Below are 112,101 nucleotides of genomic sequence, written 5' to 3' on the forward strand. Positions count from 1 at the left end.
AGCAAATAAACGAGGTACAAATTCATCCCCAAATTGAGATGATTCGGGGAAGTCTGTAGGTAATAAAAGTTGATCCCCGTTGAATACAGAACCTAAAGTTGTCGCATAAGCCAACTTGTATGATGTGGGAATACCTTTCATCACTGCTTCCAACGCTGCAGAAGGAATAGGTTCAATCACTTCAATTTGATGAATTTCTCCATCTTCCTTGACAAAGCAGGTAGCCAAGCCGATAACAACGTAATCATCAGCCGTGAGATCCGGCGCGTCGGAATAAGAAATTGCAATTGTCATAAGAAAATTTTCTCAAAACTTAAAAGTCAGATTAAGAAACTAGAACCTAGGAAGCGTAAGATGCGAGCCTAGAAGTATACACACTAAGACAGCACTGCAACATTAATGCCTTACACAGTTCATACGTGTTGGGCAATTTCAGAGTAGTATAAGGCAAAGCTAAAAAGTTGCTTTTGCCTTCTTTGCATCGCCACTTTCCTGTGTTCTCTGCGTCGTCCCTATTTTGAACGGCTTGTTCGCATTCTACCAAGTTGTCGCTCTCACTATTTGAGCGTACCAATTTTCGATTTGAGATTGCCGATTTGAGATTTTTTTGGTAATCCTACAGAGAAGCAGGCTAAAAGCTTCATCATGTCAGGGTGGAATAAATCCAAAATCACAGCACTTGTGACAAGGGCAAAATTTCCACAACGCAGTGGTAGCAAAATTTGAAATTTTTGAGTCTAAGTAGCAAGCGTAGCCAGGGTCAATCCGACATCTCACATCCAAAATTAGATTGACTAGTCTTTGAGATTGATATTTGCTTTTTCTGGAATTTAACTTGAGGATGAGGTATCCATGATCAGATTAGATCATTGTGTGAAGTAAAGTCTTCGACTGACTTAAGGTTTGGATGGTCGAGTAATTATAGACACCTTAATAACTGACATATCGGATCAACCAGCAGCAACATAGAAAGTATATTTTAATTCACGAAAAAGAGTATAGGCGGCAGGAAAATATGACTAATAACTCCTACTTAGCTTTTGGGGATAAGGAAAATAACTTATATAAATTAGTATCGAATAATACAATTAATTCTCAAGATTTAGTCATAGAAGATAGTTATGTGCGCTCTTGTGCTTTAAAGTCAGCTCAACAAGGAGATTACACAAAAGCGATCGCATTACTCAGCCACCTGATTCGCCGTCATCCCCAAAATGCTGTTGATTATAACAACCGGGGGCTGGTTTATTTTCAAAGTGGAGAAGCGCAAAAAGCGTTTTGTGACTATAACACAGCAATCCAAATCAACCCGAGTTTAGCTAGCGCTTATAATAACCGTGCCAATTATTACGCCGCCTGTGGCAAATTAGCAGCTGCGATCGCGGATTATGATCGCGCAATCGATTTAAATCCTAGCCATGTGCGGGCCAGAATTAATCGTGGCATCACCTGGCGCGAATTAGGGCAATACGAGGAGGCAATTGAGAATTTTGATGTCGCACTGCTGTTCGGGCAATTAGAAGGTCATATCTGGGCAGAGAGAGGCAGAACATATCATTTGTGGGGAGATTGGAATTGTGCGATCGCTGACTACCGTCGTGCCCTGACTCAACTACCCAATAGCAGAAAAAATGTTATTGGTTGGCGCTTGCGTATCCAACTAGAAAATTGGCTAACCGAACTGCTATCTCCTGATTCTCCTAGTGCTTAGATGAATTCCTGTAGTCGGAAAAAATCTCAAATTTTTCTGAGAGATAGTCACCCTGTATAACTAAATAGCTAATAGATAATTGATAATGCAGCGTAGTGGCAATAACTATAACAAGCAATATCCTTGGAAAAGTGCTGAGTGCTGAGTAAAAAATACTAGCCCCTAGCCTCTAGTTACCAGATGCTGGTGTCTCATCTGGATTCATCAGGACGATTTGCCGTTGGTTGGGGTCAAATCGGTATGATTGTTGTTGCATAATGCTTTTTGCTTGATGGGGATCAAAGTTGCGGCTAAACTCAGCCTGCAAAACCTCCACACGTTTTTCCATCTGCTTGACTTCAGTCCGCATTTCTCGTAACTTCTCTTGCTGTAACCAGTGATAGGGCAAAAGTTGCACAAGGGCAGAAACTGCTGCGGTTGAGATTGCAATATTAACTGCAATCTTGGCTGTCACTTCCATCGCCATAACTTGATGAGACCTTTGACGAAGATGCCGTTTGGGACGAGGCATTACTTGACGTTTTTGTATCGGTTGTAGCGGGGGACTAGAATGTTGAATCGCGTTCATGATTGGAAAGAGACCTTGTAAATTGACAGAGAACAGCCTAAAAAGCTGACTTCCAACGATTACAGCCAGAGTTAGCTGCCATATTACTTCATTTTTCGCTAAATGCTACACGTGTATTCAATGCCAAAAAATAAACCTGGCATACGTACGTATGCTTGCTCAAACTGTTGATTGCATCTAGCGATCAATGTCGATCAAGTTTACTTACTAATGCCAGGAATTTTAGTCTAATAACTGTGTCACAGATTGGCTTTATTTGTAAAGCTCTGTAGCTAAACGCCAAGCTAGAAGCCCTGGAAGCAGCGCTACAACTAAAGCGATGTAAACTTGAGTATCTGAGAGAGATGTTACGGCTAGGAACATAGGAAACCTCCTAAACTCAATGAATTATTTGAATAGTTCGTTTACTACTTTTCCTTGTTTTGCAAGAATTGTGGAATATCTTGTAACAAGATGCAACAAAAGCAGTGTTCCATCAGTATCTATTATTTATTCTTTTTAAACAAAATATATAAATCTATGAATTTATTTCTGGGGATAGACTTTGGTACCTCTGGCGCAAGGGCGATAGTAATTGATGCTGAAGCTACCATCCAGACAGAGATCAAGTATCCTTGGGAAATTAGCGATGATTGGGTAGATGTTTGGCAGCAGGCTTTATTTACGCTTTTAGCGTCGATTCCAGCGGCTTTAAGGCAGAGAATTAAAGCGATCGCTATTAATGGGACTTCTTCAACTGTCTTGCTAGTAGACGCGGCAGGGAAGCCTGTAGACGCGCCTCTACTTTATAACGATGCGCGGGGCTCAGTGATGCTAGAACAGTTAAAAAGCATCGCTCCAGAAAATCATACAGTAGTCAGCGCTACTTCTAGCCTAGCAAAGCTACTGTGGATGTCGCAGTTATCCACCTTTAGCCAAGCTATATATTTTCTGCATCAAGCAGATTGGCTAGCATTTCTGCTGCATGGACACTTAGGTATAAGTGATTACCACAACGCTTTAAAACTGGGTTACGACGTTGAAGAGCTAAAATACCCCCAATGGCTAGAAAATTTGCATATTCCTATCCAGCTACCTGAAGTTTTACCTCCTGGTAAACCTATTGGCAAATTAACCCCAGAAATTGCAGCTAAATTTGGTTTACCCCATGATTGCTTGGTATGCACTGGAACGACAGATAGTATTGCGGCTTTTCTTGCAAGTGGCGCTAAATCTCCAGGGGAAGCGGTGACTTCCTTAGGTTCAACATTAGTACTCAAACTCTTGAGTCGAACTCGTGTTGAAGATGCGCGATATGGAATTTACAGCCATCGCTTGGGTGATTTGTGGTTGACTGGTGGTGCTTCTAATACTGGGGGTGCAGTGTTGCGGCAATTTTTTACTGATGCTGAGTTAAAAAGCTTGAGTAGTCAGATTGATGCTAGTACAGCCAGCCAATTAGATTATTATCCTTTATTGAAACCAGGCGATCGCTTTCCGATAAACGACCCCAATCTACCCCCACGCTTAGAACCACTCCCAGATAATCCTGTGGAATTTTTGCAGGGTTTATTAGAAAGTATTGCCCGCATAGAAATGCGTGGGTATGAATTATTACAGCAAATGGGCGCAGAGCAGTTAACGCAAGTTTATACTGCTGGTGGTGGTGCAGCGAATAATACTTGGACTGCGATTCGTGAAAGATATTTAAAAGTCCCTGTAGTTTCATCCAAAAATACAGAAGCAGCCTATGGGACAGCGCTTTTAGCCATGCGAGGGTTACGGAGTTCTGAGTTCTGAATCAGTTGCACAGACGCGATGAATCGCGTCTGTACAAAACAAAAGTATTTATCTTCCTCATCTCCCTTACCCCTTCCGCATTTCCCATTTCCCATTCCCCATTTCCATCAACTTCAGCTGAAGCTGTAAGAGTTGATCTAGCATAGGGAAAAGCCTGTTAAGATGGCATATTTGCCCATGTTATATTTGGGTAGATTTTTCAGAACACTCACTGATCAATCACTTTAGCAATCACTTCGCCAATGGTTTAGCAGCCGATGTCGCCTAATCAAGTTCCCAATCAATCAGAACAACCTGCAAAAATGTACTTACCTCGTAGCAGCGAATCGGAAAACTTAAAAAAAATCCGTCACACTGCTTCTCATGTGATGGCTATGGCCGTACAAAAGCTGTTTCCTAAGGCGCAAGTAACAATTGGCCCCTGGATTGATAACGGTTTTTACTATGATTTTGACAATCCAGAACCATTCACTGATAAGGATTTAAAAGCCATCCAAAAAGAGATGGTAAAAATTATTAATCGCAAATTACCAGTAGTTCGGGAAGAAGTCAGCCGGGAAGAAGCTGAACGTCGGATTCAGGAAATTAAAGAACCTTACAAGTTAGAAATTCTGGCAGATATCAAAGAAGAACCTATCACAATTTACCACCTGGGGAATGAATGGTGGGATTTGTGTGCGGGGCCGCATTTAGAAAATACCAGCGAAATTAACCCCAAAGCTATCGAATTAGAAAGCGTTGCGGGTGCTTATTGGCGTGGTGATGAAACCAAAGCCCAACTACAACGGATTTACGCTACTGCTTGGGAAAATCCCGAACAATTGGCTGAATATAAGCGGCGCAAAGAAGAAGCACAGCGCCGAGATCACCGCAAATTAGGTAAAGAACTAGGTTTATTTATATTTTCTGACCTCGTGGGGCCGGGTTTACCTTTGTGGACTCCCAAAGGAACTTTGTTGCGGAATCTGTTAGAAGACTTTTTGAAACAGGAACAGCTAAAACGGGGTTATTTACCTGTAGTCACGCCCCATATCGCCAAAGTAGATTTATTTAAAATCTCTGGGCATTGGCAGAAGTATAAAGAAGATATGTTCCCCTTAATGGCGGAGGATGAGGAAGCTGCGGCTTTAGAAAATGGCTTTGTGATGAAGCCAATGAATTGTCCTTTCCATATCCAAATATATAAGAGTGAATTGCGTTCCTATCGGGAACTACCAATGCGCTTGGCAGAATTTGGTACTGTTTACCGCTACGAACAATCAGGGGAATTAGGCGGTTTAACCAGAGTACGCGGCTTTACCGTGGATGACTCTCACCTGTTTGTTACCCCCGAACAGCTAGACAGCGAGTTTTTGAACGTCGTTGATTTGATTTTGTCGGTGTTCAATAAACTGCAACTCAAGAACTTTAAAGCTAGACTCAGTTTCCGTGATCCAGCTAGCGATAAATATATTGGTTCGGATGAAGCTTGGGAAAAATCTCAAGGTGCAATTCGCCGTGCTGTGGAACAGCTAGGGATGGAACATTTTGAGGGAATTGGTGAAGCAGCTTTCTATGGCCCTAAACTCGACTTTATCTTTAGTGATGCCCTAGAGAGAGAATGGCAATTAGGAACTGTACAAGTAGATTACAACTTACCAGAACGTTTCGAGTTAGAGTACGTTGCTGAAGATGGTTCCCGCAAACGTCCAGTAATGATTCACCGTGCGCCTTTTGGTTCACTGGAACGGCTAATAGGGATTTTGATTGAAGAGTATGCGGGTGATTTCCCCTTATGGTTAGCACCAGTGCAAGTGAGATTGCTACCAGTAGGTGAAGCACAAATTGATTTTACAAAAGAAGTCGTCGCGAAGATGCAAGCTTTGGGTATCCGTGCCGAAGTTGATCTGAGTGGCGATCGCTTGGGTAAATTAATCCGTAATGCTGAGAAAGAAAAAATACCCGTAATGGCAGTCGTGGGAGCCAAAGAAGTTGAAACCAACAGCTTGAGTATTCGTACTCGCGCTTCTGGGGAATTAGGCGTTATTGCAGTAGATGAGGTTTTAGATAAATTAAAAACTGCGATCGCTAACTTCGAGAACTTCTAGCAAACCGTTGGCTAGTGATTAGCCAGCCAAACAACAAAAGTACAGTAAAAAGTTTGTCTAAAGTAACTGAATTTCTTATGAGGATAGGCAATTTGCCTATCTCATTTTTATGTGTTTAATTAGTAATAATTACGGTTTTAGCTAACAATACTACTGAATAATCACATTATAGTAAATTACAAGGATAAGAATAGAGTGTTGAATGATAATGAACGTTATATTCCTTCAGAAGAAGAATATCTGGAAGCATTTCACTCAATTTATGAAGGATTGACACCAGGACACAAAGCAATTTTGAATAAGCTGTATCAGCACAGTTACTTTATGATAGACAATCGCAGATTACGTACTTGGGAGTTATCTGCATCTGCGGGATATAATGGTAACTCTTCTGGACAAATAGGTCATTTAGGCGTAAAGTTCTGCAACTTCTTTGAACTAGAATATGACGAATTTAGACCACCAGCACTGGCAATAATTAGTTGGTTTGCAGATGAAATAAATGGGTATTGGTACATTGAACTAATTCCCGAAGCAGCTAGAGCATTTAAGCGTTTTCGCCTAGAAACTGTCCAATGAACTAATGCGTAAACCAGCAACACGAGAAAACCGGATCAACTTTTGGCAGGAAAAAGTTCTTAGCTACTTATCGGGGTTGTAGAATATCCATAACTCACTCTATTACTACTAGCAATTGAGAATTTCGGGTGTACTACTAATCAACTCATGACAGAGGAACGCGAAAGAGCGGATCAAGATAGTCCTTGGAAAGAAATTTTAGAAGCTTACTTTCCACAAGCGATGCAATTTTTCTTTCCGCGAACAGCTGCATTAATTAACTGGGAATATCCCCACGAATTTTTAGATAAGGAATTTCAACAAATAGCGCGGGATGCCGAACAAGGAAGAAGATATGCAGATAAATTAGTCAAAGTTTGGCACATCCAAGGCGAAGAAATTTGGCTATTGATACATATAGAAATTCAGGCAACACCAGAAGCAAACTTTGCCGAAAGAATGTTTTCATACAATCTGCGAATTTTTGACAGATTCGGCAAACCCGCAATTAGTCTAGCCATTTTGTGCGATGCGGACTCGACATGGCGACCAAACCAATATAGTTATAATTACCCTGATACTAGGCTGAACTTTGAATTTGGAACAGTTAAGCTTTGGGATTACCAAACACGTTGGACGGAATTAGAAGCTAGCGATAATCCCTTTGCAACGGTAGTAATGGCACATTTAAAAACACAACAAACAACTAAAAAACCCCAAGAACGCAAAACTTGGAAATTTAGTTTAATTCGACGATTGTATGAACAAGGTTGGCAAGAAAAAGATATTCGTAACCTTTATCGCTTCATTGACTGGGTTATGATTTTACCAAAAGCATTAGAAGTGGAGTTTTGGGAAGAGTTTAAACAATTTGAACAGGAGCGAACTATGAGCTACATTACTACAGGTGAGCGCATTGGCTACGAGCGAGGAAGAGAAGAAGGTGAGCAAACTCTGGTTGTCCGACAACTACAAAAACGGTTTGGAAATTTACCCGAATCACTTCGCTTACGCATCCAAACTCTTTCTCTCAATCAGTTAGAAGAACTTGGTGAGGCTTTGCTAGATTTTACAGCCATTGAAGATTTGTTGAGATGGTTAGACACTAATCAAGCACAGTAGGAAGTTTCTCTTGCATCAGTTCCATCAGCGATCGCTCTATGAGTTGGCTGACTAACTGATTACCTTGTAAATTAAGGTGAATATGGTCTTGATATAAGGCTTTGACGTTGGCTGTTGAATTGAATATCGGTAATAAGTCTATATATTTAATCTGCTGTGCTTGCGTAAAGTCAGTTAAACGCTGACGTGCTTCTATTTCGTAATCGCGGGGGACTGGATCACCTATTTCTCGCAATAAGGGAGTCATCACCAGCAAAAATTGACTGTCTCTTTCGCGAGTTAGTGTTTTAATTTGAACGATCGCATCTAAATTAATTCCCACGCGATCTCCTGGTTCATTTTGCAAGGCTGTAATTTCTGGTATTGGCTTTTGCTTAGTGATATAGCGTTGCCAAACTTCCACTAAAGCCAAGGGTGGTTTACGATCTGGATAGTTGCGATCGCGTCCCACTGGTAAGGATGTGGGAGCAGTAGCAAATAAGTCATCAGTATTTATTAATAAAACGACTACCTGGGCTTGAAAATCACCAAATTTTTGGATATAGGCTAATTCATTTCTGGGGCCCCAAGAATTAGCTGATGCATTTAACACTTCAATTTGTTGATATTTCTCAGTGCGTGTAGCACTTAAAGAACGCATCATTAATTCCGAGATGGTATTCTTTTGATCCGTCCACCAGCCGCCATTAGCGATAGAGTCTCCCAGAAGCAGGATTCGCACAGTTGTAGGCGCAGGTGTTGGTGTAATCGCCCCGCTACGCATGGAATAATCGTTAATCTCAATGCGATTTCCAAAACGACGGGTGCGTTGGTTAGGTGCTAACAAATAACCGATTTCTTGATCGCCAATGTAAATTAGCGGATTACCAAAACCAAACAGCGATCGCAATCCCATCTCAATTACTAGGGATAACCCAATCACCACTACCAAAATGACTATCAGTGCTAACTTCACTGGCAAAGACTCTCCACATTCATCTCAAACCCAATGGGCGAAATCTTGACCATGATAACCGTCATCACTTAAATCTGAAAGAAAGAACAAAGCAATCCCAAGGGCGGTCTACACCTAAGGGTATATTATTGAGTTTTGATAAAACTTGCTTTGCTCCTGCTGGTTCGGCAAAACGAAAACCTTGCCACTCTTTATTTGCAAGCAAAAGCTTACAGTTGTGGCAAAGTTATGGGTAAAGTCACAACAAGAGAAAATTTAGATTTTAAATTTTTATGGGGGTGGTGGGACTTGAACCCACACGACCTTTTACGATCAACGGATTTTCATTCTCCCGCAGCTTTCGCTACTTCCTAAGAGTTGTTCACACTTTAGGTTTTGAGAATTGGACTCTCCCTTTACCCTCGGCTTTACGTTAGGGTAGCTCCCGTCGAGTCTCTGCACCTTCCCGCAACTTAAGATTTTAAAATTTTGATTCAAGTGTAATCAAAACTTAAATGTCTTAATTTTTCGGGCTTGGCTCAGGATTGCCATGTCTTTTACAAGATGTAGGTTTCCCTGAGTTTGAGAGCTGACACTTGAAAGATTTCTCTATCAAGGCTCAGTTGGCTAAGTCCGTAGCGTCTACCATTCCGCCACACCCCCCTATTTTGGCTAGGGGCTATCTGTATTTCAGAGGATTAAAAAACCTCCTCATACATTCCACCATTAATTGCGTTTTTGTGCAACTAAAATTTCAAAAAATTTTGTTCACAATTAGCAATTTTACCAGCTTGCTGCTTTCGCAAAAAATTATTATTGCATGAACATCAATAAAATTTTGCGATCGCTCTTTAGCTTTAGAAATACTTTTGTTTCCCTCTCTTTAACTAGGCAAAGCCTATTAATTTTGGGTTACGCAGTATTCTTTTGCCACAAGCCTTTCCTAGTTTAACACTACCTTATAGAAAATTGCAACTAAAAATTTAAATTGGGTGTTTGGGAATGGGTAATTGGGTGTTTATTATTTTCCATCATCTCCCCAGTCCCCAGTTCCCATTACCTCTAAGCCCCACTTCCCTGAGTTTCGCCATTCAGCCTATGATGAGAAATAGATGTCCTGAACGTTCTTGTCTATCTTAGAGAAAGAATTATGATTGTAGCCCTGCTGTATCTGACTTTAGCTGGAGCTTACTTGTTAGTGCTCCCAGTAGCTGTTTTATTTTACTTAAAGCTGCGCTGGTATGTGGCTAGTTCTGTAGAGCGTACCTTTATGTACTTTTTGGTGTTCTTTTTCTTTCCGGGGTTGTTGGTTCTATCACCATTTGTAAATATTCGACCCCAGCCCCGCAAAATTGAAGTTTAACAATATTGGTAGGTCATAAATCTCATGCGACGCATTGATGCTATAGGAATTGGCTTGGGCTTTTTTGTTGCTGGAGGTGTAGCATATATCGGCTTACAGCTAGTAGGGTTAGATGGTCAACAAGCTGGTATATGGAGCCAAGTCTTGCTAATCAGTGGATTGCTGGGCTGGTTAGCTACCTATATTTTCCGTGCGGTGGGTAAAAAAATGACCTACCACCAACAACGGGAAGATTATGAACAAGCCTTTTTCCAAAAGCGCCTGGACGAATTAACTCCCGAAGAATTAGCCAAAATTGAAGCTGAGATCGAACAAGAAAAACAAACTCAGGTGTAAGTAGGCGCGCTTTAACCTCATCTATATCAAGCTTTGTAGGGCAAAGGGGAGAGGTTTTCTTTCCCCTTTGCCTTTTTATCGTTATACTGATTGCTGCTGATTAACTCGAAGTTGTCATAGGCCGTTTGTTCGTTGTCCGTTGTTTGATACTATATGACAACTGACTCTTGAATCTTGACCAATGACTGCCATTTCCCACTGCTTTGAAACTCTTGGACGCAATAAAGAAACTGCTTTGATTCCGTTTATTACGGCTGGCGATCCAGATTTAGAAACAACAGCGGCAGCATTGCGGACTCTCGATCGCAGTGGGGCAGATATCATTGAACTAGGTGTTCCCTACTCCGATCCTTTGGCAGATGGGCCTGTAATTCAAGCGGCTGCTACCCGCGCTTTGGAAAAAGGAACCACATTAGATCGGGTGCTGGAAATGTTGCAAGCAACGACTCCCGATGTAAAAGCGCCAATTGTTTTGTTTTCTTATTACAACCCCATTTTGCATAGAGGGATTGACAAGTTTCTCCAGCAAGTTGCGGCGGCTGGGGTAGCAGGTTTGGTAGTACCAGATTTACCTATGGAAGAAGCTTCTGGGTTACTCCAACCAGCCAGTGAAATGGGAATTGACTTAACTTTGTTAATAGCACCAACAAGTTCAGCAGAACGCATAGAAGCGATCGCTCGTTCTTCCCAAGGATTTATCTATTTAGTCAGTGTGACTGGTGTCACAGGTATACGCTCGCAGATAGAATCACGAGTATCAGATTTACTCAAAAAAATTCGTAATGTTACGGATAAACCCATTGGTGTAGGCTTTGGTATTTCCCAAGCAGAACAAGCTCGTCAGGTAAAAGATTGGGGAGCCGATGCCGTAATTGTGGGTAGTGCTTTTGTAAAACGGTTATCAGAAGGTACACCAGCCGAAGGATTGAGTGCGATCGCCGAATTTTGCGAAAATCTCAAGGCAGCTATCAAGACAAATAGCAATTAGTACAAATACTCATCTTGCTCAGATAGAAAAAGTAGATTAAAAATATATAACAGTGTAGTTTTTTGTGCCCTTAGCTGGTAGACAATTTAACAGGTATAATCTTGAATATTATTCAGTAGATATCATGCTGTGAATAAACAGCTAAGATCATCGCTGTATATGTGATTATTATGTGAAGTACAAGAGCAAGTATGAGTGTGAGAGTGAGTAAATTAAAAATGTTTATAGTTCAGTCGCAGTTAAGGGGCAGAGGCGATGAGTGAAAGTATGGCATTTATCGGCGGAGTTGCTGTAGCTGGGCTGGCAGCTCTTGTATTGCTCAAAGGAGCAGGTGGTAATTCGCTACAACCTAACTTTGCTGCTGTAGCTCCGCAAATGCCAGCTACTGTGGTACCTCAGGTAGTTACTCCACCTCAGTATCCCTATCAGCAACCAATGTATCCGAATCCGCAACCTCTTGGGCCTAATTCTGATCAGCGAGCAGAATTGGAATCAGTGAAGTCGGAAATGGCGAAATTAAGAAGCGACAACGAGCAGTTGAGAGCACAAAATCAACAACTCCAGTGGCAATTTCAAACTTACAACCAGCAGCAGCAACAGCAACAGCTATTTGCTCAACAAAATAACCAAAGAGCAGCTTTACAACCACAAAATCCTTGGTGGTCTTCTCCTATAGTTTGGGCTGTGGGAGGTATGACTCTCACCATTGGTGGTGGTGTTGTCGTCGCTGGAGTATTGGCTTTATTTTCTCCAAAACAGCGTCCAGCCCGCACTGTGCAAGTAATTCATCCCTACCAAGGGCCTACACCTCCTTTAGTTCCTGTCCGTCGTGCGGAGTTTTTACCCCCTCGTTCAGAAACAAGACGTGTAGAAACACCAGAATACGACGAATTGCGTTAGTAGCCAAATATAGTAGTTAGCAGGGTTAGCAACTACCTTGATGTTAATTGGTCTTGATTAGGAAATAACTCCAAATACTAAAATCATATAAAAAATAACTCACATCTGATTCTTATCAAGAAAAATAGCAGAAGTGAGTATATTTACATATTTAGTAATTCGTAATTCGTAATTTGTAATTCGTAATTACTAAAACACATCTAATTTGCTTATATTTAGGAATCCGCTGAAATTCATGTAAGATGCGTTAGCGTAACGCATCTCTACTATATTACGCAACATAAATAAGCTTGAAACCCTTACCAATGCCCAAGGACAAATGACAGTTCTTCCCTGTTATTTTTAATTGCATCACCCTACTTATTCAAGACTTACGCAACTGGTATACTCATCTTCTGGTTTAAGAGTCAAGGGTTAAGGGTCAAAAATTAAGGTTTTTTGGACTTTTGACTTTTGACTTTTGACCCTTGACAGCCTAAACGAAAAAAATGTGACACTTGCGTAAGTCCAATTATTAAACAAATTTTTGATTAAATTCATAGATTAAATCTACTCTTCCCTTGCGTAACATTGCTGGATCTAATCTTTCTGTAGTATTGCAAGTCATCAACACTACTAAACGCTGCTTCATCTGAATACCAGATTCATCAACTACGCTCTGGTACAAAGTACCATCTAATAAACTAAGAATATGTTCAGTTTTATTGTTATATTGCGCTACTTCATAAGCGCGATTTTGGGCTAAGTTATCAGCTTCATTAATAATGATGCAAATTCTTTCTAGATAAGTGGGTGGCACAAAATTAGTAATTGCATCATGATCTAAGATAAAAATCACAAAGCCTAAAGGTACAAGAATTTCTTGGGCTACTGCTTGTGTCCATGCAGTTTTACCTGTACCAGGTTCGCCATGTACAACCACAGCTAACTGATGTTGATTGAGAATTGCTTGTTGTACTGTGTCTGTGAAGTTTTGAATATCTGGGGGAAATGTGCGAATAGGAAATAAGCTGTTAACTTTACCTACACGGCTTTGATAACCGCTTAACATCACGGCTAAATCATAAGTCGCTTTATTAATTAAGGTAGCCATATCTCTGGCCATTAAAGTATATTGTCGCCGTCCGCGATCGTAAGGGTCAATTTGCAGCCAAATATCGTATTTAGACCAGTACGCATACACAGTATTAATTACATCTATCCGTTCCCAATTGATAAATTTCTCAACAGGAAAGTAAAAATCACGTTCTGAATAATATTGAGTAATAATATCCGGTCGGTCTAAGATTTTTAAGACTCGCAATACAGTAATTTCTTGCAACCGATTTAGTACATAATCAATGGGAATACTATTGCGGCTGACAAATTGCATAATGGGAGTTTCTGTACTCAAAACTTCCTTATAGCGGTTATCTGGTGTTAGCGGCTCTGGGGTAATGAAATTCCAAAATTTTTGGAGTTCTCCCCTTGTATAATCGGAAGCGACATTTAATATATTTGCCCACCAACTGTAATCTCTTCTACCTAACGCATCAGCATAATAACTAGCTAAGTTAATAGTTTTTTGGGTTAACTCTTGGGTGTCATGAAAGAGAACCTGCCCAAAATACGCTAAATCAAAGTCACGTTGAAATGGTCGCCAACCGCTACTTAGAAGGTTTTGACGGTTGTTATTTGCGGAATTGCCATCGTTATTTCTAAAATCATCAAAAACCATATTTTTACTGATGTAGCGGTAGTAGAGTTAATTGATGTTGACGCATAAAAGGTCAAAAAGTTTTTTCTAGTATAATCTAGTACATTTAGCTGGGAAGGAAATATATCATTCCACAAAGCTATGTAATGCATGAAGTTGCAATTTTAATTTTTATAGAAAAATTTAAGGGTTATTTAAATTTAGCGTAGCGATAGTAGTTACTGGCGATTTGCGGCTACTAATACACATTAACCACCCAATGCGTACTACCCAAAACGTAAAAATCACTATTTGAGCTAGGATGAGACAGTACAAGCCTGACAAAAATTGCTATCTAGACAGAGTATATACACTTATCTAAAGGTGGCGAAACTTTATATTCTCAAGAATCAAAAAAACTGTGGTTAATCTTTGACAGGTTTCTTTCTGTATAAATGGAAAGAAGATAGAACGGCATCTAAATTTATATAATTGAGTATCCTTTGTATTACATTGTATTACAAAAATTTCCAACCTGTCAAGTCCGGACAACCCTGCTGAGGTTGGCATGATTGTCAATAAATTTAGATCAGACATGACAAGAGAAATTTCATTCTTAAATCATGCCTCTTGACAGATGTTATTAGTTTCTCTTTTTACTACTGGCAAAATTCATATTGATACTAGTTGCCTAATGTGCGCTTAAACTTTAGCTGTGATGCTGTGGGTAATCACCACTTACAATAAGTGCTTCAGAAAGCTATATTCATTTATAGGATGAGTTAGTTTTATAACCTTTGAGAGATGAGAAAAGTCCTGAATTAGCAGGCTATGCTTTTGCGTTAATTGCTGTAATTACAGGTATTTTCCTTTGATAAATACCTGTATATTTAACTGCCAATAATGTACCTAAAAGTGCATTATAGTTTGGTCATTAAGTTATATCTACTTTTCTGACTATTTGAAGTTTTTATGTTATAAACCTAAAAACATTCTTTAATTTTGCATATAATACAAGAGTAACTGCTATTGCTTCAGATTAAGCTTGATAAACTTCAGCGCATACACCGTGAATCAAGATTCTTAATTGCATGATAGCGAAATGCAAGTTCATCCTTAATGGTGCAAAATTTGTGATTTCGCTATAGGTAATTAGTCTTATTTAAATATTCTGGAGAAGAAATGTTAGCACATTCATTCATGAGTGATGAAAAGAAGCAAAACTCTCCGCGGCCTTTAATTTTGGCAGTAGAAGATCATGATGATAATCTCGTGTTGATGAGTTATGCACTTGAATCACTTGGTTGTAGATTTATTTGTCAAAAAGATAGTACTAATACCGTATTAGTTGCTAAAGAGTACCAGCCAGATTTGATTCTTTTAGATATTTTATTACCCACTATTAGCGGTATCGATGTAGTGCGTTATTTACAGCAAGATGCACTCACTTGCAACATTCCTGTAGTAGCAGTCACAGCTTTAGCCAGCAGAGAAGATAAAGAACGTATTCTGAAGGCTGGTTTTAATGCCTACCTCAGCAAACCTTATATGATTGAGGAATTAGAAACTGTGATTCGCCGTTTACTGTGTGGGAAGATTGATTCCACATCAGGGTTTGAGTTATGTAAAGAATGATTTTGGTAGTTATTAATTCGTAATTTGTAATTCGTAATTAAAACAAGCATGAATTTGTACGCTAATTTATTTAGTCTAAAGCAGCTTTCAAAAGCTGTACTTTATGTAAGCGACATTTATAAATTTTGAATTTTGAATTGCTTATTCTTCAGTATTTTTTGGCAAGTGTACTGTAAATTTACTTCCTTGACCTATTACAGAATTAACTTCAATTTTACCGCCATGTGCTTCTACAATTCTGCTGGATAGGTGTAAGCCTAAGCCACTTCCGGAGCGTTTGTTTTTACCTTGACGAAAGCGCTCAAAAATTGTCGCTTGGTCTTCAGGTGCAATTCCATAGCCTGTATCTTCAACTTCAATTGTGAGATAAGTTTGTTTTTGCGGCCCGTAAGGTTCTTCACTCAAGCGAATTTTTACGCCACCTGTATCTGTAAACTTGATAGCATTTCCTACTAAATTGCTCAAAACTCTTCTTAGTTCTAAGCTGTCACCCATAACTACACCAGCTTTGTCTCCTAGTGAGTCTAATTTATGAGTGTCTACTTTTAGAGTTAACTGCTTCTCCATTGCTAGGGGGTTCAGTTCGCTAACTACTTCTTGTGCTGTTTCTTTGAGGTCGCAACTTTCCCAGTTCAAGGTTTTTTTACCAGCCTCGAAGCGAGAAACTTCTAAGAGGGTATTGACCATTTGCATCAAATTTTGGTTACTGCGAATCATGACGCTGATTGCTTGTTTCATTTCAGGGGAGATTTTACAGAAAGCTTCTTCCTGAAATAAATACAGCATCCGATCGGCTGCTACTAATGGAGTTCGCAAATCATGGGTGAGGCGAGAAACAAAGTCTTCTCTCTGACGAGCCATTTTTCTTTGTTCGTCAAGACTTTCTTTGAGCCGTAAAAGCGATCGCACTCTGGCTAGTAGTTCATCAGTATCAAATGGTTTGCGAATAAAGTCGTCAGCGCCAACGTCTAGACCTTCCACTACGCTAGATTCATGAAAGGCGGTGATCAGAAGAATGGGAATATAGATTTTCTTTAGCTCTGGGTTTCCACGGATGCGACGTGTAACTTCATAGCCATCCATCCCTGGCATCATCACATCTAATAAAATTAAATCGAATGATGATTGTTCAACTTTTTTTAAAGCTGATAAACCATCGGATACTAGTTCAATCTCATATCCTTCACTTTCTAAAATTGTTTGCACTAATATGAGATTATCTTGAGTATCATCAACAGCCAGAATACGAAAAACTTTAGAATTTTCTGCAACAGACATGATCTATCAATTTAGCTTTTTTAGGATTAATTTTAGAACCTGACGTTAGGAGAACCCATCGATACCCTGTGAGATTCTGAATGATGTTTATGAGGATTCTGGCTCGATTCCGAATAACTTTGATGGGGATTCTGAGCAGAGCAAATAATATAATCATTATCATATTTTAACGCATGAGCATCAACTTTTGTAGTTGATAATGCGATTTGACGTGGCAATTCGATTCTAAACATAGAGCCAACTCCTAATAGGCTCTTGAGAATGATTTTGCCATTCATCATTTTGACTAAGGAATCGACAATTGCTAAACCCAAACCTGTACCTGGGTATTTGCGAGTAATACTTTGATCGACTTGCCGAAAAGCTTCAAAAATTAATTTAAAATCTCGAGATGCAATACCAATTCCCGTATCGCGCACAGTAATGGCAATACTATCGGTTGGGAGTTGACTTACCTCAACCCCAATATTCCCAGACTCTGTAAATTTTATGGCGTTAGACAGTAAATTAACTAATATTTGTTGGATACGACTGGAGTCATTAAATATTAAGGGATTTTCTAAATCTATTTGTACAGATAAAGATAGATTCTTAACTTCTGCTAAAGAACTAACTTCAGCGACAGTCGCATCAATTATTTTTGGCAAATCAACCCATTCTGGCTTGAGTTCAAACCTGCCAGCTTCTAACTTAGAAAAATCGAGAACTTCGTTTAATAACATCAGCAAATGTTTACCATTATTGAGGATACGTTCTACCATATCCTTTTGCTGATTTGTCAGTTGCCCAAATTTGGGACGTAGTAAGATTTGCGAAAAACCAATAATGGCATTCATGGGAGTTCGCAGTTCATGGGAAATTGTTGCCAAAAACTGCGATTTTAAGCGTGATGCCTCTAATAATCTTAAATTTTGTAGATGAATTTGTTGGCGCTGTCTTTCTAATTCTTGATTTTTTCTTAACAGTTGCTCGTTACTTTCTTTAAGTTGTTGATGAGCCAAAGCAGCTTGCATTTCCGCTCGATGAACGCGAATAGCATTCCGCAAAACTTGTGCCAAAATTTCTGCAGAGACTTTAGCTTTGGATAAATAATCTGTCGCACCAGCTTTCATCAACTCAACAGCAATTTGGTCATCTCCTTGACCTGTCAGTACTACGATAGGTACTTTAATTTCTAGAGCGCGTAATTTTTGAATCAAGGTCAAACCATCAGCATCTGGTAAGCGATAGTCAAGAAAAACGCAGTCATAAGTAGTAGTTTTGAGGGTAGAGATCGCATCATTACATACGCCTACTTCTGACAGTTCCATTGACACACCTGCTTGTTTCAGGGCTCGTCGTACTGCCATGCGGTCTACTTCATCGTCATCTACAACCAAAATTTTCAGCGTCTCTTCCATCGGCTTTTATTTTCGCTGTCAAATACAGGTTGATCTATAGCATTACCATTTTCAAACTATTTAACTAATCATATTAGATATTAGATTGGGTAATACTTACTTTCTATACTTCATCTTTATGGCTGTTGATTCCCAACGTACAATCAAAAATCCGGTATTTTACCCCTCAGGTATGAGCTGATTAAGGCATTTCGCACAGTATCCAATACCTGTTAAGAGTTGCCATCATCTCGACAAAATTGGAGAATGTGACAGGCTTTAAGATATAGCCAGCAACATTTAAGTTATAGGCTTCTACTCGGTCTTGATCCTGATTTGATGTCGTCATTACGACCACAGGAGTTGTTTTTAACCTTGGGTCAGAACGTAATTCTTGCAGAAATTCTATGCCGCCCATTTTGGGCATATTTAAATCTAGGAGAATCAAGCGGCGTTCTGTGGGAATTACAGGGGGTTGGTCACCATGACCGCGAAGCATATTTAATGCTTCTAGCCCATTATTGGCTAAATAAATCGGGTTAGTGATATTAACTTTCTTGAATGCCCGCTTGACATTCATGATATCAACTTCATCGTCCTCCACTAATAGAATGTTAATTACTCTTTCTGTCATCTTCTGCTTTTATATATTCTTTTTTTTCAGCAATGTGGTTAATCTCTAATGTATGAGCTTAAAATAGCTATTACAGCAGAGCTAATATATTCCGAAATGGAGAACATAAAAAAATTTCTCCTGCTAAATTAATTCACTTCAGTGTGGTGATCATTAGCAAGCAATTAATAAACAGGTGGTTATTAGCCCCTGAAAGCAGACGTAGCTGATAAAAAGTAAAATAAATTACTTTATCATGCTCAACCCAATTGTAAATGAGCAGGTGCCAGCCCGTCCTCAGTCATTGGTCTGAGTTGCTTACTAATAGATTATGTACCATAAGCTTGAGTACTTTTACTCATCAGGTTGCTTGGGCCAGGTAAAGCGAAAAATGCTCCCTTGATTGACTGCGGATTCTAAGCTAATCGTACCTCCTTCGGTTTCGACAATTTTCTTGACGATCGCCAAACCAATGCCTGTATTTTCTTTGCGATCGCGCGATTCTAAAGTTTGGAAGATCGTAAATATTTTATCGTGATACTCAGAGGAGATGCCCGGCCCATCATCTGCAATGGTGAATTCGTAGTATTTTCCTCTTTCTTGAACTGATATGTTGACCATACCATCTATTCGGGAGTGATGCTGAATGGCATTGCTAATTAAATTTGCAAATACTTGTTGTAGGGGTAGGCGTTTAGCAATCAAGGTAGGCATTTTATGGGCAATTTCGATGTGAAAAGTTGTTGGTGGTTGTAAAGAGTCAATGACTTCTTTGAGCAATACACCCACATTTACCTGGGAAGATGGTGTTTGAATGCGTCCAATGCGGGAATATTCCAGCAAGCCGTTAATTAGTGATTCCATGCGCCGCACTCTCCCACGTAGCAAACGCATTTGCTGTTGATTTTCTGGGGGAAGCTGTCCCTTGAGGTCTTCTTCTAACCATTCTGAAAGACTAGCAATCGCTCTTAAAGGTGCTTTCAGGTCGTGAGAAGCAACATAAGCAAATTGGTCGAGTTCTTGATTGCGCTTTTGCAAAATTGTGGTGGTTTGGGCCAGAATTTTGTTAGAGCGTGAAAGTTCTTCAGCTCGTTGTTGTAAAGCCTGTTCAATTTGTTTGTGATGGGTAATATCAATACATGAACCGATATATCCTACAAAATTACCATCTGTTGTAAATCTGGGAGTTCCTGTATCTAATATCCAGCGATATTTACCATCAAACCGTCGTAGGCGATACTCCATACTAAATGGTTGGCGATTGTCAAAGGCTGTAATATAAGTTGCTAAACAATATTGCAGATCATCTGGATGTACTCCCTGTGACCAGCCGTTACCTAATTCTTGTTCCATTCTCCGGCCAGTAAATTCCAGCCAGCTTTGATTAAAGAAATTGCACAGTTTATCTAATCCCGACATCCAAATCATCATCGGTGCATTATTAGCCATGATTTGGAATCTTTGCTCACTTTCTTGTAATGCTTGTTCTGTTAACTGACAATGAGCAATATGATCGAAAGCCACTCCTACGCAACGATTTGGTAAGGGAAATACTCTGACATTGAAAAAACTATAGGGAGTATTTTGATTGCAGTAATCAATTTGTTTGACTTCGCCTTGACCGGAAAGAGCTACTTTGGCATAAAGTTCGATATTTGCCTGATTTAATATCAACTGGTCAGGAGAAAATTCTGTAATTGATTTACCGATATATTCTGATAAATTTATCCCCATCAACTCACTAGCAACCGGATTAGCTGCTAATAATTGTAAGGAGTTAATATTATTGGGTTTGGCTAAATGCCAAATCTGCAAACCGAAGGGGATATTGTGAAATATATCAGCATCAAATGGCAATTGAGTGTGAGCATTTTCTGTCTTAGCTGTAACACTGTGTTCGCCTGTTAATAATTTGCGATCGCCTAAATCCCGACCTTTGAAAATTAACAAAATAATCCGCCCACTTTGATTTTTAATCGGGCGAATTGTAAATTCTAAAGTAGCGACTGTATTACTTGTTCCCAGAATTTCAACTCGATTTTGCACCAATTCGCCACTAGCAGCAACAGCGATCGCTTCTCGGATTTTTACCTGATTTGCTTTGGTTAACTGCCACCAACTAGCTTCCCATAAAGGCAAACCGACCACATCATTACTAGTTAGTCCGCCAAAATCTAAAGCTGTCTGATTAATATCAATCAGAATGCCATCTGGCTCTAAGAGAGCAATAAATTCAAAACTTTGGTTAAATATTGCCCTCATTGGTCGCTCAATTTGTTCTATGCCAGCTTTAGTTTGTTGATATCTTTCCATTTTTGTTAGCTTATTTTCAAGCTCTTAATCTCACAACTATAGTCGGAAGTTTTATGAGCGATCGCTCTCTAGCTAAAAACGAAAGAATAGGGCAAGCGGCAGTTTATCTAAATATTTCATTTTTTCTTGTAAAATATCTATACATCTGCGGTCAGATATTTACATCTATCCAGTCCAAAAAACGTAAATTTCTTATTTCTATCGGTGGATGCACGCAAGTGTAATAATCATCTATCTTTGGTTTGGTAAAAGTAGATAAATAGCTTACAAAACTTAGTATTTAAGCAGATGGAGTCACAGAACGTGAGTGTCGCAATGAGTGAAATTAGCATTATTTTAATTGAGGATCACGATTTAACTCGGATGGGTCTAAAGGCTGCACTACAGTCTCAGAGTGGACTGAAAGTAATTGGTGAAGCAGCCAACGCTACTCAAGGATTAAAACTTTTAGAAACTGCTAAACCCGATGTAGCAGTGGTAGATATTGGCTTACCTGACATGGATGGCATTGAACTCACCCGTAAATTTAAGCGCCAGCAAGCAGAAACTGGTCAAGCCACCAAAATTCTCATCCTGACAATGGATCATACAGAGGATGCCGTACTAGCTGCATTTGCTGCCGGTGCAGACTCGTACTACATGAAAGAAACTAGTATTAGCAGATTAACAGAAGCCATTCAAGCAACATTTACAGGTAACTCTTGGATTGACCCCGCGATCGCTAACGTAGTATTACGGAAAATGCGGCAAGGTTTACCCACAGACACCCAAGCTAGCGATAAGCCGAAAACAGTGAAAATTGAGGCTTTAGCATCAGAGTACGAACAAGTTTTAGAAACCTACCCCCTGACACAACGGGAATTAGAAATTCTGGAATTGATTGTTGCAGGTTGTAGCAACGGTCAAATTGCCGAAAAACTCTACATTACAGTTGGTACCGTCAAAACCCACGTCCGCAACATCCTCAATAAACTCTGCGCTGATGACCGGACACAGGCTGCTGTTCGCGCCTTGCGTTCGGGGTTAGTAGGATAAGGGACTGGGGATTAGGGATTGGGGACTGGGAAAAAGTAACTTGTGACTCTTGACTCTTGACTCAGCACTCACAACCTTGATTGCAAACACTCAGCAATGCGTTGTGCTGCGCCTGGTTGACCCATCCGCAGTAGACCGTTGTCGGCAATTATTTGCAACCTGTCGGGATTCTGGAATAAAGACTGCACTTCTTTGGCAACTTTGCTGGGTTGATCTACTAAAATCAAAGATGGCCCCAGAAGGCGACTTTGTGCTTCGGCAAAGCCAGGATTATATTGCGGCCCTTGACCGGAAATCGCGATCGCAGGTTTTCCTAAACCTACGAATTGTTCTGTGGCTGTACCTGCCATTGCGATCGCAAAATCTCCTAAATGCAAGCAATCGTTATAGGCTTGTTGTGTTAGAATAAAATAAGCATTTTTTTGCTTAAATGTCAATGCATTAGGGTCGCTCAGTTGGATAGGTAACTCAGACTGAGAACGCCAGCCTTGGATGGTGAGAGTTTTGGTTAAAGTGTTACAGTCTAAACTAGGTGCGATCGCTCCTAAAAATATTATTGTGCCAGAAGTGTTAAAAACCGAATCTCGTTCCCGGAAACTGGCAAGTAATGCAGACACCGCAACTGTAATGGTTTCCCAGTTATTATATGCTTCTGGTGCGCGAGAACCAGGGAGCAGAGTTACAATCAGTGGGCGGGCGATTTCTTGTTGCTGGATATCTCCGCTATAAAATCGTTGCGTAGGAAAGGATGGTGACAATCCATCCATCATCGGATTACCCAAATTAAAAGCGGGAATCGGCCATTTTTTTAAGATTTCTGTGGTTAGCGAATCTCTAGGGAACACCGCCCGACAATGGCGACGACTCATCAACCAACGTTCCCAGGGATGGTAAATCGAACCAGAAAAGTTTTCCCATTTTGCGCCTTTATTTTTACGTGGTAATAAACCAGATTCATCACGCACATAATATTCCGATTTCGCGGTGCCCACAAAAGCATAGTTAGCACCGCTAAATTTAGCAAATAAAAGTGGGACAATATCGCCTACAGCCAAAATTGCTTTTCTATTACCTTGTTTTTTTTGCGATTTCACCCAACGACGCACAGCTTTAATTTGGCTGAGGGTTAATTGCAATAAACCACCACGGACATCTTTGGCTAGTTGTCGTCCATCCATATAAATAAAACCGCCAGAAGGCAAAGTCCTTACCGAACCAATCACAGGAACATTCAACTGTTGATAAGCGTGTCCTTCACCCACCAGAGGTAAAGCAAAAATATCTGGTGGGTTTGATTGTTGTTGTAGTGCTTGCAAAATCCGGATAGCAATTACATCTTCGCCATGTCCATTACTTAATACCAGTAACTGCAAACGAGAACTAGAAGATGGCGCTGGGGACGCTACAGATAAGGGCGATACATCATTCATATGAAACAAAAATTCACTATTAAATGTCTTGTTGATTAATAAGGGACTGGGGACTGGGGACTGGGGACTGGGTATTACTTGCCCTTATCTTCTCTGTCATCCATGTCTCTTTTGTTTTTATTTTTCTTCAATTTCTCCCATGTCTTCCTTTTTCTTCCTCTATATCCCTCATTTCTTTAATTTCTTCATACCTTTATTCTCCCAGTCCCTAATCCCTAATCCCTAATCCCCAATCCCCACACACTAAGCTAATTATTATGCGAGTTTCTTCTGCGGCAATTTTTACTTTAGCGACCTTGGCGGCTAGTAATGCCACTCAGCAAGCAATGGCTGCGCCTGGCCAAGATTCTCTTCAAACTGAAAAAGCAAGTAAATTAGTAGTTCCGGTAATTGAAGACTCGCCAGCAAGGGTAGAAGCAGTTTCAGCACCGGAGACTGTAGTTGCCCAACAATTTTCCCAAAATCCTGTAGTTGTGCAAACAGGGGTGAATAAGAACTCCGCAGTTATGTTAACTCCGGAACAGGGTGAAAAGAAGAATGTACTTCCGACTCCACCTGTGATTGTTCGCACGCCTGCTGCACCTGTTTCTCTTCAAGGAACACAGGGAAATCCTCAGGCGACAATTCCTAACACTCCTGCCCCAAAGGTAATGCCAGTTGTTACGCCTCCAGCCGTGACTCCCCCAGCAATTGACAATAATTTAGTTGTCACCGCCACAGATGTGCAGATATTGGGTGCAAGTCAGGAATTACAACAAATAGTTCGCCAGGTAATTAAAACCCAAAAAGGCGGCGATACTAGCCAAAGCCAGCTGCAAAAAGATGTAGCAGCAATTTTGAATACAGGTTTATTTACCAGCGCTAATGTTAATAGCCGCACTACACCAGCCGGGTTGAATGTAGTGTATCAGGTACAACCCATAGTAGTGCGATCGCTGCAACTTTCTGGAGCGAAGGCGCTAACTTATCAAGTCGCCCTAACACCGTTCAAATCGCAAATCGGTGCTGTGATTAGTCCGGCTGCACTCCAGCAAGCAGTACAACAAATTAATAAATGGTATGCCGATAACGGTTATAACTTAGCGCGGGTGATGTCAATTAAACCCAACCGCGAAGGAATTTTGACTGTTAATGTTGCTGAAGGTTTGGTAGGGGATATCAAGTTTCGCTTTCTCAACGATGATGGTCAAAGCGTTGATAGCAAAGGTAATCCTGTTAGCGGACGGACTAAACCAGATTTTATTCGCCAACAACTCAAACTTAAGCCTGGTCAAATCTTCCAAGAAAATACTGTTAGGCAAGATGTGCAACAACTGTATCGCACAGGCTTATTTGAAACTGTGAATGTAGCTTTAGAAGGGGATGCCAACAAGGTAGATTTAGTTTACGAACTCAAAGAAAATGGGGCCCGTGCAGTTAACGTTGGTGGTAGTTATAACGCCGACCAAGGAGTTTTAGGTACATTAACTTATCAAGACCAGAATGTTGGCGGTAAAAATAATACTTTAGGTTTGAATGTTGGTGTGGGGTTGCGCGACTTCCAATTTGACACTAAATATACAAGTCCTTATCGCGAAACTAGCCCCGATACCTTGGGATATACAATTAACGCCTTTCGCCGTCGGGAACTCTCCACGACATTTGATGATGAAGTCCCATTACCAAATGGTGATAGGGCTAGAGAAGGGCGAATTGGTGGTAGTGTGAGCTTGCAACGCCCCATTGATGGTTGGGATACATCTTTAGGATTTAACTATAACCGAATTAGTATCCGCGATCGCCAAGGTAATCTCACCCCAACTGATGCCAAAGGAAATCCTTTAACTGCTAGTGGTACAGGTATTGATGACTTAACAACAGTATCTTTTACCGCCACCAAAGACCAACGCAATAACCCCATCAATCCTACCCAGGGTTCTGTTCTCAAACTCAGCACAGAACAATCAATTCCTGTCGGTCAAGGCAATATATCGATGAACCGCGTCACAGCGAATTATAGCCAGTATGTACCATTACAGATATTTAGCAGCAAACAACCACAAGTATTTGCCGTAAATCTGCAAGCTGGGACAGTTTTAGGGAATTTACCACCTTATGAAAGCTTTAACTTAGGTGGTTCTAATTCCGTGCGCGGTTACAATACTGGGGATGTAGGAAATGGTCGCAGTTATGTACTAGCTTCCGCAGAATATCGCTTTCCGCTTGTCTCAGCAGTGGGTGGTGTATTATTTGCTGACTTTGCCTCCGATTTAGGTTCTGGTAATAGCGTTATAGGAGATCCCGCCGGTGTACGCGGTAAGCCAGGTACTGGTTTTGGTTATGGTGCAGGGGTGCGTTTCGACTCACCCTTGGGTTTAATTCGGGCTGACTACGGTATTAACGACCAAGGAGAAAGCCGTGTACATTTCGGTATCGGACAACGCTTTTAAAAAAAGGATGACAGTGGTTGACCGTTGACAGTTCACAGTCAACAGTCAACAGTCAACAATAAAAATCGAATATTTTTATCTGGAAGTCTTTGAGATCAGAATACTTCATCCTTTCATTTAGCAATGTATTATGAAAAAGACAAAACTGTTGCGATAATAGGGAGGTTTTAGCACTGAGGGGAGAGATGATTTCTCCAGAAATCCCTTAAGACTCAGGATTCAGTACTTATCTGCTCACTCAGGACTTAGGACTCAGAACTCACAGAATCAAAAATCTTTATGTTAGCAGGTACAACTTTACAGGGTGGAAAATATACCCTTAACCAAGAAATCGGACGTGGTGGCTTTGGCATTACGTTTAAAGCTACGCATCATTACTTAGGTCAGGAAGTAGTGATGAAAACCATTAATGAAAGGCTGCGACAACATCCTGATTTTGCCAAGTTCGAGCGCCAATTCCAAGATGAGGCCAGAAGATTAGCTACTTGTGTCCACCCTAATATTGTGCGGGTCAGCGACTTTTTTGTCGAAGCTGGTTTACCTTACATGGTAATGGAATATATTCCCGGCGACACCTTGGGAGATGCATTTGTCTTACCAGGAATACCGTTACCAGAAGCCACAGCAATTCATTACATTCGGCAAATTGCTGCAGCTTTACAGGTAGTACATAACAATGGTTTGCTGCACCGCGATGTCAAACCAGATAATATCATCCTCCGCCAAGGCACTCAGGAAGTCGTGCTGATTGATTTTGGCATCGCGAGAGAATTTAACGGTGGTGTCAAACAAACACACACTGGCATGGTTTCTGAAGGCTATTCTCCCATTGAACAGTATCTCACACAAGCGCCACGCACACCCGCCACAGATGTTTATGGCTTGGCTGCCACATTATATGCATTGTTGACTGGGCAAGTACCCATACCGGCATTACTGCGCGATCGCGAACAAATGCCATCTCCCCGGGAATTGCAACCACACCTCAGCGCTGCTGTGAATCAAGCGGTGATGCGGGGAATGGCGGTAGAATCACGTTTTCGTCCAGCGACAGTTGGTGAATGGCTAAAACTGCTACCAGGTGATGGAGTAACAGTAGCCACACCTTCCGCACCAACTCATACAGTGGCAACTATTAATTTATCGTTGCAAGAACAAGAAAATTTATTTGGCAATACTGGCAAAAAACAAGTTACTGTGCCAACAACCCTCAAAGATGCCCGAGAAATAGCACAAAAACTAGCAAAATCTAAAGTATTTCTTGGCACTAGCGTAGCAGTGATTGCCGCTACTGCTGGATTTGGCATTACTAGTATGTTGCCGAAATCCCAACCCAAGCCACAGGAATCTTCCCCGCCGCTTTTCTCGCAACCCACACAAGAGCAAACACCGCAAACGCCTGTAGCAGATACAACGCCATCACCCACTAGTGAAGAAACTAAAACCTCTACATCCTCTGAGGTCAGACCAGTTTCTACTTCTTCCAGACGCAGGCGCTATCGTCGCGTTTCTCAAGAAGAATCTGCCCAAACTAATACTAATAAAACATCTCAAGAAGAAACTTCATCACGGGGTAGTTCTGAACAACCCGCACCTACACCCAGCCCTGCGGCTACATCAACTTTAGTAGAAAAATTACGGGCTTACCAGTCATCTCGTAAAGCTTCCCCCGCACCAGCAGTTAATAATTCACCTTCTACTAAAAAAGATTCTGCTGCACCTCGCACAGAGAAGCAGTCAAATCCTGTAGTTATACCAGCTTCTCCCGCAGCAGACACAAAACGTTCAGATCCTCCGGCTGTAGTTGTTCCCACTCAAGAAGTGAAACAAAATTCCAGTAGTGATAATTCGCCAAAGGTGGAGAAGTCAACGGAGAAACCAGTGGAAGAGAATAATTAAGCGCTATGCGGGGTTTGGTAATTGGTAATTGGTAATTGGTAATGGGTAATTGGTGTTGGGTGTTTGGGGTTTGCCATGAATTAATTCTCCCCTGCTCCCTGCTCCCTGCCCCCTTGCCTCATCTCCCTCATTTCTGAATCAGCCGATCGCGATCGCACAATCGAATGCTGGAACCGTTCATCTCAATGATTCCTTCTTGACTAAGTTTATAGAAGGCGCGGGAGAGGGTTTCGGGGATTGTTCCTAAAAGTGCGGCGAGTTGTCGTTTGGATAAATCGAGTTCAACGACATCGTTACCTATGCGATCGCTTAATTTTAATAAATAGTTTCCCAAGCGTTCGGGGACTTCCTGAAACGACAAGGTATCAACCAAATATGTTAGCTTTCGCAAGTGGCGTGCAAAGGTTGCCAAAATTGCGATCGCTAAATCTGGATGTTGTTGGATTACCATCAAGAAGGCTTTTCGTGGCACAAATACCACCTCAGAATTCTCAATTGCTGCTGCTGAGGCTGGGTAATTTCCGCCATCAAAGGTAGGTACTTCGGCAAAATGTTCTTCGGCTGTAAATATATGCAGAATTTGCTCTTTGCCATCTTTTGCTACTTTAAAGACTTTAATTCTGCCAGATTTAACGATAAAGAATCCTGTACATTCATCCCCTTCTAGAAAAATAGTCTTTCCTCTTTTATAAGTTTGTACGATCGCAATATTCGCTAAGGCTTGCAGCTGCTCATCTAAAACATTTTGAAAAATCTGTGTTTTTCGCAAAAAATCTTGAATTTCTAAGACACGTTCACTAACACTCATATTATTGAATTTTCGAGGTTGGATGATTAATTAACTTTGTATATATTGCATCCTTCTTATAGCAGTTTTACGACATTTTTAGCACCCACTGACTTTTAATTATGCAAATTTATGTAAAAAGTTAAGAAATCATAAATTGTTATGCTACCAGGTTAATCTATTCCCTATTTTAAATTAGAGATTTATATAAATATTTTTGGATTTTACGCAGATATTTAATGTCGTGCGAAAACGCAAGTAAAAGTTTTTAAATTAATTTAAACGTATTAAATATGTTTTTTATATATAATTAACACGCTTAAATTTGTATTTTTAAAAATAAAATAACCTAAAACTAAATATCAGAGTTACAGCATTGCAATAATTAACAATATATTAGGCTTGAGTCGTGAACTGAAAATTACAAAACTTTAGTTTTTTATTTTAAAAAACTAAAGTTTTTAACTTGAATGAAGTTTCAATTGACTAATAAAAGCGTGGATATCTTATACCAAGCCAAATAATGTTTGCCACAAATAAATTCTTTGTATGGAAACTCTAGAAATCCGATTTGATTGCTGAAAAAATCTCATATCAGATGCGTTACGCTAGCGCTAACGCATCCTACGACGTGAACTTTTATTTTTTTTGATATGGTGGGAAATTTTAGTTTAAAGAGGTGCGTTGGCTTTAGCATAACGCACCATAATCAAGTTATTGTATTTAGCAGCGTGAACAGCATTGTAATTAATTTGATGCAAATACTGCTAAATCAGTTTCAGGGTCAAAAAAGTGAATTTTATCTGGAATTAGCGATAACCATAATTGATCGCCAACACTGACTAATCTTTCGGATGGTACTCGTACTTGTAAATAATCACCTGTGTTAGTCGTGGGAGATTCAGTAAGCCTGACGCTGAGAAAACTATCGTTACCGAGATTTTCTACTAAATCTACTTGCACAGGGAGATTTTTTGTGGCGGGTACGCTGACATTAAAATGTTCTGGACGGACACCTAAAATTAGAGTTTGTCCATCATATTTTTGCAAAGCTGTGCCCCAAATTTCTGGTAAAGTCAATCGAAATTGGGAATGGGTAATTAATAAGGGAGCCTGAAATTTCACAGGAATAAAATTCATTGGTGGTGAACCAATAAATTCGGCAACAAAGCGATTAGCTGGGCGATTATAAAGTTCTAAGGGAGAAGCTACTTGCTGAATTTGTCCTTGATTCATAATCGCAATGCGATCGCCCATCGTCATCGCTTCTGTTTGATCGTGGGTAACGTAAATTGTGGTTGTCCCTAACTGGCGCTGTAATTTAACAATTTGCGCGCGGGTTTCTGCACGGAGTTTCGCATCTAAATTAGATAGCGGCTCATCCATTAAAAATACTTGAGGATTGCGAGCGATCGCTCTTCCTAATGCAACTCGCTGTCTTTGTCCCCCAGATAGCTGTTTTGGTAAGCGATTCAGCAAGGTTTCAATTTGCAACAATTGAGCCACATTCCGCACCTTGTGATCTACTTCCCGTTCTTTTTCAGAAATATAACGCAGTCCCTTCGGTAACTTGCGCGTCATTCCCACAAACAGGTGTTCCAACCAAGGGGGAAGGTGAGGAGATGAGGATATATTTTCTCCCCCTGCTCCCTGCTCCCTGCTCCCCTGCTTGTTCCCCCTGCTCCCTGCTCCCTGCTCCCCTGCTTCAACTCGGCGACGGAGTCCAAAGGCGATGTTATCGTACACCGACATATGGGGATAAAGGGCGTAATTTTGAAACACCATTGCAATGTCTCGTTCTTTGGGTGGTAAATCGTTTACCAAGCGATCGCCTACCCAAATATTGCCGCCAGTCATCATTTCTAAGCCAGCAATTAACCGCAGTAAGGTACTTTTACCACAACCAGAAGGCCCCACAAGTACCATAAATTCCCCATCTGCGATCGTCAGGTTAATGCGCCGCAAAACGCTGATATTTTCTGGACGTTCTGGCTGTGCATCGCTTTTCTTGCCAGAATCTAAAGCCAATGGGGGTGGCGAGGCGAGACCTTCCCCTTTGCGAGGGGGAAAACTTTTATAAATGTTTTCTAAAATAACTTGAGACACGAGTATTAATGATTCTCATTGGTTATGAGTCATTAGTTATTAAGCAAGACAAATAACAAATGACAACAGACAAAGACAGTTAGCCCTGATTTTACACATTCCATCTGAATACGAAAAGTTAAAAAACTGCCTTTCCGCCTCAAAAGGAAACTAACCTTGATTTTATGGCTTTCTGAAGGTCAGATTATGACTAACTCTGTATCCGAAAATCCTGCTCCAGAGCCAACGCTTAATCCTGTTCATGACATTGTAGACGTAAAAACCACCGATTGTTGCATTGTTGGTGGTGGCCCGGCTGGGGCTGTGTTGGCTCTGTTGTTAGCACGGCAAGGCATTCCTGTAATGCTATTAGAAGCACACAAAGATTTCGATCGCGACTTTCGGGGTGATACGATTCACCCGTCAGTCATGGAAATTATGGAGGAATTGGGGTTAAGCGATCGCTTGCTGCAATTACCCCATACGAAAATTCGCCAACTTCAGATTCAAACTGCCCAAGATAGCGTTACTTTGGCAGATTTTAGCCACCTGAAAACTAATTATCCTTACATTACAATGCTTCCCCAAGTGAAATTCTTAGAATTCATCATCCAAGAAGCGCAGAAATATCCTAATTTTCAGTTATTCATGGGAGCAAATGTCCAAGAATTAATTGTAGAAGATGGGTTAATTCAGGGTGTATGCTATCGTGGCGGCGGTGGTTGGCATGAAATTCGAGCGAAACTTACTGTTGGTGCAGATGGTCGCCATTCTAAACTAAGACAACTGGGTGAATTTGAATCAATAGAAACTTCTCCACCAATGGATGTCCTTTGGTTCCGTCTACCCCGCAAACCAGAAGACGCAGAAGGAGGTATGGGGCGAATTTCCCAAGGACATATTCTCGTGATGCTGGATCGGGGTGAAGAATGGCAGATTGCTTATGTAATTCCCAAAGACGGTTATCAAAAACTACGTGCTGCTGGCTTAGAGGAATTAAAAAAATCTGTTGTGGAAGTTGTACCAGAGTTAGGCGATCGCATTTCCAATTTACATGATTGGTCACAAGTAGCTTTTCTTTCTGTAGAATCCAGCCGCGTCAAGCGCTGGTATCGTCAAGGATTGCTACTGATTGGTGATGCGGCTCATGTTATGTCTCCCGTAGGCGGCGTTGGGATTAACTACGCCATTCAAGATGCTGTCGTTACAGCCAATGCGATTAGTAAACCCCTAAAAAATCAGAATTTAAGCATTCAAGACTTAGCAAAAGTACAGCGTCAGAGAGAATTACCCACAAGAATCATTCAAGGATTTCAAACCTTGATCCAAAAACAGATATTTGCCCGCATTCTCACCTCCGATCAAACCTTCCAACCACCAGCTTTTCTGCGCTTACCTATCTTGCGTGACTTCCCAGCACGTTTCATCGGCTTAGGGGTTTTCCCTGTTCATGTAAATATATAGGGGATGGGGCATTGGGCATTGGGCATGGGGCATAGAGGATTGGTGAAGAGAGAATAGTTAAGTGATGGGCGGGAAATTTTGGTTTCAAAGGTGCAACTTTCAGGCTTAAAGGTGCAACTTTCCGGTTCAAAGGCGCAACTTTCAAGCATAAAGGTGCAACTTTCAGGCTTAAAGCCTCAACTTCCAGGCTCAAAAGCTCAACTTTCAGGCTCAAAAGCTCAACTTCCAGGCTTAAAGCCTCAACGTCCAGGCTCAAAGGCTCAACTTCCAGGCTCAAAGGCTCAACTTCCAGGCTTAAAGGCTCAACTTCCAGGCTTAAAGCCTCAATTTCCAGGCTCAAAGGCTCAACTTCCAGGCTTAAAGCCTCAACTTCCAGGCTCAAAGGCTCAACTTCCAGGCTTAAAGCCTCAACTTCCAGGCTTAAAGCCTCAAAGTACATTCTCTTTTCACCAAAAATTGCGTCCTGCTTCTGTTGTCCCGTGATAATTTCTGTGTGAAACCACAGATAGGATGGTACAATTATACTACTCAGTTGTAGAATCAATGCTTGCCTAAGTCAAGCGAAGGTTGCGAAAGCATCCATCGCTTGGCTTTTATGCTAAAACTGACTGAAAATGAAGAATGTCTGTCAAAAATGCAAAAGTTAAAAAGATATATAGAGTAGGTTGGTGTTTTGAAAACAAAATATGTAAGATTTTTTGAGGAAAAAGGGTAAGGGTGAAGGGGTAAGGGTTGTTTCCCTGTTCTCATTACTCTTTTCCCCTCCAGATATAGTTCTGTTTATTTGTCATCATCTACTTAATCAGTAGAGCTACATAATTAAAACCCTACTTTCTAACTAGCAAGTTTAATTATCAGGAGGATTTTCATGAATAGCTGTGTTTTGATGGCGGAAATTATTCAAGAACCGCAACTACGCTATACACCAGATAAATTAGCAGTCACAGAAATGCTGGTGCAGTTTCCTAATTCTCAGCGTCCAGAAGATGCGCCAGCAACTTTAAAAGTTGTGGGGTGGGGGAATTTAGCCTCAGAAATTCAGCAAAACTATCATCAAGGCGATCGCGTCATTTTGGTAGGAAGATTGGGGATGAACACTGTTGATCGCCAAGAAGGTTTTAAGGAAAAACGGGCTGAATTGACTGTACAGCAAATCCAAAATGTTGGCGGTAGTTTCAATCTCAGTTCACCACCAGTAGTCACAGAAACTTACTCACCACCAGCCGCCGCACCTGTCGCCCCGACTCCTCAACCAGCAGCTACTTATGATGCACCCCGCCCAGTACCAGCCCCAGCTACTACTACAGCTAACGTTGCGCCCAGAGTGAAGAACCCCGAACCCATACCCCAACCTGCGAATTTTGAACGCACTACTTATCCCCCAGTCGAAGAACCGAATATCGATGATATTCCCTTCTAAGGAACTTGTAACTCAACAAATATACTATCGCTTTCTTGGCAGGGGGGCAGGGAGCAGGGAGCAGGGGAGATAAAGAAAACTATCATCTAAAATAAATTGGATAATTTATTTCTGCCAGTCCCTAAGCAACAGCGCGGTAAAGTTCACAATAAATAACGGATGTCAGGAATGAGTGATTTGTGACAAACAAAACTCAAATATCCCCGACATCCGTTATATTTTATTTATTCTCTTTTGTTATTACCTATAAGCTATCACTAAAAACTTAGAATTTAGAACTCTTGTACAGACGCGATTAATCGCGTCTCTCCAATTCAAAACCCTTGTACAGACGCGATTAATCGCGTCTCTCCAACTCACCACTCAAAATCGCTGTTAAACTCCAAATAACTATTAGTAAAAATTTTTAACTAAACTCCTATGAGAGAAACTATTCTAGAGGTTCGCAATCTCCAAGTTGAATTTTCCAGTGATGGCAATACCCTCAAAGCCGTTGATGGGATTTCATTTCAACTCCATCGGGGCGAAACTTTAGGAATAGTGGGAGAATCGGGGAGTGGTAAATCAGTCACATCCCTCGCAGTCATGGGTTTGTTGCAAAGTCCCGGTAGAGTGACTGGCGGGGAAATTTGGTTTACTCATCAAGAAAATAACCCACCCATAAACTTAGCAGAGTTACCGCCCGAGCAAATGCAGCTATACCGAGGCGGCGACATCGCCATGATTTTCCAAGAACCCATGAGTTCGCTCAACCCAGTGTATAACATTGGGTTTCAGCTAACAGAAGCGATTATGCGACATCAAGAGGTTTCACCATCACAAGCCCGACAAATTGCGATCGCAGGTTTGCAAGAAGTCAAACTCCTCCCCAGCGATGAACAAATAGCACAGCAATATCTTGATACTTGGAGTCAAACTAACTCCAAATCACCGAAACCCGAAGGGCAAAAACTGGCAGATTTGGTGAAGCAGCATAAAGAATCGATGCTAGAACGCTACCCTCACGAACTTTCTGGGGGACAGTTACAACGGGTGATGATTGCAATGGCAATTTCTTGTAACCCATTATTATTGATTGCTGACGAACCAACTACAGCTTTAGATGTGACGGTACAAGCAACAATTCTGGAATTGATGCGAGAATTGCAGCAACGTCGCGACATGGCAATGATTTTTATTACCCATGATTTGGGATTAATTGCGGAAATTGCCGATCAAGTAGCGGTGATGTACAGAGGGAAAATAGTTGAATATAATACAGCCACAGAAATTTTTAGTAATCCGCAACATCCATATACTAAAGGTTTAGTTGCTTGCCGCCCCACACTTACCCGCCATCCGCAAAAACTCCTGACTGTTTCCGATTACATGAGTGTGGAAGATAGTCCCACAGGTCAATTAGTAATTCAGGCGAAAGCACCTTCACCACCACCAGAAGTTACCAGCGAAGAAATAGTTAAAAGATTGGCAGACCTCGATAAAAAGCAACCATTATTAGAAGTTCGCAACCTTAAGGTTGGCTTTCCTGTGAAAGGCTTGCTGGGCGGCATTAAACGCTACACTATGGCCGTAAATAACGTTTCCTTTGAAGTAAAACCAGGGGAAACAGTGGGATTAGTAGGCGAATCTGGTTGCGGTAAAACCACTCTGGGCAGAACATTACTGCGTTTAATTGAACCGATGAGTGGTCAAATCATGTTTGAGGGACAAGATATTACCACCCTCAAAGGCGAACCATTGCAAAAACTCCGCCGAGAAATGCAAATAGTCTTCCAAAATCCCTTTAGTTCCCTTGATCCGAGAATGAAAGTTGGAGAAGCGATCGCAGAACCGTTGGTAATTCATTATGTAGGGAAGACAAAGCGACAACGCCAAGAACGTGTAGTTGAACTTTTAGAACGGGTAGGATTAGGTGCAGATGCAATCAACCGTTATCCTCACCAGTTTTCTGGAGGTCAACGTCAGAGAATTTGTATTGCCCGTTCTTTGGCGTTAAATCCCAAGTTTATTATTTGTGATGAATCAGTATCTGCACTAGATGTCTCTGTACAAGCCCAAGTATTGAATCTGCTGAAAGAATTGCAAGAAGATTTTCAACTAACTTACATCTTCATTTCCCACGACTTAAGCGTAGTGAAATTTATGAGCGATCGCATTTTAGTCATGAATCGCGGTCAAATTGTCGAACAAGGTACAGCCCAAAGCATCTACCTCGAACCCAAAGAAGAATATACGCAAAACTTAATTGCTGCAATTCCCACAGGTAGCCCCGAACGCAGACAAAATCGCCTACGAGCATCTTAAGCAAAAATAATAGTTTAGGGTCAATAGTCCAAACAGTTTTTGACAACAAAACCAAAAAACTAGTTACTCAATAAAAAACTCAACAATAATTTTGGAGGGGGTTTGGGGGACGCAACCGTCACCCAATCGGGGGTTTGGGGGAGAATCCCCCAATTGAGCTAGCTTTTTACACAACTGACAAATCAATCACTAATGAACTTATCTGAACTGTATTGACATATAGCCAACACAGAAGACCTTTTTTTGTAGCCTGAATAAAAGCTTCAAAATCACTCCCTGGTGTCCATTGGATAGTGCCATCTCGTTCTAAACATCTCTCGTAATAGCTAAAATAAAAGCGCCAGTGAATACGGTGTAAAAGCTGGCGCTGGTGTTATCGGTATTTGTGGAAGCATAATCTTATGCCATGTGTTGATGATGCGCTAGTATGGCAAGCCCCCTTACGGGTTTAACCCCTAGCAGAACTTGCGCTGATTAGCGATGAAACAGCACGAATTTATACACATTAACTACATTAAAAATCTTGAATAAGGTAATTCGTAATTAATAATTCGTAACATCCTGTGGCAATATTGCTCGGTTAAGGATTTTCAACTTTTAATTTTGTTTGGGGAAAAGGTGAAAGGGTAAGGGTTAAAGGTTTTTTCTTGCCTCTTTTCCCCTTCCCCTTTTGCCCTTAACCAACAAGTATTGCATCCTGTGGGTTCGCCTTGAAGCTGTCTCATTGAGAGTAGCTGCTACGCGTCTACGTAATTAAACACAGTTATAGATGTGGTCAAAATTTTCTGTCTGAAAAAAGAGTGATTTTTTGCAGTTACGTGTAGAAAAGGCGCAATCAACAGCGACAATTACCAATTACCAATTACCAATTACCAATTAATCTTTCCTTATTGCAATCCCACCCAAATATTCCCTTCTTCTACACGAGTAGGAAATACAGGTACTGATTTTTCTTTAGAAACCATACCCATCAACTTGTTAATACCGGGGGGAAAGGTAATCCATTCAGTAGGATTGCCAGTGGCAAGGTCAAAAGCACTACGGTGAAATGGACAGACGATCGCTCCATCATCTGTGATTTTACCCTTCTTCAAAGGTAGCTTCATGTGGGGGCAGGAATTTTCTAGGGCGTAGATTTGGTTATTGTGGTGAACTAATAAGATATTGCGTTGTTCTACTTTTACCACTTTGCGATCGTTAAGTGGCAGTTCATTTTCGGGAAGAACCTTAATCCAGTTCATAAATACCTCGATACCTCGCTGAACATCATCTACAGGGGCGCTGCTTGATGGAAGACTTTGAAATATTCTGCTCTTTTAGCCATCAACAAGCTGATTAACTACAATCATTTCACAAGTGTGTAGCTCTAGTTCTCAACTCAGACAATGTTTATAACTGTTTAGCCGCACACAGAGAACAAACCTGCCAACGCTGAAGTTCTCCAGGTGGGGTAGGACATTGACATTGAGGACAAAGCGGTAAACCATGCGATCGCATTTGCATAACTTTTGCCCAATGCCCAAAAGCCGCATTTGGATTAGTAGTATGAGGCTGGGTATCTTTCACAGAAGTAATTTCATCACCTAAATAACTGGGATGTTCGCTTGGTAAAACTGTTGGTTGCGACTTCTCTGGTTCTGGAGATGATTGCCAACCAGCTGTAGAAAAGCGGATATCTACCAAAGGTGTTGGTAACTTTTCATTCAACTTCAAAATTAGTTTCTGACGTGAAAAAGTCAGGTTTTGCGCCCAAGCAGCGCTAGAAGTTGCCACCCGTAACACATCACGTTGAATCGATAATGGTCGAGTATGTGCAGCAACTACTGTACCAACCACCTCAGCCCAACATTGCAGCAAGCGTTGAAAAGGTTGTTCCTGCCACTGAGTTTGTTGTTCAAGACCACTTAAAATATCATTAACGGAGTTAAACGACATCTTAACTAAAGGTTTTTGGCGTAGCGTCTTTGATAGGAGAAGGCTGAAGTATTAAGTATAAACTGGTTGCAGCCGGAACTTGTGACAATAGCGATCGCCTATAACAAGAGCATAAAAATATTTTTTTCTACTATTAAATTCCCATCCTCTAGTATGCCGATTTATGGGCCAGATCAAATTAATTTTGCAGGTGTGAATGGCGATCGCTATTGGTTTTATGAGCCACATCCTTATACTGGGATAGCTCATATCGATGAACGTTTAAGCGGCTTTCCCGTAGCTGTGTTTTTACCACCACATCGCCCGCTACAGCAAACACCTCTGGTGATTGGTTTGCAGGGTATGAGTGCCCCTTATGGTTGGAATGCTTTTATTGTGCCTACACTAACGCAAATGGGTATTGCTGTAGCTTTATTTGATACCCCATTGGCTGGTGAACGCAGCTTAGTACGCACCTTCAGTGCTGCGATCCAAAATGAGATTCAGCCATTAATTGCTCAAAATATTTCCTTTGATACGGCGCTGCTTTTAAGTATATTTCGCACTACTGCCAGTAACATTGCCAGTATTCATAACTTTTGCGGCGATCGCTATCATCTCAGCGATCGCAGGCTGGCTTTGTTTGGGGTAAGTATGGGAGTTTTACTTTCAGCCTACGCTTTTACAGCGAAAGGTTTGGGGGACAGATTGTTGGGGGCTATTGGTCATGCCGATCTGCAATCTTTTGCTAACAGTTGGGGCTATTGGTTATTGCCTGATTTAGCCGCCTCCCCTTTGGGTGGATTCGCCGAAAGGCTGTTAACCAGAGTACAGCCTGAGTTAACACCTGTAGTTAAGCTTTTACAATTAGCCAAAAATCTTAAATATCATGATGAATATGCTTGGGAATGCAACCCCATGAATTATGTTGAGCAAGTCAAGCTACCGCGTCGGGTTCGCTTTTTAGTTGGTGCTAACGATCCCATTGTTCGGATTCGAGATACTCGTGCTTGTGCTGAGAAATTCCCCGATGGTGCTTGTTATGTTGTCCCAGGAATGGGGCATGGTACTAGACAATGGGGTTCAGCATTTGTTGACCATGTCCGTTATTTTTTAACTACTCAACTAGGTGACTGGCAAAGTTAAAAATATCAGAATTAGCTGAGAAAGGGAAAAAGTAACGAGAAAAAGCACAACCTTTACCCTTTCACCTTTCCCCTTTTCCCTAAAAAATTTGACATAGTTTGGTATGACAGAAAAATCCCAACAGCCATTAATTATTGCGGCAGAATTTGCGATCGCCATCATGTTCAGGATACTGCCAAGAATAAGCAAAATGGCTCACTCCCTTGATTTGGGGGGCAAATTGTCGGAGTGCTTGCATCTGTACTTCCAACGATGGACGATTACTAATTGACTCTCCCCATTTACCTGCTAAGGCGGGAATGATTTGTGTACCCGGTTTTGCCATACTCACAACCCGTTGTACTTGGGAGACAATACAACTGACATCACCACAGTTGGCATAAGCCATAGGATGCCATTGCATAGTACTAGGGAAACGATCCCAAGGCTGTAAACGCGAATCATAGCCTTGGCCTAAAGTTTGGTTACCTTCAGGGAAAAACACCACTCCAGAGGGAATACCTTGTTCCTGTGCTGGATGACTGGCTAAGGCGACAAAATCTAGAATACCTTGCATGGCGTGGGCAACAGCTAGCTGCCACAAATCCCATTGCAACAGCGGTTGTTTGTCGATGGGATTGATAATTGATTTTTGCGCTGCGGATAAAGTTCGACCTTGCCATAAAGGTTCTTGTTCTTGCGGATAAAGCTGATCGACCTCTGCAATATCTGCTGCCGTAATATATCCTTTACTCAAAAAACGGCGAATTAAGTCTAAACCTTTATTATTCTGGGCACGACGAAATAAAGCTTCTTGGGTAGCAGTAGTAAATAACCATAAATCTGTCACTTTAGTGGCGATAGAATCACTGCCAGCTTGTCGTGGATAGCGTACATAATCAAATAGCAATCCATCTGGACGACGGCGCACTATTTCTTGCACCATTTGGTAATAGTCGCGTTTTGCCTGTAGGTTATAGGGGTCAATAAATACTTGAGTGCCGTTATCAACAACATATAAGCTAGTTTGACCTTTGCCATTACGCGCGATCGCCCCTTCTCTGTCTGGACGACGGGCGTAGCTATAGCCAAAGTTGACAGTATACATCCAGGCGTAAACCTTTAAACCTCGCTGTCGTGCTTTGTTAATAGCAGTTGTTAGTAGATCTACTTTTTGTGAACCTGGAGTGCTGATCACAGAAGGCCAAATTGTCGGATTAGAAGCTGCTGGTAACAGTACCCGGCCATCATAAAAAACTTCTAAATTCACTTGGTTATAGCCAAGGTTGACAATTCTATCCATAGTTTTGTCAAGTATTCCCGGCTGCATATCACAGGGATACAAACGCAACCAAACTGCTTGAATTTGCGGCCAAGTACGATTACGGCAATCCTGTAATTCCTTCGCCTGTTGTTTTAACAGCTGCTGGTAGCGCTTTTGGGCATCTAGATTTCCTCTAAGTGCTAAAATACGTAAATTTTCTTTTGATTGTGCTGCTGTAGGTGATAGATGGCAATATTCTCCCAGTTGCGCCTGCGCTGGCTGAATACCAAAGTTAGGAATTAACAAACTACTACTAAAAACTGCAGCTAACAGGCGGCGAAAAAACAAGGTTGACTGGGTGACTTTCACGGGAAGGTTGGACATACTTCAAGGTAGCAAAGCAAAACGGTAGACTTCTTATATAAGTTGGACAAAGATAAAGGTAAAGTCACTGATCAAAGAAATGAAATTATTCATTCTCCAATAATTGTTTCTCTAACTCTTGGTAAAGCAACTCGTATAAGCGGAATAATCATTAACCCCAAGGGGTAATCTCTGGCTTACATAGATAAAAATCTATGGAAAAAAATAGGGGTTTTGAAGCCTAATTGTGAAAGACTCCCAAACCCCTATTTCAGTTGCCGAATTTTGTTATGCGAGTAAATCAAATTTGTTTGAAAAACTCTGCTAAGAATAATTTTGTGTTAGCAAATTTTTGCAAAATGCAAAAGCGATTTACCTGATTCAACTAAACTTAACAAAGCCGCCAAGAGTCTCAATTGATAGAGAACTCTTGACTCTGCTTGTCAGGATGTTAAGCACCACGTTTTAGCGCTGCTTCTACCTGATTAAACTCTTGTTCTAGACGGTCTTTGAGCTTTTGTGGCACGGGGCGATTTGGGTAAGAGCTATAATGTCCAGCTAAGGAGTTTAAAGCTGTTCGCATCGTGGTAAAAGAACTCAAAGTAGAGACAGAGTTAGACCGTTGGTAACGAGCTGAAAAATCGTTTATTTTTTGACGCGCTTCTGTTTGAACTGCTGCTTTATTTGGTGAGTCTTCTGATAACTCTAGGACATTTCTCAAAATCCCGACTACCGCTAAGGTGTCTTGACGATAATCTCCTGTTAAACTATCAGGACTAGAACAGCCCATTAAGCTGATGCTTACAACCAAAAGCAGAGCAAGCAGACGCGACCAATAGCGCTTCATAAGCATTAAGTAAAACAACTCATAAATCAACGTCAATACTATCTTGGATTGGTATCTTGGGGATCATGAGCAAGGCGGAAGGATGAACTCTGAACTCTAAAATTTTGCTCATAAATTCAGCATACTGGCTGATAAAGAGTATCTCTTTGTTGAAAAGGTCGTCCTAAAGAAGCGATCGCTTTTTGTAATGTTTCTACTTCCATACAGGTACCACCCACAGCACCTGCCATTGTGGTAATGTGTTCTTCCATCAATGTACCGCCGATATCGTTGCAACCAGCAACTAAGGCTGACATTGCACCAGGTAAACCCAGTTTTACCCAACTAGGTTGATGGTTGGGTATCCAATTTCCTAAGAAAATTCGTGCCACTGCACCCAGTAACAACGCATCCTGTAAAATTGGTTGATCGCGTCCTACACGGCGACGTAAAGGCTTGGGTGCTTCTTGCCCAACAAAAGGTAATAAAATAAACTCTGTGATTTTGGCAGGATAGCCGTTATCAATCGCAGTTTTTTGCAGCGATCGCAATTTTACTAAGTGTCCTATTTGCTGTTCTGCGCTTTCAATATGTCCAGAAAGCATCGTGCTTGTAGTGTGTAAGCCTAATTGATGTGCTGTACTCACAATTTCTAGCCAAGTAGCTGTATCAATCTTTTCTGGACAAAGTACTCGGCGTACTTCATCATCTAGCACCTCAGCCGCAGTTCCTGGCATTGAGCCTACACCAGCATCCCGCACAGCCGCAATCACATCAGCATAATTTAGCCCATCAACTCTAGCGATAAATTGCACTTCTTGAGGCGAGAAAGCGTGCAAATGTACATGGGGAAATTCCTGCTTGATGGTTTCTACTAACTTGAGATAATAAAGCAGAGATTGACCGTTAATTTTGGCTTGTGGGTTTAACCCTCCCTGCATACAGATTTCCGTTGCACCCCGCCGCACACCATCTGTAGCTTTTTCCAAAATTTGTGTCCAATCTAACCAGTAAGCACCATCATCACCATCATCCCGCCGGAATGCACAAAAACTACAGTGCTGCTCGCAGATGTTAGTAAAGTTAATATTGCGGTTAATTACGTAAGTGACTGTATCACCCGCTTGTAGACGGCGGAGTTGATCGGCTGTGTTGTGAATAGCTGCGATCGCTTCGGGATCTGTTTGTTTTAACAATACCACTCCCTCTGCAGGAGATATATCATCTCCGCTTAAGGCACGGTTGAGAATAGCTTCAAAAGTAGTTATTACCACATTAATCTCGAAAGTATTAGGAAACTTCTCTATTAATTTTGTCAGTAAAATCTTAATACTTACGATTAAATTATTTCCATACTCCTACTTGGGGAGAAAAACACCGACTGGAGGAAAATCACCTACTCGAATATAAGTTGTGTCTTTGACAATCATCTCTTGAGATTTTTCTTGTTTGCTTCTTTTTGTTTCCATAGTCATAATTGCACAAGGTATAAAATCTTTATAGGGAGATTGGTTACTGAGTTGAGCAGAAATATTAGTAACATTTATATGTTGCATTTTTACTGTTTGTTTCTTCGTATCCTGCCAAATTTCCCAGTAAGGATATTCCCACGGATCGTTACCTAATGACAAACCAATATTTGAGCAGCCTTTTGACTGTAAGAAATTAACTGCTCCAACATAAGGTTCTTGAAGATAAGGTCTATTGCTGAAATATTGCTCAATTCGGTTAGTCTGAAAAATATTATGGCTATCAATTATAGGTCTATATTTATTAAAAAATACCCAGGGGAATGATGATATTAATAGAATGCTTACTAAAAATAACGCCATTTTTTGCTTTTTGATTTGGGATAATATCACACCCACAAACGGAGCTAATAATACAAAAAATGGTAGATGCAAACGGCTATTCCATGCTTGCCATTTGACTAAATAGCAAAATAACAGAAATGTACTAACTACGCTTAGTAGATAACTGAATATATAATCACTCTTTTTATATTTTTTAGTAACTATATAAATAACTATACAAAATAATATTATGCATAAATGTAATAAATTACCAGCACTGTTTTCGTTTCCAGGAAAACCTAGAGTTGACCAACCTCCCGGAACAAAAAATGTTTTAGAAAAAGTTATGCGTGGATCGTTAACATCTACCCCGAGAAATATATGTATGATTTGAATTAATTTATTTGCTATACCATTCCATAAACCAATAGGTGTTCCTATATGCAAAGCCAAATTTCTTAATATGTTAGAAAATAATACATTAATACCAAATATTTCATTTTTATAGGTACCAGGTTCTCCTAATGGCGAGCCAAATAAATTGTAATTACGCAAATAATGAGGAAAGTTTAAACATAAAGCCAGACTACCTACTACTAGCCCAGACTGCCATACTTTAAAACGCAAATATTTTATTTCAGATATACCTAGCCAAATTAAAAATGGCAGTACGTAAAAGTAAGCCGTTCCTTTAGTTAAAATTGCTAATCCTACACTACTTCCAATTAGGCATAAATTAGTCCAGCTAGTTCTTGCTCTCTCTTGTATCGAATGCAGAACATAATAAGCAAGACAGACTAACCAAAATGACAAGACATAATCATTTTGAGTACTTGAGGCTTGTAATATTCCCATAGGAATTGTGGCACTAATCACAGCAGCAAAAATCTGACCTCTTAAGTCTGCGCTGAGTTGTTGTGCAATTAATGAGACTCCTATTGTGCAACCAAGCATACTAAACCATTGAACTAAGTTAGCACAGTAATCAGTACCACTTAAAATTTGAAAATGCAGAATAACAAACTCTGACCAAGGGTTCTGATATAGTTGTGGTGTGTAACTTGTGGGATAATGCTCAAAACTATTATTTTGTATCCAATGCACAACACGAGTCATGTGATAATCCATTGAATCCCAATTATTTGGGGGCGCAATAATAGCAATTAAACCAACAGTAAAGATAATACAAAATATACCAGACAATAATATTTTACTAAAAGACGATATTTTAAGATATTTTTTCACTTCAACATAAGTTTCAATATTTGGTCTTATATATTTTGCAGTTTTAATTGATGATAGATATTGATAAATTAATAACAAAATGTTTAATGATGACCATACAGTTACAAGACCTAAGAAGTTAAGTAAATGAAACTGGCTTAAAACTTCACTAATGATGGTGATTACAACTCCCCAAATAATAGAAGTTGACATAAATGATTTACGCCAAATTCCATGATGTTTGAGAGAGATATTAAAAACAATTAGCCAAAAGACTATAGGCAGAATGAAAAGCATATCATCATAATTTATTTTTTATAAAACTAACATTTGTTATAACCTGAAAGTTGGGGATATTTACCTAAATTAGTTAAAGAATACAACTTTTTTGAGAAAAGATGGTGAATTAATATTCCCAGTGTTATAGATGAGGAATAAAATTGAATTAATGCCAAAATGCTCTGTTTTTAATATTCTCTTGCACTAACTGGATTTTGCTCTCATGTCTCAAAGCCAAAATTATCCATTATTATCAGTACCAACTGGTAAACTACAAATCTCTGAATCACCTTCTAATAATGCAGATACAGATGGCGAAGCGATTTTTCTTTCTTTAGTAATTCCCACTTATAAAGAGCGTGACAATATCAAAAATGTTGTCAAAATCTTGAGTCAAGTACTAGATGAGTGCATTTCCGGACGCTATGAACTGATTGTGGTAGATGACGATAGCCCAGATCGTACTTGGGAAGTAGCACAATCTCTCATGGAAGAGTACCCACAGTTGCGCGTCATGCGACGACAACAGGAAAGAGGATTATCTTCAGCAGTAATTCGTGGTTGGCAGGCAGCAAGAGGAAATATACTAGGGGTAATTGACGGGGATTTACAACACCCACCAGAGGTATTGACGCAATTAGTTACTGAAATTGAGCAAGGAGCAGATTTAGCACTAGCTAGCCGTCATATAGAAGGAGGCGGTGTTAGTAGTTGGAGTATTGTCCGGCGTTTCTTGTCTCGTGGCGCTCAAGTTTTAGGATTGATTATCTTACCAAGTGTACTGGGCAGAGTTTCCGACCCCATGAGTGGTTATTTTATGGTGCGTCGAAATGCGATCGCAGGAGCAATACTTAACCCCGTAGGATATAAAATTCTTTTAGAGGTAATTGGGCGAGGAAGAGTTGGTGCAATTGCTGAAGTAGGCTATGTATTTTGCGAACGCAAAGAAGGCGAAAGCAAGGTGACATGGAAGCAATATGTCGATTACTTACACCACCTGCTCAAGTTGCGCCTATCCACAGGACATTTAGGAACAGTGAGCAAGTTTAGTCAAAACATGGGTTTCCCAATTGGTCGATTTCTCCGCTTTGGATTGGTAGGATTAAGTGGGGTTTTTGTGGATATGGCAGTACTTTATTTGCTCAGTGACCCTACAACCTTAGCCTTACCCCTAACTCGCAGTAAAATCATTGCTGGAGAAATTGCCATTTTCAATAACTTCTTGTGGAATGATGCTTGGACATTCGCTGATGTTTCTATGCAACAGCAGGAATGGCGACAACGGTTGAAGCGCTTTTTAAAATTTAATGTAATTTGTTTGGCTGGACTAGTGTTAAATGTATTGATTTTAAATCTAGTATTTAACTTCATCCTGCCTAACCGCTACATCGCCAACTTAATTGCGATCGCAGTCGCTACCATTTGGAACTTCTGGGTTAACTTGAAACTTAGCTGGCGAGTCACTGATGTGAAATAGGGCATTGGGCATGGGTAATATTGGAATGTTGATCGCTTTCAAGAAACAATATGCAGTTTAAATGCGTAACAGCTTACTGTATATAACTTTTTGGTAAACCCACAGGTGATAAACCTGCGATCGCCCGTAAGTTTTGACAACGAATCAATTCGTTAAAACTTAAGCCAGAACGCCCCTCAATTTTGGCGACTGTTTCAATTGCAGATAACAAATGTTCTGCAGCTTCGGATTCTGAGTAACCTCGCCGCCCAGCAATGCGAATTGCTGCTACATCAGCCTCTAACTCCAACTCTGGAGATTGGTTTGTACGCCAGATGCGAAAACCTGCGATCGCACTCAAGCCAACTGCGATCGCTACACCTACAACATCAGATTGTGTTGATTCAACTAATCCACCTACCAGCCCTGCGACAAGTACACCTTGATAAATACTGGGTTTGAACCACTTCACTCCCGTTAGCCAGCTAACGGTTTGCAACAATAACAAATCCCGTTGTGGCTTCCCCAGACGAAACCATAAGTCAAAATTAATATTGATAGGCCGTTCTTGATTCCAAGGGAGTGGAAAGGAAGCATCAATTACCTTCGCTTGTTGGGGTTTGCTGACGATTTTGGTCAGCATTCGTGCAGAAGCAGGCATTACATCTAATAAACGACGAATTTCGGTATTTGGCTCCATAAATTTAATAATTAGCCATGATATGCATAGTATTCAATTATGCAAAAAATTAACTTTTCGTGCTAACCTTTGATTTGTAATAGTTAATCATAATGAGACCCTCTGCACATTGTTATTTGTCAAAGAAACACAGTTATCAGAGTCATCAATCAAGTAAGTGTGTAGTGTAGCGGGATTCTATGGTACCCGTTGGCATAGAAGTTCAAAACCTGAAAATTTTGAATAACCATGAAAAATTAAATTTTAACTACATGGAAGCTTTTTCCCCCACCCCGCCTGAATGGACGAATAACGCAATTCACGCTTATCAGTTTTGCTGTCCAAACTGCAAGTCTAGTAGCCGAGAAGCATTACAAGTTTGGTTGAATCGGCGATCGCCTGTGATGACAGAAGACCATCGCCGCAAATGGCAGGAATTTTACAATTGTCATTGTGGTAATGCGTGGTGGGCTTGGAGTAGCGATCGCCCACCAACTGATTTGTCTAATCAAAAAGATATTAATCCTATATAGTCAAATAATTTTGGATTTTGGAATTCGTCTAGAAATCATCTGCAAATCAATGAGTAATTAGCAAATTGTCTAGTAAATAAAAACCCGCCTCAAGGCGGGATAATTTTGATGCGGATTAGGTTAATGGCAGTTTTAGCACTAAGCCGCAGAGGTGTTTATTTTGACTACAATGTTTTTCCTTCTCTGATTGGGTAGGAAAAATTCCCACCCAAAAGTTTACTGCTAATAGATTGGCAATCTTAGAATGAGAAAGTAGTACGTAGAGTACCTACGTAAATGGTGTTGTTATTGTCGTTGTTTTCGGGATTAAAGATCACCAACAAACCAGGGGTAACTTGAATATTGTCAGATACATTCAACTTGTATAGACCCTCTAGATGATAAGAGGTGCCAGATTCTGAAGCAATATTGTTGCCACCAGTTACTTTCGGTGGTTGACCGAAAATCACACCCAACACGTTACCTTTAGCACCAAAATCTCTCACACCCAAAGCAGCTGCCCAATACCAAATATCTGCACTTCTGTTAGCACCAGTTACAGCATCTGCAGTGGTATAACCACCCCAACCACTCAAAGCCAACTTAGGACTGGGTTGGAAGGTAGCTTGTATACCATAATGGTTAGCTTCAGTCCGCGCACCAGCGAAAGGATTATTAGCAAAAGCACTACCTGTAGCTTGAAACAGGTTGGGGGCTGATTGATAAGTGCGGGCATAGCTAAATCCAATGTTCAACGCTTTGCTTGGTTTGAAAGCTATCTGCCCAAAGAAGGTATTACTGCCATTAAATAAGCCACTACCATCAGCTGGATTGCTAGCATTAGTGCCTTGAGCGAAGTAAGCAGCACTCAATGTTAATGGGCCTTTAGGATTAACGTTAACAGTTATACCAGCACCATCACCAGCTTGGCGATAAATAGGACTGAAACGTCCATAGCGGGATAAAGCACCTTTCCCAGAACTAGCAAAATCAGGGTTGAAATTATTAACGTTCTCATTCAACTCACCACCAGAAGCATCGACTTTTAGCCGTACTGCATCCGTGAGATTAAATGCATAGTTAATTTTATCAATAGCAACGCTGTTGTTTTCATTGCCGTCATAGCCTAACCGAGTCATGTTAGTACCAGTGACAGTCTGATTAGATACAGTGTTGCGACCTTGCAACCGGATTTGCAACTGGTCTTTACCTGTAAAGCTGCTGTATAAATTCAACCTTACTCGGTCAGAAAAGGCAGTATTAGAATTTAAATTAGCACCGCCTACTCTGGTATCACCAAAAGGCTGAGAAACGCTGAAAATTGCTTCTCCAACCAGCTTGGTTGTTGTGGAAAATTGATTAGCTTCTAGTTCAGCAGTACGGGCTTCTAAAGAATCTACACGACCACGTAAGGTAGCTAATTCTGCAGAAAATTCTTCTTGTAAGCGCTGTAATGTAGCTAAGTCTTGTTTATTTACCAAGTCAGCAGTAGCTGTAGCAATCAACTCATTCACCCGATCCAAACAAGCATTCAAACCTGCGGCGAATTCATAACGAGTCAAAGCACGGTTACCGCGATAAGTGCCGTTAGGATAACCTGCTATACAGCCATAGCGCTCAACTAAGGATTGTAAAGCTTGGAATGCCCAATCTGTAGGTTGTACATCAGAAAACTGTGAAACTGATGTAACTTGACCCATAGAATCTTGGGACAGTTGAGCAACACCATTTACAGGTTCATTAACTTCTGCAGCCAAGGCACTGTTAGCAGCCACAAATGTAGCCGCCATCACTAATGGGCTAATCTTTAAAAGACCCCAGAATGCTTTTGTCATCATTTTACTTGCACTCACACCTAAAAACTAATTAGCTCCTAGTAAAGCTCCCTAAAATTTTTACTATTAGGGAATTTACTTAATTAATTCAGCATTGATTTTATCTAACCAAGCAGAATTATTTTACCTTATTCTCTCATAAATTGATTAGTGAATCGCAGAATTATTTGGCGTTTAGAGCGCAAAAGCTTTCCTTCTTCTTCAAATTGCTGTAGAAGTCGTGTTACAGTTACTCTTGTTGTATTTAGAACTTCTGCAATCTCTTGATGAGTCACATTAATATCAAGCAGTTTACCTTGTTCTACATCACAACCAAATTTTTCACTTAGCCATACTAAAAATTGCCACAAGCGCAGTGACATTGGTTTACGATGCACTATGCTTAATAACTCTTCTGCTTGTTGAATATGTGATAGTAACGCATCGATATCTTGGTACCAAATATGCGGTGGTACCACACTTACTTCAACACTAGTTAAAGATTCTATTTGATAAGGTTTAACTTTAGATAAAGGATAACCAACTATATCACCTGGTCCCCAATAACCCAGAGTAATAAATGTTCCGTCTTCACTCCAAGTTAAAGTCCGAACTGCCCCACGCTCTATGCGCCACAGCACCTCATTACGTGGTGGAATTACCTGCCGCCGAGCAAATAGCCTTTGGGGTAACTGTTCATTTATAGTAGAATTATTGGATGTAATAATAGAGTGTGGCACAGAACTTTTAGTATACATTCAGAAGGTGGTTTCGCTACAGTAAAATTGCTTATGATAGTTAGTAAACAAGCAATAGTTTAATTGTTGAGTAATTGGAATCATCAGTTGTTCAAAAATGTTTATATAAATGAGAATTTGCTAATAAAATTAAGGTTTCATGATTAAAAACAATTATTAGGTATTGATTTTTATTGATATATTTTTAAAGCATAACAACTTTAATACTACTGTTTTTTGGTTAGCGAAATTCATACATTACGCAAGTAATCTATTTGGTTAGCAAATTCAGAAGATAGATAAAAGTAAATAGATTTATTGTAGAGGGAACTAAAAATTAACACTTGCAGTTGATGCAGCAATATTGATAATAGATCAAAATTTATACATATTTTGAATGTATGAAGGTTGAGCTTGAGTTTTTATAGTTGCTGTTTTATAACAGTTTTATAGATGGCAATAAAAGTAATACTGAGTTATTTATGTAACTATTCACTACTATCTTTGCTTAACTCTAAGGTTACAAGTTTAAGAATAGGTAAGCTTTTAGTGAAATATATGTTAGCTAGCTAATTTTGATGATTTATTAGCCCCTCAACCTATAAATTCTAGGCTGCATCAAAAAAATTAGGGATTGGTAAGCAAGGAGAAGAACCAATCCCTAATGTGATGATTTTGTAGTTTTGATTAATAACGTTGACCCGTAACAATGTATGCTACTCGTTGACCAATGTTAGTGGCATGATCTGCCATGCGTTCTAGACAGCGAATTGCTAGAGCTAAAAGGACTATAGGTTCGACTACACCAGGAACATCCTTTTGGAAGGCTAAAGTGTTATAGAGGCGTTCATAGGCATTATCAACAGCATCATCTAAATGCTGGATACTTCTTCCACCTGCTTCATCTAAATCGGCTAAAGCTACCAAGCTAGTGGCTAACATAGCTTGAGCATGGTGAGACATGACTGCAATTTCTGGTAGAGAAGCATGAGGCGGATAAGGAAAAAGTTTAATGGCAATGTCAGCTAGATCTTCAGCATAATCCCCAATCCGCTCTAAATCTCGCACTAGCTGCATAAAAGCACTCAAGTGGCGCAAATCCTGTGCCGTCGGTGCTTGCAATGTCATGATTGCTGTACAATCTGACTCTATTTGTCTATAAAAGCGATCAATTTTTTTATCTAATTGAGGAAGTTCCTCTGCTGCTGTTAAATTGCGCGCAAATAACGCCTGGTGGCTCAGACGAAACGATTGTTCCACTAAAGCACCCATGCGTAATACATCACGCTCTAAGCGCCTAATAGCGCGTGCTAGCTGGGTTGGATCGGGATTGGGAGGATAAACGATAGCTTTCACACTTGTATTTTCAAACGTGAAGATATTTTTTTAACTATAGTCTTGGCTTGCCGTATTTGCCATCATCGCTGGGAAGTGTAGTTGTATCCACGCACCTCCTGTGTCTGGATGATTCATGGCTTTGATTGAACCACCGTGCGCGAGGATAATTTGTCGCACGATCGCTAAACCCAAACCACTACCAACGATCGCTGTTTTAGAATTACTTTCTTGGATGGGATCGCGAGCTCGTGATTGATCTCCCCGATAAAAACGCTCAAAAACATGGGGTAAATCTACTTCTGCAAAACCAACGCCGCAATCTATGATATTGATTGCTAAGGCTGTAGAAGAAGAATTTTTGGTGGGACTATCTTTAGCAGAGAGGATTTCGGCTTGAACTTCAATCGTTGTGCAAGGCGGACTGTATTTGATGCTGTTATCTAGCAAGTTGAGAAAAACTTGGTATATGCGCGAGCGATCTGCTTTAATCCAGAGGTTCTCTGCTCCGGAGTATTTAAGATGAAGATGCTGCTTTTGTGCTAATGGTTCTAAAGTTTCCCAAACAGATGTAATGAGCGATCGCACTTCTACAGCTTCCGGCTGCAATTGAATACTGGGATCTGTTTCCATTTGAGTCAGCTCTAGCCAACCTTGTACCAAGTTAATCAACCGATCAACTTCTTGCATCAAGCGGGTAATCCAACGATCTAAAGGTGGTTCTAAACGATTTTGTAAAGTTTCCACAACCAGACGAATCGAAGTCAGGGGTGTTCTGAGTTCGTGAGCTAAATCAGAAAAAGAACGATCTCTTACTTGATTCATATCCAGCAGAGGTTGGCGATTTTCTAGAAATACTCCCACTTGTCCCTTAGGTAAGGGAAAGCTCGATGCCCGTATAGCCAGAGACTTTATTTCTAACATTGCGGCTGGGTTCTCACAAGGGGGGTGAAACACCCACTCTTTTACCCTTGGTTGCTGGCAATCGCGAGTTTGCTCAATCAGGCGATCGAGTTCATAAGAACGTACTAACTCAAGTAACAAACGTATTTGTCCTGGTTGCCAACGCTCCAAATATAATATTTCTCTAGCCTGTTGATTGCACCACAGTAGTTGATTTTCTTCATCTACCTGCAAATATCCCAATGGTGCAAAATCCAGCAATTCTTGATAAGTTTCTAGGGATTGCTGTAAATCTTGCCGTTCCTCCTTCACCATTGTAATTTCCTGGCGTAAGCGAGGAATTAAAGGCAGCTCTACTTTGGAATAAGGAGAATTGAAAGGTTTAACTACTCGCTCTAAATAGCGGTTCAGTTGAACCTGTTGCCAAATCCAAAATCCAATCCCTACCGCTAAACCCAGAGAAAATCCCAATAAAAACATTTAAGTCATTAGTTGCTTGATCACAACTAAAAACTAACAACTATCGTGAGCAATTATCCAAATCTATAGCCAAAACCTCTGACAGTCACAATGTATTCAGGACGACTGGGATCTAATTCTAATTTTTCCCGTAACCATCGAATGTGGACATCTACAGTCTTACTATCGCCTACAAAATCTGGCCCCCAAACCTGATCTAGCAACTGTTCACGCGACCATACCCGACGAGCATAGCTCATAAACAGTTCTAGGAGACGAAACTCTTTTGGTGATAGGCTCACCTCTTGACCACGAACCAGTACGCGACACTCTTGCGGATTTAAACTCACATCCTTGTACTTAAGTATCGGTATTTGCGGCAAAGTACTGAAGCGTTGACGACGAAGTAAAGCGCGACAACGAGCCACTAATTCCCGCATACTAAAGGGTTTGGTCAGATAGTCATCTGCTCCCACTTCTAAACCCAATACGCGGTCAGTTTCACTACCTTTGGCACTCAGCATCAAAATTGGCACTGGGTTACCTTGATGACGTAGCAAGCGGCAAATATCTAATCCGTTGATTTGGGGCAGCATCAAATCTAAAATTACCAAATCAAAGGAGAGTTCCCCAGAATTTGGTTCAAAATTCTTGATATATTCCACAGCCGATCGCCCATCAGTAGCAGTTACGACCTCATAGCCTTCACCCTCAAGTGCTACCAACAGCATTTCTCGGATTAATTCTTCATCTTCTACTACTAGAATGCGGCTTGTTTGCCCTATATCCGCTTTGGCAGGAAACTTGGTAGATTCGCTAGTGTACATTAGATATCACAAAATTTTTGTGTCTGTGCAGCTATCAAGATGATGATTGAATCAATTAATTATTAAGTTTCCGTGAATTTACACCCTAGACATTGCGCCCTAGTTTGTAAAACGTAACATAAATCACAGAAACTAACATATTATAAAGCACTGCGGCTACAAGCTGGCAAGAGTGTTTGCAGTAACTTGATATCTTGAAATTTTTGTATACCTGCATTTACTTCTTGACAATAGCAGCTTTTTTTAAGTACTATTATTTTTAGTACAAATATACTATAAACCCCCAAATTTTACCTTGAGATCATAAAGGCACTAATTACAGATGATCTCCGGTAGTTGTAAGTGTCTTTTGATTCTTGTTTCAGCATTTACACTGGGTGAAAAACCCTAATTTTTAGGCTACTCTGATGTCTGCATAGAGTAAGTCAGGGTATGGCTTGCTACACAAAAATTATTGCTTGTTTAAGGAGTTGGAGAATGACTACAGTTGCAGTCAAAGACAGCAAACAACAAATAGTGCAAGCATTTCAGCAAATCCTCGCTGAAAGGAAACAATTAGATTTAAAAATAGCTACGAAACAAGAAGAAGCTGAAAAGGTAAAAAACCAAGAAATTCTGGTAACTGCTTCTACATATACTGTTGATAGTATTGTTAAAGGTTTAGCAGATTTACAATTGGAGTTTGGCAGTATTGTTACTGCATTATCAGAAAAATTAGCGCAAGAAAATTCCAAATTAGATGAATTAAATAGAGCTATAGAAATTGCCACTCAGCAGTTAAAAGACTTACAGCAAATTAGAATTGTTGCTGATGCTTTAGATATTTTAACCCAAGAACATCAAGAGAAATTAAGAGTTCTTGAACAAGAAATTTCTAGTAAAAGAGAAGCACTAGAAAAAGAAATTACAATTAGACGTAAAGAGTGGCAGAAAGACCAAGCTGAATATGAAGAAGCAGTACAAGTATATACTGATTTAGTAGCTAAACAACGTGCATCAGAGACAGAAGAATATCAGTATAAGTTGGAAACAAACAGAAAACTGACTACTGATGCTTATGAAGATAAGAAGCGCAAACTAGAACGAGAAATTCAAGAAACTACTCAGCAGAAAGATAAAAATTGGGCCGAAAGGGAAAAAATTCTGACTGAACGTCAAGCTTTGTTTACAGAATATCAGCAAAAAGTTGTAGCATTTCCTAATGAGTTGGAAGAAGCAGTTAAGAAAGCTAGAGAAGAAGCCATTAAAGAAACTAGCCAAAAAGCTAAAGTGGAAGCCGATTTATTTGAAAAAGATTGGGAATCTAGCAAACAGAGTTACGAATTAAAAATCCAATCTTTAGAAGAGACTATTAAGAAACAAACTGAGCAAATAGAAGGAATTTCGGCTCAATTACAAACTGCATTAAAACAAGCGCAAGATTTGGCAATGAGAGCTTTTGATAGTTCCAATAGTAAATAGTCACTAATCTTCGGTTGTTAGCCATGAAAATTATCTTTGGATTCGATGGAGGTTTGTTGTGGTAGCTAAAAAACCAACAGATAAAAATACTAAAGCTGAAATTCTCCAAGCTTATGAAGAATTAGCCAAAGAGACAGCAGCAGTTAAATCACAACTTACCCAAACTTTAAAAGAAGCACAAGCTGTAACTAAAGAAAAGCCAAAAGTGGAGCCAAAACCTGCTATGAATGTGCCAACTACTGTTCAGCAAAGAATGAATTATACAATTGAAAGCCTAGCTAAAATCCAGTTAGGCTTTGGTAGTGCGGCGAATGAATTATCAGAACAGCTAACTACGCAAGCTTCAAAATTGGCAGAAATTAGAGAAGCTGTAGAAAAAGAAGTAGCAGAACTTAAGCAATTACATAATTTAGAAATTTCGGAAGATATCTTAGATAATTTGATCACCAGTTATGAGGATAATTCTAAGACTTATCAAGAAGAGTTTACAGAACGCAAAGAAGTCTTATTACAGGAAATAGATGAGCAGAGAAAAGCTTGGTTAAAAGAACAGGATGACAGTAACAGATTAATTAAAGAACGAGATGAAAATCTCAAAAAAACTCGACAACGGGATGAATCTGAATACAAATATAGTTTAGAACTTCAGCGAAAATTGCAAAAAGATGAATATGAGCAGCAGCAAAAAGAATTAAACCAACAGCTAGATGAATTTCAGCAAGAAACAGAAAAACAATGGAGTGAAAAAGAAAAAGCGATCGCAGAACGAGAAAAGCAGTTTGAGGAGTTAAAAGTTAGAGTAGAAGCCTTCCCTAAAGATAAGGAAGCTGCGATTAAAAAAGCTACAGAAGAAGGTAAAGGTATTGCCTATTACCAAGCTAAAATTAAGTCAGATTTATACAGTAAGGAAGTAGAGGGACAGAAGCGTTTTTATGAACAGAGATTGCAATCTCTAGAACAGACTATTAGTAATCAAGATACACGCCTACAAAACTTGACTAAACAACTAGAATCTGCGCTTAAACAAGTGCAAGATTTAGCAGTGAAAGCTATTGAAGGAACTGCCAATGTTAATTCCTATCAAGCAATTAAAGAAATAGCTTTAGAACAGGCGAAAAGTCAGGTAAAAAATAAATAAGATTACTTTGGATCTTGAGAATTAAGAATTTAATTCCTGACTGCAAAGTGATTATACCCTGATAACTAATTTAGAGGCGTAATTCAATTTACGTCTCTATAACATTGTGTAATTATAAATTTCTACTTGTTTCATGCAAAATTAATGTTCTCTTTTTTTGGGGATACCTTTATTTAGAGGTTGTTTCCGGCTGCTGGTTTCATTAGACTTATTTTTTTTGCTTGATTCTTGCTTGGAATTTTCTTCTTGATTGTACATAAGGATAAACCTTGCTAGACATTAATTATCTATATTTTAAATTTACATTATGTGCAGCCGGATTTACGGAAAATATGCAAATACTTTATATTCCAATCTAGTTCAGATAATCTTAGAGGCCAGATTTTGTATATCTTCGCAGGAGATTTATTTATCTTCCTAAAAATTTAAATCTTATACAAATTCAAATAATGTTTTCGACAGATAAATTCTTTGTAAGGGCACGGCATCTGCAATCTTTTGGCATATCAAATATCTTACAGGTGCCGTGCCCCTACTCATCTGTCGCGTTATTTTTTCAAAATGGTATTACAAGATAAAAAAATAGAGACGTTACTATTTTTACGTCTCTATAAAAGAGGAAACCCATTATGTATAAAAATTCAATATTAGAATTAAAAATTGAAAATTGAAATTAAAATACTAGTCAAATTACTAACAGCCACTAACGTGCTTTATTCAGTTTTTGACTTGGCTGTTGAGGGTTATTTTTGTTGATATTAGCCTGGATAGCACCAGTTTCAGTTTTAGGAGGATGTCCATTATCGCGAGGTTTTTTCCGAGTCATAATCAATACAATCCTTGTTGGTTAACTCTCTACAAATTGAACTACAAGCGTATAAATTGTGAATCCGGAAAATCCTAAAAAATTACTAGCTGGTAGCGAAATATATATTACGGCTCGAAGATCATCCCCAGTTGTTGTAAAAGTATGGGGAAGAAAATTGTCAGCTAAATTGACATTTGATTTGCAGAATTTAGGCGGGCAAGATGCCCACACAACAAGATACTGATAAAATTTAATCTGCAAATTAGATGTGTTTTAGCTTTCATCCCGATACTTTTACTCTCCAAAAAGAGAGCTAATGTTAAGCAAAGCTAGTAAAATCCAGATTTGGGGGAATATCTTGAATCCTTCCAGGCCCGATCGCACGCAATGCTTCTTTTAAATCAATATCGCCAGTATATAAGGCACGCCCTACAATTACGCCATTTACACCTTGAGGTTCCAACACCAACAAGCTCAACAAATCGGTAACTGAACTTACTCCACCTGAAGCAATTACGGGGATAGAAATTGTAGCAGAGAGTTCTCGCAAAGCTTCTAAGTTTGGCCCTGAGAGAGTACCATCACGGTGAATATCAGTGTAAATAATCGCTGCTGCTCCTAATTCTTGCATTTGTACAGCTAGTTGGGTTGCTAGTACTTCTGAGGTTTCTAACCAACCGCGAGTTGCGACTAATCCGTTGCGTGCATCAATCCCAACAATAATTTGTCCGGGAAATTCTTGACAGAGTTGTTGTACTAGTTGGGGTTGTTCAACAGCAACGGTTCCCAGAATCGCTCGTTGTACGCCAATATTAAATAACTGCTGGACACTAGCGCGATCGCGTAATCCCCCGCCTACTTGAATTGGTACTGATACCGCTTGTGCGATCGCTTCGATGGCTTCCAAGTTGACAACTTTACCTGCTTTTGCACCATCCAAATCTACTACATGGAGCCTAGCTGCACCTTGATCAACCCATTGCTTTGCAACATCAGCTGGGTTTTCACTAAATACTTGCGAGCGATCGTAGTCACCCTGATAAAGTCGTACACAACGGCCGTCTAGTAAATCAATTGCTGGAATTACATCCATTACCTCATCCTCAATCAATAATTACTAATTCGTAATTAAAAAAATGTTAGGCTAGCCCAAACATTGATGTTTCAAGAAAGTCAAGAATTGGAGAGACGCGATTAATCGCGTCTGTACAAGAGTCAAAGTTACTCTGGAGCAACTTTTGACTCTTGACTAATTAAAAGTACAAAACCCTATGCTTGAGTGTTTTCTGGTGAATTTTTCGCTTTTAACTGCTTTACAGCTTTCCAGAAACCTAGCACAATCAAAATGTTAGAAAGGGTTAAGAATAGCTCTGCACCACCGTGCAGCCAATCGACATTTGCTAAAGCCTCTTTGTAATGAACTTTGGCGTAGATTCCTGCTGGGATGGTAATACCTACAAAAACTAAAGTGCCGTAAAATCCATACAAAGCTAAACGTGGCATTAGCTTGCTGCTGCTGATAAACCACAAGAAACCCAAATAAGGAAACAGTGAAATGGCAAAAAGGGCATCTTTAGATATCATCGCTCTGATTTGATAGGTTGGTTTGCAACAGAATTAATTCCCTGATGAGCAGACTTGGCAGAACGCCAAATCCACACCGCAGCTGCCCAAAGGGTAAAATTACCAACTAAGGTCATGGTAGCTTGAAGTGTTACCAGCCATTCCAAAGATTGGGGATTATCAAAATAGTGCCAAGTGCAAGCACACATAGCACTAACCAAAGCGGGTAACATGGCTAAGGACAATCCCCACCAAGTCCGGTTACCAGTGAGTTCGCCGTAAGTCCAGATTAACCAAATAGCGGCAATCCACTCAATGACGCTAGAAACATGAATAATCCAGGTGGGAATTGAAAGCACATTCATAAGATTGCCGAAAAGTCAATAGTTAGGGGTCGAGATTTGTAGAGACGCGATTAATCGCGTCTTACTCAAGGGTCAAGGGTCAAAGGTCAAGGGTCACAAGGATGTATTTCTTCCTTATTTTCCCAGTCCCTAGTCCCCAATCGCCCCATCCCCCATCTTCCCACAAGAAAAATCTGATTTTTCGCGAAGTATGCCAGCCATTTCACCTAACATCTGGGTAAGTAGCAGATAATCAAGGTCAATTAAACTTGATCAGCTAAAATTTCAAATCAAAAATCTCAAATGAAACCGATGCGGGCTTTATTATCTGGGTATTACGGAAAAGGGAATGGTGGAGACGAAGCTTTATTAGCAACGCTGTTGCAGATGCTACCGCCTCATGTCACGCCTGTGGTGCTTTCTGGTAATCCTGAAGAAACCCGCGATCGCTATGGTGTGGAGAGCTACGATCGCATGGCTTTTTTACCTGTACTGCAAGCTTTGCGTTCTTGTGATGCGTTTATTTGGGGTGGTGGAAGTTTAATCCAAGATGTTACCAGCACCATTAGCCCTGTTTATTATGGGGGACTGATGGCATTAGCCCAAATGATGGGCTTAAAAACCGTTGCTTGGGGTCAGGGAATTGGGCCGCTGAAACGTGCCCAAACACGCTGGTTAGCACGAAAAACTTTTGCTGCTTGTACGAAAGTGAGTGTACGCGATCGCGCTAGTGCAGCCTTATTATCTGACTGGCAAATTCCCTGTATCCTGTCTCCAGACCCGGTTTGGGCGTTGGAAGCTAAACCAGTAACCGGACTTACGGATTTACCTGCTCACAGAGTTGCCGTAACTTTGCGATCGCATCCACAATTGACCGAAACACGCTTGGCAAATTTAACGCAGGCGTTGGTTAAGTTTCAGAAAGCTACACAAACTTTTATTTTGTTACTGCCTTTTCAAAAAAGTGAAGATTTAAATATTGCTGAGGCAATTCAACCACACCTCAAAGATGTCAGCCAGATTATGTGTTTAGAAGATCCACAACTTTTAAAAGGTGTGTATCGCCATGTAGAGATGACAATCGGGATGCGCCTACACAGTTTAATTATGGCTGCGGCTGAAGGTTGTCGCTGTTTTGCCCTGAGTTACGACCCGAAGGTAAATCGCCTAATGGAAGATTTATCTATGCCTGGATGGGATTTAGCGAATTTACCGGACGATCCCAATATTATTAGTAAAGTTTGGATAGAGCATTATGCTCATGGCAATCCATTATCCTCAGAGCAAATTCAGTCTCTAGTAAATCGGGCATTAATGCATCGTGAGTTGCTGATTGCAGCTTTAGAAATTTAAGACACATTCAAACTAATGCCAGTCGCCGAGGTCAGATTGACTTTCCAAAGCGCTGGCGAATTTTGATGCTAATGTTGGAAATTAGCGATCGCAAACAATCATGGCACTACCCTTAAGAGCAGTAATAGCAGCCTCAACAACAACAATCAGTTAGGTTTTTGTTAAAGACTATTTGTTATTTGTACAACAATCAATTATTGGGTCTGCTGCAAATGCATTTAAACCCACTGATTGTAAGAATACACCCCAATCAGATTTGACCTTTAAATTGTTCGGTTCACTACAACGTAAATCAATATAACTGCTTAGTGCTTCATGCCAAATACCAGCTTCTGCATAAAGTCCTGGGCGTTTCCGCGCATCTGCTTGTTGTAGAGCTTTCGTCAGGGTGGGTTCGGGTTGTGCGCGTTCAACCCATCCTTCTACATTAGGATTTCTGATGGGATTTTGCTCATCACAAACTAATGTCAAATACCAGTGATAGCGTTTACCGACTTTTAAAGGAGTAGCACTCGCAGGGAGGGTAAATTTCATAATGCCGGGTTTAGTCGGTACGTTTAAAGTAGTTTCATAAACTACATCATCATCATCGTTATTATCCTGATTTGCCTCAGCTAAAATCACAAACTGGGCTGTTTTGACAGAAGATGCAGGTACGTGCCAGAAAAAAGTTGGACGTTCTGCAAAAGTTAACCCTAAATTCTCTTTTGGCATTAAGGGCGTTAATGATTGATTTTTTTGTACACAATATCGGCCCCGAGTTGCACCACCTGCACTAGCTGGTGGTAATCCCCGCTTAGGTGGTTTAAAACCTTGACTGATTAACAAAGGTGGTTTTTGCGGCTGACTTAGCAAAGTTGGGTTAACTTGGGTTTGTGCCTGTGCTGTTAAATTGGGAATAGTAGCCAGTTCCAAAAGAAAAGGTACGGAACAGGTTACGAAAAGTAGAGGCCGCTTGATCCAATTCATGCCTAAATTTCCTCGCAACTATTTATGTAAATATAAAAGTTCCCTAGTTGTTGATAAACCAAAACTGTGGCAGCAATCAACAGGGGTAATCAATAGACTCTACAAGTACTGCATCATTGGGAAGTGAAAATATAGTATGACCTAGTGATAGGTTTTATACTGTGACAACAGTCGAAAACACAGAAGTATTGTTCCCGTTCGGTGGTTTAGCTACGCAGAATTTAACATTACCTCATATAGTCTTCAATAACCTTTGATTGGAGGTAATTGAGCAGTTGAATAAAAGTAATTTTTTTTCGGAAGAAAGTAATACATTATACATTATTTTAAGTATTAAATAATACAAGTAATGGATAATAGGTAATTGGGAAATAACGGAGTAAGTAGTTTTTGACTGTTGACTACAGATGCAATTAATTGCGTCTCTCCGATTTTTAGTTATTTCCCTAAAGCTACTACTGCATTTTGACCGCCAAAGCCAAAACTCAAACAAAGGGCAGACTGAATGTGATGGTGACGAGCGGTTTTTACAAGACTTAAATTAAATTCTGGCTGCTGCAATCCGACACAGGGAGGCAAAATTTGGTTTTGCAAGGCTAGGAGTGAAAAAGCTACACCCAAGGCTCCAGAAGCGCCGAGAGTGTGGCCTGTGCTTCCTTTAGTTGAACTCACAGCCACTTTTTGGGGAAACACCCGCTTGATCGCAATGCTCTCTGTGCGATCGTTTAGCTGTGTTGCTGTACCATGAGCATGAATATAATCAATATCTTCTGGTGTCAGACAACTACGCTCTAAGCATTGCTTGATAGATGCGATCGCGCTTTTAGCTTCTGGTTCTGGAGCATTACCATGATAAGCATCGTTAAGTAAGCTAAAGCCCAGCACTTCCCCATAAATTTTGGCTTGTCGCTGCTTGGCTAATGCTGCTGATTCAAGCACAAACACAGCTGCGCCTTCTCCTAGAACAAAACCTTCTCGTTGTAAATCAAAAGGATAAGCGCCAGTTTTTGCTAAAGCGCCCATTTGCTGAAACCCTGTCAAAGTTAGGGGTGTAATCGGTGCTTCTACGGCTCCAGCGATCGCTCTTTGATATTGTCCTGTTTGCAATAGCATAGTAGCTTGGGCGATCGCCCAGATTCCTGTAGCACAAGCAGCCATTGGTGCTAAAACGCTCCCAGTTGCACCAATTTGTCTGGCTGCGGCGATCGCATTCATGTGCGGTAAAGTATTTAACCAATTTTCCATCTCCCTCATGTGTAAGGGAGATGAAAGGCGATCGCTTTTGTACATTTGCTGCGCCAGTTTTTCCCAAGCAGCTTGATAAGCACGACTTGAGCCAATCACGACAGCACAATCAGGTAAAGGAGATGATAACCCAGCATCTTCTAAAGCCGCAGCTACAACCGACTGCGTCAGCTTTTCTAATGGTGCTGGTTGTTCAGCAATCAACCCTAAAGGAAATGCTTCTAGTTCTGGGAAAGGTTGATGTAATTTAATTCCAGATTTACCTGCAATTAAATTCTGCCAACTAGCCTCTAAGCTGTCTCCTAAAGCAGAAACTAGACCAATACCAGTGACAACAACCTTAACCAATTTGGGACTTGGGATTTGGGATTTGAAATTTGTCATGGGTAATAGGAAAAACTATTACCCATTACCCAATTTTGCAATCTTAACCAGGAGTTTTTAAGTTTTCTGCGCCTTGGGTGACTTTAGCAGATTCGATGCGATCGCCTTGCTTTATTTTATTTACTACCTCAAAGCCGCTGGTTACATTGCCAAACACAGCATAGTTTCCATCTAAAAAGCCTAGATCTGCTAAGGCAAAGTAAAACTGAGAAGATGCAGAGTTTGGTTGTTGCGATCGGGCCATTGCTACTGCACCTTGTTTATGATTCAAGGCAGGTGGCTGAGTAATCGTCTTACCGTAAATTGGTTCTGCTGCACCCTTGGGCTTAATTTCTAAGGGTATATAGCGCTCATTCTTAGTTTTGGGGTCAATATAGCCACCTGTCCCCAGCCTATTTGCTGGAACGCTTGGATCTTTACTTTGTGGATCGCCCCCCTGAACGACAAATGGTTGGGGATCGCGTACCACTCGATGGAAAACTGAACCATCATACACGCCCTTTTGCACTAAATCTACGAAGTTACCCGCTGTAATTGGGGCATTAGTGCCATCTACTTCGATAGTAATTGGTGCGCCGTTCACCGTCATCACCACAGTAGCCTTACCTTCGAGCCGTGGTAAATCATTCATTCCTGGAATACTCTCGCTAGTAGTTTGTGATACAGACGTTGCTTCAGTGCTTGTCTTGCTGCTTGTCTCAGTTGCTGTTGAGGTAGCTGCTGAGGTAGAAGAAGCATTAGAAGCATTTTGCTGTGTTGAACATCCACCCAAAATCAACGTCCCAACAATCAAAAGAGCAACCAAAAATTGTGGAAATTTTAACCGCATGACTAATTACTGACTCAACCAGAGTATATTATCGTTTCCCAAGCTTTTAGAGTGGGGATTTAATACTCATCCAAAATTTCTCATTTACAATTTTTTACATTTTCTCCAGAGCTATCTACTCAGTTCCTCAGTTCTTTTCTGCTTGAAAGTTAACAGAGTAAGCAGTCCCAATGAAAAAATTTCACCAGTCTTGCATGAAAGTTGGGGCGAGGATTTTTACTCAGATCTCAGCACTTGCAACTCAGGATAACAAAGCAACAAGGAAGATATTTGAGTACAGACGCAATTAACCGCGTCTGTACAACCCTTGACCCTTGTTAACATTCTTTACAAACCTTCTAAAGGTACACCCAAGAAGCGGGCTAACTCTGCGCCTTGAGTTTCTAACTCTGTGAGAGCTAAAGGTTGACCGACTCTAGTTAAAGGAATGTCTCTGCGACCTTTCACGCGTAGATAGAGGACGCGACGAGGATTCAACCCTTCTTTGATGGATATTTGCACGGATTGAGCGTCTTGTAAGGGGCTTTCAAACTCAATACGACGGTTTTTGCCAGGAAATCCATTGCGGAAAATTTTAATCTTGCCTGTTTCCTGGTTAAATTCGTTATATCCACCGCCTACATCCCATAAAATTACTAACCACAGGTATAAGGCTAAAAGCAGGCCAGCAGCGCCGTATAACCCCATAACTAAACCTTGGGGCACAAAAACTAGTTGTGTTGGATCGGTAACTATGAGTAAATTAACTTTTAGATAGCTGGATATTCCAGCTAATACAAAGCCTGTAGCTCCTAAGGTAACGATAGTTGCCCACCAGTAGTTGCTCAACCGACGAGAACCGAGAACGTTTTGCTTCAGGACACTTGTAGCCGAGCGATCGCCATTAGGCGAATTGCCTTTGTTAATTGTTGATGCCGTCATGGAACTACCTTGGCCTGTGACATATTCTCTTTAAAAGTCTGCCATTTGAGGAGTATGTCTTGCAAGTTGATTTTTGGGAATAGGTCATTGGTCATGGTTAATGGGTAATTGCTGTAGGGTTCAGTATTTAGTTTTTCGCGGTTTGATGATTTCCCCTTTTCCTCTTCTCCCCAATCACCAGTCCCCAGTCCCTAATCCCCACTCCCCATTTCCAATTGTGTAGATTTCTGAGAAAAGTTGTGTCAGATTGTTAAATTTCTGATATTCATAATATTTATATAGCTTCGTGTTAAATCACCTGATTCACTTGCGTGGATCGGTCACAAACCCGAACCGATGTGATAAGTTAAGAATCATTAAGTTACCACCAACTAGAACACTAGCCAATGGTACGGGTAATGGCATAACTCTGAGAAACGCTGACTGAACTAGGCGGTAAGTTCTCAGAATCTCAGTAGCTTTCAGGTTACGAGAATTTGTCAAAAAAACGTTAATTCCTCGCGGTAGTTGCTTTAAATAGGGAAAATCACCTACAGCACTGCTTTAGAAACGTTGCAATTTTAGTAAAAAAGAGGATTTTAGTTCAATGACCATCGCAGTTGGGCGCGCCCCCAGTAGAGGGTGGTTTGACGTTCTAGACGACTGGTTGAAGCGCGATCGCTTTGTATTCGTAGGTTGGTCAGGGATACTGTTATTCCCCTGCGCTTTCCTGGCACTAGGCGGTTGGCTCACAGGCACAACCTTCGTCACGTCATGGTACACCCACGGTTTAGCATCTTCTTATTTAGAAGGCTGTAACTTTATCACAGTAGCTGTATCCACCCCAGCCGATAGTTTGGGACATTCCCTCCTGCTGCTGTGGGGGCCAGAAGCACAAGGAGACTTCACCCGTTGGTGTCAACTAGGGGGGTTATGGACATTCGTGGCGCTACACGGAGCTTTTGGCTTAATTGGCTTCATGTTGCGGCAGTTTGAAATTGCTCGTCTAGTAGGAATCCGCCCCTATAACGCCTTGGCATTCTCTGCACCGATTGCAGTGTTTGTCAGCGTGTTCTTGATGTACCCCTTGGGACAATCGAGCTGGTTCTTTGCACCCAGCTTTGGCGTAGCAGGAATTTTCCGCTTCATCCTATTTGTACAAGGATTCCATAACTTCACCCTCAACCCCTTCCACATGATGGGAGTAGCAGGTGTGTTGGGTGGTGCATTGCTGTGTGCGATTCACGGTGCCACAGTGGAAAATACCCTGTTTGAAGACGGTGAAGCTGCGAACACCTTCCGCGCCTTCAACCCCACCCAATCAGAAGAAACCTACTCAATGGTGACTGCAAACCGTTTCTGGTCACAGATTTTCGGGATTGCCTTCTCCAACAAACGCTGGTTACACTTCTTCATGCTGTTTGTGCCAGTCACAGGTCTGTGGATGGCAGCAGTGGGTATCGTCGGTATCGCTCTCAACCTGCGGGCTTACGACTTCGTATCACAGGAATTGCGAGCGGCTGAAGACCCAGAATTTGAAACATTCTATACCAAAAACATTTTGCTGAACGAGGGTATCCGCGCTTGGATGGCTCCTCAAGATCAGCCCCACGAACAATTTGTATTCCCTGAGGAGGTATTACCTCGTGGTAACGCTCTCTAATAGATCAGCCGTCCTGGGCGGTGGACGCGATATAGAATCAACAGGTTTTGCCTGGTGGTCTGGTAACGCTCGTTTGATTAACCTATCTGGCAAACTGCTTGGTGCTCACGTTGCCCATGCTGGTTTGATCGTATTCTGGGCTGGAGCAATGACTTTGTTTGAAGTCGCTCACTTCATCCCTGAAAAGCCTATGTATGAGCAAGGCTTAATCTTGTTACCTCACATCGCTACCTTAGGATGGGGCGTTGGTGCAGGTGGCGAAGTCATCGATACCTTCCCCTACTTTGTGGTTGGTGTACTTCACCTGATTTCCTCAGCAGTACTAGGTTTTGGCGGTATTTATCACGCCGTTCGTGGCCCAGAAACCTTAGAAGAATATTCTTCTTTCTTTGGTTACGACTGGAAAGACAAGAACAAGATGACCAACATCATCGGCTTCCACCTAATCATCTTAGGATGCGGTGCGCTGTTGTTGGTTCTGAAGGCAATGTTCTTTGGTGGTGTTTATGACACTTGGGCACCTGGTGGTGGTGATGTTCGCGTTATCACTAACCCAACACTGAACCCAGCCATTATCTTTGGTTATCTGATCAAGTCTCCTTTTGGTGGTGAAGGCTGGATCGTCAGCGTCGATAACATGGAAGATGTTATCGGTGGTCACATCTGGATTGCTTTCATCTGTATTGCTGGTGGTATTTGGCACATCTTCACCAAGCCTTTCGCTTGGTCACGTCGTGCATCCATTTGGTCTGGTGAAGCTTACCTCTCCTACAGCTTGGGCGCTCTGTCCTTGATGGGCTTTATTGCTTCCTGTATGGTTTGGTACAACAACACCGTTTACCCCAGCGAATTCTACGGCCCTACTGGCCCTGAAGCTTCACAAGCTCAAGCTTTAACCTTCTTGATTCGTGACCAACGCTTAGGTGCTAACGTCGGTTCTGCTCAAGGCCCCACTGGTCTGGGTAAATACTTAATGCGCTCTCCTAGTGGTGAAATCATCTTCGGTGGTGAAACCATGCGCTTCTGGGATTTCCGTGGCCCTTGGTTAGAGCCTCTACGTGGCCCTAACGGTCTTGACTTAAACAAAATCAAGAACGATATTCAGCCTTGGCAAGCTCGTCGTGCTGCTGAATATATGACTCACGCTCCTCTGGGTTCTCTGAACTCCGTAGGTGGTGTAGCAACAGAAATCAACTCCTTCAACTATGTATCTCCTCGTGCATGGTTGGCAACTTCTCACTTCGTTTTAGGTTTCTTCTTCCTCATTGGTCACTTGTGGCACGCTGGTCGCGCTAGAGCAGCAGCAGGTGGTTTTGAGAAAGGTATTGACCGTGAGAATGAGCCAGCAATGTCCATGACAGAACTTGACTAGTTCTCAAGTTTTCTTTCATCACTGACAATCACATAATTTCAAGCTCTTGTTGAGAAACAAGAGCTTTTTTATTGTTCTTTTATGACTCTGATGAAATCAAAAAGTTGAGGATTCGCAGAATAATTTATTGTGTTGAGTTCCCATATTTCTATTTAGTTTCCATCCAATTATCACCTGCACGTACATCTACTAATAATGGCACGCTCAACTTGACCGCACCTTCCATTGCTGACTTAATTTGTGGTTGTAATTCTGCCCATTCTTGGGGTGGAACTTCAAACACTAATTCATCATGAACTTGTAATAACAATCTTGCCTGATATTTACTTAAAATCTCATGGAGTTTCACCATTGCAATTTTAATAATATCGGCACTAGAACCTTGAATTGGTGCATTCGCAGCAGAACGCAGTAACCCAGCATCATAAGCACCCAGATTCTTCAATTTACTCAAATCAATATCATCTGGATTGCTACCTTTTAATTTGCGTAAATTATTGCTGGTAAACTCAACATAACGACGACGACCGAGAATTGTTTCTACATAACCTTGGGCGATCGCTTCTTTTTTGACACGCTCTAAATATGCAAATACTTGTGCATAGCGTTCGTTAAATCGCTTAATGAATTCGCTGGCGTTGGCTTTATCTACTCCAGTTGAACGGGCAAATTTCAAAGAACCCATACCATAAATTACGCCGAAGTTGATAGTTTTTGCTAATCTGCGTTCGTCTGATGTGACATCTTCTTTTTCAAACACTAAGCGCGCCGTTACAGTATGAATATCTTCATTCTGCTGATAGGCTTGGACTAAAACTGGTTCTTGGCTTAAATGAGCCAATATTCTTAACTCGATTTGTGAGTAATCAGCTGCTACCATTAACCAGCCTGGCTCTGGCAAAAATGCTTTGCGGATTTGGCGACTAAAAGCTGTCCGAATAGGAATATTTTGTAAATTAGGGTTAGAGGAAGATAAGCGACCAGTAGATGTTGCTGCTTGGTTAAAATCTGTATGCACTCTATGAGTTTTTTCGCTTACCAATGCTGGCAATGCATCCACATAAGTAGACTTTAATTTAGAAAGAGTACGATACTCAATTAAAGCATCCACAAAACCAGTTTGATCAATTTCTTGCAGTTTCTCTAACGTCGCTGCATCTGTAGAGTAACCTGTTTGGATTTTGCGGGAATACTTAGTACTTAAAGCTAGTTTTTCAAACAATATATGGCTCAATTGTTTGGGTGAACCCAAGTTAAATTTTTCGCCAGCAATTTCTGTTGCTTTTGTTTCTAACTTGGTTAAATCTATTTCTAACTGCTGGGAAAGTTCTTTAAGATATCCAGAATCAACGCAAATACCTGTGTATTCCATTTCCGCTAAAACTGGTTCTAGTGGCTGCTCAACTTCTAGTAATAACTGATATAACTTCGGCAGTTGTTCTAGTTCCTCTCGTAATTTTGGGACTAATCCAAATGTAGAATAGACATCCATCCCACAGTAATCTGCCACTGTTGGAATATCTAAGTCAGCAATATTTTTGCCTTTAGGAACTAAATCTACATAACTTTTAGCAGTTAAACCTAAATATCTATAAGCTAAATCACTCAAATTGTGACTACCATCTGGATTTAGCAAGTAACTGGCTAACATGGTATCAAAAACCACTCCTGCCAATTTTATGCCTTGACACCGCAGAACTAAGCGGTCAAATTTAGCATTTTGCAAAGCTTTCGGATAATCAGCACTTTCGAGAATGGGACGTAGTGCTGCTAGTACTTTATCTAGCTCTAAATTATTCCCTGTTTTGTGAGCAACAGGAATATAGGCCATGTCATCCTGGTTGCTTCCCCAACAACAACCAATCCCTACTAAAGCAGCGTCTCGTGGTTCTAAATCAGTGGTTTCTGTATCCCAAGCAACGGGTGTCTCTGGATTGGTAAATTGTTGTAAGAGATTTACTAATTCGCTAAGTTTGGCTTCACTATCAATAATGCGTGGTTGGATTGCGGAATCTGGCTTTTGTTTAGCGGCTGCTGTATCAGCAGCACTAAAAAACCACAAATCACTATCATCTTCATCATTACTGTTGATTTGTGTTGTTGGTGTTGAAACTTCTGCAACTTCTACAACTTGTCCGCCAAATTTTTGCTGAAGTTCGTTGATTTGTTTTAAGAAGCGATTAAATTCTAATTTTTCTAAAATTGGTACAAGGACATTTTGATCAAATCCTGTTAATTTACAATCTTCTAAATTAACTTCTAAAGGAACATCAATAACTATTTTGGCTAAATAGTGTGACTTTTGAGCATCTTCTTGCCCTTCTACTAGTTTCTTATGAGTTGCTCCTTTAATTTCATCTAATGCAGCATAAATTTTTTCTAAGGAACCGTAAGTACTAAGTAGCTGTACTGCGGTTTTTTCTCCAATTCCTTTGACACCGGGGATATTATCTGATTTATCACCACAAAGAGCTTTAAAATCAACGATTTGTGTAGGTAAAACGCCCAGTTTTTCTTGAACTTGTTCTGGTCCAAATTCTGTGATGCCATTTGTAGAGCGCTTCCAGGCATCTGGAGTAAAATTTAAAACAGTAATTTGTTTTTCTAAATCTATGAGTTGAAATAAATCGCGATCGCCTGTAAGAATTTTCACTTTATAGCCAGCTGCAGTGGCTAACTGTGCTAAAGTCCCCAGTACATCATCTGCTTCGTAACCGGGAGCCGTGAAAATGGGCAGATTGAAGCCTGCAAGCAACTCATGTAAATTTTTTAAATCGGGGACGAAATCTTCTGGTGTCCCAGGGCGATCGGCTTTATAGGTATCGTCTGCTTCATGACGGAAAGTCGGTAAGCCCAAATCAAACGCGATCGCCATTGCTTGTGGCTGTTGTGTTGTCATGACTTCCAGTAGGGACTTGATAAAGCCAAAACATACACTGGTAGGAATCCCCGTTTTTGTACGTAACCCGCCATCTCGTCCTTTGGCAAAAGCAAAGTAAGAACGAAACGCCAGTGAGTGTCCATCTACGAGGATAAATGTGGGGCGTGTTGTTGTAGAAGAAGTTTGAGACATAGCCTTATTCTAGCTAGAAGCTTACATCCAAGTACCGACGACGCAGCTTCAGCATCAAAACGATTGCTTGTACAATTCAGTACAGTGCTGCGTAGACATGGCTCTTTTTGAGCAGGATCAATCATTGTATCAGCGCTCCTACTAATACCAAAACTATAAAAACTGAAAATTTAACTTCTTCTGACTAATTCAGAAATTGTAGCGTTTTTATTATTAAGCTTTTCAATATTTTTCTTAACTGTTAAGTTTTTTCAATGACTTAATGAAGTAGAATTTTGAATATAAAAAATTAAATTTTCGTAGCAAAATCACTACAAATTAAAATATTTTTATCTAATTATTTAGGATATAAGAGCATTAATATTGCCTGTCATTAAACAACGAACTTCAATAAACCTCCTGCTTCCATCAGATTATGCTGACTAAACAGGTTGTGACTCTTGGCATTTTTGTACCGACTCTGCAAGTTCTGCTTTGCAGTATGCGAGAGGCTTAAAATTCTGGTTCTCAAACATTTGTGCCAGAAATTTAATCTTGAAGAATTCCATACAAATTAGATGCCAAAGATTGAGCAGAATTAGGTGAAGATTTTAATACAATGCCAAAATGTCTGACGAGAATTTCAAATCTTGGGGATTTTTATGTCTAAAGCATCTGCTCAGAATCTTGTATCTAGCGATCATCAGGCTGTAGATCAAGCAGAAATTAAACTACTGGTTTTAGATATCGATGGTACGATTTCTGGCAAGTCTAATACTATCAGTAAACCTGTAAAGCGCGCGATCGCCGCCGCACAAGCAAGAGGAATTCAAGTGGCGATCGCAACTGGTCGAATGTATCGTTCAGCTTTACGCTTTCACGAAGCTATTGGCTCTATCTTACCCTTAGCAGCTTATCAGGGTGCTTGGATTCAAGACCCCGCTACCCAAAAAATTCATCGTCATTTGACTGTTTCTCGGGAAATTGCTCACAAGCTACTAGATTATTTTGAACAGCCAGAGTTGCGATCGCTATTGTCTGTGCATTTTTATATCAATGACCAACTTTATGTGCGGGAATTAACTAGAGAAACTAAAATCTACGCTCAACGTTCTGGAATTACCGCAACGCCTGTGGGTGATTTACGTCAAGTTTTAACAAATGAACCAACAAAGGTCTTAGCTTTGTGTGATGACACCGATGTCATAGACAGCATTTTAGGCAATTTACGCCTTCAATACACCCCATCTGAACTTTACCTCACAACATCAGTTGCAACCTTCTTTGAGGCGACTCACGCCTCTGTAAATAAGGGAACTGCGGTGCGTTACCTAGCTGAAGAATTACTAGGATTACAAGCTGCTAATGTCATGACTATTGGAGATAACTTCAATGATGTGGAAATGTTAGAGTATGCTGGCATTGGTGTCGCTATGGGCAATGCTCCTGCTGGAGTGCAAGCGATCGCCCAATGGGTAGCGCCTACTGTAGAGGAAGATGGCGCTGCTGTAGCAATTGAACAATTTTTACTATCCTAAGAGCCAATCTTTAAAATGTAAGTCTATATAAAATCAGAAAGGACACCGACGACTGGCCGTGTTTCGTCTCGGTGCCCCTGCTGGTTCGCTCCTCACACACCAGATAATATAGCTGATGGTATTGATTGAGTCAATATTTGCTTTGTAAATTTTTATTGATTTCGTTAGTGGGTTTACTGAGAAATCCATCAATTGATCATTTTCAAATCTTAATCCTATTCTGAATAACTTTGTGCTTGATAAACAACGAATAACTTTGTATTTGAGCTTTTTAAGCTTTATTTTTGTTTTACAGTTTATTAATAAAACTTTCTCATAATTCTTTGGGAGCAAACAACCCCAGTTTTTCTTCTAGTAATAACCTGAACACAGATTGAGTCACCATCAATAATCCCAATCTGGCTTGAGCTAGTTCTGGTGAGGTAGTTTTGACTTTGCCCCAAATGCGGCACTCGCGCCAGAAGTTTTCCCAGGCTTGGCTTAAATTCAGCGCAGCTTGTTCCCAATTAACTGTGCTGTTAATAGCATGACACTCTAAATCATCTACTACTTGCACTAACTCATTAATCAGACGACCTTCAGCTGAGTGATTGAGGCGAAGCTTTTGTTCGCTATCTAGCCAAGGTATAGGACTGGGAAATCTAACACTCCAATCAGCTGATATTGAATTGCTGAGTGATGTTTTTTGCAGGTCAATATTTTTTTCTGTATCTAAAAGCACTTCTTGCAGTTTAATTAATCCTTCTCGCTGCGCCTGTTGCAACAGGGAAGAACAGCGTGCATGAGCATATTGTACAGCAAATAAGCGTCTTGAATTGCTAACGGGAAGATTTTCATTGCTGGCGATTTCTCGTTCCCTAAAAACTCCCATAGCCAAATTTTGTAACCAAGCTGCTAAAGCAGGGTGAGTCAATTCCAAATGAATCCAGCCAGGGGGAACAATTTGAATATGAAAAACGTCTCCGTCACACTCTGATAAATTAGCTGCGATCGCCTGAGCTATATCTAAAGATTTTTGATTCTGAGATTTTTCTAACTTGAGTGCTACACCCGAAATATATAAAATTCTTTTATCATCTCTACCTTTATATAGAGGAAATTTCGCATCTTTTATGCGTTCTAATTCTGGGTTACAGGTATAAACACTCAGTGATTTCCACAGACAACTGTATATTAACCGTTTTATAGCTGTGTATTTGCTAACTAGTAAATTTAAATGCACGTAATTATCGATGAAGACAGCTTTATCGCCAATGTATCGATTTTCTGTCATCTATCAAAAGTTATAAGTTTCTTCTAGATAAAGAAAAATGAGAGTAGAATAAAATTTGATGAATATTCAATGAATAGAGGGTAAACTTTACTACCATCATTGTACAGTAAGAAGTATAACAAAAGAGTAGGGAGTAATTTCCTTTCTATTCTTTGAATGGCTGGCGCTGTTAGGCGTTAAGCCGAACTCGCCAACACAAAGACACTCCTTGCACCTTTTTATGTCGTCTTTGTCTTCAGCCGAACGCTCTTTGTTACCTATGCAATCTCCATCCTCTTTTTCCGAGGCTTCACGTCCGTTTTTGACTTGGCAACGAATTCTTGATTGGGCTCAAGAACACTACCGCTGCCGCACCTTCAGCAAAGATGAGCGCATTCCAGCTCGCCCTGGATTGCTATATTTGGTGCAAAGGGGTGCGATCCGGATGGTAGGAACCGCCCAAGTCAGCGCTACTGCTAGTCAGTTAACATCTCGACGCATTAACAGAACCCCAGAAGAAGCTTTCTTGGGTTTTGTTGGAGCCGGACAACCGTTTGAAATTGTTGCTCAGTCACCATTCACACTTCAGGCTTACGCTCATGTAGACCAAACAGCAGTGCTGTGGATGTACTGGCACGACTTAGATAACTGGCCCCACTTCCGTCGCGAAGTTATGGATGCCTTCCGCTATCAGCACCAACGGAAGTTGCTGTGGCTGAGTGCCTTGGGACAACGCCGCACAATTGACCGTCTCTTAGGATTCCTCACCTTGTTAATTGAGGAATACGGCGAGCCGGCTATGAGCGAAACTGATCCCGATGTGATTCGTGGCTATTGCCTGCCTTTCCCCTTGACCCATGCCCAAATTGGTAGTGCCATCGGTTCAACTCGTGTTACTGTTACCCGGTTGATGGGCAAATTACGTCAGCGTGGCTTAATCCTGACCCAAGGGGATAATTTGATTTGCTTACCAGCAGAGTCGATTAATCGAGCTAGCTAAAGCTCAGATCTGCTATCAATAGCAGGTGTCAGCGAATTCTGACAAACCCAGATCGGGCGATCAATTCCTGCCCCTGCTCAGTTAAAAGTAAGTTGGCATAAGCAACACCTGCTTGCTGCTCGGTTTGACCAGTCTGTTTGACCACCACAAACAGATTGCGTGTAATCGGGTATTTTCCGGATTGGAAAGCCTCAATGTTCAATTTGTTTCGTTTACCAGGACATTCAGTCGGGAGGACAAATGGTTCTTGGTAAGGAGGAACGTATGCCCCTTGCGTCCGCCCCAACGGTAAGGGTCTAATTGAGCATTGAGTAACCACCTCTGGGGCAGAAGCGTAATAGATACCGCCAGGACTACCAGCCAATTTTTGCAAGGCTTGGGTGGTTGTGGAGATAAATTCCACCTGAGATCCGAAAGATTGACCACCCAAGATGTCTTGGACAAAAAGCTCTACTGTACCGCCATCATTTATACTGCGGGAGTAAGGCTTGATGGGAAGATTTGGCCCTCCAACCTGGCTCCAATTATTAATCTTGCCTGTGTAAATAGACTTCAGTTGGTCTAAAGTCAGACCTGGTATATTGAGGTTGGCATTAACTGCTACAGCTAACCCATCAATTGCCACGGGAATTTGATTAAGGCTAAAACCGCGTTGTTGGGCACGGCTTAATTCTTGATCTAGAAGTGGTCTAGAGGATTGAGCAAAAGCTAGTTGACCATCAATGAGTGACTGTATACCAGTACCAGAACCAGGAGCTGCATTGCTAGGCTCTACATAACGCAAGCGAAACTCAGGTTTGGTAGCTGTAATTGCTGAGTCAACCGTCAGCCGAATTGGTGCCCAAGATGTGCTGCCTCCATAGTTAAATAATCCTATAGGGACATTTTGAACATCAGCAAAAGTTTTGCCACTAGGTTTTTCGGTTGCCGCCTGGGGCTGATTTGTATTTTTAGAAATACTTTGATTAAGCTTAAAATTATTATTTCTGGTAAACCACCAAAAACCGCCAGCTACTAACCCAACGGTAATTAATAGAGATAAAACCAGAATAGGTGTTTCATTTTTTTGAGACATAGCACATTAGCCTGTATGTCGATTAAATACAAGTGTGAGACCAATCCAAAATACTCTTCTCCTGACGGGGAAGCTGCGCTAAGGGAACGCCAAAGGCAAACACAATTCAAAATTAATAAGCTTTGACAGAATCTAAGTTTTTAAGTTTTAATGTGTTGTTGAATTTTAGGGAATAGGTATGAGAAAACTGTGAGATTTTTGAGCCAATGTGTTGCGGAGATTTCCCGCGTTGTAGCCAGTAGCGTGATTTTGGGTTGAATAATCCCTACTGCACTAATTCCTTGTCCTTGCCAGATTGTATGGCACGGGAGTGAGAACCGCTATATTTTTAACTAAGGAAATCACCGAAATATAATTTAATATTTTGGGCTTTAAATCTTTAATAAAGCTAAGAGTAAATCTAATATCCAAAATTGATTAGCTGTTTTAAGGTGTAATTTATATAACCAATATTTTATTAGCGAATTCTGACAAATCCAGCTTTAGCAATTAATTCTTGACCTTGAGGTGTCAGCAGCCAATTAGCATAAGCTTCTCCAGCTTGCTGATCGCTTTGTCCATTTTGTTTCACAATGACAAATAACCGCCTAGTAATCGGGTATTCAGCTTTTTGAAAGGCAGTGGTATTTATCTGGTTACGCTTTTGCGGACATTGTTCTAGAGGAACAAAAGGTTCTTTGTAAGGTGGAATGATTTGATCTGATGTCCGTCCCAGGGGTAAAGGTTGAACACTACATTGTCCAACTACTTCCGGAGCAGAAGCATAATAAATTGCGCCAGGATTCTTGGCGACTTCCTTTAAAGCTTGAGTTGTAGTGGCGATAAACTTGACATTGGCAGCAAATTTTTCACCTGCCATAATATTTTGATCAAAAAATTCGATAGTGCCTCCCTCTTCTAAACGGCGGGAGTAAGGTGTAATCGGTAGATTGGGGCCATTCACCTGTTGCCAGTTAGTCAGTTTACCCGTATATATATCCTTAAGTTGTGCCAGAGTTAAACCAGGAATTTTGAGGCTGGGATGAACTGCGATCGCAATCCCATCAATTGCTACTGGAATTTCTTTGAGTTTAAATCCCCGTTGTTGAGCCTTCTGATATTCTTCGTCTTTCAATGAGCGAGATGACTGAGAAAAAGCCAACTGGTTATCCAACAGCATTTTAATCCCAGTACCAGATCCAGGCGCACCAGTTGTGGGATCTGTGTAACGTAATTGAAACTGGGGCCATAGCTTTTGCATTCCTGGTTCTACTTCTTTGCGAATGGGGGCCCAAGTGGTGCTTCCCCCATAACTAAATAATCCTGAAGGAAAAGCATTTGTTGTTTGAGTAATGTCATTCTGCGGCTGAAAAACTTGGCGGGAAGAATTATTAGTAAAACTCTCAATTACACCAGAGTTGTTAGCCAACCACCAAAATACAACACCCACTAACCCTAGTGTGATGGTCAAAGTTAAAACCAAAACACCAGTTTCATTCGTTCCGTTCCGTGGCGACATAGTTGTAGTTTTGATTTGTAGATATACAGGCAATGTCCCATTTTGAAGATGTTTAAAGGTTAACAGAAGGTTAAGCTTTAATTGTTATTCGCTGCGATAAATATTAAAAAATAAATAATTTGCATTTTATTAAGCTGATTTAATAAATTGTAAAATAGCTAACCTCTAAAATGAATTTCATCAGACTGCTAATGATTCACAGAATTAAGGAAAGCAATTTGTAAATCAACCGAAATAGTGCAGTGAGTGCAATACTTACTAATGCAGCAGCAATTGCCAACACAACTACTTGCTGAATGCCAAGTTCACTGCGTAATAAAGGCAGAAAAAAGATAATCGCAAAAGTAATTCCGGGAATAATTAATAAATCTAACTTTTCAATCCACCTTCTAGTTTGGGCGAAAATTAGCATCCCCAAAATCAAAGCGGAAACACTGAGAGTAGTAATTAAGTTATGTAACAAACTAAAAAGAGCGATCGCAATTAATGCACCTTCAAATCCGCTAAAAGCTGCGCCTGCTAATAATTCCCAAGTCGAAAAAGTTGCTACTGGTGGTAGCGATGGTGAAACAACAGCGGGAGAACTTTTGACTGGTGGTAATGTCCTAGATTTGGGTGAAATTTGTGTTGGTGGCGTTAACTTTGATGTACTAATTCCAGCCAGTGCATCTAAAACTTCTTGCGCTGACTGAAAGCGTTGATTGGCAGCAGGTAGTAACATCTTATCTAAAATTTCCGCTAGACGTGGTTGCACATTTACTAGCGTGCGCCAGATCCACTGATTACTATAGCCATCAAATAACTTAGTTGCTTCCTGGCCAGTCAGCAAAGTCAGAACAGTTACAGCTAAAGCATATAAATCTGTAGAGGGGAAAACCTGATTTCCGGCCATCTGCTCAGGTGGTGCAAATCCCATAGAATAAATTCCTGTGGAAGCAGCAGCTGGAGAATTAGTCACTTGCTTAACTGCACCAAAATCTAATAAAAAAAGTTTGCCGTCACGACGGCGCATAATGTTAGAGGGTTTAATATCTCTATGGATAATGCCGCGCTCATGAACAAACTTTAGTACCTTGAGGATTTCTTGCAGTACCTCGAAAATTTCCTGTTCGGAGAATTTCCCTTTTTTAATTAATTCTTCCTCAAGATTCTCTCCATTAATATATTCTTGTACTAAATAAAAAAATTGGTCTTGCTGTCCTGATTGCAAGCCCTGAACTGTAATCGGAAAAAAAGCAAATAAATCGGGTATTTGGTCGTGTTCGTTGCCTATATGGGCTAAAACTTCTGCTTCTCTTTCAAATAACTGTTGTGCGAGATGCAGTTGAGTCAATGTTAAATTCCCTGTAGGTTGAAACTGCTTAACTACACATTGGCGCATTCCTGGAATCCGGCGGTCGAGTGCCAAAAATGCTGCTCCAAAACCGCCTCTACCTAACAACTTGATGGGCACATAGCGACCATCTAGCATCAATGGCATTCCGCAGGCAGTGCAGTATTTTTGTTGTGCTGTTTTGAGCGTCGTGTGATCATCCAAATCCGCAAAATAGTTTTGAGGACGTGGACAGCGTGGACGAGTGCAGTAAACTTCCATTTTAGTTATTCGTCAATAGTCCATAGTCAGTAGTCCATAGTACAGCGTGCGTAAATCAAGTTATTTCCAACACAGTGGTAGAGCCTAGAATCAAAGTCTTGTGAGTGTCAGTTTTTCCAAATCAAGTTACCTAACGCACTGGCTCTTTGGATTTCTTAGGCAGCGGTAATAGTCTTTTTAACTAATGACTAATGACTAATGACTAATAACTAATGACCAGAGGTTAGTCTTCGTCAGTGGAGTTTGGTATTACTGCATCCAATGTATTGACCATTAAATTTTTTTGTGTCAATTTTAACACATTGTGGTTCCATCCAGGGGTAGCAAACTGGGGCAAGATTTCTTGACTAAATGCCTCTGCTGCCTTAGAGCGATAGCGATTGGGATTAAAAATCAGCCAAAGTGTGCGCTTCACTACAACCCCTTCAATCGGGGCACAGTGCAATACACCCATTTGTAACTCTTTCGCAATGGCGGAGGTTGAAACAAAAGCAGCCCCTAAACCCGATTGCACGGCATTTTTAATGGCTTCTATGGAATTTAATTCCATTTCAATTTTAAACCGCCTAGTATCAATCTCACAGCGTGCTAACACTTGGTCAATAACTTTGCGGATAGTGGATTGGGAATCTAAAGCAATGAATTGGAGTTTATAAAGGTCGTCTTTTTGAATAGTTTCCAGTTTGGTTAAGGGATGAAACACAGGTAATATCAGCACCAGTTCATCTTCGGCGTAGGGGATAATTTCCAGAGACTCAGCTAATTCTCCAGGAATCTCACCGCCAATAATTGCTAAATCCACCTGTCCGTTAGCGACACTCCAAGCTGTGCGCCGCGTTGAGTGGACATGTAATTGTACAGCCACATCAGGATATTTTTGTCTAAACATCCCAATCATCTTCGGTAGCAGATAGGTACCAGTGGTTTGAGAAGCACCGACAATCAAAGTGCCACCCTGGAGATTTTGCAAATCTTCAATAGCGCGACAGGTTTCTTGACACAGGCTCAGGATTTTTTCCCCGTAACTGAGAAGTAAATGTCCAGCTTCTGTTAATTGAGCACGTCGTCCTCCACGGTCAAATAAAGGTACGTCTAGCTGCCGTTCTAAGTTTTGCACTTGTAAACTGACAGCAGGTTGAGAAACATAAAGACTATCAGCGGCGCGCTTGAAGCTCCCTTCTAGGGCGATCGCTTTGAGAATACGTAACTGATCTAAAGTGAAAGGAAGGTCAGACATAAGGCTAAACCTACAAACAAGAAAGGAGCGGCTTTAGCAAGAAATCAGCATTTCACACTGAGATTGATCAGTGTGATTAATTGCATCTTAAACTGGGAAGATTGACTCGAAACAGACAGTAGCACAACATCTTGACTAAAGTCCCCTTTTGAATACTTTGTGGTATTTGTGGTACTGATCTAATTTTTCTTTAATTTACTTCACCTACGTATAAGTTATGATGCTGACTTCTTGGTTAACCCCCAGTCATTTTGTCATATTGGGGTTACAGTTAGTTTTTGCGATCGCGCACAGTGGTGGTGCTGCTTTACGGCCTGTGGCAGAAAAATACATTGGGCCAAGGCTTTATCGGATTTTATTTGCCTTAGTCAGCCTGCCTTTGGCTGTAATATTAATTATTTACTTTTTTAATCACCGTTATGATGGTTTGCAACTTTGGCAGGTAAAAGATGTACCTGGTGTACAAATTTTAGTTTGGGTGCTGTCGGCGATTTCTTTTATATTTTTATATCCTGCTACATTCAATCTACTAGAAATTGCCGCCATCCAAAAGCCTGAGGTTCATCTTTACGAAACAGGAATTATTCGCATCTCCCGTCATCCCCAAATGGTAGGACAAATAATTTGGTGTGTTGCTCATACCCTCTGGTTAGGTACCACGTTTACCCTAGTTACCTCGATTGGTTTGGTGCTGCATCACTTGTTTGGTGTTTGGCACGGGGATCGCCGCCTCACTCAACGCTATGGTGAAGCTTTTGAAATTGTCAAACAACGGACTTCAATTATTCCCTTTTTAGCAATTATTGATGGTCGTCAATCTCTGAAATTGGCAGAATTTCTCCGTCCTGCCTATTTAGGAGTAGCAATTTTTGTGGCATTGCTTTGGTGGTCGCACCCCCTGTTATTGGCAGCAACTAGTAAGTTAACATGGTAGCTTTAGATGATCCCCGATATCAGAAGATAATGCTCAAATAGATGAAAATATCAAATTATCCATTGCTACCAAATCAATGTACGATAAATTCAAATAGCTGCGAGTGGGGGTGTATGGAGTCGGTTTGAGATTTGAAATTGATAGTTGCTAAACAATACATTGTGCTAGGAAAGAAATAGCATCTCTAGTCTAAATTGTCAGATAATAGTGGCTATTAAGACTTGAAAATCCAAAAAAGTAACCGTGAATGTCGCGCTGGCTTTGATCTCAGCGCCGCAATCAACGCGCTCAATTTTGTCTAACTATTTTGTATCCAATAGAGCGTCTATCGGCAGTAACTTGCTTGCCAATGCCACTACTGCTGATAATTAGTTTGATTAAAAACCCTATAATTCTAGAGGCATCATGGTGTTGTCGGTTAGTGAGCGGACATTTACTCAAGAAGTTTTAGAATCTCCAATTCCGGTTTTAGTAAATTTTGAAGCACCCTGGTGTGGCTTGTGCCGCATTATCCACCCCTTGTTATTACAATTTCAAGACGAATGTCAGGAGCAAATAAAATTAGTTGGTGTGAACGCTGACCAAAATTTTAAACTTTCTACCACTTATCGCTTAAAGTCACTGCCCACTTTACTGTTGATTGAGAATGGCACCATCCAGCATCGTCTTGAGGGTTTTCGTGGCAGAGATGATTTACGCAGAGCGCTAGAAGAAATTAAAGTGAGCTATAGCGATCGCTCTGTGAGCTACAATAGCCCAAAAACCGTAGACTTAGGCTGTCGCTAAGTCTAGTCGCTGATTTTTTAATGCAAAATTTTTCACTTCTGAGGTAGAAGCCTCAGGATTAATTCTGGGAATCAATCGAAAATCCCAAATACTAAATCCAAAGTTGATTGACTGTTGACTATATAATGATTAATTTGATCAAGCAAATCTAAAACCAAGCTTAACACCCCACCGCAATCCCTACCGGTGGGGTATTTTATGCTAAAGGGTGTGTGTCACAATTATTAACAGTTCGACCTGACAGTTGCCTGAGGACGGATAGTTGACCGTAACGGAGATTGCTTGAAAGTTAAGATGTTTACCCTAACCAACGGCAAGCCATTCGGAAAACTACGAGAAACCTAGCACTAACTGCAGTTGCCTGGGTTGGGAAAATGCAACTTGTTTGCTACTCTTTGGGAAGCCCCCTGGATCATGTCTACAAGTCCCTGCGGTTCAGACCCATCCTGGGGGAAGCCACAGCAGTGTCTCTTAACTTCTTTCTCTGTTCTAGTCCTCTGAAGACCGTCAGCAGCACTGTTTTAACTTAGTCAAGAATCCTAAAAGTACGCGTCAGTGATGGAAGTAATCTATCAATATGCCTGGCTGATTCCTGTATTGCCGCTTTTCGGGGCAATGCTGGTCGGTCTAGGATTAATTTCGTTAAATCAGGTGACAAACCGCCTGCGGCAGCTGAACGCTGTAGTGATTATCTCCTTAATGGGAGCAGCGATGGGGCTGTCGTTTGCCTTGCTGTGGAGTCAAATTCAAGGACATCCAACTTATGTCCGTACCCTAGAATGGGCAGCAGCAGGCAATTTTCACCTGAGTATGGGCTACACAATCGACCACCTAACAGCTGTGATGCTGGTGATTGTGACCACGGTCGCTTTTTTAGTCATGGTTTATACCGATGGCTATATGGCTCATGACCCAGGATATGTCAGGTTTTATTCCTATCTCAGTTTATTTGGCTCCTCAATGTTGGGACTGGTAGTCAGTTCCAACCTGGTGCAGGTGTATATATTCTGGGAACTAGTGGGGATGTGTTCCTACTTGTTGGTCGGCTTTTGGTACGATCGCAAGTCAGCAGCAGATGCAGCCCAAAAAGCATTTGTAACTAACCGTGTGGGAGACTTCGGTCTCTTACTTGGTATTCTGGGGCTATTTTGGGCCACAGGCAGCTTTGATTTTGGTGTCATGGGCGATCGCCTGGGCGAACTTGTACAATCGGGTTCCATCAGCAATTTTCTGGCTGTCCTGTTGGCGATTTTAGTTTTCCTCGGCCCGGTGGCAAAATCAGCGCAATTTCCTCTCCATGTCTGGCTACCGGATGCGATGGAAGGCCCCACCCCCATTTCAGCCTTAATCCACGCCGCCACAATGGTGGCTGCTGGGGTGTTCTTGGTTGCGCGGATGTACCCCGTTTTTGAACATGTGCCCGCCGCCATGAACGTCATTGCCTTTACGGGGGCATTTACGGCCTTTTTAGGGGCGACAATTGCTATTACCCAAAATGACATCAAAAAGGGTTTAGCTTACTCCACCATCTCCCAGTTAGGTTACATGGTGATGGCGATGGGAGTAGGTTCCTACAGCGCGGGATTATTCCACCTGATGACCCACGCCTATTTCAAGGCGATGCTGTTCTTGGGTTCCGGTTCCGTGATTCACGGCATGGAAGGAGTCGTAGGTCATGACCCCGCATTAGCTCAAGATATGCGCTTAATGGGCGGATTGCGTAAGTATATGCCAGTGACTGGCATTACCTTCTTAATAGGTTGCTTGGCAATTTCTGGTATTCCCCCCTTCGCTGGTTTCTGGTCAAAAGATGAAATTCTCGGCAAGGCTTTTGAAGCTAACCCATTTTTATGGCTTATTGGCTGGCTAACTGCTGGAATTACCGCCTTTTATATGTTTAGAATGTATTTCTCGACATTTGAAGGCAAATTCCGCGGTACTGACGAGAAAATCAAAGACAAGTTGAAGAAAGCTTCGACAATTATCTTGGAATTAGAATCAGGTGAACCAGCCCCGACTTTTGGGCCTGGGGCAATGAAAAAAGGCGAATTAGCTGCAACTGGTGGACATCATGGCGACCATGAATCCCACGGTCACCACAGTGATACTCCCCACGAGTCGCCTTGGACAATGACCCTACCTTTGGCAGTTTTAGCCGTACCTTCGATTTTGATTGGTTTGGTAGGCACACCATACGCCAATTACTTTGAGGAATTCATCTTCCCACCCACCGAAACTTTAAGCGAAGTACTGGAAAAAGCTGCCGAGTTTAACCCGACGGAATTTTACATTATGGCAGGGGCCTCTGTAGGTATTTCCTTGATTGGGATTACCTTGGCTTCCTTAATGTATTTGCGCGGTAAAATCGACCCAGCGGCGATCGCAGCGAAAATCAAACCACTGTATGAGCTTTCCCTCAACAAGTGGTACTTTGATGACATTTACCATCGCGTCTTCGTGATGGGCTTGCGTCGCGTAGCTAGACAAGTTATGGAAGTTGACTTCCGCGTTGTGGATGGTGCTGTTAACCTTACGGGCTTTTTCACCTTGGTCAGTGGTGAAGGGCTGAAATACCTGGAAAATGGTCGTGCTCAATTCTATGCCTTAATTATCTTTGGGGCTGTGTTGGGTTTAGTGATTTTCTTTGGTATTACCTAAGTGCCATCCTGAGTGCTGAATTCTGAGTTTGAATTCAGAAAATAATTCAGAGTCAGCACTCCTTCGACAATTCATCATCTGATTTTCTAGTGAATAGCCAAATAGTATGTTTAATAGAGATGAAGGCGGGTGAATCGATTGACCTACCTTCATCTTTCTTCATTTTTGTTAAATCAACCTAACAAGGGAGACTAAATCTCAAAAAAGCTGCTACTTAATAGCTAGTGACTTTTTGCCAAACATGATTTTGATTGCAGGCGAACGGCGATGAATACAGCTAACTTCCCGTGGCTGACGACGATTATCTTGTTACCGATAGCCGCGTCGCTACTGATTCCCATCATCCCAGATAAGGACGGCAAAACCATACGCTGGTATGCCTTAATTGTGGGATTGATTGATTTTGCACTGATTGTTTACGCTTTTTATACAGGCTATGACTTCTCCAACCCCGATTTGCAGTTGGTAGAGAGTTACGCCTGGGTACCGCAATTGGATTTGAAATGGTCAGTCGGGGCTGATGGCTTATCCATGCCCCTGATTATTTTGACTGGATTCATTACTACCCTGGCGACCTTAGCAGCTTGGCCTGTGACACTTAAACCCAGGCTATTTTACTTTTTGCTATTGGCGATGTATGGCGGTCAAATCGCTGTGTTCGCCGTCCAGGATATGCTGTTGTTTTTCCTGGTGTGGGAACTGGAATTGATTCCGGTGTACCTACTGCTGGCGATTTGGGGTGGTAAAAAACGGCAATATGCAGCAACCAAATTTATTTTGTATACTGCTGGCGGTTCGCTGTTTATTTTACTGGGCGCTTTGACAATGGCCTTTTATGGCGATACGGTCACATTTGATATGCGATCGCTCGCTTTAAAAGACATCGCCCTCAATTTCCAACTTTTACTGTATGCTGGCTTCTTAATTGCCTACGCTGTTAAGTTGCCTATTATCCCTCTGCACACCTGGCTACCAGATGCCCACGGTGAAGCTACAGCGCCAGTACATATGTTGCTGGCAGGTATTCTGCTGAAAATGGGTGGTTATGCCTTAATTCGCATGAATGCTCAAATGCTGCCTGATGCCCATGCTTATTTTGCACCTGTGTTAGTGATTTTGGGGGTCGTAAATATCATCTACGCCGCCCTGACATCATTTGCCCAACGTAACCTGAAGCGAAAAATTGCCTACTCTTCAATTTCGCATATGGGTTTTGTCACCATTGGTATTGCCTCTTTCACAGATTTAGGATTGAGTGGGGCAGTATTGCAAATGGTGTCTCATGGTTTAATCGGGGCAAGTTTATTCTTCCTCGTTGGTGCAACTTATGACCGCACACATACCCTCATGTTGGATGAAATGGGTGGTGTAGGTAAGAGAATGCGGAAGATTTTCGCCATGTTTACCACCTGTTCTATGGCTTCTTTAGCATTGCCAGGAATGAGCGGTTTCGTAGCAGAATTAATGATATTTGTTGGCTTTGCTACCAGCGATGCATATAGCTCCACATTTAAAGTCATCGTGGTATTCTTGATGGCAGTTGGGGTGATTTTAACTCCAATTTATTTGCTCTCAATGTTACGCGAAATTTTCTACGGTCAAGAGAACGAAGAGTTAGTTTCTCACCAAGCATTGATTGATGCCGAACCTCGTGAAGTCTTTATCATTGCTTGTTTGTTAGTCCCAATAATTGGGATTGGTTTTTATCCGAAGCTGCTAACTCAAATGTATGATTCTACAACAGTGCAGCTAACAGAAAGATTGCGCGATTCAGTACCAACATTAGCACAGCAAAAAGAATTACCAAAGGTTTCTTTAGCTGCGCCACAAATTGGTAACTAAATTCAAGATTGATAGTTGATATGACTATTAATTTTAGGGCGGGTATGTAACCCGCCCTTTTTTATTTATAAAACAAAAACATCGCTATAAGATTAAACATAAATGTAGAGTGTGTTGTCGCGCAGCGCAACGCAACAAAGCCCAAAATAGAATGCGTTATTCGTGATAACGCACCCTACACATACTTAGATTTTTTCAATAATCAAATCGGATTCTTATATCTATCATGATTTTAGCTAAAACCTGAATATTGCTGATATTCTCAGCAATAAGACGACGGAATATTTACAAATATCACTGCATTCTTTTCTTACAATCTATCTAGAGTCAGTATTTAGCATACCGCTCATGTTACACTACAACCCGTTGCATTGTTTGCCATCTTCCGAAGAATTACTCAACTCTGACGATACGCCTGTGGATAATCAATTACAGCATCTCATCCCTGCCTTGCTTGAAAGTACCCTGGCTATGATTTGGTCAGAACGTTGGAATTGGTTTTTTGGTGTGAATATGGGTATTTATTATGACCCAAACCAGCCAGCCCTTGTCCCTGATGGATTTCTAAGCTTAGGGGTGAAGCGCTTCGTTGATGAATACTTACGCTTGAGTTATGTGCTATGGGAAGAAAAAGAGTTGCCAATTTTGGCATTAGAAGTTGTTTCGCAAATACATCGGGGAGAATATAGTACTAAAAAAGAGCTTTATGCTAAAAAATTGGGGATTTTATACTACGTTATCTATAATCCTCTGCGGCGAAAAAAATCACCTTTAGAAGTTTATCGCCTCGTAGATGGCGAATATGTACTCATGTCAGGAAGTCCTGTTTGGTTACCAGAAATTGGTTTAGGAATTGGAAGACATCGAGGAATTTATCAAGGAATTGTGCGGGAATGGTTGTATTGGTATGACGAAGAAGGGCAAAGGTTGCTCACATTAGAAGAATGCATCGAAGAGGCAGAAGAAAGAGCAAATGTTGAAGGACAAAGGCGCTTGGCAGCAGAACAAAGAGCGCGAATACTAGAAGACAGATTAAGAGCTTTAGGTGTGGAACCAGAAACTTTAGCTTAACAAAAAAGGGGAAGGGATAATTGATAAAAACCTTTTCCTTTTTTGCTTATAACATTTATATATTTCGGTCTATTATGCTTACTGCTAGCTAAAGGTAAAAAACCGATTTCTCAGAATAGATAAATCAAAGATTATTTATCAAGTACAATCAATATTATTTGTCACGAAATAACTATCCTAGTGCCTAACGCACCGCTGCATAGATGACACGTTACAGCTAAGTCTCAAATCCTGAATACTGCGGAACCATAATTGAAAAGCAAAAGTCAGTGTGTCTGAGCTATAGGTACAATTTTATCTCTGTGCTTATATAGCAGTAGATTGTACTTACCATTAATTTAAGTTGACTTGTCCTATTCAATCATTAACAATTACACTAAAATTCATGAGGTTTCTGGGGGTTAGCAGTCATCTTGAACACACTGGCTGGACGCTACGAAATCATTCGGCAATTAGGCGGCGGTGGTTTCGCTGTAACATTTCTGGCTAGGGATAATTTGCAACCTAGCAGACCTTTGTGTGTAGTTAAGCAACTGCGCCCTAACCAAACCCATCCTCGTGTTGTAGAATTTTTTGAAAAAGAAGCGGCTATTCTCGAAAAACTGGGCCAACATCCCCAAATACCCAGATTACTAGCACATTTTAGTGAAAGAGAAAATCTTTACATAGTTCAGGAATTCATTGAGGGACAGGACTTAAGCCAAGAAATAATTCCTGGGAAGCCACTAAGTGAAGATTATGCAACTAAATTGTTGCACGATATTTTAGAAGTTTTGTCTTTTATACATAGTAAAGGAGTGGTTCACCGCGATATTAAACCCCAAAATTTGATGCGGCGACATCGGGATGGTCAGATTTTTCTCATTGATTTTGGGGCGGTGAAAGAACTTGGTTCTTTGATGGTGAATTCCCTAGGGGAAGTATATACCAGCGTGGTCATCGGTACTTCCGGGTATATGCCGTCGGAGCAAAAAAATGGTAGACCTTGCTTAGGTAGCGATGTCTATGCTGTGGGGATGACGGTAATTCAAGCTTTAACTGGCATTGTACCTTCACAATTGCAAGAAGACCCTTTAACAGGTGAAATTATCTGGCGAAATAAAGTACAGGTGAATGACCATTTGACTGAGGTGTTAACTCAAATGGTGCGCCGTCACTTCAGTTTGCGTTATAGCCAAGCATCAGAAGCTTTGGAAGCCTTAAGGTTACCACCAACAATTCTGCTTAATCCTTCTGCCAAGCAAATATATTTTCAAGAAGCTAGAAGTCGCGCGCAACAAGGTCAAGGAACATTTTCGATTTTTGCTTTAAAAATATTAGAATCTAAGCAAATTGATTTGGGTTTATCAGAGGAAGAAGCTGAAGAAATTCATGAACAAGTTCTCCAACCCTATCGCGAATATCAGCAAAAATTACAAGAGTATGAACAGGCTTTAATTGATGCAGTTAAACATCAATATCCCTTCAACGCCACTACTCAAAAAGATTTACAAGACTATCAGCAGTATTTAGGATTACGGCAAGAAGATATTGCAGCAATAGAACTAAAGGTATTTCCCCAAAAGTCACAGTCAAAAAAAGAGCAAATTCAAACTGAGATTTTTGAGTTTGAGTTTGCTACCTTAACTTACAAATCTGGATTTTTGGATACTACAAAAAATTGGGAAATTAACCGCATTCGGGGAGTATCTAAGCTTTTTATCGAAAACTTAAACAATGGCTTAGTTTTAGAAATGGTTGCCATTCCTGGAGGCCAATTTATGATGGGTTCCCCCAGGGATGAAACAGAACGATATAACTCTGAAAGTCCACAACATTTAGTGACGATCCAACCTTTTTTCATGGCAAAATATCCTGTTACCCAAAGCCAATGGAAAGCTGTAGCTGCACTGGAAAGGGTAAATATTCAATTAAATCCTGAAGCTTCCCATTTTAAAGGGGCTAATCGACCTGTTGAGCAAGTATCTTGGGATGAGGCGATGGAGTTTTGTGCCCGACTTGCTCAAGAAACAGGAAAACCTTATCGCTTACCAACTGAGGCAGAATGGGAATATGCCTGTCGTGCAGGAACGACTACACCGTTCTGTTTTGGTGAAACTATTACAACTGATTTAGCTAATTACAACGGTAAATACTGTTATGGTGCTGGGCCAAAGGGCGAATATCGTGGGCAAACAACTGATGTGGGCACATTTCCCGCCAACCCCTTTGGTTTATATGATATGCATGGTAATACATGGGAATGGTGCCAAGATAGCTGGCACAAAAATTATAAAGGAGCACCAGCAGATGGCAGTGTATGGATGAGCGATAATCATACTCGTCTGCTGCGTGGTGGTTCATGGAATATCAATCCCTGGAATTGTCGTTCAGCAGTCCGCAATTGTAACGCCAGAGATAATAAATACATCAATGTTGGATTTCGCGTTGTGCTGGGTTAGTTGCAGAATCAGGCGGATGCAATAAGGGTTTGTGATAGCTATTTAAAATTTTAGGGGCACAAAATATTATGCCCCTAATACGGTTTGGTTAAGAATTTTTCGTGATTATTTTGGGGTTGAAAAGACGCGATGAATCGCGTCTCTACAAGATGTAAACGTCAATCGATTTGTTTTATCAGAACTTTTATTGATTGTGCGGCTAACGAGGTATTTTATTTACCTGAAATAGGCTGTAATATGCGACAAAATTCTCAATAAACCTAGTACAACAAAGCGGAAATAAATCATTCATTCTGAATCAACAAAAAGCTGATGCTGTGTTGATTTGGAATTTTGAATTCTGTCTCGTGGTACTAGGTTGGTACTGCTAACAACTTAATTACTGGGCTTTGAGCAAAGATTTGCCAGCACTAAGGTTACATACATTTGGAAATAAGGGTACTAGGCAATTATGGATATAGTGGTGATTTATCAATACCACCAACGTGATTTAAAGGCCAAAAACGCAGCACAGCGCGACCAATGATATTTTGGCGAGGAACCACACCCCAGCAACGGCTATCGTAGCTACTGTTACGGTTATCACCCAGCACTAAGTATGAGTTTTGGGGTATTGTCTGAGGCTGCGCTAAAAATGGTGGCTGCTGTCCAGATGTGCAAACGTCAATTACTGTGCGTTGTTGGGAACTCAGATAATTTGCTTCTGGCAGGGGTTTATTGTTAATAAAGACTTTGCCATTTTTCAGTTCTACTTTTTCACCAGGCAAGCCAATTACACGTTTAATAAAAGCATCGTGATATTGTTCTTTTTGTAACTCATCTGTGGGCGAAAAGACCACAATGTCCCCTCGCTGCGGCTCGGAAAACTTGTACTTCAATTTATCCACAATGATCTTGTCTGCTTCCCACTGATTTGGAGTCCCATGCAGCGTGGGTTCCATTGAACCAGATGGAATCCAGCGAGCTTCGGCAACAAAAGTACGAATACCTAGGGCTAGAACTATACTTAATACTACTGTTCTACCTAGCTCTGCAATCCAAGAATGATCGGGTTGTTGACTAGAATTTTTATCAGACACTTGATTTTGCATGAAATTACTGAAGTTAAAAAAGATGCAGCTACTTAACTCGCCAAGGGGAACTATATTTTTGAATCTTAACAGGAGAACTTTGATATTCTAGTTATGTTGCCATATTTACAATTACATACATAGGTAAAAATAAACTTTTTTCTCACCCGCAGCAAAAATTGACTCTTAAGAGTGCAACCAAGTTTAACCTAAAAAGATAGTTCTCTGTTATGTATAGTCCTCTGTCTTAATATTGTTAACTCCATGTCATCTCCCAAAAGTTTACTGATTCGCCGCGCCCGTATCATTCTACCTAATGGTGAATTGATGGTTGGGGATGTGCTGACGCGCGATCGCCAAATTGTCGAAGTTGCACCAGAAATCTATACACCCACGCCCACTACAGAAATTGACGCAGCTGGGTTAACTTTGTTGCCAGGAGTCATTGATCCGCAAGTACATTTCCGTGAACCAGGGCTGGAACACAAGGAAGACTTGTTTACTGCTAGTTGTGCTTGCGCTAAAGGGGGAGTAACTTCCTTTTTAGAAATGCCGAACACACGTCCTCTCACAACTAATCAAGCAGCTTTAGACGATAAGTTACAACGTGCCTCCACTAAGTGCTTAGTTAATTATGGCTTTTTTATTGGGGCAACGGCAGAGAATCTGCCAGATTTACTAGCTGCCAAGCCGACACCAGGAATTAAAATTTTTATGGGGTCAATGCATGGTCAGTTATTAGTTGACCAAGAAACTGCCCTAGAGGCAATATTTGCTCAGGGCGATCGCTTAATTGCGGTTCATGCTGAAGACCAAGCTAGAATTAACCAACGGCGGCAAGAATTTGCAGGGATTCACGACCCAGCAATTCACTCGCAAATTCAAGATAATGAAGCCGCATTATTGGCAACGAAGCTGGCATTAAAACTTTCCAAAAAATACCAACGGCGGCTGCATATTCTGCATATGTCTACTGCGGAAGAAGCCGATTTGCTGCGTCAAGAAAAACCTAGCTGGGTAACTGCAGAGGTCACACCACAGCATTTAGTGTTAAATACCAGCGCCTATGCAAAGATTGGCACCTTGGCACAGATGAATCCACCTTTGCGATCGCCCCACGATAATGAAGTTCTGTGGCAAGCTTTACGCGATGGTGTAATTGATTTTATCGCTACAGACCACGCACCCCACACCTTAGCAGAAAAAGCCCAGGAATATCCCAACACTCCCTCTGGTATGCCTGGGGTAGAAACTTCCCTAGCTGTGATGTTAACCGCAGCGATGGAAGGGAAATGTACCGTTAGCCAAGTAGTGCAGTGGATGTCAAAAGCTGTGGCTGAAGCTTATGGTATTCCTAACAAAGGTGCCATCGCACCTGGGTATGATGCTGATTTAGTCTTGGTAGATTTAAATACTTACCGCCCAGTCCGCCGCGAAGAACTATTAACTAAGTGCGCTTGGAGTCCTTTTGAGGGCTGGGATCTGACTGGATGGGCTGTTACCACTATTGTTGGTGGTGAAATTGTCTACGACAAAGGCAAGTTAAATACAGAAGTTCGCGGTCAAGCATTAACTTTTGTATAGGTTGGGGACTGGGGACTGGGGACTGGGGACAAGGGGAAAATAAGATTTCTGTTGAAGTAAATTAACGGGATTTTCAAGGTAAATATCAGTATTTTTGACTTCAAAAGCTGATTTAGCTAATAATTTACTTCGCTAAAATGGCTGACTAAAACTATCGCAAAATAGTTCAAAATTTTCGGCAACTTATTTGATATAAAAGTGCCGCAAATAGAGTAATAGCTAGAGCGATAGAGTGAAGTGCTGAATACCGATTTTAATATACTTTTACTGCCGCTTAAATGTATGCTTAAGCGGCAAAGAATGCTTTAAGAGAAAATATTTTATGATTGTCACTATGACAAAATTTATAGATAGTTATAATTCCAATGATGACAACACATAAATCACTTGGTGTGCTGTCAGCACAAGAGCGTGACAAGAACAAATCAAACTAAATTTCCGTCAGTTTTGCGAGCCAGGTTGCGTAAAACAAGTAAAAATTACAGCTTAAATGCTTTCGGTGGACGCACACTAGCTCTAAAGTGGCACATTGTTTTGCTTGTGGCTGGGGCCTTGCTCCCAGTTGTCCTTTTTGCTGTTGCTGTTGTTCAAAGACTTTCTTTTAGTGAGCGTGCGTCTTCACAGCGCCGTTTGGTTATAGCAGCACGGAATCTTACTCAAGACTTGGAGCGAGAGGTTTCTAGCACAACTAGAACACTTCAAGCACTGGCAGCATCTGACAAACTTGACCAAGGTGATTTAAAAGCCTTTTATAAGGAGGCACAACGCACAGTACAAACGCAACCAACTTGGTTAAGTGTAATCTTGCTCACACCTGACAAACGCCAAGTCTTAAATACTTTTCGTCCTTTTGGCACCTTACTCCCTTTGGCAAATGAGCCTGAAAGTGTGCAGCGTGTTGTCGAAACGCAGCAACCAACAGTGGGTTATTTGGCTTTTGCACGTGCCAAGCGGCAATGGGCATTTCCTGTGCGCGTTCCAGTAGTGCGGAACGGCAAACTACAATATGTGCTTACTGCTATTATCTCCTCAGAATCGCTCACTCACACTATCAAGAACCAGCCACGTATTGATGGGGAGTGGACACGTACTGTTGTTGATGGTCATGGAATTGTTGTGGCTCGGACTCTTCACCCTGAGCGCTTTATGGGTAAACCAGGTACCCCGTCTTTTCTCAAGCGGATCGCGGCAACCAGTGAGGGTGTTTACCGCGAGACTACCTTGGAAGGCGCGCAGGTGTATGTTGCTTTCAAACGAGCTAATTTCTCTAACTGGACAACCGCTGTCGTCGTTGCAGTTGATGTGATTGAAAGTCCGGCTCGTCGTGCAATGTGGCTAGTAGTTGGCTCTGGTTTGGCCTTGCTCTTGGTAAGTGGTGTAGGTGCGCTCGTTCTCTCACAATGGATTTCACAAGGCATCACTGAAGCGGCAACAGCAGCGGAAGCGCTTGCTAAAGGTGAATACACACGTATAAGTCCTTCAACTATTGAGGAAGTAGCCTTGTTAGGCGAAGCCTTGGAATTTTCAGCTAACCTGCTATCGCAACGCGAGCGTGAACGTGATGAACATTTAAAGCAGGTTGAAGCAGCGCGAGCTGAAGCCGAAGCAGCTAACCGTCTCAAAGATGAGTTTTTAATTACCGTCTCTCATGAACTAAGAACTCCTCTCAACGCCATCTTCGGCTGGGCTCAGTTGCTACGTGGCGGGAAGCTCAACCAAGAAAAAACACAGAATGCGATCGCTACTATCGAGCGAAATGCCAAAGCTCAAGCACAATTAGTCAATGACCTCCTCGACACATCGCGGATTATTCTGGGAAAACTCCGCCTGGAAACACAGCCGTTAAATTTAGCTACCGTAATTATTAGTGCTATCGATTCGATGCGCCACGCGGCGGAAGTCAAAGACATCGATTTACAAGTACAACTTACCAATGTTGAACCTGTTTTAGGAGACCAAAATCGACTTCAGCAGGTAGTATGGAATCTGCTCGCCAATGCGGTTAAATTCACACCTCAAGGTGGATGGGTGGAAGTGCAACTTCAGCAAGTTGACTCACTGGTTGAGGTGAGAGTGCGTGACACTGGTGTAGGTATCAAAGCAGAATTCCTGCCATACGTCTTTGAGCGCTTCCGCCAAGCTGATGGCTCAACAACCAGGGAATATGGCGGTTTAGGCCTAGGTTTGGCTATTGTCCGTCATCTAGTCGAGCTTCATGGTGGAACAGTGCAAGCTGATAGTGATGGAGAAGGGAAGGGGGCAACTTTCACTATGAAACTTCCTGTGATTGCGCGTCAGGAAAGCATTAGCACCCCACCGATCACATCTGCAAATGGCACTTACAAAAACTCTGACAAACTTAAGAATGTACGGGTGCTGGTGGTGGATGACGATCCTGACGCACGCGATTTAGTTTCCGCAATACTCATGCAACAGGGGGCAGAAGTATGCACTTGCGCCTCTGCAGCACAAGCACTCAACAAAGTATTTGACTGGAAACCCGCCGTCATTCTTTGCGATATCGGTATGCCGCTAGAAGACGGTTACGATTTTATCCGCAAAGTCCGAGATTGGGAAAGTGACGTAGATGTGCATATTCCAGCTATAGCAGTGACAGCCTTTGCCCGCGAAGAAGATAAAATGAAGGCGATCGCTTCCGGCTATCAAATGCACATCCCTAAACCCCTAGAGCCAACACACTTGGCTGATGTGGTAGCCAGCTTAGTAGCCAGGAACTAGAAGCTAGCATTTTTACTCAACACTCTTGTACAGACGCGATTAATCGCGTCTCTGCAACTCAGCACTTTACAGTGCCCAAATTTCCTTGCCAATAATGGCTAATGCAATCCCAATCATCGCTATTAGTGTCACCTTCCCGCCAGGGACAAGTGGTTGGTGAATTTTATGTGAATGTTCTAAATTGTGGCGTTGCTTCCAAGTCATCAGCGCGGGAATTATGCCCGCTAAAACTGTAATGTTGAATGTGCCGACATAATCTAGAGCAATAAAGAAAATTTTGGGATTAATTGCCCCTAAACTCATAGCAGGTAAAAGAATCACCGAATAAAGCGGTAGACGGCTAGAAAATTGTACTTGGGTAACAAAGAATATTTCTTGCAAGAAATCTAGCAAGCCATAGACAAATCCAATGAATGATGTGGCGATCGCAAATTCTGAAAAAATTGAAACTAACACGCCTAACCATTCTCCAGCACTACCAGAGCGCAGAATTTGCAAAGGGTCAAATATAGTTCTACCATCGACAGTCTTCTGAAGAATCTCTGGATTGACGCTGCCCAAAATTACTGCATTCCACGCCAAGAACATGATTAAGGGAATCAGAGAACCAATCACAATAGACTGCCGAATTTTGCGGGTGTCGCCTTCTAGCTGCGTCACCACCACTGGCACAACGTTATGGTAAAACAGCGCTACAGCCATCACAGAAACGGCGCTACCTAAAGCACTCCAATTTTGAAATAATAATTGCGTGGTTTTCACCTGTTCGCCAGCTAGCAGCAATAATCCGAGAAAAGATAATAAAACAATGGCGACAAATACACTATTGAGTTTTTCTACAAACTTTTCTCGACCCAGATACATAATCCCGCCAAATATCAGGGTGAACACAATGGTGCCTAGCCATGCAGGTAATTGGTGGGGTATGCCCAATAAATTGGCGATCGCAGAACCTAAAATTTCGCCGCCTTGGGTAGTATATGCTACCAATAGGGCATAGTGTAGCAACAAGTAGGTAGCACCAGCAATGCGTCCACCTACAACACCAAGGGTATTTTCAACCATTGCCAGCATCCCTACACTGGGACGGCCTGCAACACGCATAGTATTAACAGTAGCTTCAGCAATTAATAATCCTGAGATTAAGGTGTATAACCATACACCAACCAGCAAGACTGTTGATGGTACAACCCCAGAGGGTAAAGTCACTGCAGGTAATGCCAAAATACCCGCACCAACCGTAGTTCCAGCAATCAGCGCCGTACTTCCCAACACGCTACCTGGTTGATGACTTAACTGATTGCCATCAAATTCCAAATTAGAAAACAATCGAGTGACTTGTTCTTGATTTGATTTGAGAACAGTCTGCATATTTTTCTAAATAAAAAACAAAATGTTAAATTATGTAACCAATCTTAGCAAAAGCTTTCGTTAGTGTCTTTATAAGCACGAGACATACTCATTTGTGGGAATAATATTATCTATTCACCTTTAAAGCATATCTAGCCAAATTCCTGTGTTTTGTTTCTCTCGTTCCTATAATTATTGTATTTGCTTGCTTGTTCTGGCTCTTGCTGGTTGTCAAAAAGTTCAGTCATTCAATAAACTTCCCGCACCACTACCCCAAGATCCATTAGTGCAGGTTTACTTTAACCATTCCGAGTCCTCAGAATTTACTGAACCTTATCGTCAGCAAATCCGTCTGGGAGATAATTTAGAACAGCAGATTGTCGATACAATTTCTCAAGCGAAATCTACTGTCGATGTCGCCGTTCAAGAATTACGTTTACCCAAAGTAGCTCAAGCATTAGTAGATAAACAAAAAGCTGGAGTCAAAGTCAGAATAATTTTAGAAAATACCTATAGTCGTCCTTGGAGTAGCTTCACACCCGAGGAAATTAGCCAGTTAGAAAAAAGGGAACAAGAACGCTATAACGAAGTTCGTAAATTTATCGATATTAACCAAGATAATCAACTCAGTTCTGAAGAAATTAACCAAAGAGATGCGTTGGTAATCGTACAAAATGCTAAAGTTCCTTTAATAGATGACAAAGCCGATGGTACAGCAGGTAGCAGTTTAATGCATCACAAATTTGTGATTGTAGATAATAGTATTGTGATTGTTACTTCTGCTAATTTCACTTTGAGCGATGTTTTTGGTGACTACAGTAATCCTAGTAGTTTAGGCAATGCCAATAACTTCTTAAAAATTGAGAGTCCAGAACTAGGAGCTTTATTTACAGAAGAGTTTAACACCATGTGGGGTGATGGCCCAGGTGGTAAGCCAGATAGCCGATTTGGTTTGCAAAAACCAGTGCGATCGCCAAAAACTATTACTTTAGGTGAAAGTAAAATTACTGTACAGTTTTCGCCAACTTCTCCCACTCAACCTTGGAGTCAAAGTACAAACGGTTTAATAGCTAATACTTTAGAATCAGCTACCAAATATGTGGATATGGCATTGTTTGTATTTTCAGATCAACAACTAGCTAATATCCTCGAAAATCGTCATCAAAACAAAGTCAATATTCGCGCTTTAATTGAACCACAATTTGCCTATCGTTCTTATAGTGAAGGCTTAGATATGATGGGATTTGCACTAGCTGAAGAATGTAAATATGAAGTAGATAACCGCCCTTGGAAAAATCCCATTACTACTGTTGGTGTACCAACTTTGCCAAAAGGCGATTTATTGCATCACAAATTTGCTGTCATTGATGGTAATACAGTAATTACAGGTTCTCATAATTGGTCAGAAGCCGCTAATAATGGCAACGATGAAACCCTACTCGTAATTGAAAATCCTAAAGTTGCTGCCCATTATGTACGTGAATTTGCTCGTCTTTATACAAAGGTAAAACTTGGTTTACCACTGACAATTCAACAAAAAATTGCCAACGAAGCTAAACAATGTCCGCAAATTAAATCTCCAACATCCAGTCCAAGTCAAATAGCTCCTAAAATCAATCTCAATACCGCTAGCCTAGAAGAATTAGAAACTCTACCTGGTGTTGGTAAAAAATTAGCACAGCGAATAATCATTGCTCGTCAACAGCAAAAGTTTACATCTTTGAATGATTTAGAAAAAGTCCCGGGTGTTAGTGCCAAAATGATAAATAAATGGCAAGATACTATCACTTGGTAGCCAAAAAAATTGAAATATTATAGCCTTTTCCATCTGAGTGAAATACCAATTTATCGGCGTGTATCTGTGTTAATCATCTTTCATTCCTGTGGAACGCTACGCGAACGGTGGTTAAATTTTTATTGCGGTATCTCACCAATATGAGAACAACTCTAAGCATATCAATTTATTGTGAGCCTCTTGCCTGCTCTTACAATAAACTGCTTAGGTGACATCAAGATATCAAAATCTGAAGACGATGCGTTACTAACGCATCCTACTTCTTGTAGAGTTGATTTGAATATCTTCTGACTCAGCCAAAAGTATAGTATTCGTATATCTCTGCTAGGAGAGGAAATTTGATTTATCAGTTTTTAACATAAACCTAAAGTAGAGATAACTGGAGTAGGTTTATGTCTTATAACAAGATAGACGAATTACCACAGGATATCAGAGAGCAACTTCCTGAACACGCTCAACAGATTTTCTTTGCAGCTTTTAATGCGGCTCAAAAAGACGGTATGAGTGAAAATGGAGCGCGTGAAGTTGCTTGGAATAGCGTCAGGAATGAATACCAACAAGGTAACGGTGGTCAATGGCAGAGAAAACCAGAAGATCCCCCGATACATAATAAAGCTATCACCACTGGGGGCAATTAATTGCCTTTTTCTTAAAGTTTAAATACCAGGCGGTTTGTCTTTGTTACAAACCGTCTTTTGCCAATTCAACAACAACGGGTAACCCCAGTACTTCTCTAGAAATATTTAGTACTATATTAGGGCGAAAAGGCTTAGTTATATATAAATCTGCACCTACATCAATACCTTGTTGTTTATCGAATTCCTGCCCATTGGCAGTCAGCATCACAATGTAAATATCCGGTATTGCTAGTTTTTTCTTCACAGTATTACAAACTTCTAGCCCATCCATTTTTGGCATAATTATGTCTAAAAAGACAAGTTTTGGCTTTTCTGTTTGAATAATTGCTAATGCTTCTTCACCATTTTTAGCCATCAATAATTCTACTTCTTCATCTTCTAGGCTTTCTAGCACTTCCTCCATTAGCAAACGCATACTAGCGTCATCATCAACAATTAGTAGCTTATTGTTCATACAAAGTAAATTTTTTCCTCAATAACTTCTAAAGAAAATAACTAATAAATATTTAGATTAATCCTTGCGTAATTACTATATTCTGGATTAATCATCCTCCTCTGATTAGTTGTTAGCCAGATTGGCATCTTGGATTTACTTACAGATGTGCCAATAATATTGTATATCTATGTATTTAATATGTCTGTCAGTATTTCTAAGGTTTAAAAGTTTTTATTTACTACTAAAACATTAATTATGAAACCTGCTATATGTGGCAATCCCTTAAAAACTATTGCAGAATAACTCTAATTATTAATCGGCTGATGCACAAGAGATTATATGTATAGTGATTTTCCATATTAGTGAGGTACAACTATAAAGAATTAACCGCGGTTCGTGTAGCATTCCGCAGGAATGGCAGTGGATAAACGCTGATAAATTTGTAATTGACTAGGTTAGGAAACGCTATGAGAATATAAAATATGTAATTCAAAAACCTAGAATATCTTGCTTTCACGGCTCTTTTTTCTCACCCAGTGCTTTATTTACAGGCTGAACTTATCAGGAAATTTACATTAATAAATAAGGCGGGGAAAATTACTTATTTATTCTTGGGTTTATATAAATAATTTAGTCAACAAATATATTATTGACTGGTTTTCACCTTAATCAGTAAAAAAATCATAATTGTGCATAACCGGAATTTCAATAATAAAAGTAGTTCCCATTCCTATTTGAGATATACAACGCAGCAATCCGCCATGTTTTTCAATAATTTGATGGCTGATAGATAGACCTAATCCAGTGCCTTTGCCAATAGGTTTAGTAGTAAAAAAAGGCTCAAATAATCGCTCTTGAATATCTTCTGGAATACCTGGGCCATTATCACTAATCTGAATTTTTAGGCAATTAGAGTTAACTATCTCAGTAGCAATGCGAATTTGGTAATTTTCAGGTGTTTTTGCCCCCATAGGTGGCCATGGACAACTGATCATTGACTCTTCTAAAGCATCGATCGCATTGGCAATTAAATTCATAAATACCTGATTAAGCTGATTGGCGTAGCCTTCAACTAAGGGTATATGACCATATTCTTTAATAATCTGAATACCTAAGTTTTTTTCCCTGGGCTTGAATCTACCTTGCAAGATCAGCAAGGTACTTTCGATTCCTTCATGAATGTCAACTGGCTTCATCTCAGCTTGATCTAAGCGGGAAAAGTTTCTTAAAGTTAAGGCTAGTTGGCGCATTCGCCCCACGCCTACAATCATGGAGGACAGCATTTTGCTCAAATCTTCGATGAGAAACTCTAAATCGAGATTTTCAATAACAGTTTGAATTTCTGGTACTGGTCTGGGATAGTGATGTTGATAAAGTTGCAATAAATCTAAAATTTCTTGCGTAGATTCTTGAATATGGCTGAGGTTACCGCTGACATAGTTAATGGGGTTATTCATGTCATGAGCAACTTCTGCAACCAAATTACCTAGAGACGACATTTTCTCACTTTGAATCAGCTTTCTCTGTGTTTGTTGAAGTTCAAACAGAGTCAGCTGGAGTTGTTGCGCTTGTTCTTGGGCGACTTGTGCTGCACTACAACTTTGCTCGTAAAGCAGCGCTTTTTCAATTGCACCTGCTGCTTGCAATGCCAAAATACTCAGCAGTTTCCAGTCTTTAGTAGAGTAAGTTGTGGGAGTCTGATTACACATAACGATCGCCCCAGTTAGCTGCTTTTTAGACAGTAAGGGTACGCAAATCAGAGAGCTAACCTGAGCTTCCATCTCCACAAATCTGGAATCTGCAAACACATTGTTAACTATTTCGCCTTTAGGCGATCGCAGAATTGTACCAATGATTCCTTGACCTAGTTTGAGGGGTTCTGACCATGAGCTAAGTTCGCCATATTCCCAAAGAATTTTTAGCCAACCAGTTTTGTCATCTAACCATAAAATTGCACCACAGCTAGAAGGAATGCATGTTCTCGCTTCCTCAATCACCAGTCGAGCAATTTCTTGCACATCTAAGCTAGCGGTAACTTGTGTAGAAAGGTCTTGAAATAAGTCTATTTCTTGATACTTTTCTAACAATTCCTTAGTTAATGACTTTTTCTCGGATTGCTGTTGTGCTAGGTAGGAAATGAGCGTAGCAATACTAGCTGCTTTTTGATCCCCAACTACCCAACCAATTACTTCTTCTAGCAATAGCACTGGGTATCTAGATACGCTTGCATCATTTTTAATACCTATTAATGCTGTACCCTTGATATCTTCAATACAAATAGTAGTGCCCATCTCCCTTTCCAGGTGATTGAGGATGGCCAGAAATTCTTTTTGGGTGACTAACTTACGAAAATTGATTGGAGTCATCTAAGTGTGGCACTACCATTTCACAGTATTACTGTTTTTCAACTCAGCTCGAAACATTACTAGGTGATATTAGTAAATTGAGCAGCCTTTGTGGGCCTAAGTTTATTGTTCCCATGCAATAGGCGGAAATAAATCATTACACTGAATGTTAGTTGCCCAATTGGGATGGATATTCCCTAAGAACAAATGACTCAACGAACTAATAGAATTGTGATCCTGGGTGGCGGGTTTGGTGGTCTCTATACTGCCTTACGCTTGAGCCAGTTACCTTGGGAGTCTACGCAAAAACCCGAAATTGTCCTGGTAGATCAAAGCGATCGCTTCCTGTTTTCTCCCCTACTCTACGAATTGCTGACTGGCGAACTCCAAACTTGGGAAATCGCCCCACCGTTTGCAGAATTATTACAAGGCACAGGTATACGCTTTTATCAAGCTGTGGTGTCTGGCATTGATATCGACCAGCAACGAGTACATTTACAAGATGGGCCGGAAATCAGCTACGACAGATTAGTGCTGGCGCTGGGTGGAGAAACACCCCTAGATTTGGTTTCTGGTGCAACATCCTATGCTTTCCCCTTCCGCACTATCCCTGATGTGTACCGTTTAGAAGAGCGCTTACGAGTTTTAGAAGAATCTGATGCTGATAAAATTCGGGTAGCAATTGTGGGCGCAGGTTACAGTGGTGTCGAGTTAGCCTGTAAGTTAGCCGACAGACTAGGAGAAAGAGGACGCTTCCGGCTAATAGAACTCAGCGACCAAATTTTACGAACTTCCCCAGACTTTAACCGCGAAGCTGCGAAAAAAGCTTTGGAAGCGCGAGGTATATTTATTGATTTAGAAACCAATGTAGAGTCTATTGCTCAAGATACTATTTCCCTAGAATATAAAAATCAAGTTGATACAATTCCTGTAGATTTGGTGATTTGGACTGTCGGAACGCGAGTCACTCCCGTAGTTAGATCCCTACCTCTGAAGCAAAATCAACGCGGTCAAATTACAGCTACAGCAACTCTGCAAGTACTAGATCATCCAGAAATTTTTGCTTTGGGAGATTTAGTAGATTGTGTTGATGCTCAAGGTCAGCAAGTCCCTGCTACAGCTCAAGCTGCTTTTCAACAAGCTGATTATACTGCTTGGAATATTTGGGCTTCCCTAACAAATCGCCCTTTACTTCCCTTCCAATATCAAAAGTTAGGGGAAATGCTGGCGCTGGGAGTAGACAGTGCTACTTTAACGGGTTTGGGAATCAAGCTAGAAGGGCCATTGGCATATTTAGCACGTCGTCTTGCTTATCTTTATCGGTTGCCCACTTTCGATCATCAACTCAGAGTTGGTTTTAATTGGCTAGTACGTCCTATTATAGAAACGCTTTCTCAGTAGCAAATAGTGCGTAAATATAACTATGCACTGAAGCTCGATCAGGCATAATCTCAAATCCAGGACTCAAAAGCATAACAGTTTGATGGAACGACCGAAAGTTATTTTTTTAGATGCTGTAGGCACACTCATCGGGGTCAAAGGTAGTGTGGGCGAAGTTTATAGTAAGCTAGCCCAGGAATTTGATGTGGAAGTTTCCGCTGATACATTAGATAAAACATTTATCGAAAGCTTTAAAGCCGCACCACCGCCGATATTTCCTGATGCAGACAACCAAGACATTCTCCAGCGCGAATTTGATTGGTGGCGAATCATTGCCCTCAATACTTTTGAAAGCGCAGGCGTTCTCAAGCAATTCTCTGACTTTTCGGCTTTTTTTAGTGAACTTTATATCCACTTTGGTACTGCTGAACCGTGGTTTGTTTATCCTGATGTGCTACCAGCTTTGATTAACTGGCGGCGGATGGGAATTGAATTAGGTGTGTTGTCTAATTTCGATTCCCGCATTTATTCAGTTCTGCAAAGTTTAGGACTCAGGGACTTTTTCACCTCCATCACCATTTCTACTGAAGCACGCGCCGCTAAACCCGATCCGCAAATTTTTGCTATAGCCTTAGAAAAACATAAGTGTCCACCTGAGGCTGCATGGCACATTGGCGACAGCCCAGAAGAAGACTATCAAGCTGCTAAATCTGCTGGCTTGAGAGGGATTTTGATCAATCGTGAGCAAAAATCAGGGCTCAATATTTAGGAGTTCTGAGTCAAGAGTCAAAAGTCAAATAAATTTCTGAATTTTGAATTTTGCATTGCTTGTCCCCTTTTCTGCCTTAACTTCCCCAGCTTTAAAAGTAATGGGATATTTTTTATTTGAAAGTCCTTGACCCTCCTATTTTACGGAGGGCTATTTTTGTGTCATTTTATGATTGACTTAACAGTCAGTCATAAAATATATTGAAGATAGTGGTGGCGATCGCATTCAGTAAAAAAATGCCATCACCTCATATAGGGCTGCAATTGGCGGCTACAAGGAGGATTTGCAAATGGATCTACATTACGAAATCCAAGGAAAGGGCGATGCGATCGCTCTCATTCATAGTGGTGGTGCAGATTTACGTGATTGGCTATTTATCGCCCCAGAATTAGCGAAGAAATATCAGGTAATCACCTTTGATGGGCGCGGTGCAGGAAAGTCACCACCGCCATTGGAACCCGCAAATTATGTTGAAGATTTAAGAAAACTCCTCGATCATCTCGGCATTTATCAAGTAACTCTCGTAGGACATTCCATAGGTGGTGAAATTGCCACCGATTTCGCCTTAACCTATCCTCAGAGAGTCTCCAAACTGGTGTTAGTAGCTCCGGGATTAACAGGCTTTGAATTCTCGCCCCAACTGCAGCAGTGGTTTGAGGAAATTAGAGCCGCCGCTCCAGATGTGGAGAAAATGGTCAAGCTAAATTTGGAACACTCAATCTACCAAACCACTGTAGCCAGCCCCCAGCGCGATTTGCTCTATCAAATGTTCAAGCACAATATAGAGCGCTACTTTGAGTGGCAAAGCGCCGAGCAAGTCTGGCCCCAACCACCTGCGATCGCCAGATTGCACGAACTCAAAACCAAGACCTTATTTATGATTGGCACAAAAGACAGTGAAGACCTCTTCCGCATAGTAGAGTTGTTTAAACAGGTTCCTGACATTCGCTTTGCAGAGATTGAAGGCGCGGATCATCTACCGACGCTGACACATCCAGCAGAGGTAACTAACCTGATTAGCGATTTTTTGAGCGAGTAATAATCAAAGATGCCCCGCACCCCAGCAGAAAATGAACGTATCCGTCAGGCTACCAAGGAGCAAATCTTAAAAGCGGCGATGGAGCTTTTTTTCAGCAAAGGCTATCACGCCACCTCAATTGACGACGTTGCGAAAACGGCGAAGATATCCAAGGGACTTCTTTATCATTATTTCAAAGGCAAAGAAGATTTGATTGCGGCACTGGTTGATCTGCGACTGCAAGATTTATTGTTTGTCATGGAAGCCGCGGCTGCAAAACCGACACCTGCTGAACAAATCCGGCACATTGCTGAAGGTGCTTTAGAAGATGTCCGCCGAAAACCGGAAGTTTTCCGTTTTTACCTCAACCTGTTTACCCAACCCAGACTCGATCCAGTCGTAGCTAAATACAGCCAGAGGTTAATGGATGAGCAAGAAAAGCAGTTTGAGGTGCAGACGGAAATGTTCACAAAGCTGGGGGTAGCAAATCCACGCAAGCGATCCATCTATTTTTCCTCAACCTTACAAGGCATCATGCTGATGTTTTCTACTTATCCCAATACTTTTCCTTTGGATGAGGTGAAGGCGCAAGTAATCGAGGAGTTTTGCAGTCCGTGATCATACTCAGTAAGATGAAACAAGTATAGACATAGAAAATATAGACAGCGTTAAGCTTTTACACGTTGAGATGATCAATAGTCAAGACTACAGGCTCAAAGACCTACTTGAACTTTTGACCTTGGACAGCCCTAAGACAAAAATATTTTTGATTTTTGAAACAATCTAAGTAAACTTTTATTAGTTCTTCCCTATTCCCTCTCTACACCAATAATTTCACAAATCAAATCCTATTCATATATGTGTTTAATAACACAACAGCATTTGCAAAAATATTGTATCTTCTCTCACAGAAATGCAAAATTCTGTTCAGTCTTCTCCACAAAAAAATGAGTTTGGGAAACCTTACCAACTATCCCTACCCTAGTACCCGACGCGTGATTATGGGTAGTCGCGGCGCGATCGCAGCTAGTCAACCATTGGCGACTCTAGCAGGTATGGAAATGTTATGGGCAGGTGGTAGTGCTGTTGATGCTGCTATAGCTAGTGCGATCGCACTTACTGTAGTTGAGCCTACAGCTAATGGTATTGGTTCTGATGCTTTTGCTTTAGTTTGGGATGGTAAACTGCACGGTTTAAATGGCTCGGGTAAAAGCCCACGAAAATTGACTTTAGAACAGTTCGCTGGGCTGAATGCTGTACCAAAATATGATTGGCGTGCTGTTACCGTACCGGGTGCTGTTTCCGCATGGCGAACTTTATGGGAACGTTGGGGAAAGTTACCTTTTGAGAATTTATTTGCCCCTGCAATTCGCTACGCTGAAGAAGGGTTTCCTGTATCGCCAATGGTTTCACTGGCTTGGAAACGCTTGGAACAAAATTATCTTTCCCTTGTAGGTAAGGAATTCGACTTTTTTAAACAAGTCTTTTTCCCTAATAATAGAGCGCCGAACGCTGGCGAAATTTGGCATTCTCCCGCACACGCGCAAACCCTCAGAGAAATTGCGGCGACTGGTGGTGAAAGCTTTTATCGTGGTGATATAGCGCAACGTATCGCAGACTTTGCCGCCGATACTGGTGGATACTTAACTAAAGATGACTTAGCATCTCATCATGCTGAATGGGTTGCACCCATCTCTACAAACTATCGTGATTTCACAGTTTGGGAAATTCCACCCAATACCCAAGGAATTGCCACTTTAATTGCCTTAAATATCCTATCAGGCTTTGAATTGTCTCGTTATCAACGAGAATCAGCAGAAAGTTATCATTTGCAAATTGAGGCGATGAAACTCGCTTTTGCTGATGTTTATAAGTACATCGCCGACAAGCCTTTTCTAAAACTACCCACAGAGCATCTCCTTTCTTTAGATTATGCTGCCCAACGCCGTGCTTTGATCGCAGAACAAGCGATCGCTCTAGCTCAACCAGGATTACCAAAAGGAGGAACAGTCTATCTCGCCGCCGCCGATGGCGAATTAATGGTATCTTTTATTCAATCCAATTTCACAGGTTTTGGTAGTGGTATTCTTCCTGCTGATACTGGCATAGCTTTGCAAAATCGCGGCTATGGATTTATTCTTGACTCCCAGCATCCTAACCATTTTGCCCCAGGTAAACGCCCCTTCCATACAATTATCCCTGGCTTTTTAACTCAAGATAATCAGCCGATAGGGCCATTTGGCGTAATGGGGGGAGCTATGCAACCGCAAGGACATTTGCAAGTAGTGGTGAATTTAGCGGACTACGGCTTAAATCCCCAAGCTGCTTTAGATGCTCCTAGATGGCAATTTGTCTCTAATGCTACCGTGTTATTAGAGCAAACTGTATCACCAGAAATATTTGATAGACTAGCTAAACGCGGTCATGATGTATTGCAAAATGCAGATAATTTCTTTGGGCGCGGTCAAATTATTTACAAGCATAATCAAGTATTCATTGCTGCTTCTGAGTCTCGTGCTGATGGTTTAGCTATCGCTTGGTAAATGAGAATGATTTGAGAGCGATCGCACTTTCATACCCATTTTGAAAATGATTTTGACAGATTGAGTAATCAAAAATTTAAAATAGCTATATCCGGGAAATCGCTAAAAATGCCATCAATTCCTAAGCTAAAAAATAGCTCATATTCTTGTTTTGGATTACCTAGAAAATCTAGAGGTAAAAATACATCTTCATTGCGAAAAGTCCAAACATGAACTAGTAAAGAAGCTGCATGAGCATCGGTAACTAAGGATGTAGGTGGTAGTAATTTACCTATGCTATCTCTAGGAACAAGTAGATTTTTATGAATTCCTATCGCCTGTGCATATTCTGCAATTTCTTGTAAACCTGAGGTTGTAATTAAATCCCTATATGTGCGCTCATCATCACTAACTATAAAATCATAAGGTTTACCAATATTATTAATTAATTGCACCAGAGGCAAATCAGTTTTTGTTGATAAATATTTGAGGTTGCTAACTTCAAAAGACTGAATAAAAACAGGTGCATTTGCTCCTTGATAACCGTTAGCTGCTAAAGTGTTTAAGAGCGGTTCTTCTAGAGATAAATCAATCGATTGAAAATAGGTTGGGTGCTTGGTTTCTGGATAAATACCAATAGTACGATTAACTGCAACACTTTTAGCTTTAGCTAAATCGATAATTTCTTGCAGTGTCGGAATTGCAAATAAACCGTCATATTTTGTATTTTGCGATCGCACTTCGGGAATTCGCTCTTTTGCCCGTAGGGTTTTCAGTTCGGCTAGGGTAAAGTCTTCGGTAAACCAGCCTGTCTTACTTTCCCCATCAATAATTTTGGTAGTTTGGCGTTCAGCAAATTCTGCGTGGCTAGCAACATCAGTAGTTTCCGAAATTTCATTTTCGTGACGCGCAATTAATATCCCGTCTTTAGTAGCAACTAAATCAGGCTCAATATAGTCAGCCCCTAAATCAATTGCTAACTCATAAGCCGCTAATGTATGTTCGGGACGATAGCCGCTAGCCCCTCTATGGGCGATGATAATTGGTTTAGTATTTCGCAAAATAATAGCTATATTATTATCTTCTTAACTCTATAGTATTCCTATTTCATTTGTGAAAGCCAAAGTGAATTTGTAAATGCTTCTTTCCTGTTCCATTTTATTGTTTTTGAGCTTTTTCTTGCAGTAGCGATCGCCAATCAGCAATAGCCTTTTCTGTCCATAGCCAATTTTGGCTTAATTTATCTACCTGGAAATCTATCGGATCGTCCTTAATGACCATTTGGCGCAATTTTAGCGCTTCATTCATATATTGATACTGTTTTTCAGATGGTTGATTATATGCAGATTTATAAAGCCCTAAAGCTAATCCCGCATAAGAAGTTAAAGCATCTTTAGATGTAGTATTTTTAGTAGTTGCTTGTTGCTTAAGTGCTAAATTTAGAGCTTTAAACCAAGAGTCATTAGCTCGATTTAAGTTATCTTCTGCATAATAAGCAAATCCCAAAGCATTATTATATAAAAATGATTCTGGGTCTGCTTTTACAGCACTTTCCCAATAACGGCGGGCATCATCAATACTATATTTTTTATCTTTTATCTGCACAAATTGCCAAGCTAATCTTCCTTTAAAAAAGTTGACAGATGGATTATCAGCTTGCTTGGGCGGGACAAGTTTTAACGCGGCTTGGGCGGGTGGAAGCGCGCCACGGTTAAGTAATTCTTCTACAGCCTCTAGCCCTGCTTGTAAGTCGCCTTGACTCAATTTTTCCGTAGCGGTAGCAGTGACAATTCCAGTTGCAGCCGTCTTTAAATCTACAGGAGGTTGGACGGTAATCGACTGAATAGGGATTGGTGGGATGGGAGGTAATTTTTTCGCTTGATGGTTTTGCCACAAATTGACACCCACAACAACTGCGATCGCACTTGCTCCTACAATACCTACAATCGGCCAAATCTGCCGACGCTGGCGGCGTTTTGAGGAATATGTTTGTGAGCTGCCATAGGAATTATGATTCCAATTACCATCAAAACTTGTAGAAGTTTCATTTGCAGGTTCTGGTTCTTCTTCCCAAAAGCTAGCTTCTTGATCAGGTGTAGTCAATTCTGAAGAAAGTTGTCTTCCCCGCAGGCTATTGTCGTTTAACTGAGGCACAAGTTCCGCCGTCATGGAAGATGATTGCTCAGATATTCCTTTTTGGCTATCTAGTTGGCGAAACAAATCTGAAACCAATGCGGAATCTTCTGCGTAGCTGGGGTCATCATCATACTCGATTTCATCAACCAAATCGCCCCAAGTATCTTCTCCTAACCAATCCAACCCTGATGAGTCACGCGCTAAACCCGAAGGGATCATGTCCTCCATTAAAGACATATCAGTCTCGTCAGCGACATCAGAGTACATTGCTGCAGGATTTCCCCTGAAAGCGGGATTATACTCATTGAGTGCTTCTGCACTATCAGGGATTTCTGGGCTAAGAAAACCGTCAAATTCCGGTTGGAGATATAAAATTGGTAACGCCCAATACATGTGGTGAGAACCGTAGGCAGATATTAGCCCTTGGCGTACTCGACTCACACACAAATCCACAGGATATCCTTGATTAAGGTTGCGGTAAAACAATTGTGTCAGCGTCAGCGCCACTTCATCAGGAATGCGTTCTGACATGGCTAAGACGCTTCTAATACCGCGCTTAACTAAGCTTTCTGTCAGGTTACGTTCTCCAGTGTCCTCACCAGTATCGCTGTTAGCGCTGTATGCTCCCAAACAGGAGTTAAATACCGCCATTTGGATATTATTATTGACAAGCAAACCTGCCAAATCGTCCCCACTTAAGGTTTCTGTTAAGCCAGTTCTGTTATTAACTAGATAAATTTCGCCACCATTGGCACCAAGATTACTATGGCCGGAGTAGTGTAGAACGTGATATCGCCCTTGTTCTAGGGCTTGCGTCAATTCTTCCCGCCCTGGCTGATCTAAAACTTTAAGTTCAATATCTGGTAGATAATTACCGCTTTCTGCGGCACGTGGTATGTGGCGTTGGAGTTCGGCTTGCAGTTTAATAGCCTCATGTTTAAGCAAATCCAGACGGACTTGATCTGTAGGTGAGGCAATCACCATTAATACTTTGATACCACCTTCTTCTAAGGGTTGCGGTATATTTTTTGATGGCAACCGAGATGCTGGCAGAATTCCACTTTGGTAGCGAGAAAAAGCGACATAGGGCCCGGTGGCGAGAGGGCGATCGCCTGCGTGCATAACTTCCCAAGGTAGCCGCGCTAACCTAGTATCTTTCAAACCTAAACGTAGACGCAACACCTGTTGGTGATTTTGGGCGATACCTTGTGCTGTAATCCAACTATCTCTGAGGGTACCTTGAAACAGTGCATTATATAGTTGCTGACCCAACGCTACTAGATTGACTGAGTTTCTGGCAATGTCGCTTTCACGTCCACCAAAGGCGATCGCATCTCCTTGCAACACTGACATCAACGGATCGTTCATCAAATGCCCAGCAGCAGCTAACCAATCAGCTACAGGCCAAGTCACCAGTTCTTCTGCTAATGGCACCCCAGGCGCGACTTGTTCCGTCCGTACCAAGTAGTCATTTTGCCCTACTGGGGTTACGGAAATATGAAATTCCTGGGTCACAACTTCTCCTCTTCGCCTCCTAAATCAGGTTTGAAACGCGAAAGTTTCAAGTCGATTTTTCGCTTCTTCTGATACCTTAGATGCATCTTGCCACTGAATGTTTCTGAATGCTCGTTATTTTGCTTTTTTAGGTACTGATAGAAAATAAATTATCCAATTACTCAGATAATCTTTTTCTTCCTACTCCTACTCTACGAGAGGCTAACACCAACGTGCAGTTTCTTGTACAGAAGACTTTGCTGGCTCACCTGCTCCCTGCTCTTGTGCCTACAAGGCAATAGGTATTTTTTAATTGGAAATCCGGCTTTTACAACTTTATCCGGATTAGTTGACATCTGAGTAGAACAGTTTATTGGTAGATGCACCTTGATCTTCGACTCCCCTAATTGGCAAATGCCCATTAGGGGATTTTTTTATGTTGGCAAATAACAATATCCTCAGACACAAGCATTATTAGCTTGAGAACCTGGTAGATCAAACCGCCTTCCTGTGATTCTTTGCCTAGTATCCTTTGGGTTGGTTTTGACACATAACTAAAATACACATTTTAGTAAATTTATCCGGAGCTTGACGGTTCTCTGGGGAACAATTAAATGGTAGATGCACCCTGATAACTAACTCCCCTGGTAGGCTAATGCTTACCAGGGTTTTTTTTCAGCTTGGCAAATGAACAATAAAACCAATACATAGTGAATTTTATCCGGATGATGCTTGTTATCTAGAGAACAATTAAATGGTAGATGCACCCTGATAACTAACTCCCCTGGTAGGCTAACACTTACTGGGGGTTTTTTCTTGAGAAAACGAATAATCACTATTGTGACAATTTCATCCGGAGCTTACTTATTTCTTCTAGAACAATTAAATGGTAGATGCACCCTGATAACTAACTCCCCTGGTAGGCTAACACTTACTGGGGGTTTTTTCTTGAGAAAACAGATAGTCACTATTATGACAATTTCATCCGGAGCTTACTTACTTCTTCTAGAACAATTAAATGGTAGATGCACCCTGATAACTAACTCCCCTAGCTGGCTGGTACCCACTAGGGGATTTTTTTGCGGTTAACATTAATACACTTGTATGAGAATTTTATCCGGATGAGGGTAGTTACACTCAGAATAGTTAAATGGTAGATGCACCCTGATAATCCACTCCCCTAGTTGGCTGCCACCACTGGGGGTTTTTTGTGTTT

The 112,101-nt window shown here is 41.0% G+C and carries 87 protein-coding genes (1 of these 87 running past the window's edge); 41 read left to right on the top strand and 46 right to left on the bottom strand.

The genetic code is table 11. The annotated features are described in order from the left end of the window. On the bottom strand, positions 1-294 hold the 5' portion of the coding sequence (locus AACU25_RS02580; RefSeq protein ID WP_096573778.1) for a hypothetical protein. The gene continues 171 nt to the left of window position 1, outside the view; 294 of the gene's 465 nt are visible here — the first part of the coding sequence; the start codon lies at positions 292-294; the stop codon falls past the left edge of the window. 721 nt (positions 295-1,015) lie between these two features. Between AACU25_RS02580 and AACU25_RS02585 the strand changes: the two genes are divergently transcribed. Next, positions 1,016-1,711, top strand: coding sequence for a tetratricopeptide repeat protein (locus tag AACU25_RS02585; RefSeq protein ID WP_096573779.1), 696 nt, complete (start codon positions 1,016-1,018; stop codon positions 1,709-1,711). 169 nt (positions 1,712-1,880) lie between these two features. On the opposite strand, the gene AACU25_RS02590 is transcribed toward AACU25_RS02585, so the two are convergent. After that, a complete protein-coding gene (locus AACU25_RS02590; protein ID WP_096573780.1) occupies positions 1,881-2,279 on the bottom strand; it encodes a slr1601 family putative cell division protein in 399 nt (132 codons plus the stop codon). Positions 2,280-2,531: 252 nt separating this feature from the next. After that, positions 2,532-2,642, bottom strand: a complete 111-nt coding sequence (gene psaM, locus AACU25_RS02595; RefSeq protein WP_096573781.1) for a photosystem I reaction center subunit XII — start codon at positions 2,640-2,642, stop codon at positions 2,532-2,534. 156 nt (positions 2,643-2,798) lie between these two features. On the opposite strand from psaM, the gene AACU25_RS02600 reads away from it, so the two are divergent. From AACU25_RS02600 to AACU25_RS02615, 4 genes are all read left to right on the top strand, one after another. Then, positions 2,799-4,058: an FGGY-family carbohydrate kinase gene (locus tag AACU25_RS02600; protein WP_096583441.1), complete on the top strand. Its 1,260-nt coding sequence runs from the start codon at positions 2,799-2,801 to the stop codon at positions 4,056-4,058. Between the two features lie 257 nt (positions 4,059-4,315). Continuing rightward, positions 4,316-6,145, top strand: coding sequence for a threonine--tRNA ligase (gene thrS, locus AACU25_RS02605; protein ID WP_096573782.1), 1,830 nt, complete (start codon positions 4,316-4,318; stop codon positions 6,143-6,145). Positions 6,146-6,340: 195 nt separating this feature from the next. Continuing rightward, positions 6,341-6,724, top strand: coding sequence for a hypothetical protein (locus AACU25_RS02610; RefSeq protein ID WP_096573783.1), 384 nt, complete (start codon positions 6,341-6,343; stop codon positions 6,722-6,724). Between the two features lie 147 nt (positions 6,725-6,871). After that, positions 6,872-7,825: a DUF4351 domain-containing protein gene (locus AACU25_RS02615; protein WP_096573784.1), complete on the top strand. Its 954-nt coding sequence runs from the start codon at positions 6,872-6,874 to the stop codon at positions 7,823-7,825. On the opposite strand, the gene AACU25_RS02620 is transcribed toward AACU25_RS02615, so the two are convergent. Then, a complete protein-coding gene (locus tag AACU25_RS02620; protein WP_096573785.1) occupies positions 7,809-8,780 on the bottom strand; it encodes an SGNH/GDSL hydrolase family protein in 972 nt (323 codons plus the stop codon). The genes AACU25_RS02615 and AACU25_RS02620 overlap by 17 nt on opposite strands. Before the next feature lie 1,126 nt (positions 8,781-9,906). Here AACU25_RS02620 and ndhL point away from each other — a divergent pair. The 4 genes from ndhL (at position 9,907) to AACU25_RS02640 (ending at position 12,346) form a co-directional block, all read left to right on the top strand. After that, positions 9,907-10,122, top strand: coding sequence for an NAD(P)H-quinone oxidoreductase subunit L (gene ndhL / locus AACU25_RS02625; protein ID WP_369792174.1), 216 nt, complete (start codon positions 9,907-9,909; stop codon positions 10,120-10,122). Positions 10,123-10,146: 24 nt separating this feature from the next. After that, entirely contained in the window at positions 10,147-10,458 is a 312-nt protein-coding gene (locus AACU25_RS02630; protein ID WP_096573786.1) for a DUF3007 family protein, read from the top strand. 181 nt (positions 10,459-10,639) lie between these two features. Next, a complete protein-coding gene (gene trpA / locus AACU25_RS02635) occupies positions 10,640-11,446 on the top strand; it encodes a tryptophan synthase subunit alpha (RefSeq protein WP_096573787.1) in 807 nt (268 codons plus the stop codon). Positions 11,447-11,701: 255 nt separating this feature from the next. After that, positions 11,702-12,346 (top strand): heterocyst differentiation related protein, encoded by a 645-nt coding sequence (locus tag AACU25_RS02640; RefSeq protein WP_096573788.1) that lies wholly within the window; start codon positions 11,702-11,704, stop codon positions 12,344-12,346. Between the two features lie 514 nt (positions 12,347-12,860). Here AACU25_RS02640 and AACU25_RS02645 read toward each other — a convergent pair. Continuing rightward, the gene (locus AACU25_RS02645; RefSeq protein WP_096573789.1) at positions 12,861-14,063 is read right to left on the bottom strand and encodes an AAA family ATPase; all 1,203 of its coding nucleotides are present in this window, start codon (positions 14,061-14,063) and stop codon (positions 12,861-12,863) included. Positions 14,064-15,203: 1,140 nt separating this feature from the next. Between AACU25_RS02645 and AACU25_RS02650 the strand changes: the two genes are divergently transcribed. Beyond that, a complete protein-coding gene (locus tag AACU25_RS02650) occupies positions 15,204-15,656 on the top strand; it encodes a response regulator (protein WP_321206552.1) in 453 nt (150 codons plus the stop codon). A gap of 141 nt (positions 15,657-15,797) precedes the next feature. Here AACU25_RS02650 and AACU25_RS02655 read toward each other — a convergent pair whose 3' ends face one another. The 4 genes from AACU25_RS02655 to AACU25_RS02670 form a co-directional block, all read right to left on the bottom strand. Further along, positions 15,798-16,934: an ATP-binding response regulator gene (locus AACU25_RS02655; RefSeq protein ID WP_096573791.1), complete on the bottom strand. Its 1,137-nt coding sequence runs from the start codon at positions 16,932-16,934 to the stop codon at positions 15,798-15,800. A 32-nt stretch (positions 16,935-16,966) separates the two neighbouring features. Then, positions 16,967-18,334 carry a hybrid sensor histidine kinase/response regulator gene (locus tag AACU25_RS02660; protein ID WP_096573792.1) on the bottom strand — a complete coding sequence of 456 codons (1,368 nt, stop codon included), beginning with the start codon at positions 18,332-18,334 and terminating at the stop codon, positions 16,967-16,969. A gap of 181 nt (positions 18,335-18,515) precedes the next feature. Beyond that, positions 18,516-18,947 carry a response regulator gene (locus AACU25_RS02665; protein WP_096573793.1) on the bottom strand — a complete coding sequence of 144 codons (432 nt, stop codon included), beginning with the start codon at positions 18,945-18,947 and terminating at the stop codon, positions 18,516-18,518. Between the two features lie 333 nt (positions 18,948-19,280). Beyond that, on the bottom strand, positions 19,281-21,239 hold the full coding sequence (locus tag AACU25_RS02670) for a PAS domain S-box protein (RefSeq protein ID WP_096573794.1): 1,959 nt from the start codon (positions 21,237-21,239) through the stop codon (positions 19,281-19,283). A 315-nt stretch (positions 21,240-21,554) separates the two neighbouring features. Between AACU25_RS02670 and AACU25_RS02675 the strand changes: the two genes are divergently transcribed. Beyond that, positions 21,555-22,274: a response regulator gene (locus tag AACU25_RS02675; RefSeq protein WP_096573795.1), complete on the top strand. Its 720-nt coding sequence runs from the start codon at positions 21,555-21,557 to the stop codon at positions 22,272-22,274. A gap of 68 nt (positions 22,275-22,342) precedes the next feature. Here AACU25_RS02675 and AACU25_RS02680 read toward each other — a convergent pair whose 3' ends face one another. Then, complete coding sequence (locus AACU25_RS02680) at positions 22,343-23,704, bottom strand: lipid-A-disaccharide synthase-related protein (protein WP_096573796.1); 1,362 nt, start codon at positions 23,702-23,704, stop codon at positions 22,343-22,345. 257 nt (positions 23,705-23,961) lie between these two features. Between AACU25_RS02680 and AACU25_RS02685 the strand changes: the two genes are divergently transcribed. Beyond that, positions 23,962-26,133 carry a BamA/OMP85 family outer membrane protein gene (locus tag AACU25_RS02685; RefSeq protein WP_096573797.1) on the top strand — a complete coding sequence of 724 codons (2,172 nt, stop codon included), beginning with the start codon at positions 23,962-23,964 and terminating at the stop codon, positions 26,131-26,133. Positions 26,134-26,412: 279 nt separating this feature from the next. After that, a complete protein-coding gene (locus tag AACU25_RS02690; protein ID WP_096573798.1) occupies positions 26,413-28,032 on the top strand; it encodes a serine/threonine protein kinase in 1,620 nt (539 codons plus the stop codon). 127 nt (positions 28,033-28,159) lie between these two features. On the opposite strand, the gene AACU25_RS02695 is transcribed toward AACU25_RS02690, so the two are convergent. Together AACU25_RS02695 and AACU25_RS02700 are read right to left on the bottom strand one after the other, a co-directional pair. After that, a complete protein-coding gene (locus tag AACU25_RS02695) occupies positions 28,160-28,840 on the bottom strand; it encodes a Crp/Fnr family transcriptional regulator (protein ID WP_096573799.1) in 681 nt (226 codons plus the stop codon). 726 nt (positions 28,841-29,566) lie between these two features. Continuing rightward, a complete protein-coding gene (locus tag AACU25_RS02700) occupies positions 29,567-30,925 on the bottom strand; it encodes an ABC transporter ATP-binding protein (RefSeq protein WP_096573800.1) in 1,359 nt (452 codons plus the stop codon). Between the two features lie 186 nt (positions 30,926-31,111). On the opposite strand from AACU25_RS02700, the gene AACU25_RS02705 reads away from it, so the two are divergent. Further along, positions 31,112-32,368 carry an FAD-dependent oxidoreductase gene (locus AACU25_RS02705; RefSeq protein WP_096583443.1) on the top strand — a complete coding sequence of 419 codons (1,257 nt, stop codon included), beginning with the start codon at positions 31,112-31,114 and terminating at the stop codon, positions 32,366-32,368. Here AACU25_RS02705 and AACU25_RS02710 read toward each other — a convergent pair. After that, positions 32,328-32,912 (bottom strand): hypothetical protein, encoded by a 585-nt coding sequence (locus AACU25_RS02710; protein ID WP_190445561.1) that lies wholly within the window; start codon positions 32,910-32,912, stop codon positions 32,328-32,330. The two genes, AACU25_RS02705 and AACU25_RS02710, sit on opposite strands and share 41 nt — an antisense overlap. A gap of 324 nt (positions 32,913-33,236) precedes the next feature. Here AACU25_RS02710 and AACU25_RS02715 point away from each other — a divergent pair, with 324 nt between their 5' ends. Both AACU25_RS02715 and AACU25_RS02720 read left to right on the top strand, forming a co-directional pair. Beyond that, the gene (locus AACU25_RS02715) at positions 33,237-33,788 is read left to right on the top strand and encodes a single-stranded DNA-binding protein (protein WP_096573801.1); all 552 of its coding nucleotides are present in this window, start codon (positions 33,237-33,239) and stop codon (positions 33,786-33,788) included. A gap of 420 nt (positions 33,789-34,208) precedes the next feature. Next, a complete protein-coding gene (locus tag AACU25_RS02720; RefSeq protein WP_096573802.1) occupies positions 34,209-36,092 on the top strand; it encodes an ABC transporter ATP-binding protein in 1,884 nt (627 codons plus the stop codon). Positions 36,093-36,979: 887 nt separating this feature from the next. Here AACU25_RS02720 and AACU25_RS02725 read toward each other — a convergent pair. Both AACU25_RS02725 and AACU25_RS02730 read right to left on the bottom strand, forming a co-directional pair. Next, entirely contained in the window at positions 36,980-37,333 is a 354-nt protein-coding gene (locus AACU25_RS02725; protein WP_096573803.1) for a Rieske (2Fe-2S) protein, read from the bottom strand. Between the two features lie 148 nt (positions 37,334-37,481). Next, positions 37,482-38,027: a DciA family protein gene (locus tag AACU25_RS02730; protein ID WP_096573804.1), complete on the bottom strand. Its 546-nt coding sequence runs from the start codon at positions 38,025-38,027 to the stop codon at positions 37,482-37,484. 153 nt (positions 38,028-38,180) lie between these two features. Between AACU25_RS02730 and AACU25_RS02735 the strand changes: the two genes are divergently transcribed. Then, complete coding sequence (locus tag AACU25_RS02735; protein ID WP_096573805.1) at positions 38,181-39,152, top strand: alpha/beta fold hydrolase; 972 nt, start codon at positions 38,181-38,183, stop codon at positions 39,150-39,152. Positions 39,153-39,279: 127 nt separating this feature from the next. Here AACU25_RS02735 and AACU25_RS02740 read toward each other — a convergent pair whose 3' ends face one another. The 4 genes from AACU25_RS02740 to AACU25_RS02755 form a co-directional block, all read right to left on the bottom strand. Further along, positions 39,280-40,779: a family 10 glycosylhydrolase gene (locus tag AACU25_RS02740; protein WP_096573806.1), complete on the bottom strand. Its 1,500-nt coding sequence runs from the start codon at positions 40,777-40,779 to the stop codon at positions 39,280-39,282. A gap of 430 nt (positions 40,780-41,209) precedes the next feature. Then, the gene (gene psb27 / locus AACU25_RS02745) at positions 41,210-41,605 is read right to left on the bottom strand and encodes a photosystem II protein Psb27 (RefSeq protein WP_045869064.1); all 396 of its coding nucleotides are present in this window, start codon (positions 41,603-41,605) and stop codon (positions 41,210-41,212) included. A 116-nt stretch (positions 41,606-41,721) separates the two neighbouring features. Next, positions 41,722-42,858, bottom strand: a complete 1,137-nt coding sequence (gene cofH / locus AACU25_RS02750; protein ID WP_096573807.1) for a 7,8-didemethyl-8-hydroxy-5-deazariboflavin synthase subunit CofH — start codon at positions 42,856-42,858, stop codon at positions 41,722-41,724. A gap of 84 nt (positions 42,859-42,942) precedes the next feature. Next, positions 42,943-44,814 (bottom strand): ArnT family glycosyltransferase, encoded by a 1,872-nt coding sequence (locus AACU25_RS02755; RefSeq protein WP_321206892.1) that lies wholly within the window; start codon positions 44,812-44,814, stop codon positions 42,943-42,945. Positions 44,815-45,103: 289 nt separating this feature from the next. Here AACU25_RS02755 and AACU25_RS02760 point away from each other — a divergent pair, with 289 nt between their 5' ends. Then, positions 45,104-46,357, top strand: coding sequence for a glycosyltransferase (locus tag AACU25_RS02760; protein WP_096573809.1), 1,254 nt, complete (start codon positions 45,104-45,106; stop codon positions 46,355-46,357). Between the two features lie 73 nt (positions 46,358-46,430). On the opposite strand, the gene AACU25_RS02765 is transcribed toward AACU25_RS02760, so the two are convergent. Next, the gene (locus AACU25_RS02765) at positions 46,431-47,036 is read right to left on the bottom strand and encodes a DUF3318 domain-containing protein (protein ID WP_096573810.1); all 606 of its coding nucleotides are present in this window, start codon (positions 47,034-47,036) and stop codon (positions 46,431-46,433) included. Positions 47,037-47,287: 251 nt separating this feature from the next. Here AACU25_RS02765 and AACU25_RS02770 point away from each other — a divergent pair, with 251 nt between their 5' ends. Next, on the top strand, positions 47,288-47,548 hold the full coding sequence (locus AACU25_RS02770) for a hypothetical protein (RefSeq protein ID WP_096583445.1): 261 nt from the start codon (positions 47,288-47,290) through the stop codon (positions 47,546-47,548). Between the two features lie 239 nt (positions 47,549-47,787). On the opposite strand, the gene AACU25_RS02775 is transcribed toward AACU25_RS02770, so the two are convergent. The 5 genes from AACU25_RS02775 to AACU25_RS02795 form a co-directional block, all read right to left on the bottom strand. Continuing rightward, entirely contained in the window at positions 47,788-49,362 is a 1,575-nt protein-coding gene (locus tag AACU25_RS02775; protein ID WP_096573811.1) for an iron uptake porin, read from the bottom strand. A 128-nt stretch (positions 49,363-49,490) separates the two neighbouring features. Beyond that, entirely contained in the window at positions 49,491-50,081 is a 591-nt protein-coding gene (locus AACU25_RS02780) for a Crp/Fnr family transcriptional regulator (protein WP_422641095.1), read from the bottom strand. A 684-nt stretch (positions 50,082-50,765) separates the two neighbouring features. Further along, positions 50,766-51,434: a phosphate signaling complex protein PhoU gene (gene phoU, locus AACU25_RS02785; RefSeq protein WP_096573813.1), complete on the bottom strand. Its 669-nt coding sequence runs from the start codon at positions 51,432-51,434 to the stop codon at positions 50,766-50,768. A gap of 30 nt (positions 51,435-51,464) precedes the next feature. After that, positions 51,465-52,796, bottom strand: a complete 1,332-nt coding sequence (locus AACU25_RS02790; protein ID WP_096573814.1) for a sensor histidine kinase — start codon at positions 52,794-52,796, stop codon at positions 51,465-51,467. A gap of 53 nt (positions 52,797-52,849) precedes the next feature. After that, positions 52,850-53,602: a winged helix-turn-helix domain-containing protein gene (locus AACU25_RS02795; protein ID WP_045869073.1), complete on the bottom strand. Its 753-nt coding sequence runs from the start codon at positions 53,600-53,602 to the stop codon at positions 52,850-52,852. Between the two features lie 477 nt (positions 53,603-54,079). Here AACU25_RS02795 and AACU25_RS02800 point away from each other — a divergent pair, with 477 nt between their 5' ends. Together AACU25_RS02800 and AACU25_RS02805 are read left to right on the top strand one after the other, a co-directional pair. Further along, a complete protein-coding gene (locus AACU25_RS02800; RefSeq protein ID WP_096573815.1) occupies positions 54,080-55,063 on the top strand; it encodes a coiled-coil domain-containing protein in 984 nt (327 codons plus the stop codon). 58 nt (positions 55,064-55,121) lie between these two features. After that, positions 55,122-56,201: a coiled-coil domain-containing protein gene (locus AACU25_RS02805; protein ID WP_096573816.1), complete on the top strand. Its 1,080-nt coding sequence runs from the start codon at positions 55,122-55,124 to the stop codon at positions 56,199-56,201. 703 nt (positions 56,202-56,904) lie between these two features. On the opposite strand, the gene AACU25_RS02810 is transcribed toward AACU25_RS02805, so the two are convergent. The 4 genes from AACU25_RS02810 to AACU25_RS02825 form a co-directional block, all read right to left on the bottom strand. Beyond that, on the bottom strand, positions 56,905-57,027 hold the full coding sequence (locus AACU25_RS02810) for a hypothetical protein (protein ID WP_321206893.1): 123 nt from the start codon (positions 57,025-57,027) through the stop codon (positions 56,905-56,907). A gap of 301 nt (positions 57,028-57,328) precedes the next feature. Next, on the bottom strand, positions 57,329-58,102 hold the full coding sequence (gene hisA, locus AACU25_RS02815; RefSeq protein WP_096573817.1) for a 1-(5-phosphoribosyl)-5-[(5-phosphoribosylamino)methylideneamino]imidazole-4-carboxamide isomerase: 774 nt from the start codon (positions 58,100-58,102) through the stop codon (positions 57,329-57,331). 176 nt (positions 58,103-58,278) lie between these two features. Then, positions 58,279-58,593 (bottom strand): DUF3593 domain-containing protein, encoded by a 315-nt coding sequence (locus tag AACU25_RS02820; RefSeq protein ID WP_096573818.1) that lies wholly within the window; start codon positions 58,591-58,593, stop codon positions 58,279-58,281. Further along, positions 58,590-58,937: a DUF2499 domain-containing protein gene (locus tag AACU25_RS02825; protein WP_096573819.1), complete on the bottom strand. Its 348-nt coding sequence runs from the start codon at positions 58,935-58,937 to the stop codon at positions 58,590-58,592. Before AACU25_RS02825 ends, AACU25_RS02820 begins: the two co-directional genes overlap by 4 nt. 291 nt (positions 58,938-59,228) lie before the next feature. Between AACU25_RS02825 and csaB the strand changes: the two genes are divergently transcribed. Next, positions 59,229-60,269, top strand: coding sequence for a polysaccharide pyruvyl transferase CsaB (gene csaB, locus AACU25_RS02830; protein ID WP_096583447.1), 1,041 nt, complete (start codon positions 59,229-59,231; stop codon positions 60,267-60,269). A 168-nt stretch (positions 60,270-60,437) separates the two neighbouring features. On the opposite strand, the gene AACU25_RS02835 is transcribed toward csaB, so the two are convergent. The 5 genes from AACU25_RS02835 to AACU25_RS02855 all read right to left on the bottom strand — a co-directional run bounded on the left by AACU25_RS02835 (position 60,438) and on the right by AACU25_RS02855 (position 65,100). Then, on the bottom strand, positions 60,438-61,238 hold the full coding sequence (locus AACU25_RS02835) for a DUF928 domain-containing protein (RefSeq protein WP_096573820.1): 801 nt from the start codon (positions 61,236-61,238) through the stop codon (positions 60,438-60,440). A gap of 438 nt (positions 61,239-61,676) precedes the next feature. Continuing rightward, the gene (locus AACU25_RS02840; RefSeq protein WP_321206894.1) at positions 61,677-62,831 is read right to left on the bottom strand and encodes a beta-ketoacyl-ACP synthase; all 1,155 of its coding nucleotides are present in this window, start codon (positions 62,829-62,831) and stop codon (positions 61,677-61,679) included. A 79-nt stretch (positions 62,832-62,910) separates the two neighbouring features. Then, entirely contained in the window at positions 62,911-63,696 is a 786-nt protein-coding gene (locus AACU25_RS02845; RefSeq protein WP_045869081.1) for a peptidylprolyl isomerase, read from the bottom strand. A gap of 327 nt (positions 63,697-64,023) precedes the next feature. Then, positions 64,024-64,617 (bottom strand): photosystem I assembly protein Ycf4, encoded by a 594-nt coding sequence (locus AACU25_RS02850; protein ID WP_096573822.1) that lies wholly within the window; start codon positions 64,615-64,617, stop codon positions 64,024-64,026. Between the two features lie 303 nt (positions 64,618-64,920). Next, on the bottom strand, positions 64,921-65,100 hold the full coding sequence (locus AACU25_RS02855) for a hypothetical protein (RefSeq protein WP_190446031.1): 180 nt from the start codon (positions 65,098-65,100) through the stop codon (positions 64,921-64,923). Positions 65,101-65,203: 103 nt separating this feature from the next. On the opposite strand from AACU25_RS02855, the gene psbD reads away from it, so the two are divergent. Further along, entirely contained in the window at positions 65,204-66,259 is a 1,056-nt protein-coding gene (psbD, locus tag AACU25_RS02860; RefSeq protein ID WP_045869084.1) for a photosystem II D2 protein (photosystem q(a) protein), read from the top strand. Then, the gene (psbC, locus tag AACU25_RS02865) at positions 66,243-67,631 is read left to right on the top strand and encodes a photosystem II reaction center protein CP43 (protein ID WP_096573823.1); all 1,389 of its coding nucleotides are present in this window, start codon (positions 66,243-66,245) and stop codon (positions 67,629-67,631) included. The genes psbD and psbC overlap by 17 nt, the downstream gene beginning before the upstream one ends. Before the next feature lie 148 nt (positions 67,632-67,779). Here psbC and polA read toward each other — a convergent pair whose 3' ends face one another. After that, positions 67,780-70,704, bottom strand: coding sequence for a DNA polymerase I (polA, locus tag AACU25_RS02870; protein WP_096573824.1), 2,925 nt, complete (start codon positions 70,702-70,704; stop codon positions 67,780-67,782). 641 nt (positions 70,705-71,345) lie between these two features. Between polA and AACU25_RS02875 the strand changes: the two genes are divergently transcribed. After that, on the top strand, positions 71,346-72,221 hold the full coding sequence (locus AACU25_RS02875; RefSeq protein WP_096573825.1) for a Cof-type HAD-IIB family hydrolase: 876 nt from the start codon (positions 71,346-71,348) through the stop codon (positions 72,219-72,221). 313 nt (positions 72,222-72,534) lie between these two features. On the opposite strand, the gene AACU25_RS02880 is transcribed toward AACU25_RS02875, so the two are convergent. Then, positions 72,535-73,494 (bottom strand): DALR anticodon-binding domain-containing protein, encoded by a 960-nt coding sequence (locus AACU25_RS02880; protein ID WP_190445948.1) that lies wholly within the window; start codon positions 73,492-73,494, stop codon positions 72,535-72,537. 220 nt (positions 73,495-73,714) lie between these two features. Between AACU25_RS02880 and AACU25_RS02885 the strand changes: the two genes are divergently transcribed. After that, positions 73,715-74,473, top strand: coding sequence for a Crp/Fnr family transcriptional regulator (locus tag AACU25_RS02885; RefSeq protein ID WP_015137174.1), 759 nt, complete (start codon positions 73,715-73,717; stop codon positions 74,471-74,473). Positions 74,474-74,501: 28 nt separating this feature from the next. Here AACU25_RS02885 and AACU25_RS02890 read toward each other — a convergent pair whose 3' ends face one another. The 4 genes from AACU25_RS02890 to AACU25_RS02905 form a co-directional block, all read right to left on the bottom strand. Beyond that, on the bottom strand, positions 74,502-75,548 hold the full coding sequence (locus AACU25_RS02890; RefSeq protein WP_096573826.1) for a PstS family phosphate ABC transporter substrate-binding protein: 1,047 nt from the start codon (positions 75,546-75,548) through the stop codon (positions 74,502-74,504). Between the two features lie 457 nt (positions 75,549-76,005). After that, the gene (locus tag AACU25_RS02895) at positions 76,006-77,046 is read right to left on the bottom strand and encodes a PstS family phosphate ABC transporter substrate-binding protein (protein WP_096573827.1); all 1,041 of its coding nucleotides are present in this window, start codon (positions 77,044-77,046) and stop codon (positions 76,006-76,008) included. Between the two features lie 196 nt (positions 77,047-77,242). Continuing rightward, entirely contained in the window at positions 77,243-78,640 is a 1,398-nt protein-coding gene (locus tag AACU25_RS02900; RefSeq protein ID WP_096573828.1) for a serine/threonine-protein kinase, read from the bottom strand. Between the two features lie 223 nt (positions 78,641-78,863). Further along, positions 78,864-79,877, bottom strand: coding sequence for a LysR family transcriptional regulator (locus tag AACU25_RS02905; protein ID WP_096573829.1), 1,014 nt, complete (start codon positions 79,875-79,877; stop codon positions 78,864-78,866). Between the two features lie 217 nt (positions 79,878-80,094). On the opposite strand from AACU25_RS02905, the gene AACU25_RS02910 reads away from it, so the two are divergent. The 6 genes from AACU25_RS02910 (at position 80,095) to AACU25_RS02935 (ending at position 89,609) form a co-directional block, all read left to right on the top strand. Beyond that, positions 80,095-80,811, top strand: a complete 717-nt coding sequence (locus AACU25_RS02910) for an NnrU family protein (RefSeq protein ID WP_190445947.1) — start codon at positions 80,095-80,097, stop codon at positions 80,809-80,811. A 405-nt stretch (positions 80,812-81,216) separates the two neighbouring features. Continuing rightward, entirely contained in the window at positions 81,217-81,597 is a 381-nt protein-coding gene (locus AACU25_RS02915) for a thioredoxin family protein (protein ID WP_096573830.1), read from the top strand. A 558-nt stretch (positions 81,598-82,155) separates the two neighbouring features. Continuing rightward, entirely contained in the window at positions 82,156-84,255 is a 2,100-nt protein-coding gene (locus AACU25_RS02920; protein ID WP_096573831.1) for an NAD(P)H-quinone oxidoreductase subunit 5, read from the top strand. Positions 84,256-84,522: 267 nt separating this feature from the next. Further along, positions 84,523-86,097 (top strand): photosynthetic/respiratory NAD(P)H-quinone oxidoreductase subunit D1, encoded by a 1,575-nt coding sequence (ndhD1, locus tag AACU25_RS02925; protein WP_096573832.1) that lies wholly within the window; start codon positions 84,523-84,525, stop codon positions 86,095-86,097. Between the two features lie 348 nt (positions 86,098-86,445). Next, positions 86,446-87,168, top strand: a complete 723-nt coding sequence (locus AACU25_RS02930) for a Uma2 family endonuclease (RefSeq protein WP_190445946.1) — start codon at positions 86,446-86,448, stop codon at positions 87,166-87,168. A 413-nt stretch (positions 87,169-87,581) separates the two neighbouring features. Then, positions 87,582-89,609 (top strand): bifunctional serine/threonine-protein kinase/formylglycine-generating enzyme family protein, encoded by a 2,028-nt coding sequence (locus tag AACU25_RS02935; protein ID WP_096573834.1) that lies wholly within the window; start codon positions 87,582-87,584, stop codon positions 89,607-89,609. A 449-nt stretch (positions 89,610-90,058) separates the two neighbouring features. Here the strand turns inward: AACU25_RS02935 and lepB are convergent, their stop codons facing one another. Continuing rightward, positions 90,059-90,700 carry a signal peptidase I gene (gene lepB, locus AACU25_RS02940; protein ID WP_045869098.1) on the bottom strand — a complete coding sequence of 214 codons (642 nt, stop codon included), beginning with the start codon at positions 90,698-90,700 and terminating at the stop codon, positions 90,059-90,061. A gap of 243 nt (positions 90,701-90,943) precedes the next feature. On the opposite strand from lepB, the gene AACU25_RS02945 reads away from it, so the two are divergent. Next, the gene (locus AACU25_RS02945; protein WP_096573835.1) at positions 90,944-92,263 is read left to right on the top strand and encodes a dihydroorotase; all 1,320 of its coding nucleotides are present in this window, start codon (positions 90,944-90,946) and stop codon (positions 92,261-92,263) included. Positions 92,264-92,674: 411 nt separating this feature from the next. Further along, positions 92,675-95,002: a hybrid sensor histidine kinase/response regulator gene (locus AACU25_RS02950; RefSeq protein WP_096573836.1), complete on the top strand. Its 2,328-nt coding sequence runs from the start codon at positions 92,675-92,677 to the stop codon at positions 95,000-95,002. Between the two features lie 66 nt (positions 95,003-95,068). Here AACU25_RS02950 and AACU25_RS02955 read toward each other — a convergent pair whose 3' ends face one another. Continuing rightward, positions 95,069-96,373 carry an amino acid permease gene (locus AACU25_RS02955; protein WP_096573837.1) on the bottom strand — a complete coding sequence of 435 codons (1,305 nt, stop codon included), beginning with the start codon at positions 96,371-96,373 and terminating at the stop codon, positions 95,069-95,071. Between the two features lie 184 nt (positions 96,374-96,557). Between AACU25_RS02955 and AACU25_RS02960 the strand changes: the two genes are divergently transcribed. Together AACU25_RS02960 and AACU25_RS02965 are read left to right on the top strand one after the other, a co-directional pair. After that, on the top strand, positions 96,558-98,147 hold the full coding sequence (locus tag AACU25_RS02960; RefSeq protein ID WP_199347465.1) for a DUF655 domain-containing protein: 1,590 nt from the start codon (positions 96,558-96,560) through the stop codon (positions 98,145-98,147). Positions 98,148-98,539: 392 nt separating this feature from the next. Then, positions 98,540-98,785: a ChaB family protein gene (locus AACU25_RS02965; protein ID WP_096573839.1), complete on the top strand. Its 246-nt coding sequence runs from the start codon at positions 98,540-98,542 to the stop codon at positions 98,783-98,785. Between the two features lie 43 nt (positions 98,786-98,828). Here the strand turns inward: AACU25_RS02965 and AACU25_RS02970 are convergent, their stop codons facing one another. Together AACU25_RS02970 and AACU25_RS02975 are read right to left on the bottom strand one after the other, a co-directional pair. Continuing rightward, positions 98,829-99,239: a response regulator gene (locus AACU25_RS02970; protein WP_096573840.1), complete on the bottom strand. Its 411-nt coding sequence runs from the start codon at positions 99,237-99,239 to the stop codon at positions 98,829-98,831. Between the two features lie 647 nt (positions 99,240-99,886). Continuing rightward, entirely contained in the window at positions 99,887-101,587 is a 1,701-nt protein-coding gene (locus AACU25_RS02975) for a GAF domain-containing sensor histidine kinase (RefSeq protein ID WP_096573841.1), read from the bottom strand. A gap of 186 nt (positions 101,588-101,773) precedes the next feature. Here AACU25_RS02975 and AACU25_RS02980 point away from each other — a divergent pair, with 186 nt between their 5' ends. From AACU25_RS02980 to AACU25_RS03000, 5 genes are all read left to right on the top strand, one after another. After that, positions 101,774-102,967 carry an NAD(P)/FAD-dependent oxidoreductase gene (locus tag AACU25_RS02980; RefSeq protein WP_096573842.1) on the top strand — a complete coding sequence of 398 codons (1,194 nt, stop codon included), beginning with the start codon at positions 101,774-101,776 and terminating at the stop codon, positions 102,965-102,967. Positions 102,968-103,049: 82 nt separating this feature from the next. Next, positions 103,050-103,715 carry an HAD-IA family hydrolase gene (locus AACU25_RS02985; protein WP_096573843.1) on the top strand — a complete coding sequence of 222 codons (666 nt, stop codon included), beginning with the start codon at positions 103,050-103,052 and terminating at the stop codon, positions 103,713-103,715. 289 nt (positions 103,716-104,004) lie between these two features. Then, positions 104,005-104,754, top strand: a complete 750-nt coding sequence (locus AACU25_RS02990; RefSeq protein WP_096573844.1) for an alpha/beta fold hydrolase — start codon at positions 104,005-104,007, stop codon at positions 104,752-104,754. 9 nt (positions 104,755-104,763) lie between these two features. Further along, positions 104,764-105,351 carry a TetR/AcrR family transcriptional regulator gene (locus AACU25_RS02995; protein ID WP_096573845.1) on the top strand — a complete coding sequence of 196 codons (588 nt, stop codon included), beginning with the start codon at positions 104,764-104,766 and terminating at the stop codon, positions 105,349-105,351. A 383-nt stretch (positions 105,352-105,734) separates the two neighbouring features. Further along, positions 105,735-107,276 carry a gamma-glutamyltransferase family protein gene (locus AACU25_RS03000; protein WP_321206844.1) on the top strand — a complete coding sequence of 514 codons (1,542 nt, stop codon included), beginning with the start codon at positions 105,735-105,737 and terminating at the stop codon, positions 107,274-107,276. Positions 107,277-107,344: 68 nt separating this feature from the next. On the opposite strand, the gene AACU25_RS03005 is transcribed toward AACU25_RS03000, so the two are convergent. Next, positions 107,345-108,316, bottom strand: coding sequence for a glycerophosphodiester phosphodiesterase (locus AACU25_RS03005; RefSeq protein ID WP_199347464.1), 972 nt, complete (start codon positions 108,314-108,316; stop codon positions 107,345-107,347). A gap of 97 nt (positions 108,317-108,413) precedes the next feature. Continuing rightward, a complete protein-coding gene (gene hetF / locus AACU25_RS03010) occupies positions 108,414-110,906 on the bottom strand; it encodes a cell division protein HetF (RefSeq protein WP_096573848.1) in 2,493 nt (830 codons plus the stop codon). Between the last annotated feature and the right edge of the window lie 1,195 nt (positions 110,907-112,101).

It is taken from the genome of Tolypothrix tenuis PCC 7101, from assembly GCF_963874875.1.
Taxonomy (GTDB): Bacteria; Cyanobacteriota; Cyanobacteriia; order Cyanobacteriales; family Nostocaceae; genus Aulosira; species Aulosira tenue.

Coding starts and splice junctions, on each gene's coding strand:
- AACU25_RS02905 (WP_096573829.1), bottom strand. CDS start 79,877: ATGTCTGACCTTCCTTTCACTTTAGATCAGTTACGTATTCTCAAAGCG.
- AACU25_RS02695 (WP_096573799.1), bottom strand. CDS start 28,840: ATGAGTGTTAGTGAACGTGTCTTAGAAATTCAAGATTTTTTGCGAAAA.
- AACU25_RS02755 (WP_321206892.1), bottom strand. CDS start 44,814: ATGTCAACTTCTATTATTTGGGGAGTTGTAATCACCATCATTAGTGAA.
- AACU25_RS02615 (WP_096573784.1), top strand. CDS start 6,872: ATGACAGAGGAACGCGAAAGAGCGGATCAAGATAGTCCTTGGAAAGAA.
- polA (WP_096573824.1), bottom strand. CDS start 70,704: ATGTCTCAAACTTCTTCTACAACAACACGCCCCACATTTATCCTCGTA.
- AACU25_RS02665 (WP_096573793.1), bottom strand. CDS start 18,947: ATGACAGAAAGAGTAATTAACATTCTATTAGTGGAGGACGATGAAGTT.
- AACU25_RS02955 (WP_096573837.1), bottom strand. CDS start 96,373: ATGCAGACTGTTCTCAAATCAAATCAAGAACAAGTCACTCGATTGTTT.
- psb27 (WP_045869064.1), bottom strand. CDS start 41,605: ATGAAGCGCTATTGGTCGCGTCTGCTTGCTCTGCTTTTGGTTGTAAGC.
- AACU25_RS02930 (WP_190445946.1), top strand. CDS start 86,446: ATGTTACACTACAACCCGTTGCATTGTTTGCCATCTTCCGAAGAATTA.
- AACU25_RS02825 (WP_096573819.1), bottom strand. CDS start 58,937: ATGAATGTGCTTTCAATTCCCACCTGGATTATTCATGTTTCTAGCGTC.
- AACU25_RS02990 (WP_096573844.1), top strand. CDS start 104,005: ATGGATCTACATTACGAAATCCAAGGAAAGGGCGATGCGATCGCTCTC.
- AACU25_RS03000 (WP_321206844.1), top strand. CDS start 105,735: ATGGGTAGTCGCGGCGCGATCGCAGCTAGTCAACCATTGGCGACTCTA.
- AACU25_RS02910 (WP_190445947.1), top strand. CDS start 80,095: ATGATGCTGACTTCTTGGTTAACCCCCAGTCATTTTGTCATATTGGGG.
- AACU25_RS02995 (WP_096573845.1), top strand. CDS start 104,764: ATGCCCCGCACCCCAGCAGAAAATGAACGTATCCGTCAGGCTACCAAG.
- AACU25_RS02680 (WP_096573796.1), bottom strand. CDS start 23,704: ATGAATGATGTATCGCCCTTATCTGTAGCGTCCCCAGCGCCATCTTCT.
- AACU25_RS02810 (WP_321206893.1), bottom strand. CDS start 57,027: ATGACTCGGAAAAAACCTCGCGATAATGGACATCCTCCTAAAACTGAA.
- AACU25_RS02890 (WP_096573826.1), bottom strand. CDS start 75,548: ATGTCTCAAAAAAATGAAACACCTATTCTGGTTTTATCTCTATTAATT.
- AACU25_RS02675 (WP_096573795.1), top strand. CDS start 21,555: ATGAGTGAAATTAGCATTATTTTAATTGAGGATCACGATTTAACTCGG.
- AACU25_RS02775 (WP_096573811.1), bottom strand. CDS start 49,362: ATGACAAAAGCATTCTGGGGTCTTTTAAAGATTAGCCCATTAGTGATG.
- hisA (WP_096573817.1), bottom strand. CDS start 58,102: ATGGATGTAATTCCAGCAATTGATTTACTAGACGGCCGTTGTGTACGA.
- AACU25_RS02705 (WP_096583443.1), top strand. CDS start 31,112: ATGACTAACTCTGTATCCGAAAATCCTGCTCCAGAGCCAACGCTTAAT.
- AACU25_RS02945 (WP_096573835.1), top strand. CDS start 90,944: ATGTCATCTCCCAAAAGTTTACTGATTCGCCGCGCCCGTATCATTCTA.
- AACU25_RS02820 (WP_096573818.1), bottom strand. CDS start 58,593: ATGATATCTAAAGATGCCCTTTTTGCCATTTCACTGTTTCCTTATTTG.
- AACU25_RS02630 (WP_096573786.1), top strand. CDS start 10,147: ATGCGACGCATTGATGCTATAGGAATTGGCTTGGGCTTTTTTGTTGCT.
- AACU25_RS02850 (WP_096573822.1), bottom strand. CDS start 64,617: ATGACGGCATCAACAATTAACAAAGGCAATTCGCCTAATGGCGATCGC.
- AACU25_RS02640 (WP_096573788.1), top strand. CDS start 11,702: ATGAGTGAAAGTATGGCATTTATCGGCGGAGTTGCTGTAGCTGGGCTG.
- AACU25_RS02715 (WP_096573801.1), top strand. CDS start 33,237: ATGAATAGCTGTGTTTTGATGGCGGAAATTATTCAAGAACCGCAACTA.
- AACU25_RS02795 (WP_045869073.1), bottom strand. CDS start 53,602: ATGTACACTAGCGAATCTACCAAGTTTCCTGCCAAAGCGGATATAGGG.
- ndhD1 (WP_096573832.1), top strand. CDS start 84,523: ATGAATACAGCTAACTTCCCGTGGCTGACGACGATTATCTTGTTACCG.
- AACU25_RS02885 (WP_015137174.1), top strand. CDS start 73,715: ATGTCGTCTTTGTCTTCAGCCGAACGCTCTTTGTTACCTATGCAATCT.
- AACU25_RS02720 (WP_096573802.1), top strand. CDS start 34,209: ATGAGAGAAACTATTCTAGAGGTTCGCAATCTCCAAGTTGAATTTTCC.
- AACU25_RS02880 (WP_190445948.1), bottom strand. CDS start 73,494: ATGACAGAAAATCGATACATTGGCGATAAAGCTGTCTTCATCGATAAT.
- AACU25_RS02845 (WP_045869081.1), bottom strand. CDS start 63,696: ATGCGGTTAAAATTTCCACAATTTTTGGTTGCTCTTTTGATTGTTGGG.
- AACU25_RS02725 (WP_096573803.1), bottom strand. CDS start 37,333: ATGAACTGGATTAAGGTTCTTCCCGAAAATGAACTGCCACTTAACGAT.
- AACU25_RS02655 (WP_096573791.1), bottom strand. CDS start 16,934: ATGTCTGTTGCAGAAAATTCTAAAGTTTTTCGTATTCTGGCTGTTGAT.
- AACU25_RS02760 (WP_096573809.1), top strand. CDS start 45,104: ATGTCTCAAAGCCAAAATTATCCATTATTATCAGTACCAACTGGTAAA.
- lepB (WP_045869098.1), bottom strand. CDS start 90,700: ATGCAAAATCAAGTGTCTGATAAAAATTCTAGTCAACAACCCGATCAT.
- AACU25_RS02900 (WP_096573828.1), bottom strand. CDS start 78,640: ATGGAAGTTTACTGCACTCGTCCACGCTGTCCACGTCCTCAAAACTAT.
- AACU25_RS02920 (WP_096573831.1), top strand. CDS start 82,156: ATGGAAGTAATCTATCAATATGCCTGGCTGATTCCTGTATTGCCGCTT.
- thrS (WP_096573782.1), top strand. CDS start 4,316: ATGTCGCCTAATCAAGTTCCCAATCAATCAGAACAACCTGCAAAAATG.
- AACU25_RS02590 (WP_096573780.1), bottom strand. CDS start 2,279: ATGAACGCGATTCAACATTCTAGTCCCCCGCTACAACCGATACAAAAA.
- AACU25_RS02790 (WP_096573814.1), bottom strand. CDS start 52,796: ATGTTTTTATTGGGATTTTCTCTGGGTTTAGCGGTAGGGATTGGATTT.
- AACU25_RS02585 (WP_096573779.1), top strand. CDS start 1,016: ATGACTAATAACTCCTACTTAGCTTTTGGGGATAAGGAAAATAACTTA.
- AACU25_RS02835 (WP_096573820.1), bottom strand. CDS start 61,238: ATGAATTGGATCAAGCGGCCTCTACTTTTCGTAACCTGTTCCGTACCT.
- AACU25_RS02690 (WP_096573798.1), top strand. CDS start 26,413: ATGTTAGCAGGTACAACTTTACAGGGTGGAAAATATACCCTTAACCAA.
- AACU25_RS02685 (WP_096573797.1), top strand. CDS start 23,962: ATGCGAGTTTCTTCTGCGGCAATTTTTACTTTAGCGACCTTGGCGGCT.
- AACU25_RS02740 (WP_096573806.1), bottom strand. CDS start 40,779: ATGTCCAACCTTCCCGTGAAAGTCACCCAGTCAACCTTGTTTTTTCGC.
- AACU25_RS02895 (WP_096573827.1), bottom strand. CDS start 77,046: ATGTCGCCACGGAACGGAACGAATGAAACTGGTGTTTTGGTTTTAACT.
- AACU25_RS02970 (WP_096573840.1), bottom strand. CDS start 99,239: ATGAACAATAAGCTACTAATTGTTGATGATGACGCTAGTATGCGTTTG.
- AACU25_RS02965 (WP_096573839.1), top strand. CDS start 98,540: ATGTCTTATAACAAGATAGACGAATTACCACAGGATATCAGAGAGCAA.
- AACU25_RS02735 (WP_096573805.1), top strand. CDS start 38,181: ATGCCGATTTATGGGCCAGATCAAATTAATTTTGCAGGTGTGAATGGC.
- AACU25_RS02875 (WP_096573825.1), top strand. CDS start 71,346: ATGTCTAAAGCATCTGCTCAGAATCTTGTATCTAGCGATCATCAGGCT.
- AACU25_RS02770 (WP_096583445.1), top strand. CDS start 47,288: ATGGAAGCTTTTTCCCCCACCCCGCCTGAATGGACGAATAACGCAATT.
- AACU25_RS02765 (WP_096573810.1), bottom strand. CDS start 47,036: ATGGAGCCAAATACCGAAATTCGTCGTTTATTAGATGTAATGCCTGCT.
- AACU25_RS02645 (WP_096573789.1), bottom strand. CDS start 14,063: ATGGTTTTTGATGATTTTAGAAATAACGATGGCAATTCCGCAAATAAC.
- csaB (WP_096583447.1), top strand. CDS start 59,229: ATGCGGGCTTTATTATCTGGGTATTACGGAAAAGGGAATGGTGGAGAC.
- AACU25_RS02915 (WP_096573830.1), top strand. CDS start 81,217: ATGGTGTTGTCGGTTAGTGAGCGGACATTTACTCAAGAAGTTTTAGAA.
- trpA (WP_096573787.1), top strand. CDS start 10,640: ATGACTGCCATTTCCCACTGCTTTGAAACTCTTGGACGCAATAAAGAA.
- AACU25_RS02650 (WP_321206552.1), top strand. CDS start 15,204: ATGTTAGCACATTCATTCATGAGTGATGAAAAGAAGCAAAACTCTCCG.
- AACU25_RS02660 (WP_096573792.1), bottom strand. CDS start 18,334: ATGGAAGAGACGCTGAAAATTTTGGTTGTAGATGACGATGAAGTAGAC.
- AACU25_RS02975 (WP_096573841.1), bottom strand. CDS start 101,587: ATGACTCCAATCAATTTTCGTAAGTTAGTCACCCAAAAAGAATTTCTG.
- AACU25_RS02980 (WP_096573842.1), top strand. CDS start 101,774: ATGACTCAACGAACTAATAGAATTGTGATCCTGGGTGGCGGGTTTGGT.
- psaM (WP_096573781.1), bottom strand. CDS start 2,642: ATGTTCCTAGCCGTAACATCTCTCTCAGATACTCAAGTTTACATCGCT.
- AACU25_RS02800 (WP_096573815.1), top strand. CDS start 54,080: ATGACTACAGTTGCAGTCAAAGACAGCAAACAACAAATAGTGCAAGCA.
- AACU25_RS02985 (WP_096573843.1), top strand. CDS start 103,050: ATGGAACGACCGAAAGTTATTTTTTTAGATGCTGTAGGCACACTCATC.
- AACU25_RS02600 (WP_096583441.1), top strand. CDS start 2,799: ATGAATTTATTTCTGGGGATAGACTTTGGTACCTCTGGCGCAAGGGCG.
- AACU25_RS02730 (WP_096573804.1), bottom strand. CDS start 38,027: ATGTCGTTTAACTCCGTTAATGATATTTTAAGTGGTCTTGAACAACAA.
- psbD (WP_045869084.1), top strand. CDS start 65,204: ATGACCATCGCAGTTGGGCGCGCCCCCAGTAGAGGGTGGTTTGACGTT.
- AACU25_RS02670 (WP_096573794.1), bottom strand. CDS start 21,239: ATGGAAAGATATCAACAAACTAAAGCTGGCATAGAACAAATTGAGCGA.